The 115343-nt window shown below is 46.2% G+C and carries 90 protein-coding genes and 1 tRNA gene (1 of these 91 cut by a window edge); 53 read left to right on the top strand and 38 right to left on the bottom strand.

Annotated elements, in window-relative coordinates:
• The 8 genes from mutS to leuD form a co-directional block, all read left to right on the top strand.
• Positions 1 to 1249, top strand: the final stretch of a protein-coding gene (gene mutS, locus CA267_RS13630) for a DNA mismatch repair protein MutS (protein ID WP_075610704.1). 1316 nt of this gene lie to the left of the window's left edge; 1249 of the gene's 2565 nt are visible here — the last part of the coding sequence; the start codon falls outside the window, past its left edge; it ends in the stop codon at positions 1247 to 1249.
• Between the two features lie 158 nt (positions 1250 to 1407).
• Positions 1408 to 3039 (top strand): CTP synthase, encoded by a 1632-nt coding sequence (locus tag CA267_RS13625; RefSeq protein WP_075610705.1) that lies wholly within the window; start codon positions 1408 to 1410, stop codon positions 3037 to 3039.
• 65 nt (positions 3040 to 3104) lie between these two features.
• Positions 3105 to 4397, top strand: coding sequence for a phosphopyruvate hydratase (eno, locus tag CA267_RS13620; RefSeq protein ID WP_075610706.1), 1293 nt, complete (start codon positions 3105 to 3107; stop codon positions 4395 to 4397).
• Positions 4398 to 4475: 78 nt separating this feature from the next.
• Positions 4476 to 5174 carry a hypothetical protein gene (locus CA267_RS13615; protein ID WP_075610707.1) on the top strand — a complete coding sequence of 233 codons (699 nt, stop codon included), beginning with the start codon at positions 4476 to 4478 and terminating at the stop codon, positions 5172 to 5174.
• Positions 5175 to 5438: 264 nt separating this feature from the next.
• Positions 5439 to 6998, top strand: coding sequence for a 2-isopropylmalate synthase (gene leuA, locus CA267_RS13610; RefSeq protein ID WP_075610708.1), 1560 nt, complete (start codon positions 5439 to 5441; stop codon positions 6996 to 6998).
• Positions 6999 to 8096: a 3-isopropylmalate dehydrogenase gene (gene leuB / locus CA267_RS13605; RefSeq protein WP_075610709.1), complete on the top strand. Its 1098-nt coding sequence runs from the start codon at positions 6999 to 7001 to the stop codon at positions 8094 to 8096.
• 9 nt (positions 8097 to 8105) lie between these two features.
• Positions 8106 to 9506 (top strand): 3-isopropylmalate dehydratase large subunit, encoded by a 1401-nt coding sequence (gene leuC / locus CA267_RS13600; protein ID WP_075610710.1) that lies wholly within the window; start codon positions 8106 to 8108, stop codon positions 9504 to 9506.
• A gap of 3 nt (positions 9507 to 9509) precedes the next feature.
• Positions 9510 to 10115 carry a 3-isopropylmalate dehydratase small subunit gene (leuD, locus tag CA267_RS13595; RefSeq protein ID WP_075610711.1) on the top strand — a complete coding sequence of 202 codons (606 nt, stop codon included), beginning with the start codon at positions 9510 to 9512 and terminating at the stop codon, positions 10113 to 10115.
• A gap of 56 nt (positions 10116 to 10171) precedes the next feature.
• On the opposite strand, the gene CA267_RS13590 is transcribed toward leuD, so the two are convergent.
• Positions 10172 to 11293, bottom strand: coding sequence for a general secretion pathway protein GspB (locus CA267_RS13590; protein WP_075610712.1), 1122 nt, complete (start codon positions 11291 to 11293; stop codon positions 10172 to 10174).
• Positions 11286 to 12197: an ExeA family protein gene (locus CA267_RS13585; RefSeq protein WP_075610713.1), complete on the bottom strand. Its 912-nt coding sequence runs from the start codon at positions 12195 to 12197 to the stop codon at positions 11286 to 11288. The genes CA267_RS13590 and CA267_RS13585 overlap by 8 nt, the downstream gene beginning before the upstream one ends.
• 197 nt (positions 12198 to 12394) lie before the next feature.
• Between CA267_RS13585 and CA267_RS13580 the strand changes: the two genes are divergently transcribed.
• The 7 genes from CA267_RS13580 to CA267_RS13550 all read left to right on the top strand — a co-directional run bounded on the left by CA267_RS13580 (position 12395) and on the right by CA267_RS13550 (position 19654).
• Positions 12395 to 13507 carry a CCA tRNA nucleotidyltransferase gene (locus tag CA267_RS13580; RefSeq protein ID WP_075610714.1) on the top strand — a complete coding sequence of 371 codons (1113 nt, stop codon included), beginning with the start codon at positions 12395 to 12397 and terminating at the stop codon, positions 13505 to 13507.
• Between the two features lie 86 nt (positions 13508 to 13593).
• A complete protein-coding gene (srmB, locus tag CA267_RS13575; protein WP_075610715.1) occupies positions 13594 to 14814 on the top strand; it encodes an ATP-dependent RNA helicase SrmB in 1221 nt (406 codons plus the stop codon).
• A gap of 11 nt (positions 14815 to 14825) precedes the next feature.
• Positions 14826 to 15428, top strand: a complete 603-nt coding sequence (gene rdgB, locus CA267_RS13570; RefSeq protein WP_075610716.1) for an RdgB/HAM1 family non-canonical purine NTP pyrophosphatase — start codon at positions 14826 to 14828, stop codon at positions 15426 to 15428.
• Positions 15421 to 16560, top strand: a complete 1140-nt coding sequence (gene hemW / locus CA267_RS13565) for a radical SAM family heme chaperone HemW (RefSeq protein ID WP_075610717.1) — start codon at positions 15421 to 15423, stop codon at positions 16558 to 16560. Before rdgB ends, hemW begins: the two co-directional genes overlap by 8 nt.
• Positions 16561 to 16737: 177 nt before the next feature.
• Positions 16738 to 18135, top strand: a complete 1398-nt coding sequence (locus CA267_RS13560) for a methyl-accepting chemotaxis protein (RefSeq protein WP_075610718.1) — start codon at positions 16738 to 16740, stop codon at positions 18133 to 18135.
• A gap of 73 nt (positions 18136 to 18208) precedes the next feature.
• Complete coding sequence (locus tag CA267_RS13555) at positions 18209 to 19093, top strand: IS982 family transposase (protein ID WP_170668995.1); 885 nt, start codon at positions 18209 to 18211, stop codon at positions 19091 to 19093.
• A gap of 57 nt (positions 19094 to 19150) precedes the next feature.
• Positions 19151 to 19654, top strand: coding sequence for a methyl-accepting chemotaxis protein (locus CA267_RS13550; RefSeq protein ID WP_075610719.1), 504 nt, complete (start codon positions 19151 to 19153; stop codon positions 19652 to 19654).
• A gap of 100 nt (positions 19655 to 19754) precedes the next feature.
• Here the strand turns inward: CA267_RS13550 and CA267_RS13545 are convergent, their stop codons facing one another.
• The 9 genes from CA267_RS13545 to CA267_RS13505 all read right to left on the bottom strand — a co-directional run bounded on the left by CA267_RS13545 (position 19755) and on the right by CA267_RS13505 (position 27916).
• Positions 19755 to 20540 carry a DUF2884 family protein gene (locus tag CA267_RS13545; protein ID WP_097349177.1) on the bottom strand — a complete coding sequence of 262 codons (786 nt, stop codon included), beginning with the start codon at positions 20538 to 20540 and terminating at the stop codon, positions 19755 to 19757.
• 418 nt (positions 20541 to 20958) lie between these two features.
• A complete protein-coding gene (locus CA267_RS13540) occupies positions 20959 to 21471 on the bottom strand; it encodes an Lcl C-terminal domain-containing protein (RefSeq protein ID WP_075610720.1) in 513 nt (170 codons plus the stop codon).
• 1 nt (position 21472) lies between these two features.
• Positions 21473 to 23221, bottom strand: coding sequence for an Lcl C-terminal domain-containing protein (locus tag CA267_RS13535; protein ID WP_075610721.1), 1749 nt, complete (start codon positions 23219 to 23221; stop codon positions 21473 to 21475).
• A 79-nt stretch (positions 23222 to 23300) separates the two neighbouring features.
• Positions 23301 to 23753 (bottom strand): PAS domain-containing protein, encoded by a 453-nt coding sequence (locus CA267_RS13530; RefSeq protein ID WP_075610828.1) that lies wholly within the window; start codon positions 23751 to 23753, stop codon positions 23301 to 23303.
• Positions 23754 to 23794: 41 nt separating this feature from the next.
• Entirely contained in the window at positions 23795 to 24790 is a 996-nt protein-coding gene (locus CA267_RS13525; RefSeq protein WP_075610722.1) for a response regulator, read from the bottom strand.
• A gap of 168 nt (positions 24791 to 24958) precedes the next feature.
• Positions 24959 to 25693, bottom strand: a complete 735-nt coding sequence (locus CA267_RS13520) for an LrgB family protein (protein ID WP_083638603.1) — start codon at positions 25691 to 25693, stop codon at positions 24959 to 24961.
• Positions 25694 to 26056: a CidA/LrgA family protein gene (locus CA267_RS13515; RefSeq protein ID WP_075610723.1), complete on the bottom strand. Its 363-nt coding sequence runs from the start codon at positions 26054 to 26056 to the stop codon at positions 25694 to 25696. It lies immediately after the preceding gene.
• Between the two features lie 649 nt (positions 26057 to 26705).
• Entirely contained in the window at positions 26706 to 27035 is a 330-nt protein-coding gene (locus CA267_RS13510; RefSeq protein ID WP_075610724.1) for a hypothetical protein, read from the bottom strand.
• A 128-nt stretch (positions 27036 to 27163) separates the two neighbouring features.
• Entirely contained in the window at positions 27164 to 27916 is a 753-nt protein-coding gene (locus CA267_RS13505) for an MbnP family protein (RefSeq protein ID WP_075610725.1), read from the bottom strand.
• 384 nt (positions 27917 to 28300) lie between these two features.
• On the opposite strand from CA267_RS13505, the gene CA267_RS13500 reads away from it, so the two are divergent.
• Positions 28301 to 28377, top strand: a tRNA-Ile gene (locus CA267_RS13500).
• 491 nt (positions 28378 to 28868) lie between these two features.
• On the opposite strand, the gene CA267_RS13495 is transcribed toward CA267_RS13500, so the two are convergent.
• On the bottom strand, positions 28869 to 29474 hold the full coding sequence (locus tag CA267_RS13495; protein WP_075610726.1) for a metallophosphoesterase family protein: 606 nt from the start codon (positions 29472 to 29474) through the stop codon (positions 28869 to 28871).
• Positions 29475 to 30510: 1036 nt separating this feature from the next.
• On the opposite strand from CA267_RS13495, the gene CA267_RS13490 reads away from it, so the two are divergent.
• Entirely contained in the window at positions 30511 to 31428 is a 918-nt protein-coding gene (locus CA267_RS13490; protein WP_075610727.1) for an IS5 family transposase, read from the top strand.
• Between the two features lie 454 nt (positions 31429 to 31882).
• On the opposite strand, the gene CA267_RS13485 is transcribed toward CA267_RS13490, so the two are convergent.
• The 5 genes from CA267_RS13485 to CA267_RS13465 are packed head-to-tail and all read right to left on the bottom strand — an operon-like array spanning position 31883 to position 37991.
• Positions 31883 to 33238 carry a sugar MFS transporter gene (locus tag CA267_RS13485; RefSeq protein WP_075610728.1) on the bottom strand — a complete coding sequence of 452 codons (1356 nt, stop codon included), beginning with the start codon at positions 33236 to 33238 and terminating at the stop codon, positions 31883 to 31885.
• A gap of 24 nt (positions 33239 to 33262) precedes the next feature.
• Positions 33263 to 34429, bottom strand: a complete 1167-nt coding sequence (gene nagA, locus CA267_RS13480) for an N-acetylglucosamine-6-phosphate deacetylase (protein ID WP_075610729.1) — start codon at positions 34427 to 34429, stop codon at positions 33263 to 33265.
• A complete protein-coding gene (gene nagB-II / locus CA267_RS13475) occupies positions 34429 to 35427 on the bottom strand; it encodes a glucosamine-6-phosphate deaminase NagB-II (RefSeq protein ID WP_075610730.1) in 999 nt (332 codons plus the stop codon). The genes nagA and nagB-II overlap by 1 nt, the downstream gene beginning before the upstream one ends.
• 15 nt (positions 35428 to 35442) lie before the next feature.
• Complete coding sequence (nagK, locus tag CA267_RS13470; RefSeq protein WP_075610731.1) at positions 35443 to 36342, bottom strand: N-acetylglucosamine kinase; 900 nt, start codon at positions 36340 to 36342, stop codon at positions 35443 to 35445.
• A 29-nt stretch (positions 36343 to 36371) separates the two neighbouring features.
• Complete coding sequence (locus CA267_RS13465; protein ID WP_170669065.1) at positions 36372 to 37991, bottom strand: phosphodiester glycosidase family protein; 1620 nt, start codon at positions 37989 to 37991, stop codon at positions 36372 to 36374.
• Positions 37992 to 38396: 405 nt separating this feature from the next.
• Between CA267_RS13465 and CA267_RS13460 the strand changes: the two genes are divergently transcribed.
• From CA267_RS13460 to CA267_RS13440, 5 genes are all read left to right on the top strand, one after another.
• Positions 38397 to 39533 carry an ROK family transcriptional regulator gene (locus tag CA267_RS13460; protein ID WP_075610733.1) on the top strand — a complete coding sequence of 379 codons (1137 nt, stop codon included), beginning with the start codon at positions 38397 to 38399 and terminating at the stop codon, positions 39531 to 39533.
• Positions 39534 to 39937: 404 nt separating this feature from the next.
• Positions 39938 to 42607 carry a TonB-dependent receptor gene (locus CA267_RS13455; RefSeq protein ID WP_075610734.1) on the top strand — a complete coding sequence of 890 codons (2670 nt, stop codon included), beginning with the start codon at positions 39938 to 39940 and terminating at the stop codon, positions 42605 to 42607.
• 115 nt (positions 42608 to 42722) lie between these two features.
• Positions 42723 to 43559 carry an endonuclease/exonuclease/phosphatase family protein gene (locus tag CA267_RS13450; RefSeq protein ID WP_075610735.1) on the top strand — a complete coding sequence of 279 codons (837 nt, stop codon included), beginning with the start codon at positions 42723 to 42725 and terminating at the stop codon, positions 43557 to 43559.
• A gap of 70 nt (positions 43560 to 43629) precedes the next feature.
• Positions 43630 to 44604: an endonuclease/exonuclease/phosphatase family protein gene (locus CA267_RS13445; RefSeq protein WP_075610736.1), complete on the top strand. Its 975-nt coding sequence runs from the start codon at positions 43630 to 43632 to the stop codon at positions 44602 to 44604.
• An 86-nt stretch (positions 44605 to 44690) separates the two neighbouring features.
• Complete coding sequence (locus tag CA267_RS13440; RefSeq protein ID WP_075610737.1) at positions 44691 to 45971, top strand: alkaline phosphatase; 1281 nt, start codon at positions 44691 to 44693, stop codon at positions 45969 to 45971.
• Positions 45972 to 46215: 244 nt separating this feature from the next.
• On the opposite strand, the gene CA267_RS19245 is transcribed toward CA267_RS13440, so the two are convergent.
• Both CA267_RS19245 and CA267_RS13430 read right to left on the bottom strand, forming a co-directional pair.
• Entirely contained in the window at positions 46216 to 46338 is a 123-nt protein-coding gene (locus tag CA267_RS19245) for a helix-turn-helix transcriptional regulator (protein WP_408609421.1), read from the bottom strand.
• Positions 46339 to 46607: 269 nt separating this feature from the next.
• On the bottom strand, positions 46608 to 47918 hold the full coding sequence (locus CA267_RS13430) for a tyrosine-type recombinase/integrase (protein ID WP_083638608.1): 1311 nt from the start codon (positions 47916 to 47918) through the stop codon (positions 46608 to 46610).
• Between the two features lie 698 nt (positions 47919 to 48616).
• On the opposite strand from CA267_RS13430, the gene dgt reads away from it, so the two are divergent.
• The gene (gene dgt / locus CA267_RS13425; protein WP_075610739.1) at positions 48617 to 50221 is read left to right on the top strand and encodes a dGTPase; all 1605 of its coding nucleotides are present in this window, start codon (positions 48617 to 48619) and stop codon (positions 50219 to 50221) included.
• A gap of 290 nt (positions 50222 to 50511) precedes the next feature.
• Here the strand turns inward: dgt and CA267_RS13420 are convergent, their stop codons facing one another.
• Both CA267_RS13420 and CA267_RS13415 read right to left on the bottom strand, forming a co-directional pair.
• Complete coding sequence (locus tag CA267_RS13420) at positions 50512 to 52179, bottom strand: catalase (RefSeq protein WP_075610740.1); 1668 nt, start codon at positions 52177 to 52179, stop codon at positions 50512 to 50514.
• 59 nt (positions 52180 to 52238) lie between these two features.
• Positions 52239 to 52826: an ankyrin repeat domain-containing protein gene (locus CA267_RS13415; protein WP_217358034.1), complete on the bottom strand. Its 588-nt coding sequence runs from the start codon at positions 52824 to 52826 to the stop codon at positions 52239 to 52241.
• Positions 52827 to 53401: 575 nt separating this feature from the next.
• On the opposite strand from CA267_RS13415, the gene CA267_RS13410 reads away from it, so the two are divergent.
• Positions 53402 to 54868 (top strand): SLC13 family permease, encoded by a 1467-nt coding sequence (locus CA267_RS13410; protein ID WP_075610742.1) that lies wholly within the window; start codon positions 53402 to 53404, stop codon positions 54866 to 54868.
• 337 nt (positions 54869 to 55205) lie between these two features.
• Here CA267_RS13410 and CA267_RS13405 read toward each other — a convergent pair whose 3' ends face one another.
• Positions 55206 to 56090 carry an AraC family transcriptional regulator gene (locus CA267_RS13405; RefSeq protein ID WP_075610743.1) on the bottom strand — a complete coding sequence of 295 codons (885 nt, stop codon included), beginning with the start codon at positions 56088 to 56090 and terminating at the stop codon, positions 55206 to 55208.
• Between the two features lie 107 nt (positions 56091 to 56197).
• Between CA267_RS13405 and CA267_RS13400 the strand changes: the two genes are divergently transcribed.
• From CA267_RS13400 to CA267_RS13385, 4 genes are read left to right on the top strand one after another with little or no spacing between them, the layout of a single operon-like run.
• Positions 56198 to 56944, top strand: coding sequence for an SDR family NAD(P)-dependent oxidoreductase (locus tag CA267_RS13400; protein WP_075610831.1), 747 nt, complete (start codon positions 56198 to 56200; stop codon positions 56942 to 56944).
• A 9-nt stretch (positions 56945 to 56953) separates the two neighbouring features.
• Complete coding sequence (locus CA267_RS13395; RefSeq protein ID WP_075610744.1) at positions 56954 to 57355, top strand: VOC family protein; 402 nt, start codon at positions 56954 to 56956, stop codon at positions 57353 to 57355.
• Positions 57352 to 58338, top strand: coding sequence for a saccharopine dehydrogenase NADP-binding domain-containing protein (locus tag CA267_RS13390; RefSeq protein WP_075610745.1), 987 nt, complete (start codon positions 57352 to 57354; stop codon positions 58336 to 58338). Before CA267_RS13395 ends, CA267_RS13390 begins: the two co-directional genes overlap by 4 nt.
• Positions 58335 to 58895: a DNA-3-methyladenine glycosylase I gene (locus CA267_RS13385; protein ID WP_075610746.1), complete on the top strand. Its 561-nt coding sequence runs from the start codon at positions 58335 to 58337 to the stop codon at positions 58893 to 58895. Before CA267_RS13390 ends, CA267_RS13385 begins: the two co-directional genes overlap by 4 nt.
• Before the next feature lie 598 nt (positions 58896 to 59493).
• Here the strand turns inward: CA267_RS13385 and CA267_RS13380 are convergent.
• Together CA267_RS13380 and CA267_RS13375 are read right to left on the bottom strand one after the other, a co-directional pair.
• Positions 59494 to 59889 carry a VOC family protein gene (locus tag CA267_RS13380; protein ID WP_075610747.1) on the bottom strand — a complete coding sequence of 132 codons (396 nt, stop codon included), beginning with the start codon at positions 59887 to 59889 and terminating at the stop codon, positions 59494 to 59496.
• A 13-nt stretch (positions 59890 to 59902) separates the two neighbouring features.
• On the bottom strand, positions 59903 to 60709 hold the full coding sequence (locus tag CA267_RS13375; RefSeq protein WP_217358033.1) for an SDR family NAD(P)-dependent oxidoreductase: 807 nt from the start codon (positions 60707 to 60709) through the stop codon (positions 59903 to 59905).
• 152 nt (positions 60710 to 60861) lie between these two features.
• On the opposite strand from CA267_RS13375, the gene CA267_RS13370 reads away from it, so the two are divergent.
• The 7 genes from CA267_RS13370 to CA267_RS13340 all read left to right on the top strand — a co-directional run bounded on the left by CA267_RS13370 (position 60862) and on the right by CA267_RS13340 (position 68692).
• Positions 60862 to 61476, top strand: coding sequence for a TetR/AcrR family transcriptional regulator (locus tag CA267_RS13370; protein ID WP_075610749.1), 615 nt, complete (start codon positions 60862 to 60864; stop codon positions 61474 to 61476).
• 584 nt (positions 61477 to 62060) lie between these two features.
• Positions 62061 to 63452 carry a COG3014 family protein gene (locus CA267_RS13365; RefSeq protein WP_075610750.1) on the top strand — a complete coding sequence of 464 codons (1392 nt, stop codon included), beginning with the start codon at positions 62061 to 62063 and terminating at the stop codon, positions 63450 to 63452.
• A 28-nt stretch (positions 63453 to 63480) separates the two neighbouring features.
• Positions 63481 to 64101, top strand: coding sequence for a penicillin-binding protein activator LpoB (gene lpoB, locus CA267_RS13360; protein ID WP_075610751.1), 621 nt, complete (start codon positions 63481 to 63483; stop codon positions 64099 to 64101).
• Between the two features lie 51 nt (positions 64102 to 64152).
• Positions 64153 to 65544: a DUF6844 domain-containing protein gene (locus tag CA267_RS13355; RefSeq protein ID WP_075610752.1), complete on the top strand. Its 1392-nt coding sequence runs from the start codon at positions 64153 to 64155 to the stop codon at positions 65542 to 65544.
• A complete protein-coding gene (locus CA267_RS13350; protein ID WP_075610753.1) occupies positions 65531 to 66700 on the top strand; it encodes a CsgG/HfaB family protein in 1170 nt (389 codons plus the stop codon). The genes CA267_RS13355 and CA267_RS13350 overlap by 14 nt, the downstream gene beginning before the upstream one ends.
• 28 nt (positions 66701 to 66728) lie before the next feature.
• Positions 66729 to 66950: a hypothetical protein gene (locus CA267_RS13345; RefSeq protein WP_139316275.1), complete on the top strand. Its 222-nt coding sequence runs from the start codon at positions 66729 to 66731 to the stop codon at positions 66948 to 66950.
• A gap of 944 nt (positions 66951 to 67894) precedes the next feature.
• Positions 67895 to 68692, top strand: coding sequence for a Crp/Fnr family transcriptional regulator (locus CA267_RS13340; protein ID WP_075610754.1), 798 nt, complete (start codon positions 67895 to 67897; stop codon positions 68690 to 68692).
• 421 nt (positions 68693 to 69113) lie between these two features.
• Here CA267_RS13340 and CA267_RS13335 read toward each other — a convergent pair whose 3' ends face one another.
• Positions 69114 to 72947, bottom strand: a complete 3834-nt coding sequence (locus tag CA267_RS13335) for an NAD(P)-binding protein (RefSeq protein WP_075610755.1) — start codon at positions 72945 to 72947, stop codon at positions 69114 to 69116.
• A 382-nt stretch (positions 72948 to 73329) separates the two neighbouring features.
• Entirely contained in the window at positions 73330 to 73848 is a 519-nt protein-coding gene (locus tag CA267_RS13330; RefSeq protein ID WP_075610756.1) for a DUF4142 domain-containing protein, read from the bottom strand.
• Between the two features lie 243 nt (positions 73849 to 74091).
• Between CA267_RS13330 and CA267_RS13325 the strand changes: the two genes are divergently transcribed.
• The 5 genes from CA267_RS13325 to CA267_RS13305 all read left to right on the top strand — a co-directional run bounded on the left by CA267_RS13325 (position 74092) and on the right by CA267_RS13305 (position 78501).
• Complete coding sequence (locus CA267_RS13325) at positions 74092 to 75336, top strand: RNA polymerase sigma factor (RefSeq protein WP_075610757.1); 1245 nt, start codon at positions 74092 to 74094, stop codon at positions 75334 to 75336.
• A 105-nt stretch (positions 75337 to 75441) separates the two neighbouring features.
• Positions 75442 to 76293, top strand: coding sequence for a YciI family protein (locus tag CA267_RS13320; protein WP_075610758.1), 852 nt, complete (start codon positions 75442 to 75444; stop codon positions 76291 to 76293).
• Positions 76294 to 76308: 15 nt separating this feature from the next.
• Complete coding sequence (locus tag CA267_RS13315; protein ID WP_075610759.1) at positions 76309 to 76701, top strand: YciI family protein; 393 nt, start codon at positions 76309 to 76311, stop codon at positions 76699 to 76701.
• Positions 76698 to 77051, top strand: a complete 354-nt coding sequence (locus tag CA267_RS13310; protein WP_075610760.1) for a DUF1428 domain-containing protein — start codon at positions 76698 to 76700, stop codon at positions 77049 to 77051. The genes CA267_RS13315 and CA267_RS13310 overlap by 4 nt, the downstream gene beginning before the upstream one ends.
• 325 nt (positions 77052 to 77376) lie before the next feature.
• The gene (locus tag CA267_RS13305) at positions 77377 to 78501 is read left to right on the top strand and encodes an aldo/keto reductase (RefSeq protein ID WP_075610761.1); all 1125 of its coding nucleotides are present in this window, start codon (positions 77377 to 77379) and stop codon (positions 78499 to 78501) included.
• A gap of 184 nt (positions 78502 to 78685) precedes the next feature.
• Here the strand turns inward: CA267_RS13305 and CA267_RS13300 are convergent, their stop codons facing one another.
• Positions 78686 to 79228 carry a DUF421 domain-containing protein gene (locus CA267_RS13300; RefSeq protein WP_075610762.1) on the bottom strand — a complete coding sequence of 181 codons (543 nt, stop codon included), beginning with the start codon at positions 79226 to 79228 and terminating at the stop codon, positions 78686 to 78688.
• A gap of 718 nt (positions 79229 to 79946) precedes the next feature.
• On the opposite strand from CA267_RS13300, the gene CA267_RS13295 reads away from it, so the two are divergent.
• The 7 genes from CA267_RS13295 to CA267_RS13265 all read left to right on the top strand — a co-directional run bounded on the left by CA267_RS13295 (position 79947) and on the right by CA267_RS13265 (position 91068).
• Positions 79947 to 81566, top strand: coding sequence for a methyl-accepting chemotaxis protein (locus tag CA267_RS13295; RefSeq protein WP_075610832.1), 1620 nt, complete (start codon positions 79947 to 79949; stop codon positions 81564 to 81566).
• 184 nt (positions 81567 to 81750) lie between these two features.
• Positions 81751 to 82317: a sugar O-acetyltransferase gene (locus tag CA267_RS13290; RefSeq protein ID WP_217358032.1), complete on the top strand. Its 567-nt coding sequence runs from the start codon at positions 81751 to 81753 to the stop codon at positions 82315 to 82317.
• A 407-nt stretch (positions 82318 to 82724) separates the two neighbouring features.
• A complete protein-coding gene (locus CA267_RS13285) occupies positions 82725 to 83492 on the top strand; it encodes a TerC family protein (protein WP_075610763.1) in 768 nt (255 codons plus the stop codon).
• Between the two features lie 615 nt (positions 83493 to 84107).
• Entirely contained in the window at positions 84108 to 85217 is a 1110-nt protein-coding gene (locus CA267_RS13280; RefSeq protein WP_075610764.1) for an acetate/propionate family kinase, read from the top strand.
• Positions 85214 to 87556, top strand: coding sequence for a phosphoketolase family protein (locus CA267_RS13275; protein ID WP_075610765.1), 2343 nt, complete (start codon positions 85214 to 85216; stop codon positions 87554 to 87556). The genes CA267_RS13280 and CA267_RS13275 overlap by 4 nt, the downstream gene beginning before the upstream one ends.
• Before the next feature lie 314 nt (positions 87557 to 87870).
• Positions 87871 to 88728 carry a PA4780 family RIO1-like protein kinase gene (locus CA267_RS13270; protein ID WP_075610766.1) on the top strand — a complete coding sequence of 286 codons (858 nt, stop codon included), beginning with the start codon at positions 87871 to 87873 and terminating at the stop codon, positions 88726 to 88728.
• A gap of 660 nt (positions 88729 to 89388) precedes the next feature.
• The gene (locus CA267_RS13265; RefSeq protein ID WP_083638610.1) at positions 89389 to 91068 is read left to right on the top strand and encodes a mechanosensitive ion channel family protein; all 1680 of its coding nucleotides are present in this window, start codon (positions 89389 to 89391) and stop codon (positions 91066 to 91068) included.
• A gap of 588 nt (positions 91069 to 91656) precedes the next feature.
• Here the strand turns inward: CA267_RS13265 and CA267_RS13260 are convergent.
• The 6 genes from CA267_RS13260 to CA267_RS13235 all read right to left on the bottom strand — a co-directional run bounded on the left by CA267_RS13260 (position 91657) and on the right by CA267_RS13235 (position 101242).
• Positions 91657 to 92583, bottom strand: coding sequence for an SDR family NAD(P)-dependent oxidoreductase (locus CA267_RS13260; RefSeq protein WP_075610767.1), 927 nt, complete (start codon positions 92581 to 92583; stop codon positions 91657 to 91659).
• A 68-nt stretch (positions 92584 to 92651) separates the two neighbouring features.
• A complete protein-coding gene (ligD, locus tag CA267_RS13255; RefSeq protein ID WP_075610768.1) occupies positions 92652 to 95153 on the bottom strand; it encodes a DNA ligase D in 2502 nt (833 codons plus the stop codon).
• A gap of 5 nt (positions 95154 to 95158) precedes the next feature.
• Positions 95159 to 95989 carry a non-homologous end joining protein Ku gene (gene ku / locus CA267_RS13250; RefSeq protein WP_075610769.1) on the bottom strand — a complete coding sequence of 277 codons (831 nt, stop codon included), beginning with the start codon at positions 95987 to 95989 and terminating at the stop codon, positions 95159 to 95161.
• A gap of 413 nt (positions 95990 to 96402) precedes the next feature.
• Positions 96403 to 96825 carry a CBS domain-containing protein gene (locus CA267_RS13245; protein ID WP_075610770.1) on the bottom strand — a complete coding sequence of 141 codons (423 nt, stop codon included), beginning with the start codon at positions 96823 to 96825 and terminating at the stop codon, positions 96403 to 96405.
• Between the two features lie 446 nt (positions 96826 to 97271).
• Positions 97272 to 99344, bottom strand: a complete 2073-nt coding sequence (locus tag CA267_RS13240) for a catalase (protein ID WP_075610771.1) — start codon at positions 99342 to 99344, stop codon at positions 97272 to 97274.
• Between the two features lie 380 nt (positions 99345 to 99724).
• Positions 99725 to 101242: a putative bifunctional diguanylate cyclase/phosphodiesterase gene (locus tag CA267_RS13235; protein ID WP_075610772.1), complete on the bottom strand. Its 1518-nt coding sequence runs from the start codon at positions 101240 to 101242 to the stop codon at positions 99725 to 99727.
• A 514-nt stretch (positions 101243 to 101756) separates the two neighbouring features.
• On the opposite strand from CA267_RS13235, the gene CA267_RS13230 reads away from it, so the two are divergent.
• The 3 genes from CA267_RS13230 (at position 101757) to CA267_RS13220 (ending at position 102867) form a co-directional block, all read left to right on the top strand.
• A complete protein-coding gene (locus tag CA267_RS13230; RefSeq protein WP_075610773.1) occupies positions 101757 to 102020 on the top strand; it encodes a DUF7218 family protein in 264 nt (87 codons plus the stop codon).
• Positions 102021 to 102115: 95 nt separating this feature from the next.
• Positions 102116 to 102394, top strand: a complete 279-nt coding sequence (locus tag CA267_RS13225; RefSeq protein WP_075610774.1) for a hypothetical protein — start codon at positions 102116 to 102118, stop codon at positions 102392 to 102394.
• Positions 102395 to 102579: 185 nt separating this feature from the next.
• Entirely contained in the window at positions 102580 to 102867 is a 288-nt protein-coding gene (locus tag CA267_RS13220) for a hypothetical protein (RefSeq protein WP_075610775.1), read from the top strand.
• 18 nt (positions 102868 to 102885) lie between these two features.
• Here the strand turns inward: CA267_RS13220 and CA267_RS13215 are convergent, their stop codons facing one another.
• From CA267_RS13215 to CA267_RS13205, 3 genes are read right to left on the bottom strand one after another with little or no spacing between them, the layout of a single operon-like run.
• The gene (locus CA267_RS13215; RefSeq protein ID WP_075610776.1) at positions 102886 to 103470 is read right to left on the bottom strand and encodes a DUF1989 domain-containing protein; all 585 of its coding nucleotides are present in this window, start codon (positions 103468 to 103470) and stop codon (positions 102886 to 102888) included.
• Between the two features lie 3 nt (positions 103471 to 103473).
• Complete coding sequence (gene gntA / locus CA267_RS13210; RefSeq protein ID WP_075610777.1) at positions 103474 to 104136, bottom strand: guanitoxin biosynthesis heme-dependent pre-guanitoxin N-hydroxylase GntA; 663 nt, start codon at positions 104134 to 104136, stop codon at positions 103474 to 103476.
• 21 nt (positions 104137 to 104157) lie between these two features.
• The gene (locus tag CA267_RS13205; RefSeq protein WP_075610778.1) at positions 104158 to 105018 is read right to left on the bottom strand and encodes a glycosyltransferase family 2 protein; all 861 of its coding nucleotides are present in this window, start codon (positions 105016 to 105018) and stop codon (positions 104158 to 104160) included.
• A gap of 406 nt (positions 105019 to 105424) precedes the next feature.
• On the opposite strand from CA267_RS13205, the gene CA267_RS13200 reads away from it, so the two are divergent.
• From CA267_RS13200 to CA267_RS13190, 3 genes are read left to right on the top strand one after another with little or no spacing between them, the layout of a single operon-like run.
• Positions 105425 to 107506: a TonB-dependent receptor plug domain-containing protein gene (locus tag CA267_RS13200; protein ID WP_170669063.1), complete on the top strand. Its 2082-nt coding sequence runs from the start codon at positions 105425 to 105427 to the stop codon at positions 107504 to 107506.
• Between the two features lie 23 nt (positions 107507 to 107529).
• Complete coding sequence (locus CA267_RS13195) at positions 107530 to 108591, top strand: ATP-binding protein (RefSeq protein WP_075610779.1); 1062 nt, start codon at positions 107530 to 107532, stop codon at positions 108589 to 108591.
• Positions 108591 to 109124, top strand: a complete 534-nt coding sequence (locus CA267_RS13190; RefSeq protein ID WP_170669062.1) for a response regulator transcription factor — start codon at positions 108591 to 108593, stop codon at positions 109122 to 109124. The genes CA267_RS13195 and CA267_RS13190 overlap by 1 nt, the downstream gene beginning before the upstream one ends.
• A gap of 62 nt (positions 109125 to 109186) precedes the next feature.
• On the opposite strand, the gene CA267_RS13185 is transcribed toward CA267_RS13190, so the two are convergent.
• Positions 109187 to 111133: a glycoside hydrolase family 97 protein gene (locus CA267_RS13185; RefSeq protein ID WP_075610781.1), complete on the bottom strand. Its 1947-nt coding sequence runs from the start codon at positions 111131 to 111133 to the stop codon at positions 109187 to 109189.
• A gap of 133 nt (positions 111134 to 111266) precedes the next feature.
• On the bottom strand, positions 111267 to 114101 hold the full coding sequence (locus tag CA267_RS13180) for a TonB-dependent receptor (RefSeq protein ID WP_075610782.1): 2835 nt from the start codon (positions 114099 to 114101) through the stop codon (positions 111267 to 111269).
• Between the last annotated feature and the right edge of the window lie 1242 nt (positions 114102 to 115343).

Below are 115343 nucleotides of genomic sequence, written 5' to 3'. Positions count from 1 at the left end.
GGAACTGCGCGAGCGGGAGCGCACCGGCGTGCCCACGCTAAAAGTTGGATACAATCGCGTTCACGGCTTCTTTATTGAAATGAGCCGCGCAACCAGCAGCCAAGCACCTGCAGATTATATCCGCCGGCAGACGCTAAAAAACACTGAGCGTTTTATTACGCCTGAGTTGAAAGAGCACGAAGACAAAGTGCTCACCAGTCAGGGGCGTGCGTTGGCGCTCGAAAAGCAATTGTACGACAATCTTTTTGAATTACTGCATCCCTTCTTGAATGCTTTAATAGATACCGCTGCGGCGCTGGCAAAATTGGATGTCATCAATTGTTTAGCTGAGCGTGCCGAGACACTTGAGCTGTATCGCCCTTCGCTCACTGCAGGCCAGGAAATTCATTACGAGGCAGGTCGCCACCCTGTTGTTGAGCAAGTCATGGAAAGCCCTTTTATCGCTAACCCGCTGCAACTGGATAATCAGCGCCGTATGCTAATTATCACCGGCCCCAACATGGGCGGAAAGTCGACGTACATGCGTCAGACGGCACTCATTGTATTAATGGCGTACATTGGCAGCTTCGTGCCCGCCCAAAACGCCGTCATTGGCAAGGTAGATCGCATTTTTACCCGTATCGGCGCCTCCGATGATCTTGCTTCCGGTCGCTCCACTTTTATGGTGGAAATGACAGAAACGGCAAATATACTGCACAATGCCACCGCGCATTCGCTGGTGTTGATGGATGAAATTGGCCGCGGCACCAGTACCTATGATGGTTTGTCCCTTGCCTGGGCCTGCGCCTGCTACCTTGCGAAAAACTTAAGTGCTTATACACTGTTTGCCACCCATTACTTTGAACTGACCCAGCTACCCGAGCAAGAGCAAGGCGTAGTCAATGTTCATCTGGATGCAGTGGAACATAACGAAACTATTCGCTTCATGCACACCGTTGAACAAGGCGCTGCCAGCAAAAGCTACGGCTTACAAGTGGCGCAACTGGCTGGCGTTCCCAAACCCGTTATTGATCTTGCCCGCACTAAGTTACATGAACTGGAGAACCAGAAGCTGGCAAGTAATTCAACAGAAATAGCGACACCACAAAAATCAACAGATCAAAAGCAAGCGACAGGTCAGGCTGAAATGCGCTTTTCCGATATGGCAAATCCGGTGAAAGACGCGTTAGACAGCATTTCGCCGGATGAGCTTTCCCCCAGGCAGGCGCTTGATTTTCTTTATACGCTGAAAAGGCTTAGCGAATCCTAGGGCAGAGGCAATAAAAACTACGTCTCGTGCCTTTGTAGCAGGCAAAGCGATTGTTTGCCTGCTACTCTTTCGGTATACTGTTGCGCCGTCCAAGTGTTGATTCCTTCTCCAAGGAAAATCAGCACGTTACCCATACAATCCAAAGCCTTAGGTTTCGCATGACAAACTATATTTTCGTCACCGGTGGTGTTGTATCATCGTTAGGGAAAGGCATTGCTGCTGCATCACTTGCTGCAATCCTGGAAGCGCGTGGTCTCACCGTTACCATGTTAAAACTCGACCCGTATATTAATGTGGATCCGGGCACTATGAGTCCAATTCAGCATGGTGAGGTGTTTGTTACCGATGACGGCGCCGAAACCGACCTTGACCTCGGGCACTACGAGCGGTTCATCCGCACCCGCATGACAAAACGTAACAACTTCACCACCGGACGGGTGTATGAAGAAGTGTTAAAGCGCGAACGTCGGGGCGATTATCTTGGCGCGACTATTCAGGTGATCCCGCATATCACCAATGAAATTAAGCGACGCGTTATTGAAGGCGCTGAAGGTCATGATGTTGCGATAGTAGAAATTGGTGGCACCGTAGGTGATATTGAATCGCAACCCTTTCTTGAAGCCATTCGCCAGTTAGGAACCGAACTAGGCCGCGAAAAAGCCATGTACATGCATCTCACGCTGGTGCCTTATATGCCGGCATCCGGAGAGGTGAAAACCAAACCTACCCAGCACTCAGTTAAAGAACTGCGTTCCATCGGTATACAGCCTGATATTCTGGTGTGCCGCTCTGTAGGCTCGTTACCCGCCAATGAACGCTCCAAAATTGCACTTTTTACCAATGTGGCAGAAAAAGCGGTTATCTCGTTAAAAGATGTAGATAGCATTTACCGTATACCCGCAGCGCTGCGCGCCCAGGGTATGGATCAGTTGGTAGTGGATCGGTTCCATCTTCAATGTAACGAAGCAGACCTCACTGAGTGGGAGCAGGTACTTTACGCTGAATCTAACCCTACTGCTGAAGTCAATATTGGTATGGTGGGTAAATATGTTGAATTACCTGATGCCTACAAATCTGTGAATGAAGCACTCAAACACGCTGGGTTGAAAAACAGGCTTACCGTCAATATTCATCATATAGATTCCCAGGATATTGAAAGTAAAGGCGTGCAAATTCTTGAAAAACTTGATGCTATTCTGGTGCCAGGCGGATTTGGCGAGCGCGGTATCGAAGGCAAAATTGCTGCGGCGCGTTATGCACGTGAAAATGCCGTTCCTTATTTAGGTATTTGTTTGGGCATGCAGGTAGCGCTCATTGAATTTTCGAGAAATGTAGCGGGTATGGAAAAAGCAAACAGCACAGAATTTGATCCGAATACCCCTTATCCGGTGGTGGGACTAATTACCGAATGGTTAGACGCAGGTGGCAGTACCGAAATTCGTGATGAAACATCCGATTTAGGAGGCACTATGCGTTTGGGAAGCCAGTTATGTTATTTAATTCCGGGCACCAAAGTCCATGATATTTATGGTAGCGCTGAAATTTACGAACGTCATCGCCACCGCTATGAAGTAAATAATAACCTGCGCGACCAGATTGAAAGCGCAGGCTTAAAAGTGAGCGGATTATCTACTGACAAACGTCTTGTTGAGGTAATAGAATTGCCTGATCACCCGTGGTTCGTGGCAGGTCAGTTTCACCCGGAATTTACGTCAACGCCCCGTGACGGGCATCCGTTATTTACCGGGTTTGTTGCCGCAGCAGGTAAATATCAGAAAGAAAATCATTAGTTTCTAAAAAAAGAGGGGTACTCTTTCTCCCGTTGGATGCCCCCACCAATTGTTGAGGAAAAAACATGGCGAATATTAGTCGCATTATCGGACGCGAAATTTTAGATTCTCGCGGTAACCCCACAGTAGAAGCAGACGTATATCTGGAATCAGGTGCTATGGGTCGTGCTGCTGCGCCTTCAGGTGCATCTACCGGCTCTCGCGAAGCGTTGGAACTACGTGACGGCGATAAAGAGCGTTATATGGGGAAAGGCGTACTTAAAGCTGTTGCTGCAGTCAATGATGTTATCGCACCGGCATTGGTGGGAATGGATCCACTGGCACAAGCCGACGTCGACAATGCCATGCTAAAACTTGATGGTACTGAAAATAAAGAACAACTAGGCGCAAACGCTATTCTAGCCGTCTCACTGGCGGTAGCTAAAGCAGCCGCAGCAGAAAAAGGCGTGGCGCTGTATGAACATATCGCTGACTTGAACGGCACGCCGGGGCAATATTCCATGCCGGTTCCGATGATGAATATTATCAACGGCGGTGAACATGCGGATAACAACGTTGATATCCAGGAATTTATGGTTCAGCCTGTTGGCGCAAGTAGCTTCAAAGAAGCGCTACGTATGGGTGCGGAAATTTTCCATAACCTGAAAAAAGTGTTATCAGCTAAAGGGTTGAGCACGGCAGTTGGCGACGAAGGCGGTTTTGCTCCTAACTTAAGTTCAAATGAAGAAGCTTTATCCGTTATTGTTGAAGCAGTAGAAAAAGCTGGCTACAAAATGAATGAAGATGTCACTCTGGCGCTGGATTGCGCGGCATCCGAGTTCTATAAAGATGGCAAATATAATCTGTCTGGCGAAGGCAAGAGCTTTGATTCTGAAGGCTTTGGCGACTATCTGGCAGAATTGACTTCCAACTACCCTATCCTTTCCATTGAAGACGGTTTAGACGAAAGTGACTGGGAAGGCTGGGCAAGCTTAACCAAGAAAATTGGTGACAAAATTCAGCTGGTTGGCGACGACTTATTCGTAACTAACACAAAAATTTTAAAACGCGGCATTGATAACGGCATCGGTAATTCAATCCTTATCAAGTTTAATCAGATTGGCTCACTTACAGAAACGCTGAATGCAATCAAGATGGCGAAAGATGCAGGCTTCACTGCTGTTATCTCTCACCGCTCTGGTGAAACTGAAGATGCCACCATTGCAGATCTGGCAGTAGGTACTGCTGCGGGTCAGATTAAAACGGGCTCTCTATGCCGATCTGACCGCGTCGCGAAGTACAACCAATTACTGCGCATTGAGCAAGAATTAGGTTCAAAAGCCGTTTATCGTGGTCGTACTGAAATTAAAGGTCAGTAATTTTCTGGACCGGTAGTCTTGGCTACCGGTCTATTTTGCTGTTACCGTTAGCCTATTCCCTTTCTTTTTAAAAGCATTATGGCGTCCAGCTCAGATCACGCGTTAAATCAAACAGACATTTTTGACCAAACCCGCGAGCATCATAGTGCCCATCCTGAATTCACCGAAATTTGTACTGCTCTGTATGAGCGAGAGCTAGTATATCTTGCCTATTACGGTCCGACTCACGCGCATGTGCTTAAAAGAAAGCTCAGCGGCTTGCCCCACCATATTAAGCGTGCGGCTTATTTTCTTGCGCATAATTCCTCCCCCCTCACCGTCGATACCCACAACGGCAGTTGGCAGGCAAAACAATCAGCGCGATGTCCGGTAAACAGAAACTGCGATCCCGAGCGTACCGAAAAATGGTATTCACAACATGCGGCCCACGGACTAGTGGTGGGAATTCGCGTGCAAGAGATGGACAACGAACATATTGAGCTTGATTCCATTGATCGCGTTGAGCCGAACAATTTCACTGTCCATACTAATAAGCATGGATGGTTTACTTTTGCTGGCAATTCGTTGGAAAAAGCAGAAGATAGCTACTCCCAGGTTCAACTACTCAAGCCTACCAAAACCATTATGACGGCAGCTTGCTGTGGCCATAGCTGGAACCATAAAGGTAAAATATCCCCCCGCTCCCTTACCTTAAGAGAACTACTGCTTTCTACCACTATTGACTGGAAACATTTTAATTTAACAAAAATTCAGTCTCCTGCGCAGCCAAAGTCCTAACCGCACTTGTATAACCGGAATAAAAGTTATATCCATTTGTTATATGCTTCTTTGTAAACAAAGGTTGACCTGTCTGGCATGGCTGGTTACATTGTGGTTATCAACTGGTCGGGAAACACGTTTGCAATGATGCAGCACATCCTTCTATCTCTTCTACTCCTTACGGCAGCGAGACTGCACGGGTAGATTGCGACCAGCGATTCACACACAAAAACCCGTGCCAGGCACGGGTTTTTTTTTAACTACAACATACGAGTGACAGTCATGACGAATCAGGTAAAAATCTTTGATACCACCTTGCGTGACGGCGAGCAGGCACTGCCCGCCAGTTTAAGTGCCAAAGAAAAACTACAGATCGCACTGGCACTCGAACGGCTCGGCGTAGACATTATTGAAGCCGGCTTTCCGGTTTCTTCGCCAGGCGATTTTCACTCGGTGCAAATGATAGCGCGGGAGATTAAAAATGCGACGATATGCGGCTTAGCACGAGCATTAAAGCCAGATATCGACGCCTGCGGCGAAGCACTAAAAGTCGCTGACCATTTTCGCATTCATACCTTTATTGCCACATCAGAAATCCACGTTGGGGCAAAGCTGAAAAAGTCGCAGGACGAAGTTGTCGAAATGGCTGTAGCGGCGGTAAAACACGCTCGCCGGTATACCGATGATGTAGAATTTTCCTGCGAAGATGCCGGCCGTACTCACATTGATTACTTATGCAGAATGGTTGAGGCGGCAATTGATGCTGGCGCAACCACCGTCAATATCCCTGATACCGTGGGTTATACCATTCCTTCAGAATTCGGCGGCATAATTGCTCAGTTGTTCAACCGCGTACCTAATATTGATAAAGCTACCATTTCCGTACACTGCCACAACGATTTAGGACTGGCCGTGGCCAACTCTTTGGCGGCAATTGAACAAGGTGCCCGTCAGGTGGAATGTACCATCAATGGCATCGGCGAACGCGCTGGGAACAGTTCGCTGGAAGAAATTGCGATGATCCTGCAAACCCGCCAGGCGATGTTAGGATTTGAAACCAACATCCGCTCCCAAGAAATCTCCCGCACCTCTAAGTTAGTCAGCCAGCTTTGCAATATGCCGGTTCAAGCGAACAAGGCTATCGTGGGCGCAAATGCGTTTAGCCACTCCTCAGGTATCCACCAGGACGGTGTGCTAAAAGCGCAGAACACATACGAAATCATGACTCCCGAGAGTGTGGGTATCAACAAAAACAACTTGAACTTGACCTCTCGTTCCGGCCGCCATGTGATCAAACACCGGCTGACAGAACTGGGTTACAAAACCGAAGATTATGACTTAGAAGCTGTTTACAGCGCCTTCTTACAATTAGCAGATAAAAAGGGCCAGGTTTACGATTACGACTTAGAAGCTCTACTGTTTTTTGATCAACAAAAGCATGACGAAGCGCGCTATAAATTATTGTACCTGCAAGCTAACTCCGGTCGCGAAATTATTCCCAGTGCTACGGTGCGTTTACAAGTGGGCGATGAAGCCATTACCAAAACCGCAATTGGCAATGGTCCTGTCGATGCTGCTTACAACGCTATTATGAATATTCTTGGCCACAACGACTTAGAGATCGTTGACTTTAAGCTTGATTCCAAGGGTGAAGGTGCTGATGCTTTGGCTCAGGTAAGCGTTATCGCTGAATACAATGGGCGACGTTTCCATGGTATTGGTCTGGCAACAGACATTGTGGAAGCCGGGGTTAAAGCACTAATTTATGTTATCAATAATACCTATGTTGCTGATCAAATTGATCAGCAGAAACATCTTCAAGAACGTGTCGCAGGAGTATAAATGAGCGAGTTTACTATCGCCGTCCTTGCCGGGGACGGAATTGGTCCGGAAGTCATGCAGGAAGCCAACAAAGTTCTGGATGCAGTTGAAAAACGATATGGCGTAAGCTTTACCCGTACCGCCTACCCTGTTGGCGGCTATGCTATCGACACAGAAGGCCAGGCATTACCTGCTAAAACTCTGCAAGGCTGCGAAAGTGCCGATGCCATTCTTTTCGGCTCTATTGGTGGCCCCAAATGGGATACCTTGCCTCTTGATCAGCGCCCGGAACGCGCAGCACTACTTGCGTTACGTAGCCATTTTGATTTATTCAGTAACCTGCGCCCCGCCCGAATCTATCCCGGCCTAGAAGCGTTATCTCCGTTACGGGCAGATATTGCGGCCAGCGGTGTAGATGTTTTGGTGGTGCGTGAACTCACCAGTGGCATCTATTTCGGTCAGCCAAAAGGTCGAGAAGGCAGTGGTGAAGAGGAATATGCCTTTGACACCATGCGTTATTCCAAACGGGAAATTCGCCGTATTGCCGTTGCCGCGTTTGAAGCCGCCCAAAAAAGAAAGCGCAAAGTCACTTCTGTGGACAAAGCTAACGTGCTGGTTTGCAGCCGTTTATGGCGCGAAGTCACAGAAGAAGTCGCTAAAGATTATCCAGATGTCACACTGGAACATATCTATATCGACAACGCGACCATGCAAGTAATGAAAAACCCAGCACAGTTCGATGTCATGCTGTGTTCAAACCTGTTCGGCGATATTATTTCCGATGAATGCGCAATGATGACAGGCTCAATGGGTCTACTGCCTTCGGCCAGTATGAACGAACAGGGTTTTGGCTTGTATGAACCCGCTGGCGGATCGGCTCCCGATATCGCGGGTATGGGTATTGCCAACCCTATCGCGCAAATTCTTTCTGCCGCCATGATGCTGCGCTTTAGTCTTAATTTAAGTGATGCTGCCGACGCCATCGAACAAGCAGTAATAAAAACACTGGAGGCTGGTGTGATGACCGGCGAATTGCTACCGGCTGATAAACGCCAGCAGGCAGCCTCTACCTCTCAAGTCGGCGATGAAGTTGTCCGACAGATTTTGGATCAGGAGTAATACTTAACCATGGCCAAGACCTTATACGAAAAAGTATGGCAAGCACACATTATCGACCAATTGGGTGAAGACAGCTTAATCTACATCGATCGCCACCTGATTCATGAAGTCACCTCACCACAGGCGTTTGCCGGATTGAATGAAAAAGGCCGTCAGGTACGACGCCCTGATCGCACAATAGCAACCATGGATCACAGCATTTCTACCCGCTCACTGGCACTGGATGCCTGCGGTCCGCAAAATCAGTTACAACTGCAAACCCTGGCGCAAAATTGTGAAGAACACAACGTACAACTATTTCCTGTAGGCCACCACAAGCAAGGCATTGTGCATGTAATGGGGCCAGAACTAGGGCTAATACTTCCAGGTATGACAGTGGTTTGTGGCGATTCCCACACTGCCACTCATGGCGCTTTTGGGGCGCTGGCATTCGGCATTGGTACCTCTCAGGTTGAACATGTACTGGCAACACAAACGCTGAAGCAATCGCGCGGCAAAAGCATGTTAATTAAAGTTGAAGGTCAGGTAGCCGAGGGCATTACCGCCAAAGATATTATTTTGGCTATCATCGGAAAAATCGGCCATGCAGGGGCGACCGGTTACGTTATTGAATACGCCGGAGAAGCTATTCGTGCGTTATCAATGGAAGAGCGCATGACCATCTGCAACATGAGTATTGAAGCGGGTGCAAAGGCAGGCATGATAGCCCCTGATGACACCACTTTTGCCTATTTGAAAGGCCGGGAGTTTGCGCCAGCAGATGACCAATGGGATGCCGCCGTAGAATACTGGCAATCGTTGCACAGCGATGAAGGAGCACAATTTGACACCGTAGTAGAATTATACGCTCCTGATATTGCTCCACAGGTGACATGGGGAACTAACCCCGGCCAGGTAATCGGTGTTAATACACCTGTTCCGGCACCGTCAGATTTCAGCGATCCAGTCGAACTGGAAAGTGCTAAAAAGTCTCTTGCCTATATGGGATTGAAACCAGGCGATAAGCTTTCGGATGTGCCGGTAAGCCATGTTTTTATCGGTTCATGCACTAATGGCCGTATTGAAGATTTGCGCTCTGCGGCAAAAATTGCGGCTACCGGTAAAGTGGCTGACACTGTTACCGCCATTGTTGTGCCGGGTTCAGCGGCAGTAAAACGCCAGGCCGAAGCTGAAGGTTTAGATAAAGTGTTTACGTCTGCCGGTTTCGAGTGGCGTTTGCCTGGCTGCTCCATGTGTCTGGGCATGAACGACGATATTCTGAAAGCCGGTGACCGCTGCGCATCCACCAGCAACCGTAACTTCGAAGGCCGTCAGGGCCGCGGTGCTCGCACTCACTTAGTGAGTCCAGCCATGGCTGCAGCTGCAGCAATCCGCGGGCATTTTGCAGACGTCCGCGATTTTCAGGAGTAAATAATGAGCAATCAAGGTTTTACTGTACACAGCGGAAGAGCTTGCCCACTAGATCAGGCAAATGTCGACACCGATCAAATTATCCCTAAGCAGTTTCTCACCGGGGTAACCCGAATTGGTTACGGCAAGCACCTTTTTCACGACTGGCGTTATCTGGATCTGCACGAGCAAGAACCTAATCCTGAATTTGCTTTGAACCAGCCGCAGTACGAGGGCGCTTCCATTCTTCTTGCCAGAGAAAACTTTGGCTGTGGTTCCAGCCGCGAACATGCGCCTTGGGCGCTAGCAGATTTTGGCTTCGATGTTATCATTGCCACCAGTTTTGCCGACATCTTCTACGGCAACTGTATTAATAACCAATTGCTGCCTGTGGCGCTGTCTTCCGTGCAAATGGATGGTCTTTTTGCGGCAGTATACGATGATCCGCAGGCTGAAATTACGGTCGATCTTCCGTCGCAGATGGTCAGTGTTGGCAATCTGTCCTGGCACTTTGATATTGCCGAGCATCATAAGCAAAATCTGATAAAAGGATTGGATGCTATTGGTCAAACGCTTGAACTGGAATCGACGATTAAAGCATTTGAATCCCGTCAGCCTGCCTGGCTGTAAAAGCCGCCACTAAAGAAACAGCCCGCATTTACCCGCAGAATGCGGGCTGTTTCTTTTCACCAGTCTGTTAGCGCAGCCATGCTAAAAACCTCTCCCTCAAAAGAAAGTATCACGCGCTGAGCTTCAATATTGACAATTTGAATGTCCTCGCCAATCCAATCGCCCTCGCCCAACTGCTTCCCGTTCACCCTCACCCACCGATCCGATGGACGAGATGCGTACATGTGAGCACTAAAACTCATACTGGGTAAGCGGGTGAGAATTCTCACCGGCAACTGATCTACCCGCGGCATATCATCCCGAACTGTCAATTTAATCTCTGGCTGATTATCTTTGTCCACCACGTTGTCATCAAGCTCTTCTACAGCCTGATTAAACTTTGCAAGTAATTCAGGCGAAACCTTAACGTTCGACTCTTCTCTGTCATTAAGAATTTCACCGCCAAGATCCTGCTGAGCCGTTTGAGGACGATCGTTTTGGCGACCTACGTTATTTGCTGCATCGGCTTGCGTAGAAGCTTCCGATTTAGCGTCTTCGGCGGTCACTTTATCTGTCGGTGGCGCACTTTCTGCGTTAGCGTTTTTAGGTTCTTTGGCTGCGGATACGGCAGTCGGGTCACGTTCATCAGGTCGTGAATCTTGTACCACGCTTGTAGTTTGCCCTGCGCGTTCCGGGTTTTGTGTTACTGTTTGCACTACGGTTGTTGGTGGTATTGAAGGTATGGCTGATTGTTGCTGCTGCGTCAGCGCTGGCCACCAGCGCGATGGTGTAGCCGCCGTAAAACCAATGCTGAACCCTCCGACTATCAACAATGTAATTATCACCACCTGTCTAACATATACCTTCCAAATCGAAGGCAATCCTTGCACCGTGGGTAAAAACAAGCTTCGATTAAACTGATCAGATAGTGAATGCTCAAAACGACTGCTGGCGCCGGTATCATGTTGCCCCCGCAGCAGTGCCTGGGTTTGCGTGGCATAATGTACTGGAACATCGATTTCCACAGTCTGCTCAGGATCAATCTCCAACTCCAGCACACCCATTTCCGCCAGACCTTGCACCATGGCAGCGCTTGTCACCAGTCCGCTCTTACGAATTTTTACCGGTCCGTTTTGGCGAGTTATCTGCACTATAACCATACCCGGTTGAAGCGCATCAATTGATATTCGTTCAGACATACCATCTCCCCACGGCAAAGCCCACTCCAATAGCAACCACAAATACGGTACTCATCAGCGCTTTACGTTGATTTTGAATACGCTGACTCACCACATCGCCACCTAAAATCTGCTCTGCGGCTGCCAAAAAGATAGGCTTTTTCACTACCGCGTGTTGTTTTGTGAAAGACAGCGTAAGCGCTCGGTCACAAAGCAAATTAATAACCCGGGGAATGCCGCCGGTAATTTGATGAATGGCGCGTAAGGTGCTTTGACTAAAAATACTGATATCGCCATTGGCGACACTCAAGCGGTGAGCGACATAAGCGCGCACTTCAGGAGGCGTCAGTGGTAGCAGATGATATCGCGCGGTAATACGCTGCGCCAGTTGACGCAGTTCGTTGCGCTTTAACAGCTGCTGCAATTCAGGCTGTCCAATTAGCACCACTTTCAGCAGCTTTTCCCGGTTAGTCTCTAAATTTGTCAGCAGTCGTAACTGTTCCAGCACTTCGGGCATTAGATGTTGTGCTTCGTCAATCATTAACACGGTATTTGTCCCAGCCTGATGATTTTGCGCCAGCTTGGACAATATGCAGTCCGTAAAATATTTTAAGCTTGCCTTGCTGGCGTTATATTGAATTCCCAGTTCATCACAAACTGTGGCCAATAGTTCCAGGGCAGATAACGTCGGGTTCAGGATGATTGCCACCTGCGTGTTTTCCGGAAGCTGTTGTAACAGTTTACGCGAAACCGTGGTTTTCCCTGTGCCAACCTCTCCGGTCAGCATGACAAACCCGCCACTTTCGCGAAGGCCAAAGGTGAGATGAGCCAACGCTTCTTTGTGACGCGGACTCATATAAAGATAATCAGGGTTGGGAGCGATGGAAAACGGATTATCGTTGAGCCCAAAATAGTTTAAATACATGCAATACAAATGAGGTTTATGATCAGACGCGAATTAAACTAACCACCCGACCGCCAGATGTCAAAATGTTCCCGCGAAAGTGGCAACAAATGTTGTTCTTATCGATAAACACTGAAGCGCTTCTCTTCTCTCAACCGGACAAAAGTAGTGGTATAATCTCATTATCGTCGAGGGTTTCTGCACGCTTAAGGAATGTCATGAAAATCTATTTGGTGGGCGGTGCGGTTAGGGATGAGCTGCTTCATCGTAAAGTCACAGAAAGAGACTGGGTTGTTGTCGGTGCTACCGCAGAACAACTGCTTTCAAAAGGGTACACTCAGGTGGGCAAAGATTTTCCGGTATTTCTGCACCCCGAGACCAGAGAAGAGTACGCGCTGGCACGTACCGAAAGGAAAACGGGCTCCGGCTACACTGGCTTTGTCTGCGTTGCTAATTCTGACGTTACCCTTGAAGAAGATTTACTTCGACGTGATCTCACCATTAATGCGATGGCGAAGGACAGCAGAGGAAAAATCATTGACCCGTACCATGGTTTAGCCGACCTTGAGAAAAAGCGCCTTCGGCATGTGTCAGCCGCCTTTTCAGAAGATCCCTTACGGGTATTTCGCGTAGCGCGTTTTGCCGCCCGTTACGCCTATCTCGGTTTTAAAGTCGCCGATGACACTCTTGCGCTTATGAAGTCAATGGCAGCGAGTGGAGAATTACAAAGTTTGAGCGCCGAACGCGTCTGGCTGGAAACGCGCCGTAGCTTGATGGAAAAATCACCCGCCATTTATTTTCATGTATTACAACAATGCGGCGCGCTGTCACACTGGTTTCCAGAACTAGCGGAATTTGGTGATGATAAATATCAACCATTGATTCTGGCAGCAAACAGCAAAGCCAGCAATGAAGAACGTTTTGCCGCATTAGCTTTAGGGCTTAGCCAATCCGAAGCAACGGCTCTTTGTCAGCGGTTAAAGGCTCCAAATTCCTACAGGGAACTGGCATTATTGTCGGCCTCCTTTAGCAGTTTACTTACCCATACAAAATCACCGGATGCGTTGTTAGAAATTTTAGATAAAGCCGACGCCTGGCGTAAACCTGAACGATTCCAGGCACTGCTGAAAGTCGCCTCATTCCAGGCTATCACGGCCACAGCCGATGAAGAAAATATCACCAAAAAACGTAAAGCGTTTGAACGCGCTTTAAGCCGCGCTGCAAACATCGATGTTCAGGAAATCATTGCCAGCGGCAAACATGGAAAAGCCATACGGGACGCTTTGCGTTCCCAACGCCTTGAATTATTACGAAGTACGATGAAAAATTAACTTCCGAAAAATAATTCATTCGCTATGCCCGTCAATTGTCACAGGGTGGTACAATAGTGGTTTCGTGTTAGCTAAATAGCCAAAATATGACGTTCGAAGAATTAGAACTGGATGATTCCCTTTGCCAGGCAGTCGCCGAAATGGGTTACGCCACGCCAACTGCTATCCAGAGTCTGGTGATCCCCGTTGCCATGGAAGGCAAGGACATACTTGCCTCAGCACCAACGGGAACCGGCAAAACTGCCGCCTTCCTGCTGCCTGTCTGCCAGTTTTTATTGGATTACCCCAGACAACAACCTGGCGCTACCCGCATCCTTATTCTCACGCCTACCCGCGAACTGGCGTTGCAGGTTTACGAACAGGCGAAAGCCCTTACTGTCCACACCGATATAATTTGCGGCGTAATCACCGGCGGCATTAACTACGGCACTGACCGGGATACGCTTGAGCAGAATCTGGATATTCTTGTGGCAACACCGGGCCGTCTGTTTGAGCATATCAATACTGAAAGCGCCGATTGCCGTGACATTGAATGCCTTATTCTTGATGAAGCCGACCGTATGCTCGACATGGGCTTTGGCAGTATCGTTAACCAGATAGCAGCAGAAGCTCGCTGGCGTAAACAGAATATGCTGTTTTCTGCCACACTGGAAGGCGGCGGCGTTCAGCAGTTTGCCAGAGAATTGCTGGATACACCGGCCATTCTTGAAGCTCATCCTTCGCGCAAGGAAAAAGCAAAAATTCATCAGTGGTATCATTTGGCTGATGACATCAATCATAAACGCGCGCTGCTGGTGCACATTTTAAAAGAACACGTCACCACCGCCATCGTGTTTGTGAAAACCCGGGATCGGCTGCAGGAAGTCAAAGATTATTTAACCAGCCAGGGAATTTCTGTTTGCTGGCTGCAGGGAGAAATGCCGCAAGATAAGCGTAATGCTGCTCTGGCGCGCTTTAAGGCTGGTGAGGTACCGGTACTTGTTGCCACAGATGTCGCGGCCCGCGGAATCGATGTCCCCAATGTCACCCATGTTATTAATTTCGATATGCCGCGCAAGGCAGACATCTACGTGCACCGCATTGGCCGCACAGGACGCGCTGGCGCTAAAGGTACCGCGATATCCCTGGTAGAAGCCCACGATTTTGAAGTTATTGGTAAAATCAGCCGCTATACCGAAGAGCCTTTAAAAGCCCGCTACATTGAAGGCTTACGCCCCAAACATAAAGCGCCTAAAATTACCTCAAAAAAGAAAAAAGTAAAGAAGTCTGGCGCTACGGCAAAGAAAAAATCCGCGAAAAAGAAATAAGGTTACATACTATGGCATTTCCACAGAAGATTGTTCTTGCCACCGGCAACTCAGGTAAAGTCAAAGAGTTCACACAACTGTTCCAGGCAATGAATGTGACCATTGTTCCGCAAAAGGAATTAGGCGTAACTGACGTTCCTGAGACCGGCACTACTTTCATTGAAAATGCCATTATTAAAGCCCGTCATGCGGCGCGGCTAACAGGTCTTCCCGCCATCGCTGATGATTCTGGATTAGTGGTGAACGCCTTAGGTGGTGCGCCGGGTATTTATTCTGCACGCTTTGCCGGGGAACAAGCGACGGACAGTGACAATATTCAGCTATTGCTTTCACGACTACAGGATGAAGCAGATCGCAGAGCGCATTTTATTTGTACCTTAGCTTTTATGCGCCATGGTGATGACCCGGTTCCGCTCATTTCTGAAGGACACTGGCACGGTGTTATCACTCACGAACTTGATGGCGCTGGCGGGTTTGGTTACGATCCCGTGTTCTATATTCCCACCCAGGAACGTACGGCGGCACAACTGGACAGACAGGTAAAAAATCAGCTTAGCCACCGTGGTAAAGCAATGAGTTTTCTGCTTGAAAACATGAGACAAACGTTTGCGTAATCCGCCTTTGGGATTGTATATCCATATTCCCTGGTGTGTACAAAAATGTCCCTACTGTGATTTTAATTCCCACGGGGTAAAATCGGTAATTCCTGAAAAGGAATACGTTTCTCACCTGCTCGACGATCTGGCGCTGGATGCTCAGCGCGTTCCGCAGCGCGCAGTTAATACAATTTTTTTTGGCGGCGGCACGCCCAGCCTGTTTTCTGAGGATGCCATCGCCACGTTGCTGGCAGGGGTGCGAGAGCGTATTCCTTTGACAGAAGATGCAGAGATTACGTTGGAAGCTAACCCTGGCACGGTGGAAACGGGTCGCTTTAGCGGTTATGTGCAAGCAGGCGTCAATCGTATATCGATAGGTGTGCAAAGCTTTCAGCAAAAGCACTTGCAGGCTTTAGGCCGTATTCATGATGCCGCACAGGCACAGCACGCTGTTACACAGGCGCATCAGGCAGGTTTACAAAGTTTCAATATAGATTTAATGCACGGTCTGCCAGATCAACGCATTGACAATGCCATGGAAGATTTAGCCACGGCTATTGCATTGAAACCTCATCATCTTTCCTGGTACCAACTTACCATTGAGCCCAATACGCCATTTTATTCGCGCCCTCCTGAGTTACCCGATGATGATGTTTTGTGGGATATTCAGGCAAAAGGTCATGATGTTTTGATGCAGGCCGGATATCAGCAATACGAAATTTCCGGTTATAGTAAGCCTGGTTATCAGTGCCAGCACAACCTTAACTACTGGCGCTTTGGCGACTATATTGGTATAGGCTGCGGCGCTCACGGCAAAATTACCGATACCACTAACAACACTATTACCCGCACTGTGAAAACCAAACATCCACGCGGCTACATGGATATCACTCGTCCCTATCTGGATCAGGCCACAAACGTCGAGCAGGACGACCTCGCCTTTGAATTTTTTATGAACCGGTTCCGTCTGGTGGAGCCCTGTCCTATCGATGATTTTACTCTGCTCACCGGTACCCATCTTACTGCGGCTCAGCAAGCTGCTCTTGACGATGCTCAGCGACAAGGATTGCTGACTATTAGCCAAACAAACTGGCAGGTGACCGAGAAAGGCCGCCGATACTTAAACAGTCTGCTGTCATGTTTTGTCTGATATTTCACCCTTACCGGCTTTTAATGCTTTGTTTTACGGAATTAGTTGCTGTTTTTGTTCAAATTTTACTACGCTTGGCTCATGATGTAATTTCCTAACGTAACTCTCTGTTCGATCATTCGGAGTGAATAGCAGTTGTGGGTCGAGGAAACACGGCATCCACGGCTTGGAGATGGTATGTCGATACAACGAAAGTTTTTGTTTTCGGTAGCCGGTGTTATCGGATTTTTTACGCTGGTAGTTCTTGGGTATAGTATTTATACCAACTCCAGAACAGTAGAAGCGCAGATCGAAAAAGAACAAAAAGCCGCTACGTCGCAAATTATTGATATATTGCGCGTTACCGACACCATCATGCGTGATCGGGTGCAAAGCAGTATGAAGCTGCTGATGCAACGAGGAGCGGAACTTGGCTTGCCGGCTCAGGGCGATATGATCAGGGTAAAGGCAACATCTGCGTACCAACTGTTACTTGGCAATCAGCCACAAGCTAATAATTTTGCGTTAGTGGATGAACTTACTGATGTGATGGGTGGAACCGCTACCTTATTCAGTAAGACAGGTAGCGATTTTATCCGCATTTCCACCAATGTAAAAAATCAAGGCGAAAGAGCAATAGGCACACGCCTTGCTACTGACGGCCAGGCTATAAAGAAAATCCAGCAAAAGCAGCCGTTTTATGGCCAGGTGGATATACTGGGGAATCCCTATCTTACCGGTTACGAACCTATGCTGGATGGCAGCGGCAATGTAATAGGAATTTGGTATGTAGGCTATTCTGCCGATATGAAGTTTCTGAAAGAAGCAATTGCTGACAGCCGGATATTGCAAAGCGGCTTTGTGGCGCTAAGAGACAGTAACGGATCTGTTCGCATTCATTCAGATCATGTCACAACAGAACAAGCCGAATCCATCTTACGTTCATCCACAGACGAATGGACAATTACAGAAGTCCCCTTTGAATTCTGGAACTATGATATCGTGTTAGCGGTGTCTCACGACGAAACAGAAGGTTTGTTAGCTAAGGCTCTCGGGATACTTTTTATTAAAATTCTTATTGCTGGCGGCGCGATTTTAGTCACGATTTATTTTCTGGTAAAACGCATTGTCGGGAAGCCGCTTAATCACTTTACCGATGTGGTAGAAAATATCGCCAGCGGTGAAGGAGATCTTACCTTCCGTTTTGACAGCACCCGCAACGATGAGTTCGGCCGTATGGCCAACGGCTTCAATCTTTTACTGGCAAAGTTACAAACCACCATTCAAGTGGTAAGTTCTGCCACCGATTCACTGTTACAGCGAAGCAGCGAATTACAGGCCACTGCGGTGAAATCCAATAACTCCATTATGTCGTTAACGTCACAAACCGATCGTATCGCCAACGCTATTGATGAGTTACAGGAAAACGCCAGCCGTGTGGCGTCGAATACCTCGTTAGCTAATGAAGCTGCCCAAACCGCTGATAAAGATACTACCAACAGTGTCAGCGTGTTGAATATGTCTATCAGCGATATTGAACGACAAGCTGAAGATGTGGATGCGTCGGTGGCCGTAATTAACCCCAATCCTGTTTAAGAAATTGAACTAAAAGCCTGTTCCAAGATCGGATCTTTCGACAAAGAAATGACCAAATCAACAAGGAACAGGCATGAAGAATCTAGTTGAATTATTTTGCGATGTCGATGACTTTTGCAAAGTTTTTATTCCCCAATGGCAAAAGCAGCTACTTGAAGACGGCACCAGAAGACGACGACGTGAGTGCCGTATGTCAATGAGTGAAATGATGACAATCATCATCGGTTTTCACATGTCACATCATCGCGATTTTAAGAATTATTACTCGGGATATGTAAGAGTATTTTATCGCAACGCATTTCCGGATTTGCTTAGTTATACGCGCTTTTTAGAAGTAATGCCGCGAACAATTGTGCCCATGTGTGCCTACTTCAGTACTTTAAAGGGAAAGCCTACAGGCATTGAATTCATTGACTCTACCAGCCTAAAGGTTTGCCATAACATTCGCATACCTCGCCATAAAACCTTTGACGGGATAGCGCAAAGAGGAAAAGGAACAATGGGCTGGTTTTACGGCTTTAAACTACACTTGATAGTGAGCCATCTGGGTGAAATCGTGGCGACAAAAGTGACGACGGGGAATGTCCATGACACAAAACCTGTCGAAGAATTAGCTCGACATTTACCCGACAAATTGTATGGCGATAAAGGGTATTTGAGCAAAGCATTAGAAGCTAATTTATTTGAGAAAGGCGTCAAACTTATCACCACGGTTCGCAAAAATATGAAAGCAAAAGCGATGTCTTTATGGGACAGAGCGATGCTATCGAAGCGCTTCATTATTGAAACTATCAACGACCAATTAAAGAACATTTCATACATTGAGCACTCAAGGCATCGCAGTATAAATGGTTTTACACTCAATTTAATGGCTGGTCTGGTGGCTTATTGTCTTAAAGAAAACAAGCCATCCCTTAATATCAGTGACATTGAGCGCAATGCGATGGTTGTTGCTTAAGCCGATCTGGGGTTAATTAATCAACTGGCAAAGGCCAGCGAAGAAATCAGCGGTGTAATGGACGTTATTCGCAATATTGCCGAACAAACTAATTTGCTTGCACTCAATGCCGCTATTGAAGCCGCGCGGGCAGGAGAACAGGGGCGCGGCTTTGCTGTTGTCGCTGATGAAGTGCGCTCCCTGGCCAGCCGCACGCAGACATCCACAGAAGAAATACGGGGCATGATTGAGCGGTTACAGCTGGGCAGTCGTGATGCCTCCACGCGAATGCAGCTAAATAAAGAAACAGCATCTAAAACCGTTACCAGCACCCGCAATGCTGGTGAAAGCTTGCACCAGGCATTAGCCGCGGTGGCTACTATCAGCGACTTGAACAGCCAAAATGCCGCTATGGCTCTTGAACAAAAAAATGTTGCCGTGAAAGCCAGCGAGAGCATCGAACGTATTAAAGCCATGGGAGAAGAAAACCGCAGCTTTGCCAACTCTTTTGAGAAAAATTGTAAAACGCTGGCCGAGCAGGTGGATACTATGCAGCGTCAACTCCGCGCTTACCGCTATTAATGTCATTTGGATGTCGGGCGTATACCGTATACCCGGTTGTTGCTGGTTAATAATCACAAGATGCAAAAAAGGGCGTGAGAAAATTACTGGAAAATGCGTACTATTCTGACGTGATAATATCGTAGGGTGCAAAACCAGGTACAGATTTACGCAGCTTTTCTTCAGTCTCATCAAGACTTTTTAGCTTGTCACAAAACCATTGTGCCTTAGCCTTAAGCGTAGAGGCTTTAGGATCAACATCCTGCTCAAACTGTTCTCCCATCGAATCCAGCTGACGGGTAATTGCTGCCACTTTGTCACTGTTTACATCTGAGTTATTGGCGTCGATCCCGCTGATAGCCGAGAGAATGCCCCCGATGGAGGTAGAAATAGCCTCTTCCAGTTGCGCTTCGATTTCACTGTCGACAAATTCATCTACGCTTTCCAATGAACCGGGTCCGATGGAGTAATGGTTACTCACATGCCTGAACTTATCTTTTACGCGACCTTTCACCCGTTGCATAGCTGTACGTAGTTTCTCATAACTGTCATGATCACTACCCACTAACCCCTGATAAACCTGGTCTATCGTTTCAATAGCCAGGTCAACGCCTTCAGTAGCCAGTATTATCATTTTTGGCACGACGTAGTGTAAACCTGTAGCGTAGTCATGCAGCCAAACTTGCTGCTCAGGAGTAAGGGACTGCCAACGTCCTTCAATGAAAAGTTCTTCTTTTTCATTAACCTGTAAAACAGTGCGAGAATCGTCCATCACTCTCAGTTGGTGATCGTTGACAACCAACCCGTAGGCAAAATCGATTTCACAAGTCAATTCCGCTGAAGCACTTAATGGCCAGCTGAAAAGAGCAAAAGCGCCCCATTGGGCAACAGAGAGATATTTCCGCATTTTCATGCTGATATTGTGTCGACCTTTGCTGAAAATAGAAAGCCGGGATAAGCCCAACTCGCTAAAATTCAGGTTGAATACGTCGCGACATTCGAGGGATTGTTGACCATTCTGTACTCAGGGCAACCGCCTGAGTGAACAAAAAACATCAGCTGTGAAAATATGTAAAAGTTTCTTATCCGAAATGCCGCAAAATCATTCCTGATGGCTCTGCCGGAGCACCCATGCTCCAGAAGTTCGGTTAAGATATTTTCACTTATTGTTTAATAAATGTTCAGAGTCTCGCCCTGATTCTGTACTCAGAGTTGTGCCTGAAAACTAAATTGCTGCGCGCAAGCTATAATACTAATACCCATTGATGTGTGCTCAGCTCAGAGGAAGAAAGCTCTGAGCTGAGCACCTTCCATTCGCACCTGAATTATTCTTCTGCAATATACGTACGCACTAGCCGAACATACACAAACCGGTCTTTTTGTTTTATGGAATGGCTGGAGTTAAAAAAGGCTACAACCCAAGCCCTTTCTGGATCGCGGGTAGAAGGTGTTGATGTCCAAAAATCGTCTGGGGGTGTCTGCGGAAAAACGGAATCATTGATTGCTGGTCGAACGCATAAACGCTCTGTAACCGACGCCAGCTCTTTAACGTTTGGTAACCGCCATCCAAGCAAATCTTCTTTGCTGGCAGTGTGCGCTAACGTCAGTGCCTGTTGCCAGGTATACTTTATTGCCTCACCAGCACAAGTCGTGCCGTTCCACGTTTGTCCTTCAGCACACCGTTTCCACACCAAATCCGTGGTTTGATGCCATACTTCATCATTTTGAAGTTCCACAAAATCCTGTGTAGGCGTGGTTGCAATTGCGTCAGTTAAACAGGTTTGTGCCAGTGCTGAAAAAGATACCGCAAAGGCAATAAAACAAAATAGGCCTTTCATATTATCTCCCTGCCCTTACCAGGCGCACGTGAGCAACCTCAGCTTTGTTTAAGAAATTATCTACCCCGGAGGCAAAATCTAATGCCCAGGCATTGTTCGCCACATCGCCCTGAACACCATCGGCACCGGGCTGCCTTGTCCAGTACCATAGCGGCGCATCGCTCAAATCTCCTGTAAAAGGAAAATAGCTTTCATCTATCATGGCGCCGTTCTTTATTCCAAAATGAACCAGCGACATAAGTTCAAAGTGCGTTGGTAAGCGCCAGTCATAGAAGCCGCAAAGTCCTTCTGCGTTTACCGCCTGGGCATAAGCTTGTGCATTGCATTGCGATAAAGTGCATACCGCGTCTGCACTGGCGAGCGCCCCTGAGTAGCCGCCATTATCGTCCGATTGATACCAGCTATAGGAATTTCCGGCATCATGAATGCCGCCGTCACTGGTTTTATTTTCCCATACCAATCCCGTCACATTATCCCGAACGCAAGACCAGTTTGAAGCGTCGCCATCTTCCTCATCACCATTTGAATTAAGCTTAGTAAAATCAAAGCTGGCTTCGCCCCGACCCGCTTTTTCAATAAAACCGCTTTTTGCTACAACGTCAGCGCCACGTTGTCCATCTTGTCCGGGCCAGGCATTTTGATGTGTGTCTGTTATGTCTTTATTTGTCCCTTGGGTAATCATTCCCGTGTCATTAATAAGAGGAACAGGAAAAGGCCGCACCACGACCTCAATTTCCTTCTCTACATGATTACCGTTGGCATCTGTTACACCAAGTGTAAAAGTTAGATTGGTTTTGCTCGATACGACCGGGGCAACGGCAAACGTTAATACGTTCTCAGGCTGCTGGATTTGCACACTTTGCGCTCCGCTTGCTTCCCATTGGCTTTGCAAAGGAAATGCTGAAGGGACGGAAGAATCGGCAGTGCCGTTTAATATGATCGATTCACCACTGAACACTGCGTGATTTTCACCTGCAGTCACCGTGGGCTTGGTATCAGAACCGGACTGAATAGAAAGGGCAACGCCAGCGGTATTAGTCGCGCCCTCGGCATCGGTAACTACCAATTCAAACTTAAGAGTTTGTGCAGTATTGGCAATGGGTGTGGTAAAAGTCAGCCGCGGTTTATTTTTCTCTACATCAGCAACAACATCCGTACCTTCAGTTTGTTGCCAGGCCCATTTCGCGATTGGATCTGTTGTGTCTGGCGCATCGGCGTCGCTACTACCGGTGCCACTTAAGGTAATTTTTGCCCCTGCTGGGAAGGTATTGACGGGTAAATCTTCATAAGTGGGCACAACTATTTGTGCCACCGGAGCAATGTTATCCGGCACCACCATGATCACTACAGTGTCGGTGGCCGTACGCCCATTGGTGTCAGTTACCGTTGCCGTTAACGTATATTCTGTATGCTGAGCCGCCGCTGGTGCGGTAAAGGTGGCAGTAGGAGCTGCGTTATCTGCTTGCGTAATCGATAAAGCAGGTGAAGCAGACCAGCGATAGGTCAGGCTTTCGGAACCGCCGCTGACTTCAGCTGTTAAGGTAACAGTTGCGCCTTCGGTAACGTTGCGATCGGCGCCAGCATTGATGAAGATATTATCTGATGAAGAAGCTGAATCAGAACCACCGCCCCCGCAGCCGCTAACGGACAGCAATACTACTAACCCAACCAGCCCTTGACTGATATTACGGTTTGCAGATCGCCCACAAGTAAAAAAGAAAGATATTATTGAAGCGCTACGGTACCGCATGCCTACATCCATAGTTAATGCAAAAGATAAACTGCACACATTAGTGTGTGCTGAGATTAAGCAGCATGCCGAACAAAGCTCAGCGTTGTCTATTCGTTTGTTCTTCTTCCTCGCTACGCAACACCTGTAAGGCTTCAAGTTGCTTTTTACCTGCGGCAATGTCAGTAACATCGTAAATCATCATACTGAGATATTCGACTTTACCGTTTGCAGAAGTTAGCGGAGACAGCGTGATATTCTGGTACATGAACTGCTCATTGCCTGTAATCGGCCGGTAATTAGGAAACTTGAGCAAATAAGGCCGTTGTTCCCATGTCATAAATGCGCGGGTTTTTAGCTCAAAAACAGGGCGGGATTTTTTTGCAAACCACTGCGGGTCTATGTGAGGGAACAAGGACAAAAAAGATTTATCGCGCACTTCACTGGGTAGCATACCGCTATGGCTTTCCATAAAGCCATTCCATACCTTTACTTTAAACTCACGGTCCAGTACCACAATTCCAACATCTACCGTCTGCAACATATCCATCATCCAGTGGAATGACTGCAGTTCTTCCAAATCTGAATCGGCCACTAGAAATCCTCCAGTAGATGAGACAGCTTCTTGTTCATCGTGATCATCGAATCCTCGGTGAAAAGCAAAATAAGGTCACACTGCACATTGTAGCCTTCAAGGCCATAGCTTAATTCGATGGCGAGTGTACGCCGCCATTTCAGGCGGTTCATGCCGATAATGTCAGTAATTGCTCGATGCTGCCCCAGGACTACCGGATGCCCTTGGCTGAAATTAACGTCCATCTGACCTGCCAAGCCGGTTAAACAGGTGCCGATAAGAATACTGGCGGCGTCCATTAGCAACTCTAACTGCACCTGATCGTCAACGTCTTCCTGAATATCCAAAATTTTAGCGACATCTTCAAAACTTGAATCGCTTAAAATACAAATGGCTTCACCTCGAATTCCCGGCCCCAGAAATCCCTGGCAGACAGCGGTAACCTGCTCATGGCTTTCAATATCAGACAACATCATGTGCAGTTCTGACACTTCAATTAAATTCACATTAGGGATAGGTAGCCGCACAAATACGTTCATAATACGAGCAAGATGATCACCGGCCTGCCCCATCGCTATGTTGGTGATTTCCTGATAGCAATCGCGAATGTCAGGATCCAATTCATACGTATCTGTATTGCCAGATTCGTCGCCCGCCAAAATTTGATGGCTAACCAGCACTTGCTTAAGCGTCTCTGGATTCACCGGTTTACGAATAAAATCTATGGCCCCGAGTTGGGTCACCCGCTCAAAGGCTTCCGGTTGAATATCACCAGAAATAACAATGGTTTTGGTATCTAACCTTTGCTCCTTAATAGCTTTAAGGGTTTCGTAACCGTCCATTACCGGCATATTAAGATCTAACAACAACAGTTGCCCTTTGCCTTGTTGCAAACTATTGAGCGCTTCGCTACCGTTTTTGGCAAAATGCACCGCAACCTGCCAGTCTTGCGGCAGGCATTTGGCAACTTGTTTCCGCGCAACCAGAGAATCATCACAAACCAGCACTGAATACATTAAGCGAGACTACCATTTATGTAATGCTTACGCAGATAAGCATGGAAAACCGGCGCTTATGCGCCAGCATATTGAATAAAGTAACGTGACACGGAAAAACCGAATCGTACAGTTAACAAATAGCATTTATCTGCCAAATGTCCATAAACCGAGTTAAGGAATTCTTTTCTAGCTTATCAATACGGGCAACACCAAGGCTGTCATAATACCGTTTAAACACAGGCCAAGAGTGGCCAGCGCACCGGCCTCTTCACTTATTTGCAAAGCCTTTGCGGTGCCGATTGCATGACATACCGCCCCTAACGCTATCCCCTGCGCTTGTGGACAATTAACGGCTAATATTCGATACGCCCAGGGCGCCGTAATGGCACCAACAATCCCAGAGGTTATAACGAATACGGCTGCCATTGCGGGCACGCCACCGATGATTTCACTGGTTTCCATAGCCAGGGGAGTGGTAATAGATTTAGTCAGCATTGACATCTGAATAGCAAGCGGGGCATCAAAACTGTACAACAGGCTCCAAGCGATTACAGGAGAAACCACGCCCCCGATCATAACCGCAACTGTAAGCCGCCAGCCATTCTGCCGAATTCGCTGCCACTGAGCGTACATCGGCAGCGCCAATGCAACGGTGGCCGGCCCAAGCAACCAATGAATACTGCGGGTAGAAAGTAAATACTCAGCAAGAGGAGTGCTAGTCAGCGCCAGCACTATGGCCACCAGTCCAGCAGTTATAACCAGCGGATGGAGTATCGGATTGTCTCTGCTCATGCGCGCCACAATCACAGCAAAGACATAGGCTGCCAGCGTTACCGATATCCACAACAGGCCAGCGAGCGAAAACGCTGCACCCAGCGCTTCATAGACAGGGGTGAAAATGCTTTCAAACGCGTTTGCCATCTACTCTTCCTGCCTCCCATGCCTTAATACACGCTGAGCTACCCACGCCGTCAATCCTAATGAAACTGTAGTAGTGATAACAATGGCACCGACAACAGCGAAAAGGTTTTGCGCTATTTCATCCCGGTACAGCCCCACCCCGAGCACTGCCGGCACAAACAACAAAACCATATGCTTCAGCAACGGCCGTGATGCCGTTGTTAACGGCAGAGGCGTACGTTTTCGAAGGGTTAAAAATAGTAGTAGTAGCAATAGCCCCATAAGCGCGCCCGGAATGGCGATACCAAACCATGCCACCAGAAACTCGCCGAGAAAGAAACTAAAAAGGAGCCAAAACCAGCCCACCAGATGATGCTTTAGCATTTATTTTACGCAGTTATTGGCGACTTAGAATTTCATAGTAACTAAGGAGCTTTCAAAGAACCAGTAGCCTTGAACTTATAGAGGCGATCTTTTCTTTACGCTGCGCCAGCAAGCGCGCAAACCCGCTTCTTTCCCGTCTATTTGCGTCAAGTAACCCTAATTCGAGATAAGCCGCGCCACTCAATAACGACCTTTTTGCGCCTGGCACCGTTGTGCTTTCCGGTCATAGTCTGCTATGACGCATGAACCCCAGCCTTGCTATGTACAAAAATCTCATCATTGAGCCAGAACTATCTAATTAATAAATCTATTACGATATCTGGCAATTATTTGGCACTGCGGTAGATTGACTCGAGCATCACCCATTTTGGCACAAACTTACGCTTAATAAGAATCAAAAACGCTGGTTTTGCTCAAAGCGGGTAGCAGAAGTATAAAATACATCAGGCGTAGCAAAAGACACAAATGCAGCAAAAACAACACGGATCGACATCTGCAGCTTTAATATTTTCGGCGAGTAATAGAAACAAATCAAAGGAAACAGCAGCGTAATCGAAACCTTCAATTCGCTGCTACCAGATGGTTGGGGTATATCATCGAAAAAGCCGAAGCGCTACTTAACGACGACAGCACCGCCTAACTAAGCGGGTTAAAAGAAGCTATCCTGATGTATTTTTATAAACATATCGGTGCCCGCCTTACTGTAATCTATTTTATATTCTTTCCCATTCAGGGTTTGAATAAACAGCAGCGTTTTCTCATCACCAAATACTTCACCGGTAGTGATATCTACCAGTTCCATATCCATCATTTTTGCATCGCGTTTGTTTTCGGGAATTTTCCCTTCGTAGGGCTTGATGCTTCGAAACGTAACCAAAATAGGCGGGTTCTCATCACCATTGAGAATTAACAGGTCGAACTTCCGAATTTTGTGGATGATTGTATTTCTACCACTTACCAGAAAGGGCTTTTCAGTCATTTTTATCTCCGCGCTGGCTTGGTGCTGAATAAATAGTTGCCAAAGATAGCAAAGAAAGGGAAATGATGCACTAACCTCACGTTCTCTTCTAAGCCTGATTATTTACTTATTTTCGACCGACTCCGCATCTAACGCAAGTAAACTTTATCCGGTGCATCCCAGCGCAGCCATTCTCTAGAAGTTAAGTTACGCATCACTTTTTCACAACTTGCACTTCCTGGGTTGGCCATATTGCATTCTGCCTGCGCGCGTAAATCGGCCCGAAACAATAGCTGCGTCAAGCGCGCGTTTAATCGTAAGTTCGACACATTTTGCGCCATTGGCAGCTCCACGGTCACCCGATTTGGATATTGGCAGACAGTGGGCGGCGTTTTTGAATCTTCAGACTGACAGTTTCCACTGGCCAACATAAACGACCATATGGAAGTAGAGTTCTTGGCATCTTGCAATTCCAGGCGCATAAAAGAATGCCCTACGCGAGGCGACTGAAACATAGCAGCATTATTTAATGGCGCCACCTGCTCGGCCACAGGCGCATGGTTTTCTTTAAAAGGCAGGCCCATTGAAAAACGTAAAGAGGTAGCACGCGCCAATAGCTTAACGTTGGTGTTTAATTTAATGTGGGTATTGTTCGCGCTCGCATCACATGCATTGTGAAACTGCAGCAGTGACGCCTTCTTCGACTGCCATTCGTTTTCATCAAAATTAAGTGGCACCCATCTGCCTTCTACTTTCAGTTCAGGCTCGGTCAGATAAAAAGACAGATAGTTAACTTTCCATAACTCATGATTGATATCCACTAAATAGCTGCAATCTTCACCTTTTTGTAAATCCACAAACCTGATGGGAATATCGCCAGGACCGGAAGACTTCGATGACATAGTATCGCAAGCACAACATAGGCAAATTAACAGGAATAAACCGAAATTCTTAGCAGGTAACATATTTTAGTCTTATTAAATTAAAGGCAAGGCTTACGCATAAAAACACTGGGTGTAACCACACTTAACCATAGTAACAGTGTTAGCGCAACATCATTAAGAACGACGGTTTTGTTCTCGCCAGTCAATCATTCATTGCATCCTATTTGACAGTGTAGCCAAAAGCAAAAATTAAGACGTCTAAAAGCCACAAAGCAATGAGACTGTATAAGAAACCATCAAGCGTTAAAAAACCGTATTAAGATGGGGTGACAAGGCCGAAAAAACTGCTTATACTTCGCCCCGCTTGTAAAAACCGTCCGGCTTTACATCGACATCTCCAATGGCCCCATAGCTCAGTTGGTTAGAGCATCCGACTCATAATCGGCAGGTCGCAAGTTCGAGTCTTGCTGGGGCCACCAAGTTCTTCAGTGCTTTCATAGTATGTAGGCACTAACATATTTTATCCACACCTTCCATGAAGAGTCCCTGGAAGAGTCCTAACGGTTTTATTCACTCTGGCTCTACCCCATAATCGGGAGATTCCCACATCGCTGACGATTGATCAGGTCAACCATTCTCATTGGCACATGCAGCTCTAATTCTACTGCTTACAATGCTGCCTCAAACTAGATGCACTTTGATGCACAGCTAGTCACTAACACTCGTAAGGCCATCTGTTAAATATCTCTACCCTTTCGGTACAGTAAAGTCAGAGTACCAGGTGGCATGGGAAGTAAGGGGGACAGTAAAAACTGTTGAAGGTAAGGTAAGCTAGTCCACTACTCCATTTACATAAGCCGATAGAATTGCTTTTCAACGATCAAAAGCCGAAGCTCCACTCAGCCAGCAAAGGCTTGCATCCATAACGATGGGATCAGTTCAGAAATGAAATTTTCATTGTTGGTTGTGTTCATTTCTCGTCTACTTCAATCAAAGCATGACTCGCTTGAGTTTGACTGTGCGTACCTCCTGCATTAATCACGATGCAGTTACCTTTTCTCACTGCTGATTTGCTGGGTCTATGGACATGCCCGCACAAAACATATTTGGCTAAAAGTGTTTTATGCGTAAGCGCGTAGCTAAGGGAAGTGCAACCGTAATCAATACCGTCCTGAACTGCCGTTTTTGATCGCGCGGGTGGCTCATGATGAAGCAATACGTCGCACTCCCTGTACACGTCCAGATTACCGACATAGGGCACACATCCAAACGTGATGCCATTGAGCCTTACTTTCGCTCCATCACCGTAAACGTCCTTCACTCCTTCATTGTTTAACCAGCTTCCTTCTCTATAACTTACATCATGATTTCCCGAGCAAACCAGCAGAGGACGCGAGAATGATTGAAACCATTTTAAAAAGAATAATACCTGTAATTCGGGCGGTTCAGCCGCATCAATTCTTGTGTCGAGGAAGTCGCCGGTTAAACATACTACGTCGGCACACGCCTGGTTAACGGTAAGCCACTCACACGCGTTTTTGTTAAAGTGTAAGTCGGTTGCATGCAATACTTTCAATCTTTGTTCTACCCCAGTCCAACATAAAGAAAATTCAGTGAATTTTATATCACGCGACCGCTAACAGGACATCTGCATTTGATGGATTAGTCCTTGGCTGTAAATACAGCAAATCAAATAGTTTTGCTCTCGTTTCAGGCCAGTCGAACCCTATAACTTTTGGAAGCGGTATTCTACAACACTTGCTCAAACCTTTGGTCGCTCAGTAAATGAGAAACCAATTCCGTTGAAGTCCTCATACATCCCGTGCCGGTGTTAAACGTAAAAAACTGAACCTGCGGCAGGGAAGCATACCTCGACAATATACACCAGATTTTAAAGGCAATGGCGTTTACCGCGGCGACTAACCAGAAGCCTCGCCGACGGCCTTGATACAGTTCACGTTAACCAGTTAATTCTGAAGTACATCGGGCAACGTAAGGATCAGTCAACTACCGCCACCTACTATTCCGTATTAAAGGTAAAATCCGGCGCTGTCGCCGATGCGATTTTTTTTTCTCCTGCATCATGCCCGCTGATGACAGAAACATTGAAGGTACCCGGTGACGCGGAATTTTCTGCTTAATCTTAAGCGATACCTCAGACTTTTCGGATGATCATGTTCACCTAAAAGCTTCTTCGAGTTTAATGGAGTGACGTGATAAATTTCATGAATAATTACGCTTTCCGGCAGCAGCTTTCATAACGGACGGTGTTGGTCATTCAGATAAGTAAACACTACAGCTCGTTCTCCTGTTAAAGTGCAACTATGAGCCATAATGATTTTTAAACGTAGGTTCACTCAGAAGGCTCCATGAGACCACTATTTTATTCTCTCTCTACTCGTCGCTACAGAGTATTTCATATCCGGTGCCGCGTGGCCGCAATGGTGCGTTCGAAAACCTGAAAGCACAAACCCTGACCCACTTTTTACCAAAATTTAATTTTTCTACTGTAAGCTACAAATTTTTTTGATACTAGGAGGGCGTTGTTGCCTAAATTGAACTTTCCTGCGTTTGCCGGATCAGATCGTCACACTCATTAGCGGCGAATGAACATGGGCAAGGCAAAAAACAAGATATCCAATTGGTCGAAGTACAATCAGGCACTGGTTAATCGCGGCTCGATTACCTTCTGGATAGATGACAAAGCTATTGCTGCCTGGCACTGCGAAACACATCATGGTGGTCGGGGGCGAGGATTTCAGTTTTCGAATACTGCCATCGAAACGGCACTGACGATAAAAGCTGTGTTTAGTTTGCCTCTTAGAGCCACAGAAGGATTTCTGAATTCAGTGTTTGCCTTGATGAAACTGCCTTGCCGCTCTCCTGGTTACAGTTGCTTGAGCAAGCGAGCAAAGACGGTTGAGATTAATTATAAATGCCGCTCTCGTGGCCCTGTCGCCCACGTGGTCGTTGATGCCACAGGATTAAAGATCTATGGTGAAGGCGAATGGCATGCTCATAAACACGGAAGAGAGAAACGGCGGCGCTGGCGTAAACTACACGTCGCGGTGAACAGCGATACCCATGAAGTCATTGCCGCACAAATGAGTATGGAAAATGTGGGCGATAACCAAGTATTGCCCTCACTACTAAATCCGCTTCGGCGCAGAATAGATCAGCTCAGCGCCGACGGAGCCTATGATACCAAAGGCTGCCATCAGTTGTTGATGAAGAAAAAGGTAGCGGCCAGTATCCCGCCGCGAGAAAATGCAGGCTTCTGGCAAGAAGGTCATCCTCGTAACAATGCAGTGAAGGCACTCAAAGCGGGGAAACTGGCAGATTGGAAGCAGGAAAGCGGCTACCATCGTCGCTCCCTGTCAGAAACCGCGATGTACCGTTATAAAACCTTGGTCAGCAACCGATTAAGTCTGCGCAGTCATAATGCTCAGGTCGCGGAAATGATGGTGGGTGTTAAGATAATGAACAGGGTCATTGGGCTTAGTGTGCCTGTTCGTCAGGAAACTGATTAATCGGCCGGAGCGCCCAACCCCAAAGGAATAGAAGCAATTATTTGATCAACAACGCCCGAATTAGCTATAGATTGTGAGCATGTAGCATAGGAAACAAATACTGCCTGCAATATTGTATGAAATCTGACAACATCTCCTGACAAGTTGATATTAGTCCCTCTCGCACGGCTCATTTATGCTGATTTTTATCGAAAAAATGAGACTAGCAAAGTCTTCCCTTAGTATCTCTAAGCCAAGTGCAGTTTATATTTCCGATATTGAAGGCAAACGGTTTTCTTCCCATAACTGACCTTTTAATTATGTCCTCATTTACTGGGCAAAGAGAGTCAACATGTGGAAGTTGTCGATTGCATCACGTGAGCATCGGCCTATAAAGTAGTAAATAGTAAAACGGCAACCAATCTGATAGTCACCATCTTTCCCGTTGGCCATTGCTATAACAAGATGCACCAATTTATCGCTTTCCCATTGAGCTCGTACTCGCAGACCATGGCCAACGGCGAATTTTATGGCCTCTCAGCGCATAGAAAAGTATGAACAAATAGCACGGCAAGCCTACAAGATATGCAAGTTGTAAGTCGCCGGTGGCGGATGAAATTTTACCGAATACCAGCGGCAAAATCGCCCCTCCGGATATTCCCATAATAAGGAGCGCAGAACCCTGAGCTGAGTGCTGCCCAAGATCTTTTAAAGCCAGGGGCCATACGGATGGCCAGACCAATGCGTGAGCGAGCCCCATTAATGCGACCCATGTCACCGGGTTCGGCAATACCGGAATTCCTGTCCAGCCCCACAGTAACTGAGACAGACTTACTGAGTCCGGCGAAGCTGTAATAATCCCCACGATGCAGGCACTCCCTGCCACTGCAGAAAGAGTTAACGCTTTTTGTTGTGAAATAAAACGCGGAATACAAATGATGCCAAGCACATAACCTATAACCATAAAAAACATGGTATAGGAAGTTAATCCGGAGAAATTAGGGACATCCAGTGATGCACCATACAAGCCTATCGTATCGCCGGCGATTACCTCAACCCCCACATAAGCAAATAATGCAAAAGCACCCAGCACTGCCTGAGGATAATTTAAAATTGAAGATTTCTTTTCGGCTGTCGCAATACTGCCGCTAGGATCACTTGTGGGCTGGATCTCAGGTAACGGTGCAAACTTTAGTAATCCAATCAGTACAAATAACACTCCCGCCATTATGGTATAAGGCATTATGAGCTTTTGTGAGAGCGTTTCTTTATAGATCAGAAATTGCTCATCCGATAAGGACATCACATAGCTTTTAGATATATCGCCAATGTCAGATAAAATAAGTGCCGTAAATATAATAGGAACAACTACTCCAGCGCCCTTATTTACGATACCCATAATACTAATTCGCATTGCCGCACTTTTTTCCGGTCCAAGATAAACCAGATAGGGGTTAGAGGCAGTCTGTAGAATAGTAAGGCCGGTAGCCAGCACAAATAAAGCCAGTAAAAATAACGAATAAATTCCGCTCAAAGCAGCAGGGATATGCAGTAAGGCTCCCACAGACATAATCAACAACCCGATGGCCATCCCGTTCTTGTATCCAGAGCGAGAAAGGATCATGGACATTGGATAGGCCATAACTGTGTATGCAATATAAAAAGAAAACGTGACCAGTAATGCTTCAAACTCATCGAGCTCACAGATTATCTGTAAAAACGGAATAAGCGAGCCATTCAGCCATGTGACGAAGCCAAAAATAAAAAATAAGATGCCGATTATTGTCATTGAAATAACTGATTGGATATTGGTTTTATTACTAAACTTCATATAGTTCTCACGTTTGCTAGCATTTTATCTGGCGTTTGCAGCGTATATTTGGTGACCGTCAATCCAGGTTGAGGCCACATCTCTATTTGCCGTTAACTGCACAAAGGAAGCTGGCGCCCCTACAGTAATCAATGGCTCTGGTTTTATTGGCAACTGGCTTTTACCCGCTAAAAACATCAGGGGATACAGGCTTGCCATTCGAATGGCTTCTTCAAGAGAAAGGTCAAGGAGATGAATACAGTTTTTTACTGCACCTACCATGTTCAGGGCAGAGCCTGCCAACTCACCGGTGGTGGATCGTAACTCACCATCAACGAGATAAACTTCCCGGTCAAAGAATTCAAACCGGTCAACGGATGAGCCAACAGGAGGCATAGCGTCAGTAACCAGAAAGATGCCACCAGCAGGTTTGGCTCTCAGCGCTAGCTGACAAGTTTTCGCTGACACATGGTGTCCATCCAGAATCAAACCGCACAATGTCTTATCGGAAAGCAGCGCGGCACCAGTAACTCCAGGCTCGCGACTGGTAAGCGCAGACATGGCGTTAAATAAATGAGTAATTCCGGTTGCACCAGCTTCAAATGCACGCTGGGCGCAATCAAAGCTGGCATTGGTGTGCCCCAGCGAGACAATTACCCCAGCGTCGGTCAACCGTTTTATATCTGCCTCGCTCACACACTCAGGTGCCAGGGTAACTACTACCCTTCCGATATCCTTACGTGTAAAAATATCTAATTCGGCCGACGAGAGTGAGCGGATAAACTGTGCGCTGTGAGCCCCCTTTTTAGCCTGCGCGATGTGAGGTCCTTCAAAATGAATACCCAGTACACCGGGGATTCGTCGACGGAGAGCCTGGGCCACAGCATCCGCTGCAACTTCCATTTTCAAGATGTCATCAGTGATAATCGTAGGTAACATCCCTGTGGTACCATATCTGGCGTGCGCCGAGGTAATCGCGGCTATCGAAGCGACCGTCGGTGCATCATTAAATAACACACCGCCACCTCCGTTAACCTGCACATCAACAAAGCCAGGTACGCACAATCCTTCCAGTTCTACATCAAAGTGACTGCCATTTTTCTCCATGGCGCTGACTACGCCATCATTAATATGCATTACCACATTTGTTTGAGTAGTCGCGCCATCAAAGAGTGATTTAGTTTTTATTCTCAAAATGCCATCCGAGCTCATCACAATGTCTCAGTGACTTTCTTCAACCCTTGGGGACTATCGGGGTTTAACCCCAGACTGACAGATATTCGTGCCACATCTATATAAAAACGCTGTAACACTAATAGTGGCAAAAGGCGTGGGTGAGTTTTCTTGCTGGCAGCATTAAGTTCTAATACCGTGGCTTTTCTGTTTTTAACTTCTGCCACCTGCGTTGCGTGAGACTGGTAACTTTCATCCATAATATTACAGTTCAACACAGTTAAACCGCGAGAGACCAGCGTGATGGGGCCATGAGAAAATTCAGCACTACTAAAGGCTTCCGCCTGGATACAACATACCTCTTTCATTTTTAGCGCAATTTCTTTCGCTATGGCATACCCAAAGCCACGTCCTAGTACAACCAAACTTGTTGTGGAAGCAAAATCGTCAGGTTGTAACTGGACCGAGTCTGCTGCAGCATTAACTAATGCTCCTGGCAAACGTTGAAACTCGTTATACAGCGTGCGATTGTCAGACCACACTGATACCAGGTGTACTAATGCTGACAGGGTACCCAGGAAGCTTTTGGTGGCAGCCACGGACTGCTCTTCGCCTGCACAAATGGGGATCACTGCATCAACCAGTTCGGCCAACGGTGAGCTTTCATCATTTACTATCGCAATACAGTAGGCTCCGCCGGCTTTCGCCATTTCAGCTTGTGAAATAATGTCGGGACTGCGGCCGGATTGAGAGATAATAATTGCCACAGCCCCTTTCAATCGAAGCTGTTGTTTAAACACGCTGGATACGGAGGGGGCTGCAGCAAAAGTTGGTATGTTTAATTCAACTTCTATTAAATATTTTGCAAACACTCCGGCATGATCAGACGATCCCCGGCCAATTAACATCACCATGGTCGGATCAAGATGTTTAAGGTGACTAACCAGTCTTTCCACTACGTCTATATTACGTCTAATCTGGTGCTCGACTACAGAGGCTGTTTGTAACGCCTCCTGCTCCATTATTGATTGAGTCATAATGTTTACAAACCTCTACTTCGCGATACTGTTTTTTGCAAAAAGGGCAGCCCCAACTTCAGGCGGATGAATCGGTTTTGCCAGTTTCTCCTGAAGTTCAGAAGATAAAAATTCTTTAATGGTGTCCGCCATCCCCCCGATGAAGGAAAGCCGGGGTGGATCATGTGCCAGTAAGCTATCGGCCATGTTCTCCAGATAACCTACACCTTCATCCAGAATGGTTTGAGCAATTGCATCCTGCTCTACCGCAGCTTGAAATACGCAATGCGCCAAGCCCGCAAACTTAGACGGGGATTTAGTTGCAACGTAAGAAATAATGTCATTGGCACTTTGGGTATTCAGGTGATTAAAAAGATGATGGGTAATTCTGGTCTGTGGTCCCAGCCTATCCATAGACAGCAATACTGACTGCACCGCCCGCATTCCGAACCAGGCGCCACTGCCCTTATCGCCTTGCGGAAATCCATGGCCGCCTAACATAAAGGACTCTCCAGCGACAGTAGCGAAACCACATGTTCCGGTTCCTGATACTATAACTGCGCCATCTGTACCGTTGTGAGCCCCCAGACAGGCAACAGATAAATCCGTAGTGAGATACTGCGAATGAAATGGTGACTCCCAGTCTGCGATCTGAGAAAAAAATGCGGGAATATTGACACCGGCCAAACCAAGGCCGGCAGGAATATTGTTAAGTTGCAGCCCACTAAGTTTTGGAATGTTTCGTTGCGCAGCTTCCAATGCTTTTAACGCAGATTCAACAATGGAGTTCTTAGCCTTCTGCAAACCATAAACCGGATTACCAGCACCGGCAACGCCTATACCCAGGATACTGTGGTAGTCGTCAATCAACACCGCTTTACATTTCGTTCCACCGCCGTCAATGCCCAGGTAAAGGCGTTCTGAATTGTAATACATATATCTCTCTTTATTAATCATCGGCACAGTTAATCTTCTGAAGGCGGCAAAACAAGCAGTGCATCTGCGACCGCCCGCTCACCGCTGCGATCCGAGGGCATGCCGGTCGCTTTTCCATTTACAATCATCACGCTTGAACCTCCACCATCCAGGTTGATTGCCCGGACGGCTCCTAAGTCAGAAAGTACCTGCGCCATTTCATATATGGTTAACCCAGCGCTTTTTGTTGGATCCCGACCGTAAGCGACTACAAAATATGCAGTCCCGTCAGGCGCTATGCCCACCGCGGTTCTTGGATGACGTTTATTTACCCAACCATCGAAAAATACTGCCCTCTTGCCTCTGGCAACCGGGTCGGATGCAATATCGTCTTTTTCATCCTGGCTTAGAACACCCTCTGCATGTAAGGGAGACCAACCCTCCTGCTGCCAAAGATCAACTGGTTTTGCCCCGTTCAATAGGAGCGTCGGCCCGCCGTTTATTAGCGATGTACCGGCGTCGATAGTTACCAGCTCACCATTACTGAACACCTCGAATTCCATTGTTGCGCTGTCGCTGCTGGCGGTGAACCTGGTTAAAGCCTGGCGTTTATCTCCGGTAGCAATAACTAAAAGATGCTTTTCAGGTAGTGCTTTTTTTTCAAAAGTTGAAACTGGTTTTATTTGCCCCGCATGATCGATATATGCCATTGCTGCCAAAGGTGATAAGTCTGGTAACTGACCATAATCAGAAGTAAGTACTACTATTTCATCCAGGCTGTGACACACGGTGTCGTGGGCTGATGAAACCAAAGACGCCTCTTTGTAAAATCCGCAGTTAAATACTTTGCCGGGCTCCCTGTTGATGCCATTTACAGGTAGTGAGCGACCCTCTGCCTGCAAGCGCAATTGAGTAGTTACATCAGGTAGCACTTCAAAACGTAATTGCGGTTCTTGTTGAATTAGCAATGCTGGACGATGGGCGACTGCTTCGCTGATTAGCTGACCATTAATAATCGCCAGACCAGCAGGGTCGCCAATGACCCCAAGTGCTTTTTTATAAACAAAAAAGCCACCGTTAACTCCTGCCACAGCAGATGTACGCGCCACCATTTCTGATACCACTTCGACCCCTTCAACCTGATCTTTAGCCAACTTCATCTGTACGCTTCCGCGAAACTTCTCGGGGATGACTTCCAGTACACTGAGCTGCTGGTTAGCAGGCGTTCCGGGGAAAGAAGAATGATGATGTATGGTGAATTTATTCGCATGCTCCCCCAGATCGTGCAGTACCTGCTGCGCCACCACGGGGTTTGCAAAACCACTTACTACTAATCTGTAACCAACATCAAAATTGTCTTTGCCAATGGCACCGGCGTTTTCTACCTCTGCCTCAAAGACACTGTCCTTGTTGGTATCTAGCACAGCATTGACTTGCACCATCTGGTGACTCGCGTCCTGCATTGAAGTCAGAGGCCCGGAAAGAACATACTGATCATTACCGCTAGAGTGGCTGAGTGAATAAAACACCAGACCGGGATGCAGTTGAATGCGATCCGATTCCGTCAGGCTGAATCCAGCTAAGCTGTCAGGCAATCCAAAGTCCTTCGCAAACACAGGAATCGCCGCCGCAAGTGCCAGCACAATAACTGCGGGCATTTTATAGAACATATCTACTCTCATCATCAGTGCAGAGGAGAACCAACTCTACTGCGAGAAAAAACGAAAATACAAACGCGGTTAAGAGGCAGCCTCTGCTCAACGCGTGTTGCATGATTCCGGAATCAGAAAAAACTTGCTAAAAATCCAGTTAAGTACCACCGCGGTACTTAATCTAGGCGAGCAGTTGAGTTAAGTCAATCGTTTTTATACCGTTTCGATACTTAAGTTTTCACATAAATGTCATAAGAGTTTGATTTTAAGGCAATTAAGTTTTAGAGAAGAAACGAGAGTCCAAAAATAAATACCGAAGCAATACTTAGATAGGAAGATTTACCTGTGGATTGTAAACCTCTCTGTTGCTAAATTAAGAAGACAAGGAAGGCAGCTAGTTTGCCGTAACAAGAGGATCTTCAATTGCATCACCAACCTCGTAACACGCCTATTTCCGGACTCGAGTCGGAACTTAACAGCAGCCATAAGCGGGTGCTGGAAATTATTCGCCGTAATAAAAAAGCGACTCGAGCACAAATTGCTAAAGAGACCGGGCTGTCTACCCAATCGCTGACGCGTCTAACCAAGCAACTGATGCAACTAGATCTTATTTCAGAGCATTCCAGAGTTGAAGGACATCGGGGCCAGCCTGCGATTTACCTTACCATCACAGAGAAGCGCTTTTGCTGTGTGGGTGTGGTGTTTGAACACGACCGCATAACCGTTGTACTGGATGACTTCAATTGTAAAAATATTCTGAAATTTACCGAACACGGTACTTTTTTATCTGCCGCCAGGGCTACAAAGTTAGCTCAAGACATGCTCGAAAAACTATTCGCAACCATCGAAGATTCGATCACAGTACTAGGTATTGGCGTCTCGATCTCCGGTTTTTTTATGAATATTGAAGGACAAATTTGTTCTCAACAGGACCCTGTCGGATGGTCACAAATTAATTTCCAGGCTATGTTCGCTGAGCGTTTCAATTGCCCCTGTTTTGTGGAAAATGATGGTAACGCAGCGTCTATCGGCTTTTCCCAAACCCAAGAGGGGGCAACATTTCAGAGTTTCTTCCTATTATTGTTCACGCTGGATGTTGGTGGTGGGTTTGTATTTAATGGGCAGTTAGTAGACGGAGCTTATGGGAACGCTGGGGAAATAGCGGCTTTGTTTAACTCAAATGCAAGTATGCCACGACCTACTATTGGTTCCTTGCAACAATATTACAGCGATGCGGCCGCGCAGCCGACAGATTATGGTGATATTGAAAAAGCCATTGCAAAAGGTGACCCAATCATCGAATCCTGGACGATGTCCTGTGTTGAATCGATGAAATACCCCTTGAAGGCAATTCAAAGTCTGTTGGATCCCGAAGCCATTATCTTTGCCGGCAGATTACCTGACGCGCTACAGAAAAAATTGTCGGAGAATATTCACATTGCCGCACCATCCTTTGGCGGCCTGACTGCACCCAAGCCCACAATCTACGTATCGGGAGGCAGCAATATACTGGAGCTTGGCGTGACTTCTATTCCCGCGTTTTACTTCTTCAATCGGTAACTGTGAGAAACCGTTTAGCAAGATTAACTAAACGTTCTCCGTCACCTTATCTAAACTGACTCACCCCATTTGCGCCTACAGTTTCCAGCCGCTACCGAACTAACACAACAAGCTCGACATCGCCTCACATGTACGGCCTCACCACAGCCAAACTCTCCAGCCCCCATTAAATCCCCTAGCAAAATTTAAAAACCACAAAAATATTGTTTCCCCGTAATAAAAAAACCTCTAAAACCGAAATAATAGCTCAAAAAATAGGCTTTATTACTTTTACAATCAGATAGTTACAACTTTTTCACCAAAAAATGGTGTAATTTTAATCTTAATGTCACATACTTTTAATTAAATACCGCTGCGGTAATAAATCACAATAGCTATAAAACAAATCTGTAGAGGAATACACGATGAAAGCATCTAATCCGTCCAGGATCCCTGCGTCACCACAGTTCAAGCCAACGTTATGTGCGTTGCTCGTCAGCCTTGCTTTTACGGCCGAGGCTCAAACGTCAAGCGAGAATCCAGTACAAGCTGATCAGGAGACGGTGGAAAAAATTAATGTGGTGGGTAGTCGCTTGCAAACCACAAAAGCCATTGCAACCAAACTGTCGACTGACAAGTTTGTCGATTCAATTAGTGAAGACGAGGCTGCATCATTTGCCGGCGAAAATGCCGCAGAGACACTTACTTCCCTCCCCGCGATTACTATCCAGGGGAACGGTGAAACGATTACAAACAGATTTGTTACCATTCGCGGTATCAATCCAGATTGGAACTTAACCACTTTAAACGATCTGAATGTTGCAACCCCCAATGCGAGCAGCCGTTCTCAGTATTTTGATCTGTTTCCAAGCAATCTGGCTAAGCGTATCGAGGTCTTCAAAACGTTCACCGCCAGTGACCAGGGTGGTTCCATCGGCGGGGTAACTAACTTTGTATCTCGCCGTGGTTCAGAGTTTGACAAACCGATATTCATCGCAACAGGAGGTGTCGGATTTGCTGAAATCGATGAATCTGTAGAAGACCGTAAGCTGCCGTTCAATATTGATTTAACCTATGCTTCTAAGTTAACAGAAAAGCTCGGCGTTTCCGTTTCTGCATCATATAATCAAAGGGCGCGCTCGCAACCATCGACTTTGCCGCGTTCACGCAGCACAACGATTGATGGCATTACCATTCCCCGTGAGTATAGATTAGCCTTCGAAACCACCGACATTGAACGCGTTAACCTCAGCACAACTGTTGATTATTTATTAGATGAATCCACCACGCTCTGGCTGGCTGCCGGGTTTAATAAAACTGAGTTTACCAAATACCATTACAAGTCTGACGAGCGGATCACGTCCGGGACCTACAGCATTGATCCAATCGATGAAAATACCGGTTATGTCACCGTCGATGAAAGCACCGAAGATGGCGTATACGGCGGCGCACACTTTGCCGAGATCGCCACCATTAACACTGATTCAGATATGGGGTTTATCCAGGCGGGATACGAAAAGCTCATTGGGGACCTGGGATTTTTAGAAGTAAAAGGTAGCTACTCTAAGGCAACGGAAAGCCGATTGGACCGTTATAGTCTCTTTTTCCATACTCCGGAACGGGCGACTTTTTTCTACGATAAATCCAACCCCAGTTTGCCAACCATTGGATTGGTAGAAACCGATGGACAGACCCTCGATACCTTTTATGCGCCCGAAAAATACCATCTGCAAAACGATCAGTATAATCCGCGCGAAACTGATGCTGACATGATTGACTTAGCATTAAACTACAGTTGGAACACAGGTAAAGTCGCGGACGGACTTGGCTTTAAGGTTGGTGCAAAATACACCACTTCTGATCGCAGCTACGATTACAATAAACACGAATACCGTACTACTGATGCGGGCGCTGAACAGTTTACCCTAGCGACTATCTATGTGGATCCGCCTAATGTGCCCTATCCCGGTATGAACTCAAACAGGCGCGCGATGTTTGGAGATCTCGGTTTACGTAACAGTTTAATCAGCTCTCACGTGTCGGATGCCAATTTGTTCACCCTGATGACCTCCGACAGCAATGACTACTCAAGTGACTACACGCTTGATGAGACCATCAGCAGTGCATATGCAAAAGCTGAGTACAATAGTGATGATTTTTTTGCCCACGCCGGCCTGCGATATGAGGACACTGACTATTCCGGAACAGGGTACCGTTTGGAAAACGGCGATTGGATAGCATCCTCTCTGAGTAATGATTACGCTAAACTGCTGCCCTCAGCTGGCATTAATTATCATCTAACGGATGATCTGCGGCTTAGCGCTACTTATAGCAAAACCATTGCTCGTCCAGACTATGTTGATCTTGCCCCTCTAGGCGAGGTGCTGGACTTGAGTGAAACGGGCGTGGGCTCGATTACTCGCTCTAATCCTGACTTAAAACCCCGCTCATCTAACAACTATGATGTTTATGCTGATTGGGTCATTACCGACGGGCTTATCTCCGCAGGCTATTTCTACAAAGATATTAAAGACGAAATCATCACACTGCGTGAGATGGACGAACTTACTATAGATGGTCAGGTCTATGACATGACGATTTCCCAGAAAGTGAACTCCCAAAGCGCACGTCTCTCCGGCTTCGAACTTAATGTAATGAAAGAGCTGACCTTTTTACCGGCTCCATGGGACAACCTGGGGGTAAATATTAACGGCACGCTGATGTCTGGTGATTTTAAAGTACCTGACTCTTCAAGCCGTCAGGACCCGGGCTTCCTGCTCACTCAACCAGAAAAACTGGCGAACGTAGCTGTTTACTATTCCGGTGAGCTTTTTGATGCCAGAATTATTTACTCCTATACCGGCGAAAAACCCGTTGGCTTTGATGTCGCCAATGAAGCCAATGATCTTATTCGCCTGTCCCGAACCGATTTGTCTGCAAAGGTCCGCTACTTTGTAAACGACAACCTGGAACTGTATGCATCAGGCACCAATTTAACTTCTGAAGATTTCACCGACGTAAGGCCAGACGGCGCTTTATACCGCTATCGTAATGAAGGCCGCAACTACAAAGTAGGTATTACCTATAAGTTCTGATTAACGACTACAAGCCGCATACTCCTTGCGGGTATGCGGCAGTATCAGTCTTGCCGCTGCTTTTACTTTTTTCACGCAGTAAGAGCAAGCGCGTCTGTATTAAGAGAGCTCAACTATGAACATAAAAAAGTTACCTGCTATTGCCGCCTTTTTAATGGGGCTGTTGCTTTTGGCAGGATGCGATTCCGATGACAGCAGTAGTGATATATCGCCGCCTGTAAAAGAGGAGCCGCCAACTGAAAGTAAGATGGCTTTGAAGATCATGGCGTTTAACATCCAGGCGGGTCGTAACGCCGATGGCGAGATAAACCTTGAATCTATTGCCAAATTAATTGAGCTTGCCGCCCCCGATATCGTTGCCTTACAGGAAGTCGACATGAACACCGACCGCAGTGGCGGTCTCGACATGGTCGCTATTTTGGCTAATCTGACCGGCTATGAAGCCAGCTTTGGTCCTGCTATGGAATACGACAATGGACATTACGGTAATGCACTGCTTAGTAAGACCTCTTTCGTTGAAACAACTACCCTTCAATTAGCGGAAGGTGGAGAGCCTCGCAGCGCAGCCAAGGGAACAATCACAATTCCCAGTGATATTCAGGTGGATTTATATAGTGCTCACTTTGATGCCTGGGAAAGACTTGCCCGCGTAGACTCAGCATATCAGCTTAACACCCTGGCAACTGACAATCAGCGTCCAGCTGTTCTGGCCGGCGATCTCAATGCTGTACTCGGCAGTGAAAGCATCAAGGTTCTAAGCCAAACCTGGCAATTATCGGATCCGGAGGGCACGAATCTGACTTTCCCGGCATCAAACCCCACCAAAAAAATTGATTATGTCGCATTTTATCCAAAGGATAGCTGGCGGGTGCTCAGCACTGAAGTTCTGGCCTTCCCCAATCTGTCCGACCATCGCCCTTATGTAGTGGAATTGGAATACCTCAATCAATAGCAATACTTTCGAGAACCTATAACTTCCTAAAAAGCTGAGTGTCAGTGGGAAATCCGTTAAGGAGAAGGAAATGAAGCGTTATCTGTTTATATTATTAGCCCTGTTTGGCTGCGTTAGCATTAATGCACAAGCCGGTGAACTGTCGATTACCAGTCTCAACATAGGAGCAGGTACAAAAGGTTTGAATTACCAGGGTCTTTGCACCCACAGTCAGTTTGGTAGCAACAATGATCTCACCATAGTGGGATTGCGTCGTTACCTGGGTCAGATAGCCGTGGATAATTACAGTTACGGTAGTGACCAAAGTCTTTTACTGCTACAAGAAGTAGATGTACTCACTCAACGCAACATTGGCTGGAATATGCCAGAATATTTTGCCAACCACCTCAACCAATATATGCAGTCTAACGGAATATATAATTGGCAATGGACCAGCCATTTTTCAGGTATTCCTTACCGTAATGGTCAGTATGGTATTGCCACACTTTCGAGCGCCTCTTTACAGAAGTCCACCACCCGTTTCCACCAGGTTAATGACGATCCACACAATCAAGTCTACCAGTCCGTCAAAGTTAACGCCGATGGTGAATGGTTTTGGGTGATTAATACACATTTTACAGCGGGCGATCCGCTGGTAGCACAGCAACAGCTTGATGAAGTACTCAATTATGTTGACACACTTGATCCGACGGTAAATGTCGTTATTGCCGGAGACTTCAATATTTACCGTGATGGATTACACAAGACGTTATGCCCTTCAGGAGGGTTATGTAATGGTGCTGACCACCAACAAGCCTACCAGGATATGGTTAATGCTTTAGATAACTCTGGATTTAGCGAGTTAGGCAGTTACGCGGGCGCTTGCTGGAACAACAATACATGCTCATTTAAAGCAACCGGAGCAAATTACGCTCGCATGGATTACATCTTCCTGCGTAGCGCGAACACCGCTTTCACCACAAGCCTGCAACTGGATCGACCATTCGTCGACAATAGCTGCTTGCTGACTGATCACTTTTCATTAAACGCAACCCTGAGCTGGTAATCACCAGCTCAGTAACGCATTGGGATGTAACAATGAAACGATTTTTGCTTTTACTCTTCCTAGCCGTAGCAAACTGTTCCTCAGCAATGGCTAAGCCACAACAAAACACAGAAGAAGCGAGGCAATTTCCACGAAATATTATTATGGTTATCGCAGATGGTATGGGCCCCGCCTATACCACGGCTTACCGCAACTTTTCTGATGATCCGAACACCGATATGGTTGAGCCGGTAATATTTGACGACATCTTTGTTGGAAATGCATCAACCTACCCGGCATCCGAGTCTGGGTATGTAACAGATTCCGCAGCCGCAGCGACCGCGCTAGCGACCGGTATAAAAACTTACAACGGTGCCATAGGCGTGGACGTCAACAAGCAACCCGTTGAATCAGTGCTACAACGCGCAAAAACCCTGGGTTTACGCACTGGCTTAGCCGTAACTTCTCAAATTAATCACGCCACTCCTGCCGCTTATATTGCGCATAATGAAAGCAGACAAAACTATCCGCAAATAGCGGATAGTTTTTTCGATAGCCGTGTCGATAATCAATTAATAGCTGATGTTATGCTGGGTGGTGGAACGCGGTACTTTAATCGAGAAGACAGGGATGTAACTGCTGAATTCATCAACGCCGGTTATGAGTTTGCAGAACAATACGATGATTTGTTAAAAATTGACGAGGGCAGTAATGTATTGGGTTTGTTCGCAGAAGTGGGATTACCACCTGCACTTGATGATCCCAAGGATGATCGTCTTGCGTTTTTAACCAAACACGCTATTCGCTTTTTAGAGAATCCCAACGGATTTTTTTTACTGGTAGAAGCAAGTCAGGTTGACTGGGCAGGTCATAGTAATGATATTGCCTCAGTGGTTGCCGAAATGGATGATCTCGCTCAAACGCTGGATTATCTCCAAAGCTATGTGGCAGCGCACCCCGACACGCTCGTGATATTAACCGCAGACCACAATACCGGAGGGTTAACGATTGGTGCCGACGGGGAATATCATTGGGACCCGGCCCCTTTGCACAGAATAAGCGCTTCTGTTACTGCTATTTCTAAGGACTTGGTTAAAGCCGCAGATGTTGAATCATATGTCAGCGATAAACTCGGCTTTACGTTAAATGCGCAAGAAACAGCTCAACTTGAGCAAGTTAAATTACTTTCTGTAGAGGAAGTAGAAAAAGTACTAAAATACATCATAGACAAGCGAACGAATACCGGCTGGACCACTACCGGACATACCGGCACAGACGTTGAAGTTTTCGCCTTTGGTAAACAGAGCCAGCTCTTTACAGGCCAGATTGACAACACCGATATTGCAAAGCATATTTTCGACTTACTGGACCGTCGAACTTCGTCGTAAAGAATAAGAAGGGACGCAATAGCGTCCCGCCGAAAAAAATTACATTTTTTAGTAGCATGGCGTCAGTTGCGAACTACCACCTTTTTGGCTGATTCTGCGTCAAGGACATAGGACCTCACGCAATCAGCGAAGGGATTAGGTTGATCATTTACTGGCGAAACGGAGTGGAATGGATACCCGCGTTCTCCTCAACGCGAAGTCGGTAACGCTGCGATACGCCTATAGCGGCTATTCAACCGCCAGGTTAGACGAACCGTAATATGTCTTCGTAGCGCCAGTACCTGGATTTACCCACGTATTTTGGTGGAGGAAGTTCCCCGCTCTTTACGTGTCTCCAAAGAGTGGTGGAGCTGATCGAAAGTAACATCATCAACTCGGTTGCGGTTAAAACAGTTTTTTGTTCAGAAGGATAGAGATCCGGCTTCATTTGTGGCTCCTTGAGACTACTTAATCCATTCTGGGGTTACCCGTTCTTTCTTATAGTAGTGGATTTGGAGCCGAAAAATTTTGCAGTCAATAAATAATTTTTAATCTACATGAAACCCCTTATTTCTAAGGGATTTATTTGTCATTTTTTCTCAATTCATGTACTTATTGGCAACATACAGCTTCGATTTACTGACTGCCTGCTCCTTTTTAGCGCAGACTTAAATACCACTTCTCCCATTTTTCCAAAGCCGCTCGTTTTTCCGGTAAATATTCCCAGCGATCATAGTGTTTACTTGATGTATCACCAAACGCGTGATTTTGGATACGATCTCTGATTTCTTTCGACAAGCCGATCGAGCCCATCAATGTTTTAACAGTGCGTCTGATATCGCGAGGGGTAAAGTGAGCAAAATCGTTAGCAGCGCAAAACCGGCTGATGGCCGTACTTAGCGAGTCTGTTCGATAATGCTCAGTGAGATTTGTCCCTTTGTAGATCAAAAAGTCAGCGTCGTAGTTAAGGCTCCGCTCGTAGAACCACTGAACAATACTCAATGCACTATTCGTAAGAGGGATAAGATGGCTAGTCTTGTTCTTGCTGTAATTCTCACTGACTTCGATCAAGCTGTAGCCAAAGTCCACACATCCCGGCTTTAAAGTGACAATTTCATAAGGACGCTGCCCACCCGTAAAAATGCAAAGCTTAATAATGTTCGCTGACCACATGCTGATGCCCGAACATCTATCGAGTAACTCCAGTAGTTTTTTGAGTTCCAATTTATCCAGATGCCGGTTACCCACGCGCTCCGCTCCCCCTTGTCTGGGGACACCAGCGACCGGATTACCCTGTAACGCAAATAATACCGACGTATGTTGTTTTGCCGGATCTTTGTCGTGCTTCAAGCCATTTCGAAACGCGGTGTGCAAGTAAGATCTTACTCTGTTCGCTTGGGTGTCAGCGCCTCTGTCAATCATTTTTGCTAGTACTTGAATGATCTGAGTATCTGTAACGGTAGCTGCTTTCTGTTCCGGGGAAATTAGAGGATAAACATCTTTCTCAATGGACGCTAATACCCGATGCCATGTTCGTTTTCCCTCTACTTGCATTGTGGTAATGTATGAATCAATCAACTGACCGAAACTCCCACTCCGCAATTGGTCTGCCTCCAATCTTTTCAGCGTTTCCTGCTTATCCCTTTCGTTACTCAGATGTTCTTTTACATTGATACCTCGCTTTGCCAAAGCGCCATATTCCAAGGCTACTTGACGCGCTTGAGCCAACGTGATTCCACCACGCCCATTCTTGGAATATGTACCAATAACACTATAACTTCGTTTCCCAGCTACTTTCTGAATATAACGAAATGTCGCAGAACCCGTAGTACTTACCTGGAGCACCAATGTACCCATTCCACGAATTAAATCGTTGCAAACAACCGTAATATCCTGCTGACGGTGTTTAGAATTACCTGTTTTGAAAGCGCGTATTGCCGCTTCAATATGTTGAGCTTTTTCTATCACTACTACCGCCTCAGCAACTTGGGGGAAACAGATCCACCGCCAACTTTCGATTACTGGCTTTTCCGATGAAGAGTCCCTTGAAGAGGCTTAACTATAGCACTGAAGAAGATAGAGAGATAGTTTTTGAAATTCAATGAAATGAATTCGCAACGGTATGATGTTGATATTAAGCGCTTTATCCTATATTTTTAAGATTTTTTACTCCACCTGAGCTTACGACTCATAATCGGCAGGTCCCCTGTTCAAGTCAGGGTGGGGCCACCATTTTTTACTATTAATAATCAGCAAGTTAAAATATTTTTCAGGATCTTCAACGTTTCACGTGATTTCCTGTCGCACATTTATCGCACATCATTGGTGGATGTACACAACCATGTGCAAATGAATTCAAGCTTAGGTTAATACTTAACGCGAGATTGGTACCAGCCCGTCTATATTTATCTGCTTTCCCCCCGATGGAATACATTGTGTTGCAGTTCATAGAATTAGTCTCCACGCTTCCCACTCATCCGGATAACTGAAAATGTAGGATAAACAGGTCTTAATCTGGTATCGTAGTTTTCATTAACTGCTTGTAACTCGTGACAAAATACCAGGGCCTGTTGTTTTGCAACTGTGATAATAACTTTCAAGGAGTAGATCCCTAATCTTCCTCCCTTGATGAGTGGTGCACGTGTTATCTGGACTGAGGGTAATTAATGGCTGGTTTTTCTTCGAAAATATCCCATAAACGCTTTTACGAACGAAAGAGCGAACACACCAACCCCTCATTTCCCGCAGAAGTTTCAGGCCCGGACAGAGCTTCCTTGAACAACACAATTACTTTTCAGTGTGAGAGTGATCGAGGTCGCATAATAAATTCTGCTGCCGTACGCCGTCTGCAGCAAAAAACTCAAGTATTTCCACTGGAACGCAACGCTGCAGTAAGAAGCCGTCTTACTCACAGTTTGGAAGTGATGCAGGTGGGGCGCTTCATTGCACGGAAACTGATAACGCTACTGCAAACGGAGCCGCTATATTCGCAGGATATTGAAGGACTTGAGCAGGCATTGGAAAGCCTCGTGGAAATGTCGTGCTTAATGCATGATGTGGGCAATCCTCCTTTTGGTCACTTCGGTGAAAGAGCCATTCAGGATTGGTTTGATAGCGCTATAGTAGCGTGCAGCAAGAAGGCTCTCAAAGCAGCGGATGAGGAAGGAAGCGAAGATGAGCATGCGTCAGAGCCCGAGTCACTCTCAAAGGCGTTGCTGAATGACATTATTCATTTTGAGGGGAACGCTCAGGGTATAAGGCTGATAACACATCTTCAGAAACTGAATCTTACCAAAACTCAAATTGCTTCGGTGCTGAAATATACACGCTGCGGAAACGAGAAGGAGCCGGAAGAAAAGTCGGAGCCCCATTATTACAAACGCAAAAAAGTCGGTTTTTATTACAGTGAGAAAATACCGATTGACAAGATACTTAGCTTTCACAAGCTGAAGCAATGGCATCGTCATCCCATAGCTTACATAATGGAGGCTGCTGATGACATTTCATACTGTATCGCCGATTTAGAAGATGCTGTCGACAAAAATTTGATGACATTCGGTCAGCTTCAGGTTTTGCTTAATGAAAATTTCCGAAAGCACTATGAAGCCTGCGACACGGACTGTACCTGCTCAACTGTGAAAGTCGGCTGGAAAGAGGTACCAGAATGCAAAGCCATGGAAACTTTACTAGGCAGTAGCAAGAATTGGTCTAACTATGACAAGGAGGATGCTTCTCAATTCTTTGTTGCCATGCGGGCGAATTTCGTAAGTGCACTTGTCTCCCATGCGGCCGATACACTCTTCCAGCATCTCCCTCGGATTCTGGAGGGCAGCTACGATAAACATGTGCTTGAAGATGATTCCGCTTATGGTCGTCTGGCGAAAGCCATGAAAGATACTGCCTTTAAGCATGTGTTTTGCCACCCAGAAGTAGAAGCGAATGAACTCAAGGGTTATACGGTCATAACAGGACTGCTGGACAGGTATAGGCCCCTGCTCGAAGCGACCAGAGAAACATTTGAAAAAGCCCTGAATAACGATAAAAAGGTTCCGGTGCTTCTCTCCCGAATGTGCAAGAAATTACCTCAGAAGCATCTGCGTGCGTATCGGGAAGCATTGGCGCCGGAGCAGAAAAATATACAACGGTTTGATTCGGAGCGGGTGATGGAATACTACTATCGCTGTCGTCTCATCCAAGATCTGGTCAGTGGAATGACTGACCAGTATGCCCTTGACGAATACCGCGAGCTGATGGCGCTGGAGACGTTTTAACCGCCTAATGCATGACATGATGCTAAAAAGTTGAAGTTGATTTATTCAAGGCTTCCATTAGCATCGCCGCTTAATAGGGGGAACAGTAAATTGAATTTTGGTACCACATATCCCGCATCTCCTGCGTTGATGACGTACTGAAAAGGATGCCGCGGAACAAAATTGCCCCCGTTTTCGGTTGATATGTCAGGTATTGGGAGAGGCGACGGGATTTGGTGCATCCCCGAAACGAAAGTGGGCGGCAGCCTGATTCAGCTCGCCGCCCGTCTATATTGCCGCTATCGCCGGCCCTAAAGCTTACCGCTCATCACCTCTTCTGCAGTGACCATACGGTTGTTAACAGAGCTTGTCCACTGACCCCAAACCTCTGAATTGAAGCCATCGCCATTAGCACCAAGGTGTTGCAGGCGGCGCTTATCGTCATCTGTCAGAACCTGTTTTGGCAGTGGCTCCAGATTGCGCACATCGTCAGCGGTAAGGCCGAGCTTTTCACCTACGCGGTTGCCATAGTCGTCGTGCACCAATAAGAAGTGCCAGAGCATGCGCTCCTGAACATCCCTTTCGCACTGACTGAGCATGTTGCCCATGTTGTTGACCAGATCGTCGCGCTCCCAGTCCATCATTGTTTCGTAGCGAGCTCGCGCTTGTTGGTAGTCGTTGCGGCGCTCCAGCACACTGCGTGTTAGCCGGCCGGTAATTTCCGGGGGCTGGAATGGCTGCTCGTGCTGCGCCTCGTTCAGTCCGTTGTGAATTGATGGCTCGTAGTTTACGTGGGGGTTTTGCTCTGGAGCCATATCACGGTAATAGGAGCCTTGGCCGCCGGTCTGGTTGGTTTGCTGACGTGCGTTCTTGGGCTGGTTCACCGGTAACTGCAGGTAGTTGGCGCCCAGGCGGTAACGTTGGGTATCGGAATAGGAAAAGGTTCGGCCGACGAGCATTTTATCGTCAGAGAAATCCAACCCATCCACCAGCACGCCAGTTCCCATTGCGATTTGCTCATTCTCATTGAAGAAATCTTTTACGTTGCGATTCAGCGTCATCACGCCGACGTGACGTAGAGGAAAGTCGCGCTCGGGCCAGACCTTGGTGTCATCCAGCGGGTCCCATTCCAATTCGGGATGCTCATGGTCTTCCATGATCTGCACGTACATATCCCATTGCGGATATTCACCGCGCTCTATGGCTTCGTACAAGTCTTTAGAGGCATGCCCCAAATCCTGCCCCTGCAGTTTTGCAGCTTCCATATCCGTCAAACTGGCAATGCCACATTTTGGGTGGAAGTGATATTTCACCAGAAACGTCTCGCCTTGTTCGTTCACCATTTTATAGGTATTTACCCCAAAGCCTTCCATGTGCCGGTAGGTGGCGGGAATTCCGCGCGGGCTGAACAAATGCGTGAGCATATGCATAGATTCGGGTGTCTGGCTCATGAAATCAAAAATCCGGTTTGGTTCCTGCCGGAACGTCACCGGATCGGGCTTCAGTGCATGAATGACATCGGGGAATTTAATGGCGTCGCGGATAAAGAAAATCGACAGGTTATTGCCGACTAAATCCCAGTTACCGTCCTCGGTATAGAACTTCACAGCAAAACCGCGAGGATCCCGTGCTGCTTCCGAAGAATCTCGCCCGCCTATCACTGTGGAAAAGCGAATGGCCAGGTCGGTCTTCTTGCCCGCATCCTGAAACAGCTTGGCGCGGGTATATTTGGAGGCGGGCTCGTCTCCTATTTTACCGGTGACTTCGAGCTCACCGTAGGCAACAAAGCCGCGGGCGTGTACGACCCGCTCAGGAATACGTTCGCGGTCAAAATGGCTGATTTTCTCCAGAAAATGATAGTTCTCCAGCGTGGCCGGCCCACGGCTACCTACGGTGCGCTGTGACTGGTTATTTGTGACTGGGTGGCCTTGGCGAGTGGTTAACACTCTGTTAGCCGGACGTTTGTCCTGTTCTTTCATAGTGATAATCCTTCAGAAGATAATATTTCGAATCGTACGGGTGGCTAACCCGACAGTAATCACACTGGAACCTCTCCAGCCAGTGCTGTCGTGCTTAACCCCAACTCGGGAAATGATGGGTCCGCTCCGTGCTCCAACAATAAATCTATCATGTCCGCCCGATCAAACATTGCAGCAAACATTATAGGGGTTTTGCCGCCGGGAATGCGACCATTGGCATCGGCGCCATGCTGAAGAAGAAGGCGCGCCATGGCGATGTCGCCCTTAAAAGCGGCGCCCGCCAAAGGCGTTTGGCAGCGATCGTTGGCAAGCTCAGGATCTGCGCCGTGTTTCAAAAGAAGGTCGGCCATTTCCGCGTGGCCGTGATAGCTTGCCAGCATCAGCAGGCTGTCGCCCTTACTATCTCGCAGGTTGGGTACCAGCCCCATAGCCAACAAGCCTTTGATACGTGCCGTTTCGCCCGCGCGCACCACCTGAAACAGTTCCTCTACCAGCGCATGAGTTTCGGCATCGAGCGCTTGAGGGGGTGAAGCTGGCCTTTCCTGAACACTCATATTTTCTCCGTGGGAAGCTATCTCTGTTCGCAAATAGAACCGTGAGCCACCGAGCCTCTCGGCTACGCTGACACTAAACTCGTTCAGTACCATTGGGTACTCTATGCCGTTGTCGGCAATTATCCTGTGTACGGGTGATCGAATGTTCTTGATTAATTATAGTGTCAATCTGTTTAGTGCGCCCGTGGTCTGTCCGGTAGCACGAAATCCGTAGATTTGCTCTATAAGCATGAAACTGCAGTTGCCTGTCTTCTACTAAATAGCTGTTCGTAAGTGTGCTACACATGAAAAGAGCTGGTGCTAGTTCAGGAGATAGGTAATGGTGATGTCGCATTCAATCGTGTTTACGATATCCTTGATCGTTATATCGCGTTTCTTCTAAAGGACTTCTTACGCTAAAGTATGTTCCGAAGCTAATAGATGTGAGAAACTTAAAGCTGCTCTAACCTTAAAAATTCGCCTAAACATGGTCGTGCCGACACGAGCATAATCTGGAAAAAGCGTTGTTCGTATAGGAGCAACCGCTATTTTATAACCCCGATGAAGGGCGCGGTGGAAAAGCCGTTTGCCGCTCAATATTCGAAATCAGTTTGTGACAACACGCTATGATGATGGACAGAACTGTTCTAATGGCCCAGGAGTAACAGAACGTGACAAAAAACATCCCCATGGCAGAGTCACAGAAGACTAGCGAAGACAAAGCCACCTATCAAAAAGTCGGTTTACTATTGGGGCCGGCAGTTTTCTTACTGATTGCAATACTGCCTGCACCAGGAGATCTTAGTCAATCGGCGTGGTTTACCGCTGCTGTCGCGACCTGGATGGCGATATGGTGGTCGACCGAGGCAGTTCATGTGGCAGTAACCGCTTTACTGCCGTTAGTGGTATTTGCACCATTGGGTATATTACCGATTAAAGCTGCCGCGGCCCCCTACGCTAACCCCACCATTTATCTTTTTCTGGGTGGCTTTATCATTGCCGCGGCGTTGCAAAAGGCGGATCTGCACCGTCGTATTGCCTATTTTATCTTGAGTTATGTTAGCCGTTCGGCGCGCTCTATTATCTTGGGGTTTATGATTGTTAGCGCGCTGCTTAGTATGTGGATGACTAATACCTCTACCACTATGATGCTGTTGCCTATTGCTTTATCTATTGTCTCTACACTTGACGGTGAAACGGGCAATTTTTCGGCTCGTGAACGTAAACATTTTCAAATCGCGCTACTGCTGGGAATTGCTTACGCCGCTACTATTGGCGGAATGTCTACCCTGGTGGGAACACCTCCCAATGCCTTTCTTGTTGGCTTTATGAGTGAAACCTATGGTGTGCAACTGGATTTTGCCAAGTGGATGCTTATCGGCATACCACTAAGTGTTACGTTGTTGCCTATTGCGTGGATAGTGCTTACCCGGTGGATCTATCCGGTATCATTTGTTACACCTTCCAGTGCAAGGAGCGAACTCGAACAGCAACGTAAAGCATTAGGCCCAATCCGGAGTGAGGAATGGCGTGTAGGTATTGTCTTTGCATTGGTCGCCATGGCGTGGATGACCCGCCCATTATTTGCTCGCTGGCTGAACATTGATGGCGTTTCTGATGCCGGCATCGCGATGTTGGCAGCAGTGTCGCTCTTTATTATTCCTAACGGAAAATCTACCGGCTCCCTGATGGAATGGTCAAATATGAAAGATATACCTTGGGGCATCCTGATCTTGTTCGGTGGCGGTCTGAGTCTGGCAGCAGCAGTTTCTACGTCGGGGCTGGCACAATGGCTAGGCGAAGGATTGCTTAATATTGACGCTTTCGGCGTGGTGATACTGGTGTTATGTGCTACTACACTCGTGATATTTCTCACCGAATTAACCAGTAATCTGGCTACGGCTGCGACATTTCTGCCGGTAGTGGCAGTGATTGCACTGGAAATGGGGGGAACACCGATGACGCTTATTCTCCCTGTGACGCTGGCCGCGAGTTGCGCATTTATGCTGCCGGTGGCAACACCGCCCAATGCTATCGTGTTTTCTTCTGGTTACATCAGTATTCCCCAAATGGTCAAAGCCGGATTCATGCTTAACCTTATCAGTATTGTGCTGGTTACCGCGATTGCTGTGTGGTTAGCACCACTGGTATTCTAGCTTTTGACAAGGCTATTCCCCCTACCCTTTCTACTATCAGTGGGTATACTTTAGGACAGGATACCCCTCTTCATCTGTCAAGAATCTAAAGGCTCTAACAAGACGCAGCCAATGTGCATAGCATCGCCTCACTAAGCAGAGATATCTCGCAAGCGTATAGGCTCGGCTGCTCTTTCTACAGCTTGATAGATTGAAAGAACTTTGCGATATGGTGTTATGGCTCCTCAGCAAGAAAGCGCCTTTTATCAGTCCAGCAACTGTTTGCTTTTAGTATTTCCGCCTCGTGAATTTTCGAAGTACTAGAAGTTAATGAAAGGGAGTTTCATCGCTATTTCGGCTACATAAATAGTGCCTTGATGACCTTCGCGTCCTTTGAAGGGCTTCGCTCAAAGAAACGCGTGTAGTCACGGGTAAACTGAGAGTGACTCTCGTAACCGACTTCATAACTGACTGCTCCCGCACTGCTGTCAGTTTCCACTAGCAACCGGCGGGCCTCGAGCAAGCGCATTTGCTTTTGATACTGGATTGGGGTTAATGATGTCACAGATTTGAATTTTCTAAAAAAAGACGGTTCACTCATTCCAGCGATTTCAGCTAGCTCGGGCACTGTAATTGCCTCTTTAAAGTGAGCCCGTATCCATTTAATTGACGTGTGGACTTGTTTAAGTGTCGTCCCCTGAATGGCTATGTCTCTCAGTACAGCGCCTTGTGCTCCTAACAAGGTAAGGTACAACAGTTCTTTTTCGTACAGGGGCGCAAGGAAAGCTATCATCTCGGGCCTTTGCGTTAGTTTTAATAACCTAAGCCATACATCTAACAGTTCGCTGGTCATGTTACCTATGCCATAGCCCTTGGAAGCGGACGGAATGGAATGAGGTTGAAAGCCTTCCAGTATTTCACCCAGCACTGCGGAGCTGATCGTCAGGGCGATGGCCATATAGGGTTCGCCGGAAGAAGTATCGGGAAACACTTCTCCTGTGGCCGGTAGATCTACTGACATCACAAAATAGGTTGAAGGTGAGTAATGGAAAACATCGCCCCCCACGTTCAGCCGCTTACTGCCCTGAATGACAAGATTAATCATCGGCTCGTATAGGCCAGAAAGCTTATGTTCAGGTATTTTTCCTTTGACAACGGCTATCCTTGGGATGCCAGTATCCGTTTTCCCCGATGTCGCAATGTCGCCAACTATTGAAATTAGCTCGTTTAACTTTGATTTCATCAATGTGACAGTATTAGGCAAAAGAATGATAGTTGCAGGATAACGTATTAACGCTCGCCAACGTTATATTAATTACCGTTGATTACGGTTAAATGTTGGAGAATAAAATGGGTATTGCAATGGTTACGGGTTCCAGCAGAGGAATAGGCAAAAGTGCAGCGTTAGAAATCGCTGCGAAAGGTCATGATGTTATTGTGACCTATAAGTCTAATTTGGAAGCAGCAAACGTTGTAGTAGAAGCAATTGGTAAGGCCGGAGCAACCGCGGCAGCAATGCCGCTTGATTTAACAGATGTTAAGTCATTTAGCAGTTTTAAAGAATCGCTAAAGACGCTGTTGAAAGAAAAATGGCGCGTTGACAGTTTTGAATTTCTTATCAATAACGCGGGCGTGGGTGGGTTCAGTCTTTATAGCGACGTTACGGAGGACTATTTTGAAACCATGTATTTAACCCATTTTAAAGGGCCTTATTTTTTCACTCAAACACTCCTGCCGATGATTAATGATAATGGCGCAATCGTAAACCTTAGCAGCGCCACGACCCGAGTCATCTTTGAAGGCACCTCCACATATGCGTCGTTTAAAGGAGCGGTGGATGTGTGGACGCGTTGTCTTGCAAAGGAATATGGCAGTCGGGGAATTCGCGCTAATTCAGTCTCACCTGGTGCAATTGCTACCGATTTGACTGACCTGGACGCCAGCCCTGAATTTAAAAAGCTGCTTACTGAACAGACGGCGCTTGGTCGGATTGGGCGCCCAGGTGATGTAGGTAAATTAATTGCCGCTCTGATTTCACCAGACACTCACTGGGTTAATGCACAACGCATAGAGGTTGCCGGCGGTTTTAATGTCTAGGAGGTTAGCATGTTAGATCATATTTTCATTAATACACCGGATATTGCGCGAGCAATATCCTTCTACAAAAAGGCGCTTAGCCCTCTTGGAATACATTTTAAACTGAAATATGACGGTGCTGAAGGGCCACCAGATCATCCGGATTTACATGGCTTTGGCAGTGAAAACCGTGTTTATTTTTGGCTACGAGAAGGCATTGCGGTTCCTGATATGATTCACATCGGATTTGTCGCCAGGAGCGAAAAGGAAGTCAAGGCTTTTCATCAAGCAGCGACGGCAGCAGGTGCCCGGAGTATCGAGCCCCCAGGACCTCGACTGCATTACGATCCAAGATATTACGCCGCAAAGGTCTGTGATCTTGATGGTTATACTATTGAAGCAGTTTATAAAAGTTGGCAGCACACATCATGAAAACGATATTGATTTACGGAGCCTACGGTTATACAGGTGCTATGATAACCGAGCAGCTTAGCATCTTAGGGCAGAACATTATTGTGGCTGGTCGTGACGAAAGTAAGCTGAACGTAATTAAAGAAAAGTTTAATGTGCCGTCGAAGGTTTTCTCCTTGGGCAGTGAACACGAGCTTGCCAGAATTTTAAAAGATATCGATATTATTATTAATTGCGCTGGCCCCTTCAATCGAACGGTCAGGCCATTGATGAGGGCGGCAATCAAGAACAACACTCACTATCTGGATATTTCAGCAGAACTGGACAGCTATTACCTGGCCGAAGCGTTGGATGAGGAGGCCAAAGCCGCCGGTGTACTGCTCATGCCAGGTTGTGGCGGCAGTGTTGCCATGATTGGCTGCCTGACTGCCTTTGCAAAAAAGCAGATGCCAAACCCTGTAGAAGCTCGTGTTGCATTACATGTTTCAGGCAGTATGTCACGCGGCTCAGCAATCAGCGCCAGCGACTATTTAACGCCGACATTAATTGTTCGGCATGCGCACGAACTGACGGAAACGGAAGACTCAGTTACTAGGACCTTCAATTTTGGTAAGGGGATGGTAGATTGTGTTCCTGTATCTTTACCGGAAGTCATTACATTATGGGCACAGAACCGTATTGCAGACATTTCCACCTATGTTCACGTTTCTGGTGAGGCATTTCCAACGGGCGATTTATCTTCGCTTCCGGCGGGGCCCACTGAACAGGAACGTGAAAATAATCGGTATCAAGCTGCTGTTCAGTTGACTGATGTTGATGGCAACGAAGTTCATGCGATGCTGGATACGCTTAACGGATACTCAGTTACGCCAAGAGCAGCAGCTCTAGCGGTTAAAAATATTGCCAATGGCAATGTTAAAGCAGGGTTTCGCACGCCATCTGAAATGTTTGGTAGTAGTTTCATACTTAATATTCCCACCACGACAATGGAGTTAATATCTTGACCGACGAAGTAAACTTGCCTCGATGCACGTGGGCCGCGGGTAGCGACTTGATGAAACACTATCACGACACCGAATGGGGCGTACCAGTGAGAGACAGTCGATTATTGTGGGAAACGTTAATGTTGGAGGGTTTTCAAGCAGGTTTATCCTGGGAAATCATCTTACGAAAACGGGAAGCCTTTCGCGAAGCATTCGAAGGGTTCGATCCTAAAAAGGTGGCGAGTTTTGATGAACCGAAAGTTGAATCGCTTATGAACAATTCAAAAATAGTGCGCTCAAGAGCCAAAATTGAAGCGACCATTCAGGGCGCAAAAATCTTCAACAATATGCAGGCATCAGGTGAAGATTTTTCCACTTACTGTTGGTCTTTTACGAACGGCAAGGTGATTCTAGGGAGTTTTCTAAATACACAAACGGAACTCTCTGGCGTTATTTCTAAGTCGATGAAAAAACGTGGTTTCAAATTTGTGGGTCCCACTATCGTTTATGCCTGGATGCAGGCGGTAGGTATTACCAACGACCATAGCGACACTTGCTTTAGAAGACAGGTCGGCTAAGCCACGACAAGGAGAGACCGCGGATGCTTTTTAAACGATAAGTGAGATTTTCTTAGCCGAACTTCTGGAGCAAGGGATTAAGGATGCTCCGGCAGAGCCATCAGGGATGATTTTAGGGCGTTTCGGATGAGAAAGTTTTGCTTACTTTTCAACTGCGATGAAGTTTTAACCACTCTTACCCTGTAAACCCAAATATTCAAGTTTCATGTGTAAGTGGCTGGATATCATACTAGTATCCGGTCACTGTACATGAACTGGCTTTTGGCCGCTTTCCAGGTCCTTATTATAATGTCCCTTTTTTTCAATTGATGCCGGGCGCAGCAGGCGATAGAAATAGTCTGGCCCTCACTTCTTCAGCCCGTTTATAACTGCAAGCCAAAACTCACACCTTCAATCACAGTCCCAACGACTCCTCTGCACCTAATTGTCAGCTTCGCACAAACAGGCAGCAGAGATATTCCACCGGATTTGCACTGACGCTGCGGCCATTATTAAAGTTATCCAACACTTTGGTGATAGTCAATGAGATGAACGGACAAACACCAGGGGCACGACTGGGCAATGAGTACAGCAACAAACATTGCCAGGAATTTATCTTTTAACTATTTTTTTGACACACAAACTCAATATTGTTCCCTTCGGGATCTAAAACATAAGCCGCATAATAATTATTATGATAATGCTGTCTTATCCCAGGCAAACCGTTGTCTTTCCCCCCACTTTCTAAAGCCAGCCTGAAGAGTTCGTTGACTTGTTCATGGGATTTTGCTGTAAAAGCAATATGTAAAGAGGCCTTAGTCTCAGCATTATCGTGGATCCAGAAGCATGGATAATCATCTACTCCAAAGCCACAGCGCATCCCACCGTGTTTGTTGTGCTCGGGAGGAATATCCACTACAACAGACATTCCTAATCCTTTAAGGGTATGCTCGTAAAATGCTTTGACTGATGGACCATCAGCCACAGGAATTTCAATATGATCTAGTAAACTCATAACAGGTAAACCTTCATATTTGTGACGCTCCCCCATCTACGAATAATTCCACGCCGTTTATATAACTGGCTGAATCACTAGCTAGAAAAGCAACAACTGAGGCAATTTCTGCAGGCTCTCCGATTCTGCCGATCGGGCTCTTATCCGTTAAATAAGCTAAACCAGCCTCGACATTTTCTCCAAATGCTTCTTTGAGAGAATCAGTGTTTGTCGGGCCGGGGCTTACTATGTTGATGCGAATGCCTTTCCCTTTCAGCTCGCTTACCCAGGAACGCACCATGTTTCTTACTGCTGCTTTCGTTCCACCATAGATACTCATAGTGGCGCCAGGATCAATTGAGGCAGATGAGCCAATAATAATCACACTCGCAGACTCACCAAAAATGGGCAGAGCTTCCTGAAGGGTAAATACCACTCCCTTTACATTGGTAGAAAATTGTTTGTCGATTTGCTCCTCTGTGATTTGCCCCAAAGGTGCGTGCTCCCCTCCCCCGGCATTTGCTACTAATATGTCTAACTGACCAAATTGCTCATGAATTTTTGCATAGAGATTATTTAAGCTACTTTGCGAAGTAACATCAGATACAATGCCGATGACGCCATTCCCGAGTTTCTGAACGGCCTCGTCTAGCGCGCCTTGCCTTCTTCCAGTGATTACTACCTTCAGGCCATTTTCTGACAAATGTTTTGCGATAGCAAAACCGATCCCGCTACTCGCGCCCGTTACAAGCGCTATTTTTCCATTAATACTTAACATTACAAACCTATTGTAGTGATCACTAAAGATAACTATAGTAGTCACTACAATAGCAAGTGTCAACGTTCATTTTTTGGGCGAAAAATCACTTAATCGTGTAAATCGTTGGCGCTGCAGAAACATGGTAACATTTGACGATGCGGAGATAATCTGACACCTCTTTACGCCTTCTGGGTAAAGAAGTCCGCTGTGAAAAATTAGAAATAGGCAAGATTATGATAACCCCAAAATCCCATCCTCAAGAAAGCGTGCGGAAAAGTGAAAGGCAAGGCTCGAGAAGAATCTTTGATAAAGAGAAAGGGACTTTAATAGCGAAGGATTTATTTCACCAGCGCGGCTTTGATGCTGTTGGTATAGCTGAACTTACCCGGACGCTGGGAATTAATCCACCAAGCCTCTACGCAGCATATGGTAGTAAAGTGAATCTTTTTGAGATGTGTCTCGAAGCCTATATTGCTGAAGGGAATTTACCAGCAGACGAAATACTGTCAGATGGAAGAGATACTGTTGAAGCACTGAGTGAACTTATTCAACGTGCTGCAGAACTGTATACGCAGTCGGACTTAAAAAAAGGATGTATGGTAGCAGAGGGGCTGAGGGCTGATGATAACAAGGCTCGAGCGGTTTCCAATAAGTATTTGGAGCTATCCAGAATATACATTAAAGACTTCGTTCTTCAGCAATATCCGGATAAAGCGGATTTTCTTGCTGATTACATAGTGGTAACACTTCAGGGATTATCTGCAGCCGCATTTTCTGGCTTGCCGAAAGCGAGAGCGTTAGCTGTAGCTAGTGCCACGGGGAAGTCAGTTTCGTACCTTTTGAGCTAAATAGTTGATGCAAGACTCGACAACTTTCCATTAGCTTTATTTTTCAACCAAGTGCTAAAGTTTTAGTTAAATAGGTTGATATAGAGATATTTATTCTTCAATTGAGGCTGTCAGAGCATCAGGGCAAGTATGAATGAATAAAAATTCAGCAGTCTTTCATCTTATCAATTGTGAAATATTTAAGGTTATATGTCGAAAGCCTTTCTCTTTGCGGGCGCCAACACATTTCACCCACTCGCGTTTATACTAGCGCATTTTATTTCATACCCAAGATTAAGTTTTGTTAGGTAATATCTCCGCCCGAAAATAGTTGTATTGTGACAAGGATGTGTCTCAGTTTCCCCACGTCCTTCTATCAATACTTCACTTAAAAATTGACAGTATCACCATGTTGAAATTAATTGGTTTTTTGTTAGCGACCTCAGTTGAATTACTGACAGCCTGTAGTGAAGTTAGCATCCCCGAGATGGTTGAAGTCAATAAAAATAAGCTCCTTAGATTATCGCATTAGTTTTTTAACCAAGTACATGTACTGCTAAATCCGATTTCTAAATTAATCATATAACTCTCATAAGGAAATGTTCATGAAGCGTTGTCTTGCTTCCATTATACCTGTAATTCTTTTGTCTGGATGTGTCAGCACATCAGATTTAACCGGTAGTACTGGTACTTCCAACTCGCCTCTTTATACAAACTTACAGCAACATAATCTTGATGGCGCAATCTCTTTTGCTCAGACAGAATCAGGATTCGACCCTGAAAAGAAAAGCGTTGATGACCAACTTTGGGCAATGCAAGCTGGTTTGCTATACCGCATGAAGGGTGACTTTGCCTCCAGCACTAATTATTTCGATATGATCGAAGATGTGATGTATAGCGAAGATACAGAAAACGTACTTGAGTCAGGAGGCGAGCAAATAGGTTCGATGCTGACTAATGATACGTTCCTGGATTACGAACAAACACTTTACGATGCCGTAATGGTAAACACATATAAGGCTATCAATTTCGAGGCCCTAGGCGACATTGCCAATGCTCGTGTGGAATGGAACCGTTCTGATGACCGCCAGCGTCGAGCCGCAGAGTTTTTTGCAAAGCAGATTAACAAGTCTAAGGAAGAGCTGGAAAATCAAAAAGATGACGAGGATGCGGAAGCTAGCGATATAGATAAAAGCGTTGCTAGCGCCAATGATTTGTTGGCACAACAAGGTATCGATATGTCAGGTTGGAAAGCCTATGACGGCTATGTTAACCCGTTTTCCACCTTTATGCATGGCCTGTTCTTTCTACGTCATGCGAACGACGCAGCAGATATTGAAAAAGCCATCGACAGCTTTGAGCGCGTAGTAGCACTGACAGGTTCTCTGGCTGCTAAGGACACCTTAGATTATGCGAAGTCGCTAAGAGCAAATCCCACTGCGCAAAACGATTACCTGTGGGTCATTATAGAAAATGGTGAAGCCACTCAGAAAGAGGCTTTCGAAATAAACCTACCTTTATACCTCGTGTCTAGCAATATCAACTATGCTGGCGTCGCTTTACCTAAACTGAAAGAGCGGGAGGAAACTCTCGGCGTATTTTCCGTTAATGATATTCAGGCCACTTCTGTTGCAGACATGGACAGAATTATTCAGGCTGACTTTAAAGATAAATTCCCACTGATTCTCACGCGTGAAATCACACGTACGGCGATAAAAACGGTTGCTCAAAAACAAATTAACGACCATAACCCCCTTCTGGGATTGGCTGCGGGTTTTGTTCAAGGTTTATCAACAGAGGCAGACACGCGTTCCTGGTCTCTATTGCCTAAAAACTTTCAGGCCGTAATGTTACCTCGCCCTGCCGATGGCCGCGTAAAAATTGCCGCAGAACATCTCACCACACCATTAGAAGTCGAATTAACAGAACCTAATGCCGGTGTTGTGTATGTAAAGGCAATGAATCCGCTGGTAACGCCTACCATCCACTTAATGTAAGAAATTGAAGCTAAAAGAGATTAAAAAAATGAAAATAATAAACCAGAAATCCTGTTTGGTTATGGTAGCGGCAGCGTTGTTCCTTAATGGCTGCAAAAGTACCGAGGTGGTAGATACTCGCTCTGGTGAGTACGTTACTGCGGGCTTATCTTCTTCGGATTTCAACAATGCTGCAAATGATGCACTTAACGATATCATCAGTAGTCCGCTTTTGGTTCACCCGCAAGCAGCACAGGGTGGTCGTTATATTATGGCAGTATCCAACATAATCAATGACACCTCCCAACGTATTGATACCGACCAGCTGACCAAGAAAATCCGTGTCGGTTTGTTAAACAGTGGGAAATTTCTAACTACAACCGCTATTGGGTTGTCCGGAGCAGAGGATGAAATGACCGCCCGGGTACGGGAGCTGAATGAATCCAAAATGGTCAATCAGACCACGGTGAAAAAAGACGGCCAAGTTATTGCGCCGGATTTCAGCCTTAGCGGAAAGATCATCCAGCGTACAAATCGGCTGGATCGTTCCAATCAGCTAGTTGATTATTATTTTCAGCTAACCCTGACCCAATTAGAAACCGGTCTTGCATATTGGGAAGGTGAATATCCGGTTTCCAAAAAAGTCAGTAACGATTCAGTTACTTGGTAAGGGACCACAGGCAATACTCTTCGGGTATGGCCTTTTTAATTAAGGATTGTCATGAAAACCAGCCTCCTCATTACTTTAATTACGCTACTTTCCCCACTAGCTGTATATGCTCAAACTTCACCGGAAAACATAGCTGATCCTGCGGTGGAATCTCCCCAAGAACCTGCCGCAACTGTTGAAGAAGTAAAAGAAAATACTGGCATAGATGACGCTTATGCTCATGTTAGCGAGCAGGCTACAGCTTTCGTGGATAGGAAAAGGGAGCAATTTCGTCAGAAAGGCAAACAAGTGTTTATTTATTCCGGTGCAGCGATGATTTCAGTTCGCCCCACTCATCCCGGGTGGGGAGATGCTCGCGTGCTGGCATATCAGGAAGCGTTGCAAAAAGCGCGCGAGGAACTTTTGCGTCAACTTTATCTCGATGTTTCTTCAGAAACCATTCGACGTTCGTTTAAATCGAACCAGTTACCTGAATTTTCTCCAGAAGAGATGCAAAGCTCCAATATGCTGGGGGCTGTACTGGATAAGTTAGTGGCGCTAAGCGATGCAGTAATTAATGAAGAGTTGGAAGAGCTGGGGGTAGATCCAGCTCAATACGCTTCAGCTCCTCCGACGAAACGAAAGCTCATGATGCAGAAGGCCATTACTCAAACCATCTCAACGCGAGCAAGAGGAGATATCAGCGGCACCATGACCTTGAAGTCGTATGAAGCGACAGACGACGAAGGCAATACCGCAGTTGCTGTAGTGATTGCAACGTCAAATAAAATGAAAAATATGCTGGCAGATTTCAGACAAAGCAAGGGGAACATCACTCCTCAACCTAATCGCGCCAAACAGCCTATTAACGAATATCTTGTCCAGAACAAAGAAAATCTGATGTTCACTATAGGAACCAAAGTACTTTGGGATGAAAAAGGTTATCCAGTACTGGCGTCTTTTGGTATGGCCGGAAACGACTGTAACCCTAGTGACTATGAGTCTTGTGTGGACAATCGCGAATTCAGCTTTATTTCTGCTCGTAACAGTGCGCTGGCAAACTTTGCGGAAGCGTACAACTTAAGAGGAAAAGTGGAATCTGAGCAAACGAAGGGCAAAGATCGCCGAAAAGACTCCACCGCTACGCTAACAGAAAACCGCGATACTGAGACTGTAGAAGAAACGGTCACAAAACTAATCAATGAAACCCAGCAAATGTCTCAAATGACCTCTTCTGTAAAAGGTTTAGTGGGAATACAAACAGCGTTTCAATGGACTGTTAAACACCCTATCACTAACCGGGAAATCAACGGCGTGGTTATGTTATGGCATCCTGAAACGGAAAAATCAACGCGAAGCTTTAAAGAAGGCGTAAAACGTAGCTCGCCAAAAAGTACCGGGAAAGACACGCGCTACAAAGTGGGCAGCAATGAAGGGTTAGATAGCGACGATGAAAACTTTTAAATGTGTTCTGCTGCTGGCAAGCTTGTCAGCAGCAGCCTTCGCCTCTTCGGAACGAATAGTGACAGTCAGTGCTACGGGTTATGGTGCCAACGAACATTTAGCGACTGAAGATGCCCTCATTTCTGCGGTAGGTCAGTTTAAAGGCGTAGACGTGGATCATGAACAAATCCGACTGATGATGCAGCAAAAGACGAACGGAAACGTCGAGACGCAACACTCTCTGTCTGGAGGCACGTCGCTAAAAACCCGTGGTGGCGTAAAAGGTTACGAAATTGCTGACATAACCTGCGACCAAAGATGTACGGCCACATTGGATGTCTACTTTGCTGAATATAATTCGCCCGGCCCAGCGTCCGAAAAACGGCGAAAAATTGTAGTTTCACCCTTTTCAGGGATAAATAGTAGCGACCTCACCGACGGGCTACAGGCCGCGCTTGTTTCCAGCCGCCGATTCGCTGTGCTCGATCGTCAGCACAACGATGAATACGAACAAGAAAAAGCGCTACTGTTAAGTAGTGATGCTTCGCAAAAAGAGCAAATTAGAATTGGCCAGGTGATGGGGCTAGATTATTTGATCGTTGGCGAGTATAAGGAAAATGCGCAGGCGCCTGAAGGCGGCGAATACGCACTAAGCCTTACCGGCGAACGTCTCGGCGAAATCCCTTCGGGCATAGTAAAATACAGCGTAATTTTACTAGCCACACGACAAGTAATGAAACAGGGCGCGCTTTCAGTATATGCAAGCGAGGGGCTCGAACAAACGGGAAAAAAAATTAGTGAGCAGATCATTGATGCTATCTACCCTCTGCGGATAATTAGTACATCATTAAACGAAGTCACCATCAATGTCGGCAGCGGATTTATTGAAGCAGGTCAAACGTACTCCGCGTTCCAACGTGGCGAAAAGCTGATTGATCCCTACCATGGTGAATCGCTGGGGTATAAAGAGCTGTTGGTTGGTACTGTAGAGGTTGTTGAGACCAAGCCGAAGTACTCAATTGCCAGAGTATTAGAAGGTGACTGGCGAAGGATGAAAGGCGGCATCTTACGATTAGCAAGAAGCCAATTTGTGGATGACGGGCTTGGCGCTACCCCAGGCTCGGTTGAAGTAGGATCGAGTGGCGGGATAATCCTTCCCGGTTCCAGAGCAAATTAATAATTAATCTATTGCCTTAAACGATTCTGTGGAATTCCCTCCGGGTGAACGTTCTTCACTGGGGGAAAACCGCAGCATCGGCTATCTCCTGGCAAACCAATTTAGAGCGATAAAAACTCATCCAGAAAGAAGAACGTCAGCGAGTCTGGGCCAGCCATCGGGAGGCAAAATGTTAGCAAAAGAATATGCTCTATTCCGATTAGTGGATGGCTACATGACCCACCGTTTTGCTCAGTCGCCAAATGAATAAGCCGCACCAATTCATTGAGTACCAGCAAAACGCTTTTCTTGTACAGCGCTGAAACTTAGGCGGCCATGGCTCAATAAATAGAAGCTGTTGTCCCCCCTGCATGGAAGCGCTAGCTCCAATTATTATTTCGAGCGAAGATTCGTTTACTGGACCAGTTAAAATTTTATGGATTACGCAGCTGTGTTCTGCGGCTTACAGCGGGTAGTGCAGAGATAGGATTAATATTCAACGTACCTATCATCAGTGATAACCCGTGCAACATTATCGATTTTAAACTAATGTTAAATTTATGTTATGCCCGATAACTAACATACAAGGTATACGTATTGAAGATTCATTGCTCAATCTGAGCAGAAGGACTCGCAATGGAAATTTCAAGGAATAGTTTCATTTCCCGCAAAGGAATATTCAGGCGCAGCAGTGCCAGTTAATTTCAGCCAATGCAGCTTTAACTTCTTGATGGGTACGTTTCTTGCAATATTTTCTGAGTAGATGCACTTCCTGCTGCAGTAATTCAGGCTCAGAAACATGATAGGGATCATCCTTTAGAGCCAGACGCTGTAGAGGAAGTTTTAATTCGACACCTGCAACGGAAGATGCTGCTACTCGTTAGCTCCGGGCTAACTGGGTTTGGTTGTGGTCTTTCGATATCGTCAACCGCCTTAAACATCTGTTATCGGAGCTGGAAAAATGCTCAGCTGCAACTAACGGCTAAGTACAATTGTAGGAAAAACGCTCCATTTGCAGTACCAATCTTGCTGTTACGTCAAATGGTACATCGCTGCCTCTTCGTAAAGATAAAACTCAGTAATGACAAAGGCTTAAATCAAGGGTGCCAGATTTAAGCCATTTAATTGATTCTATGTTTAATGCCTACTGCATGGGAAGGATAGACCACTTTTCTCGCTAACGGGTTTTGAACATAAATACTCACGGAGTTTTACATGCCTTATCTAAAGGGCCTTCAGCAAAATCAAATGCTGGCAATCTTGCCCCTCGACGTTCAAGAGCGATTATATCCCTATATGGATTTGGTCAACTTACCCTTGGGGAAGGTTTTATACGAGCCCGGCGACATTCTGCGTTATGCCTATTTTCCCTCCAATTGTATAGTGTCTTTATTACACGGGACGCAAAGCGGTGCGTGCGCTGAAATTGCCATGATTGGCAGTGAAGGCTTAGTCGGCATCCCGTTGTGTATGGGCGGCGATAGTACTATTAGCAGAGCCTTGGTGCAAAGCTCCGGCCATGCCTATCGAATACCTGGGCAGCGCTTAAAAGATGAATTTAATCTTCACGGTATTTTATTAAATACCGTGCTGCGTTACACCCAAACGTTGATCACTCAAATGTCACAAACAGCCGTTTGCAATAGCCATCATTCTATTGAACAGCGATTTTGTCGTTGGTTGTTAATGGCTCTGGACCGACTGCAAGGTAACGAACTGGTAATAACGCAGGAAACGATAGCTAACATGTTGGGTGTGCGCCGTGAAGGTGTTACAGAAGCTGCCGGTCGATTGCAACGTATGGGAGCAATTAAATACCACAGAGGTCACATTTACGTGCTAAACCGCAGTCAACTCGAATCGTTAAGCTGTGAATGTTATGGCGTAGTTCGAAAAGAGGCGCAGCGGTTGCTGCCTTGGCTCAATAATGCAACTCGTATTGTACCGATTCACAGGGTTACTCGCGTCACCAGTGCCACTGTTTCTGCCAGCGCTCATGGCGCAAATATTTAACGCGAACGTTTTTGGCAGGCGTAAACGGAGAGCTTCATTTTCGTTTTATAGCACTTATTGTAAGCGGGCCATTTGGCGAGTGTTGAGTAGAATAGCTAATAGACTAAATTCGCGATAAACCGCGCCGCTCAATAACGAGCTTGTGCGCCTAGCATCGTTGCCCTTTCTGGCCATAGTCGGCTATGACATACGAAATCCCGCCTGGCTACGCGCAGAACTCTCGACGCTTAGCCACCCTATTTGAAATAGAAATCAATAACCTAACGCTTTGATTTAAAATATCTTTTATTGTTACAATATTTCTTCTTCCGTGTTGGAGCTAATATAAAAGCAGTGAGCCTGAAAAAGCTCACTGTAGATGATAAGTATGTGCTACCTTACTCTCATACCGTTACCGAAAAGCTTTGCAAAAACGAGGCTTCTATGAGTTTCTCTCAACGGTGGTCAGGGAACCAATCTGACGACTAACGGCTTCAGCGGCTTTCTTACCGGCAAGAAATGCATGGTCAGAATTATAGTATTCCCATTCGCTGTAACGACCTGCCAGAGTGATGTCTTGCTTTTCCATCCATGCCTTAACCACAGCCACATTTTTCGCTCGAGAGTGGTCATAAATTACATAGGCATATGGCATATTTACCAGATTTGCCGTTAGCACTTTATCTTCTTTAGTCATCAGACCAACTTTGATGCAATCTTCGACGCAGCGGGCAATAAGTTCATCCCCGTCAACAGGTAACGGTTTCCATGGTGAGTAGGAAATTTCACAGGTAAAGCCAAAACCGCCAGGAGCATTACATTCCGGACTGGCATTTCCTTGCACAAAAATGCGATGGAAAATGGTATCTTCAGGGTAATAAATCCAGTGTTTATCGGTAACTTTTTCACGATCGATACCTATGTTCACGCAGCGAACAGAAATATGACGTAGTCCATTGGCAGCGTCCTGAACGTCTTTTGGCGCTTCCTTACCAATTAAACGAACTAGCTCAGGCAGCGGCATCGTGCTGATCAGGTTGTCATAACGGAAGCGACGCCCGTCCGCCAGCACGATCAGATGTTCGCTCGGTAGTAGTTGCACCACATCGGCGTTCAGTTCGATTTGGCCTTTTATATGCGGGACGAAGCCAGAAACCAGCGCCTGAAACCCGCCCTTTTTCGGATAGCCGAAGCGTGCATTAGGGCCCATAGGTTTAGCAACAGGTTCCAGGGCACCGTCGATAATTTCGCCCAGATCAGGCAAAGGTACACGGCCTCCTAACCAGGAGGTTTCCATTTCCGTTAAAGGCACCGTCCACAACTTTTTGTTGTAGGGTATGGCAAAATGTTTGGCGATACCCGCGCCCCAGACTCCGTAGATAAATTCTTCAAAATTCTGGGTGCGACCTTGGCTGCACACGGGGCTTTCGCTTGTACTTAAGCTGGTACCGTCTGCACAGCAGTCGTCATCCTTGGGATCGAAGACAGGTGCAGCAGTCGCAGATTGGCCGGCTAGTGGCTCATTGCTTGCTGGGTTCTTATAACGTGCCTCAACAGCACCAAGAATACATTCCTTAATTACCGCTGGAGGTAAACCGTATAATGCGCCCTGAAACGGATACCGTGTGTGGACGTTTTTGCTGTAAACCCAGGCTTCCCGGTTTTGCCAGTGTTGATTGTCTCCTAACAAAATGTCGTAGAGCTTCAATACATAAGGGTCGTTAGAAAACATAATATGACCCGCGTAATCGAAGGTAAAACCTTGGTCTTTGATTGATCTACACCAACCACCCACTGTCGCGTTGCGCTCCAATAGCAATGTGTCTGCACCTAAATGATAAGCTGCACTTAACCCCGTAGGCCCTGCGCCAATAATTGCACAACTTACCGACGGCAAGGCGGTTTTAGGGCGAAGGGCGTTAACATTTGCTGGAAGCTGCGTCATGGAAGCGCCTTGATTACGTTCAGATATTGCGTCATGCGAGCGGCTAGTTTTATCCACCTGCGCTACTTTTTGTATTAGTTCAAACATCTTCTCGCCGGTACGCTCCCAGGAAGTGGTCGCAACAACGGCGCGCATTTTCTCGGCCATCACCTTTTTCTGTTGTTCAGTAAGCGCTAACGCATCTTCACAGGCCCCAATAAACTGTGCAGTGTCATGGCCTATAGCAACGATATCCCCGTAAGGGAGCACTACATCAGTAATCGCGGTACTGACAACAGGCAGCTGTGCAGCCATATATTCCAACACCTTGGTCGGGCTGATAAATCGTGTAGATTCGTTTAATGCGAACGGAAGTAAGCATAGGTCCCAGTCCGTAAGAAATTGAGGTAACGCCTGATAAGGCTGTTGACCAAAATAGTGAATATTAGCCCGTTGTGGCAAGGTGTCTGGATTAATCTTAACCACCGGGCCCACCAGGATTATCTGCCAGCTGGCGTTTGCATCAGCAAGTGCGGCAATTAGATTCAGATCCAGCCGTTCATCGATTACACCATAAAATCCCAGTTTCGGACCTTCAATATTGGCCTGCAAAGGATGGCCATTACAGCGATCCAGTGCCTGCTCAAAGTGAACCGCATCTACACTGCTGGGAAAGCAATGTACATTCTGATGTAAATTGCGTTTCGCCTGAAACAAGCTGGGGCCGCCGGTAAAGACAATATCAGCAATATTTAACAGAGCTTTTTCACGTTGTAACAGTTGCCTGGGCGCATTGTGAAAAGCGGACAATTCGTCCATGCAATCATATACCACCATTTGTGCATGTAATTGCTTCAGCAGTGGCAGCGCCATGGGCGTATAAAACCAGACAATAGGCTTGTCACCTTCACGGCTCAGTCCGGCAATTAAAGGCTCAAGCTCTGCTAATTGATCATCGTGAAACCCTGTGGCATGAACAGCGGTGTGGGGCTGGCATACAGTGATATTAGGTGCGGGTGCATAAGTTTTAAGGAAACTTTTTCCTTCATGGTAAAGGGGCTCCTCCACCACAATAATTTCAAAATTCTGTGCCAACTGACACAATAGATGCTGTGGTCTTTGATAGACGAAATCCCAGCGCAGGTGACAAAATACGATAATGGTTGGCATATAAACTCCTGATGTAATTTGGGCAGAGGTATTTTTCTGAAAGTTTTCAATGAAACGTTGAGCTTGCCGCAGGCCTTCTGCATAGAAGCCAGGTAAAATTCGCCGCATGTTTTTTGGGGGATCTTCGATATCCCAGACCCCGCTTTGGTGCCACCAGTGCTCGTTTTCCCAATCGTGTCTCGTAATTGCCGGATACAGACAAATTCCTACGCATTCCACGCCTTGTTTTAACGCAAGTGCGACTTCTGCTGCGACTTGTTTTATCCAGATGCCACGGCCACTGCCGACATGGCTGGTTTCAGCCAGCAGTACCGGGCGCTGATAACGCTTTTGAAGCTCCCCTAACATTTCATGCAGAGGCTTGCGGCGCGAGTCTGCTAAATGCCACCATAATCTGTTATGGGTTTCGCATTCCCACTGATTGTCGTGGTAGTAATTCGCGCCGATGATGTCAAGATAACGTGGGTGGCCGCCCAGCTCCGGCTCGCGCCGCCCACATAACATGTCCCATGAATCATATTGCGCTGAAGTCCAATCGGTTGCCCATTGTGCCCACTCCGGATTTTCCAGCGGTGGTATCACATGAATAATGGGATCACAGTGCAAAATCCGGGCATCTGGACTCACCTGCCAGATAGCATCGCAACCCGCAATGGTGGCGCGCACCAACTGTCGTTTCGCTTCGGTTTGAGCCCGCTCGTCGAACATGTTTTTGCAGTGAAACAAATGAACCGAAAGCCCCCAACTGGTAAAAGAAATTTCATTAAGGGGGGAGTAAATAGGAGGTAGATCTGAAAAAGGTGCCAGAAATTCAGCCGCCGCATGGCAGAAACGTGCAAAACGGGTGATAAATTGGGGTGAATAAACATCAATTTCTTCGGGCCATCCGTAATGGCAAAAAGTCCAGCAAATCTGTATCCCCAGTTGCTGAGCTGCGCGGGCACGCTGTTCGATAATCGAAAAGTCAAACTCTCCGTTCATCTCGACAAGGCGCCAGCCAATCGATTCTCTGACCGTTCGAATTCCGAACTGCTGTAGCAGCAAATAATCGTCAAACGCTTGCGTTAAGTGTCCCGTAGATTGATTCATGGACAACGCTTGCTGGGCACGATTTATATGGTCAGCACCTTCGTACCCGGCTTGCCAGAAGGTGTTAAAAGGATCATCGGAAGAGCCTTTCATGCGATGGACGCAGACAAGGCGATTTTATCTGGCGATAAAATCAGCGGCGATGGTGTGCTGCACATTATTCGTATTCCTCTTTCGTTCACACACAGATCATCTACATCGTTGCAGCCGTGACGCCGCAACCACATCGCCTTTGAAGTTTGACCTGGGTTAGTTAATTACAATAATAACGTCAGAATAGAGAGCACTGAAAAACTGCTCTGTGCGATACCGAACCTTACCTGAGAAATATGTTGACTACTCCCGGCTTGCCCATTTTTAGTAGGTACAGAACCAGCAGGCCCCGGATGTCAGACTGCTTTTAGCACCCGAAAATATCGAAACAATGAGAGTGTTGCCTGCTAGCGCGGGAAGCGGCTAGCAGGCATAACAAAATTTAATCCTCATTATGAGCGGCAGCCAAATCTTTCGCCATTTTCAAATGGTGCTGAAGTTTGGGTAAGGTTTTTTTAGCAAAAGCGGCAATCTCAGCATCGTCCGACATAGCGGCTTGTTTGAATAGTTCGATGGTATCTTCGTGCGCTTCAACCTGACTTTCTGCATAAGCTTCATCAAACGATTGGTCGTCACGTTGTTCCATCATAAGTTTTTTTGCTTTGCTGACCATTCCCGCTTCGTCGGATATCTCAAGATTTTTACTGCGTGCGATACTGGCGAGTTCTTTATTAGCAGCCGAATGATCGGTAATCATTTTTTGCGCAAACGCTTTGATATCAGCAGAAGAGGATTTCTGCTGCGCTACTTTTGCGCTCTCTACTTCAGCAATACCTTTTGCTGAAGCATCTTCCACAAAGTCATCAGCATCGATTTTATCTGCAGCAAATGCCAGGTTGGATATGACACCCACCATACAAACCAATGCACCAGTAGAAAAAATTCTCTTAATGTTCATCATTAAATTCCTTGTTTAATTGATTTCTTAGTTAAGGCAGGTAAAACAATGGCAAGGCACCCTACCCCGAAGCTTATCTTGACAAATAGAACCCGACTATTCGGTGTGGTACCTAACATAAGAGGAAATTAGAAAGACATAGCCACCGACTAGCCTTTACCTTTCAATAACTACAGCTTGAAAGATGTTTATTTTTTGATCAATTTAGTATTATGCAATAATTCGAATAAGGGATCAGTGCGCCAGATGAATGAAGCCGGGATTATCAACACCAAAGTTGATAAACTCTATGTCGCTGAGTCCCGTAAGATCTATGGGACTCTTGTGCGTATTCTGGGCGACATGGAATTGGCTGAAGAATCCATGCACGAAGCCTTTAGCGCTGCATTAATCAGCTGGCAAGCAACTTCTTTACCTGAAAACCCCGTGGCGTGGCTGATAAGCACAGCGAAGTTCAAAGGCATTGATCACCTCCGCCGCCAGCAACATCTGCAACAGTTAATGCGTATAGATGTCGAACAAACAGAAGTTGATCTGCCACTACATAGCGACATCGACACAATAAATAATGATTATTTACGTCTTATCTTTATTTGCTGCCATCCGGCACTGGCACCACAAATCCAGGTAGCGCTCACGCTCCGTGAAGTATGTGGATTAACTACTGAAGCCATAGCTGACGCCTTTTTTATTTCGCCAGCCTCTCTTGCCCAGCGCATCGTAAGAGGCAAAGCAAAAATCCGCCAGGCGCGAATTCCCTTTGAAGTTCCTAATAACAATCAACTTGCAGATCGTATTGATAGTGTGCTGTCGGTGATTTATCTGGTTTTCAATGAAGGCTATACAACGTCATTAAACGGCACTGCTGCGCAAGTGGACCTCTGTCAACAGGCAATTCATTTAGCAGAAAGTGTGCTGGCCCTTTATCAGGATGCAGAAGTAATGGGATTGCTGGCAATGATGTTGTTTCACGATGCCCGCAAGCACGCGCGCAGGTCAAAGGGCGGGCACATCGTTTTACTTCAGCATCAGGACAGGCAGCGTTGGAACAGAACATTGATTGCTCGCGCGCAGCAACTTGTATCTCACGCTATGGCAATGGGAAATTACGGTATTTATACGTTACAGGCCGCTATTGCCCGGGAACACGCTGTTGCAGAGCACTTTGCTGATACCAACTGGAACAGAATTGAATCTTTATATCTCCTGATGCAACAACTTGAGCCTTCTCCTGTGACCGCCCTCAATCATGCTGTCGCTGTCTCTTACGCGCAATCTCCTTTGGCGGCGCTTAAATTGCTGGACAATCTTGCTGCGGACCACACGCTGTGTAAATTGCATCTTTTTCATTGTGCGCGAGCGGATATGTTAACCCGGCTCTCTCAGAATAAGGAAGCGCTAGCAGTGCTTCAACACGCACATTCCCTGGCACCTACCCTCGCCGAAAAAGAATTAATTAGCTGTCGAATTAAAGAACTGGAAAAAAATTAAAATTTTTTCAATTTTCTGTCGAATTCAGCGCGTCCCTTTCGACTACTTATCGAAAGCTAAGCGCAACTTACTTTTTCTCAACAGCTAACGAAAAGGAATAAAATAATGAAAGTCATGGTCATCGTCAAAGCGACGCCAAGTTCAGAAGCCGGCACACTGCCTTCACCCGAGTTAATGGAAGCGATGGGAAATTTTAATGACAAGCTAGTAAAAGCCGGGGTAATGAAATTAGGTGACGGATTAAAGCCAAGTTCAACAGGTTTCAGAGTCAAATTCAGTGGCGATAAACGCACTGTTGTGCGAGGCCCCTTCAGCGAGACGAGTGAACTGATTGCCGGCTACTGGATCTGGGAAGTTAACAATATAGAAGAGGCGCTGGAATGGGTAAAGCAATGTCCAAAACCAATGCCTGAAGACTCTGAGATTGAAGTTAGACCTCATTATGAAATAGAAGATTTTTGTGATGTGGAAAACTTTGAACACATTGCTGCTAAGGAGTTCGCCAGTCGCAATGAGATGGCGTTGCAACAGGCCCAACTTAATTCCTATTTGTTTTTCCGGGGAGACTGCGAAGCGGCTCTGAATTTTTACGTCAAGCATCTGAAAGCCAAAGTAATTACAAAATTTCGCTTTAGTGATGCGCCGGATCCCCTTCCGGAAGGCCTGTTACAGCCGGGATTCGAATCAAAAATAATGCACTGTGAATTTGCTATTGGCAATACCCGGATTTTTGCTTCCGATGGCTGTAATGAAGCGGGGTCATTTTCAGGATTTAGTCAGTCTCTTACGGTGGAAAACGAAGAGACTGCCAAAAATGTATTTGCGGCATTGAGCGAGGGTGGTGAAGTAACCATGCCGCTCACTGAAACGTTCTGGTCGCCCTTATACGGCCAGTTAAAAGACCAATTCGGCCTGGAGTGGATGATTATGGTTCCCGGCCCCGAGATGCCTCACTAACGCAGGAAGATTATCATGAAATATGTCGCGTTAGTTTATTACAACGAACAGGAAATGGCCGCGCTAAGTCAGCAACAATGGGATGCACTAAGTCAAGAGTGTATGGCGTGTGGCGAGGATCTTACTGATCGCGGATATATGATCACCGGCGAAGCCTTGCTTCCCGTAGCATCGGCGACAACACTTCGGGTAAGAGATCGCCAGATCCACATTACCGACGGCCCCTTTGCGGAAACTAAAGAGCAATTGGCTGGTTTCTATTTACTGGAAGCCAGAGACTTAAACGAGGCTATTACTCAGGCAGAAAAAATTCCGCCGGCCAGGTATGGCAGTATAGAAATTCGCCCGGTGCGGGAGCTAGCTGCCTCACAGAATATTCATTACCCCCTGAAAGGAGAAGCAAAATGAGCTATGTAGATGGTTTTGTTTGTGCCGTGGCTAATGATAAAAAAGCCGAGTATATTGAACTGGCACGCAAGGCAGCCGAAGTGTTTAAACGATGTGGCGGTATCCAGGTAGTAGAAACCTGGGGAGACAAGGTGCCTGCCGGCAAAAAAACCTCCTTTGCGCTTGCGGTCCAATGTAAGGATGACGAAACAGTGGTGTTTTCCTGGGTTTGGTGGCCGTCTAAAGATATTCAAAAGGCAGGTATGGAGGCGTTTATGGAGGATCCAATCTGTGATTCAGCAAACAATCCTATGCCTTTTGATGGCTCTCGACTGATTTATGGATCCTTCAACGTGATTGTAGAAGAGTAATCCCGCTAATTCGTTGTAATACTTGTTCAATCAGCGAAAACAGAGGTCTGTCAAAGTCGCCATGCGGGCATGCGGACAGAGTAGTTGGAAGGCTGTTGTAACAGTAGTTATAAAATATTTCACCGCAGCTTTCCGCTGCGGTTTATTTTGCCATCTCAATGAGAATTAGTACAAATCCACCAGCCAGCGCATCGGCATTTTGACCAAACTGAAAAAGAGCCGCCTACTGATATCCCTGGACAGGGACATGATTTATTCTGATCAATTTGACGCATCTGGCGTAAAAAGTCACTGATTAGAGTAGATTGCTACTAAGGGGCAAACCATGATGAATCGCAGAAAATTTTTGGAAACATCGCTCATAAGTTCCGCAGCGATAGGCATGGGCAGCATAATTAGCACCCAGGCTTTGGCTGCTTCGCAGTCTCCTGTACTTTCTCAGTCTTCCACAACAGCGGCGGGTTCGTGGCAACCCGGCTATCGCTTTGGCCAGGGTGGCGCGCCACTGGGCGGTTCCTCTGGTCTTCCCGTTTCTGATGCCGACGCTCAGGCCATTCTGGAAAATGCCTGGAACGCAGGAATGCGTTACTATGATACATCGCCCTGGTACGGGCTTGGTCTCAGTGAACGCCGGTTTGGTATGGCCTTACACCGGCGCCCCCGTGATGAATATATTTTATCAACCAAAGTAGGACGCATACTCTCAGCAGCGCCGTCTGCGCCGGATACTGACTGGGCAAACCCTGACTCGTTCGACTATAAGTATGATTACAGTGCCAGCGCCACCCGACGCTCAATAGAGGACAGCCTGCAGCGTTTGGGTGTCAGTTCTATCGATCTGGTTTTCATTCACGACCTTTCTCCAGACAATAAAGACATAAGCGACCGCTATGACAGCTTGCTTCAACAGGCGATAAAAGGCGCAATGCCTGAGCTGACAAAGATGCGAGAAGAAGGAATGATTAAAGGCTGGGGCATGGGCGTAAATACGTTACCGCCAATTCTGGCTGCAAATGAAAATGCTGAGCCAAACGTTCACCTTGCCGCCTGTCAGTATACCTTAATGGATCATCGGGAATCTTTGGATAAACTGTTCCCGAGCTGCAAAAAAGCCAATGCGACGGTAGTAGTTGGCTCACCTCTGAATAATGGGTTTTTGGCTGGCAAAGACCGCTATAATTACAGTGGCAAGATTCCGGACGGATTTAAAGAGAAGCGGGCGCGCATGAATAAGATTGCCGCAGCTCATGGTACAGATCTTCGCACTGCGGCTTTACAGTTTTGTAGTGCGCCAGCGCAGGTAAGCAGCGTCATTCCTGGCGCACGCAAACCTCATCAACCTGAGGAAAACGTGGCGTCTATGCGCACCAAAATTTCAGCAGATTTTTGGGCAGAAATGAAAGCCGAAGGGTTAATTGAGCAGAATGCACCAGAACCTCAATTGAGTTAGACTTGATCAACGTTTAGGAGCGTAAGTGACTGTTGCTTTGCTTAGCACTCTTACTCAATTGTCGAGCCGCGCGCATCGAACGTTTGCCAGATGTGTTGGGCTCTGACTTCCTACACAGCGGAGCCTAACTGCCAACTACGTTAGCGCTACTTTGGTAGGAAAAGGCAGTTATTACACTTAGTCATCACGATTTTTTGTTATCCTTGTAGGGAGCGTTTTTAATGCCACTAAGGCTTTGATATCCCGGGTTTTCGCTTTGTTTCACCACACTGAACGAGCCGTCGGTTTCTAACACCACCGCCTCAATATCATCAAGAGATGCAATACCTGCGGAACGAATAGCCGCCATAACCTCATCTTGCGTTACCCGTGATCGACTAAGCGCATTATCAATGAACTCGCCGCGAAAAAGCAGCATTGTTGGTTCACCTGTTACAGTTTGTTTTATCCAGCGAGTGCGAACACTGGCCCAGGTAATTATGTACTGTAGCCCGATCAATATTGCGAGAGCCAACGCCCCTTGAGCAAGACTGACATCTTTACTAAGTAAAATGGTGGCCAGTGTGGAGCCTAGGGCAACCGTAACAACAAAATCAAAGGCATTCATTTTCGATAACGTTCGCTTGCCTGTTATTCGGAGAAACACGATTAGACAGATGTAGGCGAGTACGCCTACTACCAAAGTTCGCAATAGCACTGTCCACCCGTCAAAAAATGCTTGTTCCATATTTCACCCTCTCTGTTTGTTTCACCAGTGCCTTTATTGATAATCCGCAGCTTTTTTAGCCGCAGCGGAAGTTAGCTGGCGTTTCAAGAAATGCGTATTAGCGCTTCAGGAATTTATTCTCTGATAGGTTATACCAATCGATGTGAGTATCAGATCGAGCCACGCGGACGATTTAGCTTAACAAAGTGGCTTTGAGTTCTGCGTAATGGGTGGAAAAACGCAAAAAAATGCCTTAACGGCTATACCAGGCGCTTGCGAGATTGTGTGTAACGAGCAAATGGTATTAACCCACAGTTCCATAGCAGTGCCGGTCTATAGATGGCTATAACTAAAAAAGCACAAAGCTGCGAGGCGACAAAATGGGATAATTAGGAACGCGGTCACCCCAGATTCAGTTGTTCCGTAAATATATTGCAGCAGAGTTCCCTGATAGATATACAGATCTATAAGGATGTTAGGTTGGCTACGGCGGAAGCATCTTCAGACCTGTCGCGCGCCAGTTATATCAAAGAATTAATACACATACTTTTGTTCTACTGAAATCCATAGATAATCGCCGCCCCAAAAATCAGTCACCTTGCATCCTGAGTAGCAGCTCCATCACACTCTAAAGATAAATAAAGCGTTGATATAAATGCCATGTTGGTTTTTGTATTGCCGTTATTAATAAATGAAAGGCGCTAACCGCGCACATTACCAATTGCGAGAGTCACAAACTATGTTGAGAAAAATTTCTATTGGAAAGCGTTCCACCATCGCTTTCTTTTTGATGGGTGCCATTGTTCTGGTTATTGCGATTTTATCGTCATTACGTTTAAACCAGTTGAACGACGAAATTACTACTATAGCGGCAGATCGTGTGCCCGCATTAAGGGCTTCTTCAGGAATAATGGCGAACCTTTATCGTTTCCGGTTGCAAAACGCCTACTTGATGGATGCAAATGCGCAGACGGCTCCGAAGTTTGAACAAAAACTTCAGGAAGCAAAAACGCTAGTGGATCAGTATATCAAGGATATGCGCGAACTTGCCAAAACCGCTAAAGCTAAACAGCTTATCGACTCTGTTGAGGCAAGTATTGACCGCTTTTACGCTTTGCAGCGTGAACAGAGAGCATTAGTCCAGGCGAATAATCACGATGCTGCCATGGCGCTGCAAATGGATAAAATGGTTCCATTAGGCGAGGAAGTCGCCGCCGAAGTGAAAGCACTTGTCGAATTTCAGGTACAGCAAATTAATGAAAGCGACAAACAAACTGATGCTGTTTTCGCTCAATCATTAACGATTATTGGCGTAATTTCACTTGCCGCTATTGTGTTAGTTATTATTTTGGCTGCTAGATTTACAACAAGTCTGATGCGTCCTATTCGCATGGCACTATCTGTGGCAGAAAGCATTGCAGATGGTGATTTAACCCAGCGTATTGAAGATGATGGCGATGATGAATTAGCTCAAATGGTACAAGCTCTCGCCAAGATGCAGACTAACCTCCGGCAGGCGATTGAAGAAATTAAAGATTCCTCTGATATGTTGGCGTCTACCGCAGAGGAATTGAGCATTGTCACGCATCAATCCACAAATGGTATCAATGAACAAAACCAGCAACTGGAAATGTCTGTTTCTGCTGTCACTGAGCTTACCGCTGCCATTGCTGAGGTTGCCCGCAATGCGGTTTCTACGTCGCATGAATCGGAAATGGCCAGTGATAAGGCCGACGAAGGGAAAAAGCAGGTTGATAATACCATTGCCGATGTTGAAGACGTAATTAAAAATCTGAAACTGACAGAAAATGGCTTAGACGGATTGGTATTGGAAATTAAGAAAATTTCTACTGTACTGGACGTTATCGGTACTATTGCCGATCAAACCAATTTGCTGGCGTTAAATGCTGCAATCGAAGCAGCCAGAGCGGGAGAATCAGGTCGAGGATTTGCAGTAGTAGCTGATGAAGTAAGGGCGCTGGCTTATCGCACCCAGGAATCTACGCAAGAGATAGAAACGATGATTAATTCTATTCAGGCAGGCGCTAAAACAACCGTTGAATCGATGGAAACCAGCCAGACTTCAGCGCAAAAAACACTTGTAATTGCCACAGCGGCGGGCGACGCGCTAGAGGAAATCACTCAGTCAGTTGCACGCATCAGTGAACAAAATGACGCTATTGCTATTTCCGCCGAGCAACAGGCAACTGTATCAAACGAAGTGGATAAAAGCTTAGTGACAATAAAAGATCTTAATGGTGAAATTGTTGCTGGTGCCAATCAAACTCACTCGTCAAGTTCTGAACTTGCGCGGCTGGCAGAAAATTTACGGGTTCTCACCAACAGGTTTACTGTATAAATCGCGTCTTGCGCTGCGGCCTAAAGCCGCTGCGCAAGTATTACGTTAGGCAAAAATTTTCAAAGCCTAAACGTTCCTCTGCTGTTAACCTTCAAAAGTAACAACTGTTACTCCATTTGCGCCATCTCATAGAAGCGTTGCGCAAAGGTGAATGTGGAGCCGGAAATTTAATGGAGGTAGAACCTTGAACGCATTTGATAAAATGGTAGCTGGAGAAAAGTACTGGATCAACGACCCGAATTTAGTTGAGATTCGGTATAAAGCCCGCGACTTGACCGACAAAATTAATGCGCTTGGCCCGCGGGATGTGGAAGCCAGAACCCAGCTACTAAAGCAACTCTTTGGCGAAATGGGCGAAGACATTCATGTTGAAAAGCCAATTCGGATTGATTACGGCGTGAATATAAAGATGGGTAGCCACATCTTTATTAACTTCAACTGGACCGTGCTCGATTGCTGTGACGTCACTATAGGCGACAGAGTTTTTATTGGCCCTAACGTTTCTTTTTATACCGCCCATCATCCCCTGGAGCCGCAAGAGCGGGCTGAACACATTGGCTTTGCAGAACCTATTACAATTGGAAACGATGTATGGATTGGGGGTAACGTCACCATTTTACCCGGCGTAACGATTGGCGATGGTTGCGTTATTGGCGCAGGAAGTGTGGTTACTAAAAGTATTGAAGCCGGAATGATCGCCATCGGCAGCCCGTGCAAGCCTGTGAAAAAAGTGGAAAACCATGGTAAGTAAGGTGAAAACAACGCGCTTTTGCTAAGTGTATACTGTTTCACCTTGACGTGTGCTCACTCAGCGCGAGAATTTTTCAGCTTATAAGCTGCGGCAACTGCTCCAGGGCGTTCTATTTCCGCGGAAACGCAACGTGGGGCACTTAAAAACTTTCTCTTCGCGAATCCGTTAGTCTGTAACGATAAACAAGCTCAATGATGACTATGCTGACGTTGTAAGGGAATGTTAATTTACGTCATAGCTGGCAACACATGGGAAGCGAAAAATGGCGTCAGTGATAGGCGCGGTTAATCCCGAATCCAGCTTACTGAGTACATAATTAGCTAAGGACATAAGTACCACTTCGTTAGGGCTTTATTTGACTGTAATCCAAAACCATCAAATTCCCACCAAAGTAGAGAACAGAAAAAATGTTTGAATGGCTGGTTAGCCCAGAAGCGTGGATAGCATTAGCAACCTTAATGGCTTTGGAAATTGTTCTTGGAATAGATAACATAATATTCATATCGATCCTTGTAGGGAGATTACCGCCCCGCCAGCGCGAAAAAGCTCGGAAACTGGGAATAGCACTAGCAATGCTGACCCGATTACTTCTTTTATTCAGTCTGGCCTGGGTGATGGGTCTGGTGGACCCGTTTTTCTCGGTGCTGAACCACGAAATATCAGGCCGAGATATCATATTAGTTCTCGGTGGGCTTTTTCTTCTCGCCAAATCCACGCACGAAATTCACGGAAGTTTCGAGGTGGAAAACGCTTCCACAACAGAGGTGGCAGCTGCAGGTTTTATTTCTGTGCTCGTTCAAATTGCGGTTCTCGATATCGTTTTCTCACTGGATTCAGTCATCACAGCAGTGGGACTGGTTGAACATCTAAGCATAATGGTCATCGCAATCGTTGCATCGGTAGGTGTAATGTTAGTAGCCGCAAAGCCAATCGGAGATTTCGTTGACGCCAATCCCACCATTAAAATGTTGGCGCTGTCGTTTCTGATATTGGTTGGCTTTACACTTATTGCTGAAGGCTTTGATGTCCACATACCAAAAGGTTACATCTACTTCGCTATGGCGTTTTCCTTTTTGGTTGAGATGCTGAATATCAAGCTGCGATCTCGCAAGGTTGGGACTGCCAAGACAATTCATCTGTCGAAACAATTGCCTGATGATGATCCCCATGCTTAAGAACAAGGGCCTTACATCTCTTTTAATCATGAGACAAAGCATGTAGGTACGTTCCGCTCGAACACATTTCCATAGACATGGCATTGCCAGGTATTGCAAGCCCGGAACCCTCTATTTACCGTCATGAGTTATACGGCAAAATAAAGTAAATTTGTCTGTTCTCTTGTAGGCTTTTCAAACTCATTCATTGCAGCAGGCTTTATCTAATGCTAATCCACTTTGATTGTGCTCACTCAGCGCGAGAATTTTTCAACTTTTGACAAGCTAATTTCGTGAAGGTCTAGTGGCGCTAAATCGAACGCAATTGGCGCAGCTCAAAAGCTGAAAAAGCCGCGCCCTGCTGGCCGCGCTCCGTTGTTATCGGCAAGGGTGGGCATCTCAAACGGATGCAACGCAGGAATGGGAAGTCCAGGCGAGGTGAGTTGCCAATCGTACTATGCCCTTTCAAGTCTGCGCCGATTTGTCGATTTTATTCAACTGGCCAACGTTGTTTTCCTGCTTATCTCGAAGCAATTCCTCTTCCTTGGGCAAGTGGTTTAAATCGTGCTTCCCTAAAGATGCTATGGGCGAAGCTCGTGGCAAGCGTACGTTCAGCTAAGATTGTAGAGGACAGCCATGCAATACCAAAACAGCGGAAAGTCAGATGAAAGCATTTTAGTGTGCAACGCCGGCAGCGGCTCTCTTGAGATGCAACTTTGGGAAGATGGTCAACTCAAAGACAGCACAACAACGGAAGGAGAGCAGCACAAGCTACTAGATGATTTTACAGCGTTTCTTACTCATTCCACCCCCTGTGATTACATTTTGCATCGCGTGGTTCATATGGGAGACGTTGAACAAAACCCGCTTAGGGTAAATGATGAAATCCTCGCGTTAATTAAACACTGGCAACCCCTGGCCCCTCTGCATAACGGCATTGCTCTGGCGTTAATTGAAAAGGGAAAAGCCCGGTGGCCTGATGCTCAGCAATTCGTATTTTCCGATTCAGCACTTTACAGCGATCTGCCTGAACACGCCCGCCACTATCCCCTGCCTGGAAAATTATCCTCAGGCTGGCCTATCAAAAAGTATGGCTTTCACGGTTTGGCGCACCAATCACAATGGCGTTTGCTCCAGGAGCAAAAACAATATTCGCGGGTGATCACTATTCAGTTGGGCGGCGGAAGTTCCCTTACCGCATGGCAAGACGGCAAGGTTTTGGATACCACAATGGGCTTTACCCCAACCGATGGCGTTCCCATGACAACCCGTAGCGGAGGTGTAGACCCCAATATTGTATTGCACTTAATTGAACGTGAACATTATTCCGTTGCGCAACTAAATAAGCTTTTTAATCACGAGGCAGGCCTGCTGGGGTTAAGTGGCGTGTCTGGAGATTATCGCGATTTAAAGATAAGTGAAGAGCCTGCTGCCAAATTTGCTATCGCTGTTTTTTCCTATCGGCTGACACAGGCGATAGGCTCGCTCATGGCGGTTATGGGTGGCGTTGATGCTATTGGATTCGGCGGAGGACTTGCGGAAAATCAGCCAGCGCTTCGTGAAGCCTGTTTGCAGCCAATAGCTGGATTAGGCGTTGTAGTCTCAAGCGAAAATAATGATGCCGAAAACGAATTGTGCGCCATTCATAGCGAAAACTCGTCAACTGACATTTGGATTTCCCCAAACCAGGAGTGCAACGAAATGCATAGCCAGTTTAAAACTTATAAGGAAAAGGTTTTACTATGAATGTCTCTCAAAATAAGCAGGTTCAGCGTAGCTTTGATGACTGGGCGAAGGGTTACGGCGTTATAACCCATAAGGCAGAGACTGTCAGTGCGGTTAATGATTATATAGAGACTTTAGTTCAAGCCAGCTCCGATCAAGGCCGGACCAACGCTATAGATGCTTTAGCCTTATTGAAAGCTGCAGATCATGTGTGTAGCGCTAGTATGTGGCTTATTGCGCATATGACCTACGCCAACAAAGTAAAGCTAGATGGCGAACCCTTAACCTCAAACGAATTTAAACAAAAAGCGCAGGGGCACACCGGCGGCTCGCTAAACATGGCGCCCGCATATACAGGCTATATGCTGGCAAATGCGCTTTCAGGCAAAACCCGCTCATGGCTGATGGGACAGGGACACTGTGTGGCTGCCATCGAAGCGGTGAATGCCATTACGGGGAATCAATACGATGAGAAAGCGCAGCTGTACTCACCTGATGAAGAAGGGTTAAGCCAGCTTTGTTATGATTTTTATCGCTACGAACTGGGTTCAGATGGCAAGCAAGTATCCCGCGTGGGCAGCCATGTCAATGTTCACACTGCAGGAGGCATAGTTGAAGGCGGCTACCTGGGTTTCACCGAGCTCCAGTACGTTCATATGCCGTTACCCGGACAAGAACTTGTCACTTTTATGAGTGATGGTGCCTTTGAAGAACAACGAGGAAGCGATTGGGCGTCGCATTGGTGGCGAGCATGGGATACCGGTTTAGTCATGCCGATTATGATTGCCAACGGCCGCAGAATTGACCAACGCAGCCTAATGGAACAAAAAGGCGGTGCTGAATCTTTTAAACAGCATCTCGCTTTAAAAGGCTTTGATCCTTTCATCATTGACGGCAGCGATCCTGCTGCCTTCGCCCTTGCCATTTTAACCATGGTTAAAAATCTAAAGCAGCGTAGCGAAGACGTAAAAAAAGGCGGTAGCGCGTATCCCGTGAGAATTCCTTATGCCATTGCAGAGGTAGCCAAAGGGTACGGTATGCCAGCGGCCGGGGAAAACGCTGCGCATAGCTTACCTTTAGGTAGCAGTTTGCGGGATGACAGCGATGCCAGAGCAGCTTTTCATCAGGCTACGCGCAAATTACACGTTGCGCCTGACATGTTATTTAAAAGTGTAAAGACCTTAACCAATCATGAGCAGAATGGTCGGGTATGGGAAAAAGATCACGAATTACGCTGCTTCCAGCGCCGGTCTCTTACCTTTCCGGCAACGGAACGAGAGAATTCCGACAATTCCGCCTCTTGTATGACTGCGATAGATAAATGGTTTGCCGCATTGCTGGGAGCGAATAAGGAGGTACGCTTTCGTGTCGGTAATCCTGACGAGATCACCAGCAACCGAATGGCAAAAACGTTAGCGCATTTAAAACATCGGGTCATCAATCCTGAAAATGAAGAAACCGAATCATTGCATGGGGGAATTATTACCGCGTTAAACGAAGAGGCTGTGGTATCCGCTGCACTGGCTAACAAACAGGGTGTAGGGCTGGTGGTAAGCTATGAAGCCTTTGCGATGAAAATGCTGGGAGCAATGCGTCAGGAATTAATTTTTGCCCGTAATCTTAAGCTGAATAACCGCCCGCCTAACTGGATTAGCGTACCGATTATTGCAACCTCTCATACCTGGGAAAATGGCAAGAACGAGCAATCCCACCAAGACCCCGGCTTTGCCGAAAAATGGATGACGGAAATGGCGGATGTCGCCCCCGTATATTTTCCTGTTGATGCGAATACAGCAGTCGCCACTTTACAAAACGTTTATCAGACTTATGGCCGCATCGCGGCGGTGGTTGTCGCAAAAAAAGCGCTCCCCGTGGTAACCACTGCCGCAGAAGCAGAAGAAGCCGTAAAAAATGGCTGCTTTATCGCCACAGAAGGCAAAAATGCAGATATTCAATTGCTGGCAATCGGAGGCTATCAGCTGCAAGCCTGTATTGAGGCAGCACAAAAGCTGCGTGAGCAATCGGTTTCCTGTTCTGTTATTGCTTTATTAGAGCCGGGGAAGTTCCGCAAGCCACGAGACGAAGCAGAAGCGGAATACTGCCATACTGATGACGCGTTGGATCTGCTGATTTCCCCCTCAAACTTACGTATCATTGTTTCACATACAGGCGCAGATGTAGTGACAGGAGTATTAAGGCGATTAGACTTAGGCCCGAAACGTACCACCTTTTTAGGATATAGAAATCAGGGAGGAACATTGGATAGACAAGGCATGCAGTCTGTTAATCATCAAGCACCAGAACACATTGTTCAAACTGCTAAAAGCATGCTCTTCAATAACCAAAATGATATCGGTTAAGGTGGCCTGATAGTAAACAGGTTCTCAGGGAGAGCTCGGGAATATTTATTAATAATAAGAGCAGATTTCTTAGCCGAACTGCTGGAGCAAGGATGCTCCAGCTGAGTCCCCTGGCCAGCTAACCAAAGCTTCGGATTACACGTCTAAGAGTAAAGATTTCCCTACGCCTCTTTCTGAGTTTACACAAAAATCGCTTTTTTTATTTTGCTGGGAAAGGCAACATAGCGAGGTGGGATAAAACCACGTTTATCCATACCAAAGTAAATAACGTACAAGCTATTTAAAAAGTATCAGGAGTGCTGTATAAACTCGCCATGAAAATTCCTCCGCGTTTACAACCCTTAGTCGAAGACGGACTAATTGATAATGTGCTTTACCAGCTTATGAGTGGCAAAGAAGCCACTGTGTTTGTGGTAGAAAGCCAAGGCGAGATCCGTTGCGCCAAAGTCTATAAAGAAGCGATGAAACGCAGCTTTAAAAAAGCAGTGCAATATCAGGAAGGCCGTAAGGTTAAAAACAGTCGTCGTGCCAGAGCCATGGAAAAAGGTTCCAGCTTTGGCCGCAAACAACAAGAAGATGCCTGGCAAAATGCCGAGGTAGATGCGCTTTTCACTCTTTCCAAAGCCGGCGTTAGAGTGCCGCAGCCGTTTGGCTGCTACGATGGTGTGCTGCTTATGGAGCTGGTCACTATTGAAAATGGTGAAGTGGCACCACGGTTGAGCGAAGTTTCTATGTCCAGAGAACAGGCTCTGGAAGATCATGCTCAAGTCATGTTGTACGTCATGCTAATGCTATGTGCTGGAGTTGTGCATGGTGATTTGTCTGAATTCAACGTATTGGTAGATGATTACGGCCCCGTAATTATTGATTTGCCGCAGGCAGTCAATGCCGCGGCCAATAACAACGCGTTTCGCATGTTGCAACGGGATGTGCGCAACATGACAGACTACTATGCCGAATTTGCCCCTGAATTAAAGCACACTCACTACGCGGAAGAAATGTGGGCGCTGTTTGAAGCCGGTGAACTCACGCCTGATTCTATCCTCACGGGTCATTTTGAATTTGACGAGAGCGAGGCAGACGTAGACAACGTTCTAGAAGAAATTAAAGCCGCCTTTGCAGAAGAAGAGGAACGTTTAGAGCGGATACGCAATGCTTATAGTGATGACTAACTACCCTTTTCGTTAGCAACAATATATACATTTTTAAGTCAACAGAAATGTACCCAGGTGTTTCGACAACTATGGGTACATATAAAAATCTGCGCTGCTAAAAATCCTTCCAAATTACATGAACGATATTGATAACAGCGCGTTTATTAGAATCCCTTCCCGTTATTCATTTATTCTTCAATTGCCATCCATCCCCTAATAACGAGGCGATATTCGAGCCAGGGTAATGCTAATCCGCCTTGATGTGTGCTCACTCAGCGCGAGAATTTTTCAACTTTTTGACAAGCCAAATTCGAAGGTTTGGTGGGGCTAAATCGAACGCAATTGGCGCAGCTCAAAAACTGAATAAGCCGCGCCCGAAGGGAGTCAACATGCCTGTACTGCCTTTCGGACGATAAATTATTGTACAGGGAATGTCGCTTAATCATGCTCTTACCAGATGTTCGAGCCCGTCCGCCTTTCAAAAGCAATGAACTTTTGCTGCTGATATTGACTAAATAGAGATAGATATAAAAACTGAAAGCTTTCGACGCAGACGGTGGATTGCTTTTCCAGCACCCTGTGCGCCGCAGAAAGTTGGAGGAACGTTACCGATTCGCAAGATTCTTCGCGCAGACTATTCCAATCGGGCTTCAACAGGTTTAAGGACATTAAACAGTCATGCTATACGTTCTACGGTTATTAGTCACTGCAATCTCGCTCGCTGTCGCCTGCCCCACTTTTGCACAGCTTGGTTTGCCCACCAACACAACGCCATCAGAAGAATCTGCTGCGGAGGCAGAAAGTGCGGTGAAGGATCCTCTGGAGCGAAGCACACCACGAGGAGCGTTTACCGGCTATATCAGTGCAATTGCAGACGAAGATTACATTAAAGCTGCTGAATATCTTGATCTTTCGAACCTGCCTCCAAATCAACGGGCGACTACCGGCGCGGCCCTGGCTCAAGCTTTAAGAATAATGCTTGATGCAGGCGGCAGTGTGGAGCCTACGGCAGTAATGAGTGACGAAATAACTGGAAAGGGAGAAGATGGCTTAGCGCCCACCATGGAGCAAATAGGCACCATTTCCCATGCGGGAAAGACATTGCCACTACTACTTGAGCAAACACAGGCAGAGCCGTTTGTAATCTGGCGTATTTCCTCTCAGACTCTCAACCTTCTACCGAAGAAAATTGAGGACATTGAGCTTACCATAAATCATTTATTACCCTCAGTGCTGGTAGAGCGTAACTGGAACGGCGTCCCCATTGGCCACTGGATAGCAATGGTTCTACTTGCTTTAAGCGCTTATCTTATTAGTCGGTTAGCGACTTCTTCTTTACTGTTTCTTGCCCGAAAAATCATCAGTCGCAAATACCCGAGTTATCCGGCAGGCTTGGTTAAAGCATTCTCTGCCCCTACCCGGCTCTATGGCGCAGTTCTTCTGTTTGTTGCCGCCGCTGAGAAGCTAGAAATTTCTATTGTTGTACGTCAGTATTTCAGCGAACTCGTGGTAATCATGGCGTCTTTGGCATTACTACTGCTGATCTGGCAGCTTGTAGACGTGGTAGCAGGCGTGGCCGAGAAAAAAATGGTAAGTCGTGCGAGGTTTGGCGCACTTTCAGCGGTGTTGTTTTTTCGCCGCAGCGTTAAATTCATTTTGGTGGCTATTGCCATCATCGCCACTCTCGACATGGCGGGGTTTGATGTAACGACCGGTTTGGCTGCATTAGGAATTGGGGGTTTAGCGGTGGCGTTGGGAGCGCAAAAAACGGTTGAGAATCTGGTGGGAAGTTTAACATTAATTTTTGATCAGCCCGTACGTGTTGGGGATTTTTGCAAGGTCGGCGACACAGTGGGTACGGTGGAACAGATAGGCATGCGATCCACCCGCATCCGCACCCTTGACCGTACCTTGGTAGTCATTCCCAACGGCGATTTTTCTGCCCAGAAAATAGAAAACTACGCTCATCGGGATAAGTTTCTGTTACGCGCCGTGCTAGGATTTCGTTACGAAACCACCCCTGATCAACTGCAGTATCTTTTACGGGAAATTAGAAATATTTTTCGTGAAAATCCGCGGGTTGACCCAGACCCGGCAAGGGTGCGTTTTATCGGTTATGGAAGCAGTTCTTTAAACGTTGAACTGTTTGCTTATATCCTCGCGAACGATTACAACGAGTTTCTTGAGCTTCAGGAACGCATCAATCTTAATATTGCTGATGCGGTCAATGCCAGCGGTACAGGGTTTGCGTTTCCTTCTCAGACCCTCTATATGGCTAAAGACACCGGTTTATCGGAAGATAAATCTCGAGCGGCTGAAGAGCAAGTAAAGCAATGGCGTGAGCAAGGAGAGTTATAAGTCCAGCTTCATTGCCGTAAATTAGAGAAAACCTAACGGAAGCAAGACTTTTCTGCGCAATGTATTAAATTTGGGTTCATTTGGTCGCAGTATCATCAGATAAAAAAATATGAATTAATTCTTTCCATATCTTGCACTATTTTCTCTCATATGAACTATAGTTAAAGAGCTGTAAAACAGTTGTTAATTTTTAATTTTTGGAGGACACATGGGTACTCAATCTGATCAACAAAAGAAAAACCAGGATAAAGAGCAGCAGCAAGATTATTCTCGTCAGAGACAAGACCAGCAGAAAAAGCCTGGGAATCCTGAAAGATAATCTTCACTAATAATGGTAGGGTAAAGGGACGTGTTGTACCTACTTTCTTCACCATAGAAAACCCGCTATTACACGTCTTCTAGAGCAAAAAATGTTTTCTGCGTTGCAACCAAAAATTAAACCACAATATGCTTTTACATATTCCGTATACTTCCAGTTCATGCGCTGGATTTAGTTAAGGTTATCTTTACTTTGTTGCAGAAAAAAAGCGAGAAGCCCTGCATATATTGCCGCTGCCGCAGGGCTACCGTTAACGTTTTAGCAGTTGTTTAACGTTCCTGTTCATCTTCTTTTTCCATTCTTTCTCGAAGGTCGCCGTCGACGCCGCGACCTTCTTGCATGGGACTAAATAACGCCCCCGTAGTGTCCGCTACGTTTTCGCCTTTATGACTTTCCTTTTGCGCAAGCGAAGCGGTCATTTTGTTTGTCATTTGTGGAAACAGGTGATGAGATAGATTAGATGCTTTTGCCTTTCCTCCAACAGGCATCTTCACTTCTGGATCGGTACAGGCTTTTACAATTTCGTCTACCACTAATTTAGCATCGTCTGGTTTTGTCATTCGTGGAGCGTGGCCAGAATAATTGGCGGCATGAGTCCACCAAGGTGTATCCACTGCCCAAGGCATAATAGTGGCAACATCAATACAGTCTTCATAACCAGCGAGGCGCAACTCTTCGCTTATCGAACTGCTAATGCTAAGTACCGCCGATTTCGTCGCCGCGTAGGTATTTTGCAGCGCTACAGGTACTTCGCTATCCACCGAGCCGACGTTAATCAAGATTCCCTTTTTACGCTTAATAAAATGCTTTAGCGCAACGTGTGAACCGTACAGCAGCCCTTTAAGGTTAACGTCTACCAGGCGCTCGTGAACGTCTAGAGGGATGTCCCAGAAATACCCTAAAGCACCGACACCTACATTGTTAATCCATACGTCAATGTGGTTGTAATGATAAATGGCTTCTCGTTCAAGTTTGCTAATGTCTTCCCGTTCGCTTACATCAGCAGTCACGGCTATAGCATTACCCTGGTTCTGCTTAATTTCTTCGACAAGTTCATCGAGCAATTCGGAGCGCCGAGCAGCAACAACTACATTGGCCCCGAGTTTAGCCAGTTCTATAGCGGCCCCTCTGCCAATGCCACTGGAAGCGCCAACAATAACTATCGTCTTATTTTTTACATCTTCTTTATCGGACATAATGACTCCTTTTTAATGTTCATAGCGTGCGTGGAACCTTCTATTGCGTACGCAATTCAGGAAATGCTTCAGCTTTTATACTGGTTAAGAACCTCTTTGGTTAATTGTTGATTTACCGACGGATACTCAAATAGTTGCTTTTTGTTCTTTCTCTCCAGCACATCATCAATTGAAAACTGATTTGCCGCTTCCAAGCCGTCGAGTTCATTCCAGTTAAGGGGTACGGCAACAGGCGCTCCGGCGCGTGCTCGTACGCTGTAGTCCATGACCGCAGTAGACGCGTAATCGTTACGTAAATAATCAAGGAAGATTTTGCCGCCGCGTTTAGCTTTAGACATATTAATGGTATAGGCGTCAGGGGTATCGCTTACCATTGCCTTAGCAAAATTGCGGCAAAACGTTTTGGCCGTTTCCCAGTCGAGCCTTCGCTGAACAGGAACCGTCACATGCAGGCCTTTACCGCCAGTGCATTTTAAAAATGAAACCAATCCGAGCTCTTCTAACCTGCGTTTTATGTCAAGGGTGGCAAGCTTTATAGCCTCAAAAGGCACATCTTCACCTGGGTCAAGATCAAAAATCAGTCTGTCTGGCTTCTCACTGTTATCAACCCGCACGTTCCAGGGGTGGAGTTCAATCACCCCCAACTGCACGAATTCAATTAAGCCGCTAATTGAATTGATGTACATGTAATCGTGAGATGAATCTTTATGGGCAATTTCAATGCTGTGAATGTTGTCCGACATCCCACTGCCTTTATTGCGTTGAAAAAAGCATTTTTCACTAATGCCTTTTGGACATCGCAGCGTGCTGATGGGTCTTTTTGCGACCACAGGAATAATGTAGTCTTTCATTTCGCTGTAGAAGCGGGCCAGCTGCTCTTTGGTGACTTCAGCTTCAGGAAATATTTTGCGATCCGGATGGGAAATAGGAATGTTTTCAACGCGTGGATTTGTACTTCTTTTTGATGTTTTTGTTTTCGCTTTCATTGGCGCGCTACCTTGGCTCTTTTCTACTGGCGCGGGAGTTTCTTTTTGAATTTTTTCCGGGGTTTTATCTGCCCGCCTTCCCTGATAGGAGGCGTGTCGTACTTTTCCTGTGCTTGTCCACGCAGCGAATTTCACTTCACAAAGTAGCTCGGGCTCAACCCACACCGTATCTTTAGTGTCAGAATCTATTGAATCCGGAAAAGGAAGTTGCTTTCTTTTAATAGCGGATAATTCTGCGTAGAGCTTCTTCGCTTCATCTCTGGAGAATCCTGTGCCGACTTTACCGGCGTAGCACAGCACATCGTTCTTGTAATATCCCAGGTGAAGTGATCCCACAGCAAGCCGCTCTGCAGTCGAAGGAATGAGCCCGCAAATTATAAATTCCTGCCGGTTCTCACATTTCGTCTTCAGCCAATATCTTGACCGGCTGGTGGTATAAGGGGAGGAATTGCGTTTAGAAATAATACCTTCTAAACCAAGCTCGCACGCCTTTTCAATTACGTCTTTGCCCTCACCCGAAATGGTTTGGCTAATAAACAAAGGATCTGACGGGATTTGCTCAAAAAGCTTTTCCAGCGCCTGACGTCTTTCTGCAAACGGTTGTTTGGCGTAATCATCGCCATTCCAGTTAAGCAGGTCGAAGAAAAAAGCCTGCATAGGCGCAGATTCATCTCCCAGTGCGTTTTGCAAAGACTTAAAGTCAGTAATACCATTGCTATCGACAACTACCGCTTCCCCATCAACGACGAAATCTCCCACTTCTAGTTTTTCAAATGCATCTCGTAAGCGTGGGAATTTGTCTGTCCAGTTGTGGCCGTTGCGGGTGTTAATTCTTACGCGACCATTACAAAAATAAACCAGAATTCGATAACCATCATACTTAACCTCATGAAGCCAGTCGGCGCCTTTGGGCGGTTTATCGACTAGCGTAGCCAACTGCACAGCAGAATACGCTTCTGTCAGCGAGGCGAGGCTCGCAGTACTTCCGGATTTCTTTTTAGTTATTCCGTTGGCGATGTCGTCAAACTTGAGACCACTTATTACGCTATAGTCAGTTTTTTCAAGAAAATCTTCCTGTTCATCATCAACGCTTTTGTCGTCGCTTTTTTTCATCAGAAGCCAGTTTTCTTTTCCTTTACCGGCTCCTTTCATCCGGGCCAGGGTCCACTCGCCGGCCAGTTTATCGCCGGAAAGCCGAAAATGAATCTTGCCTTTCTTTATCGCGTCATCGGTGTTTTCTTCGAGTGATTCCCAAGTGCCCGCGTCCCAAACCATCACCGGGCCGGCGCCGTATTGATTTTTCGGTATCACGCCTTCAAATGTACGATAGGAAATAGGATGATCTTCGGTACGCACCGCTAAGCGCTTGTGGTTTGGGTTGAAGCTTGGCCCTTTAGGCACAGCCCAGCTCCACATCACGCCGTTCCATTCAAGGCGAAAATCATAATGAAGGCGAGTGGCAGCGTGCTTTTGCACAACAAAAGATAACGCCTCTGATGCCTCAGCCGATATTTCCCCTTGCGGCTCGGAAGTATTTTCAAAATTTCGTTTTTCGTTATACTTTTTAAGCGCGTCTGAGGGCATAAGAGCTAGCTCGCTTTAGATTTTGTCGTTTTCGTGGTCTTCTTCGCTTTTTCTTTGTTGCTCTGCTCAAGGCTTTTTTTCAAAGCATCGACAATGTTCACGACATTTTTGGCAGTAGATCTCTTGCCCTTCGTGGTGGCTTTATGGCCTTCTAGTTTTGCTTCAATAATTTCCATCAGGCCGGTTTGGTAATGATCTTTGAAGGCTTTCGGATCGAATGGCTTTGTCTTTTGCTCTATTAAACTCTCAGCCAGGCTTAGTTGCTCTTTCCCTACATCGGCTTTTGCCGGTATATCTTCGAAATACTTTTCGGCTTCCCGCACTTCGTAAGCGTAGCGCAGGGTATCCATAATAAGCCCATTTCCACAGGGCCGAAGAGAGACAATTCTTTCTTTACCGCTCAATACCACCTGCCCTATTGCCGCCTTTTTTGCCTTTTTTAAGGCTTCGCGAACGGTAAGAAATGCCTCTTGGGCTATTTCTCCCTGGGGAACCACGTAGTAAGATTTTTCAAAATAGATGGGATCAACATCGTTGATGTCGGTAAACTGTACCAGATCAATGGTATGTTTACTTTCAAGTTTAAGGTTATTCAGATCGTCATCGTCAATGGGAACATGGCTGCCCTTCTCATATTCATAGCCTCGAATAATGTCTTCTTTGGGCACTTCATTGCCGCTTTCATCGACTTTCTGGTAATGGATGCGATCGCCGCTTTCTTTATCGTACTGATGTAAAGACAGCTTTTTAGTCGCCGTTATCGCAGCATGCAACCTGACTTCAAACGAAACCAATGAGAGACGAATATGCCCCTTCCAATATGCTCGTAGTGCCATATCTTCACTTCTTTTTCATTGTATAGAAAATGGTATTCCTACTGCGATACCTTAGGATTTAATTTAAACGCGGTAATCGCCGTGAAGGTTCATCACGTTCAAGCAGATAAAAGTGGGCTTCATCTCCAATATGCTCTAAAACTTATCCGCCTTGATGTGTGCTCACTCAGCGCGAGTAGATAAAAGCTGATAGCCATTACGGTTCTTGCGCAGGCCGCGAACGCCGCTTATCAAGGCTAGTGAGAACCCAGGGCAACGCATGATTGAGCAAAAAACCATCAACCGTAAAAATATTCGCGACCTGCCCTTGAGTAAAAATCCTTTCGCTTTTGGACACAAAAATAATACCCCGGCGAAGCGGGGTATTATACTTTCACTGTTTATAGAACTGTTGGACCATTATAGCTGGCCCATTAATGATAATGCTTGCAGCACTCAACAATGGATTTGGCGGTTGCCTCGTCCTGACATTTATCGGCAATATCACCGACTGACACAATACCCACCAGCCGTTTGTCGTTCTCATTATCAAGTACAATGAGGCGCTGAACATGATTTTCTTTCATGTTGTTGAGAACGGTATTAGTGTCGTCATCCCGAAAGCAATAAAGAACAGGATCGTTTACTATTTTTGAAATTTCATCGTCTGTACTCACACCATTGGCTAGCGCTTTGGTAACAAGGTCCCGGTCGGTAACCGCGCCAATGAGTTTGTCTCCATCGTAAACGGGCATAAGGCCGGCGCCTTGCTTGGCCATCATTTGTGCTACATCACGTACACTCGCCTTTGATGAGGCTACTTCAGTATTTTCAGACATCACTTCACGTATTTGCATGGTGCTCCTCCGGTTTGATGATTCGAAAAATATCTGAATACATCACCTATTTCAGATAGTGTATATTTCAGATAGTGTAACTGTAAGCAAGACGCTTACCAGCGCCGCTATGGGTAGATTTTTTGGGCGTCACTTTCGGCAACTATTACCGGTATGCTTAATGTAGGGCGCTACGCTTTCGAAAATAAAGCCGTGAATTCATCGTATTAAAACCCCGAGGGCGTAAATTCGGATTAACAACAGAAATGGGGGAGAAAATAGTCGATGGAAGTCACTGCCTGCTAAACGTATCACCACCTGTAAATATTTTGCAGCAAAAATGTAGATTTCTCTTGTTTGGCGGCGGTGAGAAAAGGGTGTGCCAGAACCTGATTAGCGAAAAAATAGAGGGAGATTTAAAAAAAGAGGCTGGTGTCTCCACCAGCCTCTTTAGTCGTTAACGGGTATTAAGGCTGTCGTTGCCAGTACCGTAGATTACCCAATGTCTTTAAAAATTCTGACGAATCAGCCTGAGCCAAATCCACGAACCCTGCGTCCATTTTTGCTGATAGATTAACTTCATCAAAAATCGTCATTGCGCTGGCGGTGTAGCCGACGAATTTTTTATGAGCAAAGGCATCCATCACGAAATCTTTCGCTTCTGGCACCATGGCGAGCTTTTTGGCTCCCGCATCACTCACCAGTATTGCCACTGCATCATAGAGCACAGATGGACCGCCATCGATTACCTGATCACCCTTTATATAGTTTCCTTTATCGGTGGTTACCCCATTCACAGTCGGCGCGATAACTTCGAACATGGCACCTTCAGCTTTAAGTGCCGTTGTTAACTCTTTAAATATTGATTCATCGATCCCGTCTGAGCATAAAATCCCAAGCTTCCTGCCTTTGAAACTCATTGGGCTGTTCTTCAGAATACTTAACGGATCTGAGACTTTTAAATTAGTACGCGGGGTCATGGCGGCTTCCGCCTTATCAGGCATCGCCTGGAAGCCAAGCCCTTTGGCCACAGCATTCGCTAACTCATCACTGATATTCAGCAAATGTGAGACCACTCGCTCTCTGATATGAAGGTGCTCAACTTTGGAAAGTTCAAACGTAAGCGCATTTTGGATATGCTTCTTCTCAATTTCTGTTTGGCTTTCGTAAAATTGAATAGCCTGGCTGTAGTGATCAGCAAATGTCTCTGAACGGTAGCGCAACTTATCGCCGCTCATTGGCTCACTTGAGCTCTTAAACCCATGTTGTGGACAAGCTCGAGGATTTGCTTCTTTGGTAACCCATGAATTAGGTTCGTAATTAACCCGCCCTTTAGGATTATGCATTGCCATATGCCCGTCTTGCTGAAAATGCCTCATCGGACATTTGGGCGCATTAATTGGAATATGGGTAAAGTTTGGACTTCCCAGGCGCTTTAGCTGCGTGTCGAGATAGGAGAAGTTACGCCCTTGCAGCAATGGATCTGGCGTGAAATCAATACCAGGTACTATGTTTTGCGTACAAAACGCCACCTGTTCGGTTTCTGAAAAAAAGTTATCCACCACACGGTCCAGCACCATCTTACCAATAATGGTGACTGGCACATCTTCTTCGGGAATAATTTTAGTGGCATCAAACACATCAAATTCGAAATTGTCGGCAAACTCTTGATCGAAAACTTGTACGCCAAGTTCCCACTCAGGGAAATCTCCCGCATTTATGGAATCCCACAGGTCGCGGCGGTGGAAGTCTGGGTCTGCGCCGTTAATTTTTAACGCTTCGTTCCACAGCACAGACTGCATTCCCATTTTGGGTTTCCAATGGAATTTAATAAATTTCTCTTCGCCGGCTTTATTTACGAACTTAAATGTATGTACGCCGAAACCTTCCATAAAACGGAATGAACGCGGAATGGCTCGGTCAGACATGATCCACATAATCATGTGCATAGATTCAGGCGACAGACTGACAAAATCCCAGAAGTTATCATGAGCGGTCTGAGCTTGCGGGAATGCGCGATCAGGCTCTGGCTTTGCAGCATGAATTAAGTCGGGAAATTTAATCGCATCCTGAATGAAAAAGACGGGAATGTTATTTCCTACTAAATCCCAGTTTCCTTCCTGGGTATAAAACTTAACCGCAAACCCGCGTACATCCCGGGCTAAATCGAAAGAGCCTTTGTTACCCGCCACGGTAGAAAATCGGACAAAAACCGGCGTTTTCTCACCTTTACGCTGGAAGATATCTGCGCAGGTCAGGTCAGACAAATCTTCGTAAGTTTCAAAATAGCCGTGGGCTCCATAGCCACGCGCATGAACCACCCGCTCAGGGATGCGCTCATGATCGAAATGAAATATTTTCTCACGAAAGACCTGGTCTTCCATCAAGGCTGGTCCTCTGGGTCCAGCCGAGAGAGTATTTTGATCGTCACTTACCGGACAACCCTGCGCGGTTGTCATTACCTCGTTTTCATTTGAAGGAAGTTGATGTAACTCACCTCCCTTGCCTTTTTTGCCTGTGTATTTAAACGATTCAGCCATTTGCCGTTCCTTTATTCTTAATTTATTGAAGGAGCTACCTTGCTGCGTTGCAAGTACATCTATGCTGATACAGCGGGAGAGGAAGGAAGGTTTATCGCTTTTTTCGATGGTATGAAGGCGTAAAACCGATTAGGGAAAGGTAATGCTCTACAGGAGCTCGTGGTATTGGGTTGAGCAAAACCCGCGCTGTTCAAAAAATAATTTTTAGATCTGCCTGTATAAGCGAAATCCTGGCGAAAATAAACCTTCGTTCCATCAGGCTTATCCCGCTTCCGGCAACAAACGCAACCTCCATAAAGCCAGCAAGGCGAGATGGTGAATATTCTTCACAGCTGATGGTTTTTCACTCACTCATGCGGTTGCCCGGATAAAGCCAGGCGCTAGGCCAAATTAGGAGGATTTTCTAAAGCGGCCTTTAACTGGCGAATGTCTAAGGGCTTTGAATATAAATAACCTTGTACTACCTGACACCCATTCGCTTGCAAAAACTCGCTTTGCTCAGAGGTTTCCACCCCTTCGGCAATAACTGTTTTTTCCAGCTTTTGTGACATCGCCAATATGGCTTTAGTAATTTCGTTACTGGTGGGCTGAATCGGAATACCGGCAATAAAACTGCGATCGATCTTAATTTCGTCAATCGGTAATTGTTGCAACTGACTAAGTGACGTATAACCTGTTCCAAAGTCGTCAATTGAAAATTTCACTCCAAGCGTTTTCCAACGCTCTAACAGCGCTTTAGTTGCCGCTACATTTTGCACCATAGCTGTTTCGGTTAGCTCAATAACAATCTCTGGCGTCTGGGGAATCATCGCCTCTTCAATTTTTTTCTCAAGCACGGCAACGCAGCTGCGGTTACCGATAATGGCATAGGAAAAGTTAAAGGAAATCGTGGATAGGTGGGTTCTAAATATCTCGAACTTCTTAAGCTCAGCAAAGGCTTTAGCAAACACAATTTCGGTTATTTGCCCAATTAACCCTTCTTCTTCCGCTATTTCAATAAATTGAATAGGAGAAATAACGCCTAACGTTGGATGGTACCACCGGACCAGTACCTCTGCACCATGCCAGTGGTTGGTGGAAAAATCCCACTGTGGCTGATACACCACGGAAAATTCTTTTTTATCAATTGCACGAATTAACTCTTCGACCATGGTAAGACGATCAAAAAGATTAACGCGATAGCTTTCCTGATATTCTGTAAACGCCGTATGAGGATGGCTTTTGGCGTAGTTAAGGGCAATATCAAGACAGCGAATAATACCTTTACAATCCTTTGCATTTTCAGGATAAGTGGCAAGTGCAATATGTGCTTTAATTGGTCGTGGAGAGATTGCAGTGCAAATATCCTCCGCTTGTTTGGCAATAAGCGCAGCATCGTGAAGGTAAGAGCTGTCGCCTCGCTCTGTCAGCGCACCGATAATTCCAAATTCATCCGCACTGATCCTGGCGATATAATATCGGGCGCTAATCTCCCGCTGCAAACCTGCTGCCAGGTTTAGAAGCAGTAAATCCCCCTTCTCATGACCATGCTCATTATTGAAGTCACTAAACTTTTCGAGATCAACAGACAGAACATAAAACTGTTTTTTGTTCCTTTGAGCTTCGCGACAACGTGCGTCAATTTCTCTTTTAAACGCTATGCGATTAGGAAGGAGCGTCAGGGTATCAACCAACGCTACTTTCTCTATATTTCTCACCATGCGCTTTAGCAATAGAAACAGGAAAAGCGTGGTTGCCAGTATGAAACATCCGCCTTTTATGGTTTGCGCTTCAGTTAACGCATTAATGTTAGTAAAAAACAAGCTGGCGACATGATCAGAAAGCAGGATCCACAGAAAAGCAAAAAGCAGGTACCACCCGATCAACCGGTAAATTTCACTTGAGAAAGATTTGCCCATTTACATACTCTCTGTTTACAGCTAAATTTTATGCAGTGAAGAAACGAAAAACTGATTAATACCAGGGAAGATTACATACGGCAAAACACTATCTGCCACATCCCTGTACGAAATATTTAGTTTAGCACACGGAGTCAGCCCCTGCGTGAACCTGAACGCTTACTATTGGCATTCACGGGGATTGTCTTTGCTGTTCATTACTACAATACTCACCTGGTCGACAATGCTTTTAATTCAGCCGACATAGTCTGCTCCACAATCAAAACAGGCTTATGTTTTAAATCCCAAGACAACAAGCCAAGGTTTCGTCAAAATTAAATATCTGCTGGCCGTGCTGTATTAGAACGGTTATATCTACCCTATTTCCGCAACTTTATGAACCAATTACTTTCAAGCCCGTAGGGTAAATAAGAAGCATTACTATCCTGCTTCGACGTTTAACCCGCTTCATTCTGCTCGTCAGCAATGTTGGCTTATTTTCGAGATCGGGAATTCATTAAAAGAGGAATTGATTATGGCTAAAGATCATGGCAATCAGATAAAGAATGATGAAACCTATGAGGAGCTTCGGGATAAGGGGTATAGCAAAGAAAAATCAGCCAGAATTGCCAATGCACAAGCTAATCCTCATCAACATCCTTCAAAAAAAGGCGGTAAAAGCGAGAAGTACGAAGACCGGACGAAGGAAGAGCTTTATCAAAAGGCGAAGGAAGTAGGTATTGAGGGACGCTCAAAAATGTCTAAAGAGGAACTGATCGATGCTTTGCGCAATCATTAAACAAGCTTAGTAAATTTACTAGCTATCACAAGTTGGCTACACGATGCGCGTTAATATCTTTGAAATGAAGACCCTATAGAAAAAGCGGTGTAAACATGCAAGACGCAGAAAATAATCGAGCGCCGCTTAACCTCTACTTTATACTTGATGGGGTTTCGGCTTTTTGCTTAAAAGCAAAATTGTCTATTAAAGAATTCAATGTGGTTACAGACGAAGATTACTGTGAAGTGCTGTTATATGAGAACAAAACCCTGCAATGCAGGCAGTTGCAAGCAAAAAAGCTGAGTTTTGAACTCTCCTACGAAAATGTATCCCGACATTATATTCTGGAAAAATGCCATTCCCAATGGCATATTCAGGAACTGATGGCATAGTTACACGCGCCTGTTAGTCAGTGGAGACGTTTTGCCGCAACAGCGCCCTGCCACCAAAGATGGTATCATCGGTCGGATTATCTGCCAGTTATCTACTGTCGCTCGCTATTGTGTCAGAAGTAGCGTAAAATTTCCGTGCTTGTAGTCCGTTCAATCGTGGTATCTAACATATAAAGAGAGCAGTCTTGCAACATCTTCTTTCAGAAATAGATAAAGTCCCGAATAAACCTAAAACGCTCAATAGCGACATAACAGAAGCGCTGTGTGCGTTTTGCAAGCAACGCGCTTACCTTATCAAAGAGGTGGAGAAAATTTCCTGTGCTGGTGAAATTACCGCAAAACTTCATGATGGCGCCAGCGCTCATTGCTATATTGACAATACGGGTGTCGTTACCATTGACGTCATAAAAGCGCTGACGGAGACATCGTTTTCAATGATCAAGAAAAACGGACTCTGGCGAGTCAAAGAATAAGTCGCTACAGCGACTTACTTATTGCGCAATTATTTCGTACTCAATAGGCTTGTAGCTAAAGTTATTCGATTCACCAGCAGAGCAAGCCGTTAGCCCCACAATCATATCCATTTTTGCACGAAATACTGTGTAGTCTCCCGCTTTACTGACAGGGGGAAGAACGGAAATTTTTCCTTCCCTGTCGATATCTACCTTCATAAATGTATTAAACGTTGTTCCGATGAGGTGCTTGGGAATACCGTATTGCTCAAACGCTGCTGCGAGATTGCCAAAACATCCAGGGACAGGCGCTTCATTGGGATAAAAGTGCTTAAAGGTATCTACGCTGCAGGGGGTAAGCGTAAAGTCATGAACGCCGACCGTGTCTTCAACGATCTCAAACATAACATTGCTGTTATTAGAGTATAGTTTCGCTCCCTTTCCAAACTCCACGCTTTCGTTGTAGTCCAGAGATCTGCCAGATGAAAGGAACTCTGTATGGTCGTTTTCATTAAAGGCATATAAATCCGCTACCTGTTCCCCTTCAGGATCGACAACTTTAAGACACTCACCTTGTTTCATTTTAAATGCGGTTCCACTTCGTGGTGGTATGGTATTTGTCATTTACTAATTCCTTGGTTTAAAAGGGCATTCCCATTCTGGCTCTAGCTTTCTTCCGCTGTACTGACGGACTTCCGATTCGTCACCATGATTGCTCAACATGCTGTTTCTGTCCCCACAAAACTCTGCATCCTTTTTCCGGATGTGGTTACGGAAATTTTCAAACTTGTTTTTCTCACGCAAGTAATCAAATTGCATATGCAAATTGAATACGATAGCAGGAGCAACAAAACGTCTACTTCTTCTTTGGCTATTTGGATTAAGACCAATGATAAAAAAACCTTTGCCCCCAAGACTAAAGCTAAAATTTTCACTGGCGGGATCGTTACTTACCTTGCGATCCCACGGATGTAACTTCACATCAATGTCATGTAATTGCTGAAGTTTATTCCAAAGCGCTCGTTCGAACTGTTTCTCGCTTAAATCATCAGGCTGTTCGAACGCGCATATGAAAGAAGAATACATGTGCCTGTTGATGTCGAAGGCTTCGACAAACTGATATAACTCTACGAGTATGTCAATATTGTTCTTATCACATCGAATATCATCGAATTGACGCACCGTAATTTGGTCGCGATGAAGCGCTGTTTTGGCGCCGGAGCAGGGAAAGCCTTGCTGGGAAACGAACGCTTTAAACTGCTCTTCCAGGTTATCTTGAACTTCTATCATAGGCAATTTTCCTCTTCAGGCTCAGCTACGGGATGTTTCGCTGACCAGCTGAACATTTTCTACAAATGTTTGGCTATATTCTGAGCGAGAAGGCAATTGCTGGATAACGATACCTCTGTCCCGAAAATCTTCATTGATGTATCCATGATGAGCGTATTCTCGCAAAATACCGTCCCGTGGGTAGCTCCCCCACTTGTTCCGGTAAATTTCGGCGTTTCGAATAAAGTCTAAAAAATGGTTTACCGGACACAGGTAGTTAGGACGCTCCTGACTGAAAGTGACCAAATCAAGCGGCTTAAAGGTAAACCCTAACGTTCTGCAGTTAGTAAAAAAATCTTCGTCGTTCAGGCCGAAGCCGTCATACCTTTCGTCAAAGCCACCCGTTTTTGCGAAATCTTCCTTAGATATAAGAAACAATGTAGAGCAATCATAATCGTCAAAAGGTTTTCCATCTCTTTTTCCTTTATTGGCGTCAGCCTGGTGAGCGTTTAAAAGCGTTTGATAATCCTGTTCCAGATCAGAAGGCGGCAGGTATCTTACATCGGTAGTTAGCAGTGACTTGGGCTGCCAGTGTTCCAATGCAGCAGTGACAAGATTAGGGGCACACACCGCATCTACATTGAGATAGGCTATTAAGTCATTAGAGGCACAGGAAATTCCTTTGTTTCGCGCCTTCGCGATAGGCAGGCTCTCGCCATTTACGAATTTATGTACAATAGAAATGCGTTCACTTTTGATCAGCGAGTTTTGAGAAGGCGGAGCCATCCATACCACTACAAGTTCTGAAGGCAGTGGATCGCAAGCTTCAAGATGAGTAATAAGATTTCTAAGCTGCGGAATTCGGTTTTTTACAATGGTGACTACGCTAAGGGATGAAGACATACGTTGAACCCTCTGGAAAAATGAAAAGGCTGAACCTGTTCGTAAGCGATGAATGCAGTAACGGGGAGTAGCAAAACACGAACCAATTCGCCACAGAAATATAACCCACTGAATTTAAGTGGATTAACCGTCAAAGAACGCTGATGTCGTGGGAGTTGTAAACTGCATGAGGAGAAATGATGTAGGTATTTCATAAATGAAATGTAATCCTGACTCAGGATCGCTCACTTCCTTTGACCGGAAAATTATCCGCCATCCCTGTTTCAGTTAACGAAATTGTTTAGCTATAAACGAACAGCTATTTTTCTCATTTACTGCGACAATTTGTCGCATCGGTACTGTTCAATAACAAGGTTACAATCTCGTCAAACTACACCTATTGCTGGATACTCAACGGATTATGCAGGTGAACCGATTTTACCCACACCTGATCATTTTAAACCTCGCGAATTTTTTTACTTCTCATGTTGCGGCTGTTGAAAATGACATTGAAATTATCGAAATCACCACCCACAGCGCACACCGCAGCCTTACCGCGGATCTTGAGGAGCGTCTTACCGCTGAAGGTGTTAATTTTTCTGCGGCAGGCGGCGTGTCGAGCCTGCCGGTTGTTCATGGTTTGATGGGCGATCGGGTTCAGGTATTAGTTGATGGCGCCGCTAGCGCCGCGGCTTGCGGCAACCAGATGAACCCGCCGCTGTCGTATGTTTCTGCCAACCAGGTAAAAGGTCTGTCGGTACTGCCTGGTGTATCCAAAGTCAGCGCGGGGGGCGATAACATTGCTGGTGTTATTGAAGTAAACACCTTTGCACCGAGATTTTCTGAATCACCTGATATACAGTGGGCCGGTGGAAATGTTTCTTACCACCATAGCTCCAATGGCAACGGCCAGAACATAGATGTGAACGCAAGTGGTGCCAGTAATACCTGGTATGTCAGCTATACCGGAAATCGAAACAAAGCCCAGAGTTTTAAAAATGGAAACGGTGAACGGGTTTTAGACACACTTTTTAAAGCGCAAAATCATATCGCTGCGATAAGTTACCGAGACGATAACCAGCGGATAGATGTAAAACTCACCCATCAGGAAATTCCATATCAAGGCTTTCCAAACCAGTATATGGATATGACTGATAATAACAGCACAGGCTTTCTCGCACACTATGAAAAGGAACTACGTGAAAGCATGCTTGAAGCCCACGCAAGCTGGCACGATATTGAACACGAAATGGGCTTTTTTACGGCCGAAAAAAGCGGTGTCATGCCCATGGATACGGCGGGACAAGATGTAACGCTAAAATTAAAGTGGTCACTGCCTTTGAATTCTGGCGCCACCCTGATTGTCGGACAAGGCTATTTCAGCACTACCCTTGATGATCGCTGGCCGGCAGTCGCAGGCACAATGATGGGGCCGGACGACTACGTAAATATCAACAACGGAAAACGTCAGCGAATAGCCGCATATGCCGAATGGACGCAACCGGAAAAGGAGGGTTGGCGTTATTCAGCTGGTGCCCGTGTTGAACGTGTCACCACCGACACTGGCGAGGTACAGGCGTATAGTAGCGAGCAAATGAGTGGCATGAGCATGATGAATGCAGACAGTGAAGCCGCCATGGTTTTTAATCAGCAGGACCGTAGTCAGGCGGATATCGTGATTGATGCCACACTGTTGGCGGAACGCACGTTTGAAGAGCAGCATAAAATAGAGATGGGCATTACCAGAAAGAATCGTGCTCCCAACCTGTATGAACGCTATAGCTGGGGTCGCGGTATTATGGCAACCACAATGATAGGTTGGTACGGTGACGGCAATGGCTATGTTGGGAATATTGACCTGAAGCCGGAAACGGCGCTGACTGCCAGTGCCAAATACAGTTATGATGCCACTAAATGGACGGCAAGCGCTAACGTCTGGTACACAGATTTACAAGATTATATTGATGTAGAAGTGCTTGATTCTTTTAACAGCACCAGCACCTCGGCTGGCAACAGAAATATTCTACAAATCACCAATCTTGATGCGTCCTTATTAGGTGCTACGCTTAGCACTACCGCCCGGTTAGCAGAAAATTCCACTGGAAAATGGTTGCTCTCAAACGTATTGCAATGGCAAAAAGATGAGCGAAAAAACAGTGAAGACGATCTGTACCAGATTATCCCGCTGGAAAATGTAATGACATTATCTCATGAGAAAAATAACTGGCAAACGCGCCTTGAATGGCGTTGGATTGACAGCAAGAACAACATTGATATCCGACGGCTTGAAAATGAAACTAACGCCTATTCACTGCTTAATATTGCCACACAACTATCCTGGCAAAACATTGCTATTGAAGTGGCGGTGAACAATATGCTGGATGAGTACTTTCAACAGCCGCTAGGCGGAGTTAACGTTGCTGCGAATAAAGCTAATAGTACTTTGGGCTTTCCGCAACTTGATGGCCGGGGCCGTTCTGTCGACATTGGCATAAGTTATCGTTTTTAAACAAGGGCCAGGATCTCAGAGCCATGCTGCTACTTTTTGTAGGTTACTGTTACCGCCAGCAACGACTACCTTTATGGCTTTCACTCGGTCTTCTGTTATTTGAAATTGGGTTGTTTAACGCTTTTATTGCGTTAAACGGAGCCGCAAGCAACCCCTTCAGTATCATCTTGCTGGTTCCTCTGGTATTGGGGCTAATGTTGCTGCCTCCTCCGCTGGCAGTTTTCATTCTCGCTATCAGTATTTCCGGACAGATATTACAACTGTATCTGCCCCATTTTGACGGCCACTCCTCCGCTATGGTTGGTCATTCCCGCAGTATGATAGTAGGTTTCGTGGTGACCAGTTTTCTTATTACTGCCGTGGTATTCTACTTTCGCTTTCAGTTGCTACAAAAAACTGCAGCAATCCACAAGCTGCGGGAACGCCAGTTACGGGATGAGCAACTTCTGGCAATCGGCACTGCGGCGGCGCAACTCACCCATGATGCTGCCACCCCGATTCAAACCAGCCGGTTAATTATTGAAGAGGCTAAAGAAGCCCTTAGCCTTGCTCTCATCACCGAGCTGGACGAGCAATTCACACGGTTAGAGAACTTACTTCTTAATTGGCGCTGTGTGGCTGATGATGTGAGAGAAGCGCGACTAAGCGCGTATTGTCCCAAGAAATTGATGCAGTCGCTACGTTACATTGTCGCCGTGGCTAGTCCGGAATATCAGGTGAAGTGGCCTGAAATTGCAGGTAATAATGCCTCCCGGGTAATGGCTGATCCGACGTTGGTACCGGCGCTTTCAAGCATTGTACTTAATGCTTGCGAGGCAAAACACCTGCAGTCTCACAGCAGTGTGACGATCAGTCTGGTGATTGCCGATGATCATTGGCTAATTACTGTCATCAATCCGGTTTCAGAAGTTAAACAAGAGCATCTTGCGGTGTTGGGCAGCCGAATTGTCGCAAGTGAAAAAGGTACTGGTATCGGCGCTGTTGTCAGCAATGCCACCATTGAAAAATTCGGCGGTAAAGTTACCTGGGCCTATGATCCAGATTGCGTTGTGACTTCTATTTATTTACCGGCGCAAAAAATGTGATGAAACGAATTCTTCTTATTGATGACGACGAACGTTTTGCACAGGTGCTTCGCAGAAGATTTGAAGCAACCGGCAATTACACCGTTGAAACATTTCCAAGTGCATCCGCGGCAATGCAGGCAGTAAAAACAACTACACACGCAATTTTGCTGGATATGATGCTTGAACAGGAAATCGGTTTGGATTTTGTAGTGCCGCTGAACGCCAGGTTTTCACCAAAACATTTAATCATCATGACAGGCTACGCCAGCATTGCCACTACTGTTGCTGCGATGAAAAAGGGCGCCACCAATTACATTGCCAAACCGGTAGGTTTCGCCGTACTGCTGCAACAGTTAAGCGATGTGAGCGACCAGGAAGAAGTCGAAACTTTTACCCACTCTCCTATGACAGCCGCACAAGTGGAATGGGAGCATATTCAAAGGGTACTGCTAGAAAATAATGGCAATGTATCGGCAGCAGCAAAAGCATTGAAAATGCATAGGCGCAGCCTTCAACGTAAACTGCAAAAATTTTCACCGAACAAGATATAACAGTCTCACTTCTACGTAGTTAGACGCGCAACAGGCTGCGCGTCTTGAGTTACCAGCGCGGTTTACTGGGTATAAATAACCGCACCACCTTCTGAAAGCAGTTTTAGCGGCACTTCTCCTTTATTATTAACCGTAAGCGTACGCGACTTTGCTGTACCGTCTTTACCATCATAAATTAAGGTTGCCTCTTTATTTGCCAGCATGGGCAATTTCACGTTGAGTGACTTCTCTTGCTTTTCGCCATTCACCGCAGCCACATACCACGCGTTTCCTTTGCGCCTGGCTAATATCACATGTTTACCAGGCTGCCCTTCAATGAACTGGGTTTCATCCCAGACTGTCGGCATTTTGCGCAGCAGTTCCAGCACATAATCCGGTTGCTCATTAATATTATTGGGCGTTAAGCCAAAATGTTGTACCGGCGAAAGATACAAAATGCCAGTGGCAAGTTCGAATGCATCGGTAGTAGAGCGAATTGTTCCTGTCTTTTGATCCTGTGATAGCCTTTCATTCAGAAAAACCGGCGCGAAATCCATTGCGGCAACGGTATTACGAGTGAACGGTAATATGGTGGCACTGTACGCATGGGAGTCCAGAGCCTTTTGATCAAATACCAGGTTTTCCGAGGCCAATACGGCTTCAGACGTCACAAAATTCGGATACATCCTTTCCCAACCCCGGGGTAATGTACTGCCGTGGAAAGTGATAGCCAGTCCAAAGTCATTAGCATCGACAAGAATATCTTCATACAATTTCAGCGTTTCCTGCTTATCGCCAGCAAAGAAGTCCACCTTCAGACCTTTCACCCCTATTTTTTGCAGCCACGCCATTTCTTTTTTTCGGGCAGGAGTATCATTCATCAAATCCTGCGGCGTTTGCGGGGCATCGTTCCACCAGCCGTTAGAGTTATACCAAAGGATGACATCAACGTTTTTGCTGTTTGCATAGGCAACCAGCTTTTCCATGCGGTCACGGCCAATGTTCTTGTCCCACCAGTTATCAATTAGCACATATTCAAAATCCAGTTCAGCGGCCAGATCAATAAACTTCACCTGATCATCATAATTGATGCTGTCATCCTGCCAGACAATCCAGCTCCAGGTCGCGCGTCCCATTTTATATTCTTTGGATGCTTTGTAACGGGGCTTCACCACATCAAAAGTCACTGTAGTTTCGACTATAGGTTCTAAGGTTTCACCTACCGTAATAGTACGCCAGGGCGTGGAAGCGGGCATTGCCATTGCCGCAGAAGTAGGGCCGATACCGGCATTCTCCCCCGGCTGAGGGAAACGCAACGGGTACACGCCTTGCTTATCGCCTTCTCCTAAACGGGCACCCACATAATGGCTATCTACACCGGTTTCTGAAATCAGCACCCAGCCTTTCTCTTCATTCTTGAATAGAGCGGGAAAGGTATAGCCCGCGCCATAAAGTGACGGAGTTCCGATAGGTTCATTAAAGGTGTAAGGTTCTTCATAACTGGGTTTTGTCTGCATCCAGCCAGTGAGCGGTAATGCCTGTGGTGTAATAAATGTGGTTGCCTTATCGGGCAAGTTAAAACTGGTTGCCTCTTGATTAACAATAACCCGGGTAGCGCCGCTGGCAGATGAGAGCTGGTAACGGAACGCCACATCGTTATTACTTACCTGAAATAGAACTTTCAGCTCATCTTTGGCGGCATTGGTAAAACTCACCGTCAGCTCATTGGCGTGATAGTCTACCGTGCTCACTTTGGCCTTGTTTAAATGATATGTCTGACTTATTTCATTTTCACTGTGAGATTGATACGTTAAGTTTTGCGTAAAGTCGCCAAGCGATGTCTCAAGCCCTAAAGCGGAGCGTTCAAGAAAGGTTTTGCCATTATAAGATACTGTATAATACGGCTTTCCTGACTCGGCACCGACGGTCACCTGAAGTTTTTCATCCGGCCCATGCACTGTTTGTGGAAGCTCAGCAAAAGTAAACTTCGAAAATAGCAGCGTTAAGACGCCAACGATATATTTGCTCATTCTTTATCCTGTTTTGAAACGAGAGAGAGCAGAAGCCTAGTAGCCAAGTAAATGCCTGATTTGCTATTTACGGCTGCTGCCTTTTATCGTAGAAGCCATGAGTTCACGTTCATGGCTTTTTCGTTATCTAAAGTTAGAAAGTGGCACTGACACCCACTGTATAGCGGGGTCCGGTTTCCTCATAAAGCATGATCTGGTTATCGTAACGGCCGACCTTTTTGGTCTTTTCGTCGGTGACATTTATTCCTTCGACGAAGACCTGAACCGTTTCGGTAACATCGTAACTCACGCGCACATCAACCTGAGAATATTCTTCTACATAGGTAGGTTCTCCGCCAAAGCCACGGGCAGTCTGCAAAAAGCGGTCGCGCTGGTTCCACGCCACTCTTGCTTCTACCGGGCCATAATCATAAAAACCAATTATGTTATAGGTGTTGCCCAACCCTACTAGCGCAAAGGTTTGAGAGGTGTTATCCACGTCCAGTTCTGCGTTACTATCAACAATAGTGGCATTGCCTGTGATACCAAAACCGCTCCAGAAACCCGGTAATTCACTAAAGGTGTATTGCGCACCAATTTCTACACCATCTACCGTTGCTTCTTCGACGTTGTCTACCAAACTCACTTCAAAAATAGGATCGCCGGCAAATAAATCTTCCGAGTCGGTGATAGGAAATGCACGATCTTCCACTGTACTGACGAGGAAATTCTGCACATCTTTTCTGAAGTATCCCACGGTGATATAGCCGCCCTCCTGATAATACCACTCTAGCGACGCATCAAAATTTTTGGAAATAAAAGGTTTTAGATCAGGATTTCCGCTGGAAGCCTGAAGGTTTCCCGGCCGGGTAGTCCCTATGCTGGTGCGTGGAGAAAGCGCGCCCAGCGGGGGGCGAGTCAGCGTTTTTGATGCTGCCACCCGAGCGATAATGTCATCAGTCAGATTAAGCCTGAAATCCATAGTGGGAAGGAAATAGTTGTATTCGTTGGTCTGTTGCACCATTTGTTCGCCAGTGAGTACAGGGGTATATAAGTCGGCAGCCGAGAGCACCAGATCCTGTAAAATTTGCGAAATTCCGATGGCAGTGGTTTCTGTGTGTACATACCTGCCGCCGATGTTCCAGTTCCAGGGTTTATCTCCCAAGTCCCCTTCCAGCGCAAAATTAACATATGCAGAAATAGCTTCTTCTTCAATTTCAGAAGAATCTGGTCGCGTCGCCAAGGCAAAACCATTGGTTTCGGCAAACAGCGCGGCGGTAGTTCCCGCTGGCAAACCATTAGCAGCATCATTTGCAGCCATAGCTTCATCAGACTCTAAATAGCTGATAGCTTCGTCAACATCGAACGAAAGCCAGCTATGGGGTAAATTGCCTGCGCCCCCCAAATAATCGGCGTCGATGCTGGTTACGCTAAATAAATCGTTTGGTACATCCACCTGAAAGCCGCAATACGCGCATAACACCTCTGGCTGAGACAACCGGATGGTGGTGGATTGTTTTTGTTTGGAATACTGCACGCCAAACGAAATATCCGTCAGATTTTTCCAGTAAACTGACCAGGTGCCGTCCACCCGCTGCTGGAACAGTTCATCTTCAAAATCCTGACCGCCGCCAAAGGGGCCGCCCCCGGTACCGCGCAAAGTAAAGTGCGCTTTGGCCAGGCTGGGGTCGACTAAATCCGCTTCGTTAACGCCAGAAACGGTAGGAAACCCGTTTTCGTCGTAGGAAACAGTTGAGGGCGTTACATCACGCACGCCAAGGCCCATCACCACTACATCTGTATTTTCTGCGCCCCCCGATTCAGCCCGGGACCACGAAGTGTCGAAGCTGATATTTAGCGTATCGGATGCAAACCAGTCGGCGTTAAAGCCAAGGGCATACATTTTAGTGGGACGATTTAACACCGCTCGGGTGGCATCTGCGTTGCGGTTTTCCGTTACGCTTGTCCCTACCCCGTTTTCATCAAACTCGGCATCAGAAATCAGGGAAGGCGTAAAGAAGACGCCCACATTGGTGGTTTCTGACATGACTTCAAATTCGCTGTACAAACCGTCCAACGTAAGTTCCAGAGCGTCAGTAGGACGATACTGCACTGTAGAACTAAAGGTCGTACGTTCTCTGTCCTCACTTACCGGACTGATATTAAGATTTTGCGGTAGGAAAAATTGATCATCTGCTGAATAGCCCTCCGCTGCCAGTTGATCTGCAATATTTGGCATTTCATCGCGGTTCAATACAATATAGCCGTCGGTAAGAAATCGATTAATTTCATTTTTTCGCTGTTGGTGCGACAACGACACCAATACGCCGAGTTTATCATCTGCAAAAGTATTACTTACCATTCCAAACAGCTGCGGTGAGGTTTTGCCGGATAACTCTTCATACAATCCTTTTACCGACGCTACCGCCTTGAAACCGTCAAAAGCAAGGGGACGGGGAGTATGCATTACAATAGTCGAGCCGATTCCACCCTCATCAAGATGAGCCGCCTGTGTCTTATAAACATCAACACCGGAAACCAGTTCTGCAGGCAGGACGTCGAAACTAAACGAACGTGCGCCGGTGTCTGAGGCAAGCCGGCGACCATTCAGTAGCACCGTATTGAATTCTGGACCAAATCCACGCACCGTTACCGAACGACCTTCACCGCCACTGCGGTCGATTGCTACCCCCGAAATCCGTTGTAACGATTCAGCCAAATTGGTATCAGGAAACTGACCAATATCTTCGGCGGATATAGAATCGACAATGTGTTTAGCATCGCGTTTTAGTGCAATAGAGCGTTGTAGACTGCCGCGAATACCGCTTACCTGAATGACTTCAACGTCGTCAGTTTCAGCGGATGCTTCCTTCTCCTGCCCATACGCAGCGTGAACAAATGAAAATGTCGCAAGTGCTATTGCAGAAAGTTTAAAAGGGATACGTTTACTGGTACAAAAAAAGCGGGGAGTTGTGCCTTTCTTCGACATGATGCTTCTACCTTCATAATGATGACTTTCATCTGTGACTCAGTAACTGCAACATGTTGATGTCACAGTTACTTCTGACTACTCGCACAGAAAGTGGAATAAAAATAAAACCCGTTGCAATTTGGAAAGATAATATTGTAATACAAGTTAACCATATATATAAATTTGTTAAATATCAAAACATTTTATTAACACAGCCGCGGATATTTGACTGATGCAGATGAAGGGGATCATCGAAAAAGACAGTAGATTAAAAATTCCACAGTAATGAGATACGACTATAACGTTCAATATCTACAGCACCTTACTGATTAATATAGGTTTTTAACTTCACATTATTGGTAGCTCTTTTATCACATGTGACAAAAATGTAAATAAATGAAGGTCTGCCGCAATTCGGCGTAAAAATCGGTTTTTTCAACGATGCCGTTGTCTTATCTAAATTGGATTCGGTTGGGGAAATACAGCAAATTTCTTTAACAGCCTCTAATAACCTTTTAAAAATCAATGAGGGGATTATTTGTTAATAAGATGTTCCATAAAAACACCACGCGCGGCGTGATTGAAGAATGAAAAGGTCTTTTGTTTAAATCTTCCACATTTGGTATTATATGTACTTATCTTTTAAGCGGTGTTGCTATATCGCATCAGCATGAGTTGTCACAGCTTTTTGAAATCAATAATTCTTTCCACTGCCGTGCTTCAACATCTGACTAAAGGTCAAGGTGTGTTTCGTAGTGCCTTCAATGCTATGCATTGTTGTGGAACTGTAGTTCTTTTGATAAGCCTTAACTTTTTGTTAGGGTTCAGCAATGTGATGTCTGATACCACCGAGTTCTGGTTAGTTTTACAAGATTCTCTGCTCTTTGATTCGGTATTGTTTACCCTTGCGGGCAGCTATTTTTCCGAGCCTGTTTTTACTAATGCTATGCTGTTAGGGCTGTGTTGGCTTTGGTTGCGCCGCTCCCCTACTCGCCGCGCAGGAGTAATTCTCCGTAAAGCCAGTTTCAAAAATTTTTACGCTGCTATACGTCCTCTTTTTCATTCCGCTCACGGTTGTCGTGCTCCTCCCTCTATTACCTACTGATATCTGATTCTCCTTATCTTCTGACTTATCTGTATTGATGCGCAGTGGAATTATCACAGATGCTTAGTCATCTGTGACAGGAAAACAGGTGTCTTTCCCGAGGCTGTTGGCTTTTTCTGTTCATTTTACATTAGGAATCAACAGCCCTTATTTCG

Source organism: Alteromonas pelagimontana, assembly GCF_002499975.2.
In the GTDB taxonomy this organism is placed as follows: Bacteria; Pseudomonadota; Gammaproteobacteria; order Enterobacterales; family Alteromonadaceae; genus Alteromonas; species Alteromonas pelagimontana.
This window is presented reverse-complemented; position numbering and strand designations above follow the sequence as displayed.

Excerpts from the sequence above, each read along its gene's own strand:
- gntA (WP_075610777.1), bottom strand. The coding sequence starts at position 104,136 with ATGATAGAAGTTCAAGATAACCTGGAAGAGCAGTTTAAAGCGTTCGTT.
- CA267_RS13295 (WP_075610832.1), top strand. The coding sequence starts at position 79,947 with ATGTTGAGAAAAATTTCTATTGGAAAGCGTTCCACCATCGCTTTCTTT.
- CA267_RS13520 (WP_083638603.1), bottom strand. The coding sequence starts at position 25,693 with ATGGCAAACGCGTTTGAAAGCATTTTCACCCCTGTCTATGAAGCGCTG.
- CA267_RS13365 (WP_075610750.1), top strand. The coding sequence starts at position 62,061 with ATGAAGCGTTGTCTTGCTTCCATTATACCTGTAATTCTTTTGTCTGGA.
- CA267_RS13240 (WP_075610771.1), bottom strand. The coding sequence starts at position 99,344 with ATGGCTGAATCGTTTAAATACACAGGCAAAAAAGGCAAGGGAGGTGAG.
- CA267_RS13185 (WP_075610781.1), bottom strand. The coding sequence starts at position 111,133 with ATGAGCAAATATATCGTTGGCGTCTTAACGCTGCTATTTTCGAAGTTT.
- CA267_RS13560 (WP_075610718.1), top strand. The coding sequence starts at position 16,738 with ATGTCGATACAACGAAAGTTTTTGTTTTCGGTAGCCGGTGTTATCGGA.
- CA267_RS13190 (WP_170669062.1), top strand. The coding sequence starts at position 108,591 with ATGAAACGAATTCTTCTTATTGATGACGACGAACGTTTTGCACAGGTG.
- CA267_RS13550 (WP_075610719.1), top strand. The coding sequence starts at position 19,151 with ATGGACGTTATTCGCAATATTGCCGAACAAACTAATTTGCTTGCACTC.
- CA267_RS13230 (WP_075610773.1), top strand. The coding sequence starts at position 101,757 with ATGGCTAAAGATCATGGCAATCAGATAAAGAATGATGAAACCTATGAG.
- leuC (WP_075610710.1), top strand. The coding sequence starts at position 8,106 with ATGGCCAAGACCTTATACGAAAAAGTATGGCAAGCACACATTATCGAC.
- CA267_RS13285 (WP_075610763.1), top strand. The coding sequence starts at position 82,725 with ATGTTTGAATGGCTGGTTAGCCCAGAAGCGTGGATAGCATTAGCAACC.
- CA267_RS13205 (WP_075610778.1), bottom strand. The coding sequence starts at position 105,018 with ATGTCTTCATCCCTTAGCGTAGTCACCATTGTAAAAAACCGAATTCCG.
- CA267_RS13410 (WP_075610742.1), top strand. The coding sequence starts at position 53,402 with ATGGCAGAGTCACAGAAGACTAGCGAAGACAAAGCCACCTATCAAAAA.
- CA267_RS13535 (WP_075610721.1), bottom strand. The coding sequence starts at position 23,221 with ATGCGGTACCGTAGCGCTTCAATAATATCTTTCTTTTTTACTTGTGGG.
- CA267_RS13330 (WP_075610756.1), bottom strand. The coding sequence starts at position 73,848 with ATGATGAACATTAAGAGAATTTTTTCTACTGGTGCATTGGTTTGTATG.
- CA267_RS13325 (WP_075610757.1), top strand. The coding sequence starts at position 74,092 with ATGAATGAAGCCGGGATTATCAACACCAAAGTTGATAAACTCTATGTC.
- CA267_RS13310 (WP_075610760.1), top strand. The coding sequence starts at position 76,698 with ATGAGCTATGTAGATGGTTTTGTTTGTGCCGTGGCTAATGATAAAAAA.
- CA267_RS13465 (WP_170669065.1), bottom strand. The coding sequence starts at position 37,991 with ATGTTCTATAAAATGCCCGCAGTTATTGTGCTGGCACTTGCGGCGGCG.
- CA267_RS13305 (WP_075610761.1), top strand. The coding sequence starts at position 77,377 with ATGATGAATCGCAGAAAATTTTTGGAAACATCGCTCATAAGTTCCGCA.
- CA267_RS13225 (WP_075610774.1), top strand. The coding sequence starts at position 102,116 with ATGCAAGACGCAGAAAATAATCGAGCGCCGCTTAACCTCTACTTTATA.
- rdgB (WP_075610716.1), top strand. The coding sequence starts at position 14,826 with ATGGCATTTCCACAGAAGATTGTTCTTGCCACCGGCAACTCAGGTAAA.
- leuD (WP_075610711.1), top strand. The coding sequence starts at position 9,510 with ATGAGCAATCAAGGTTTTACTGTACACAGCGGAAGAGCTTGCCCACTA.
- CA267_RS13270 (WP_075610766.1), top strand. The coding sequence starts at position 87,871 with ATGAAAATTCCTCCGCGTTTACAACCCTTAGTCGAAGACGGACTAATT.
- CA267_RS13455 (WP_075610734.1), top strand. The coding sequence starts at position 39,938 with ATGAAAGCATCTAATCCGTCCAGGATCCCTGCGTCACCACAGTTCAAG.
- CA267_RS13525 (WP_075610722.1), bottom strand. The coding sequence starts at position 24,790 with ATGTATTCAGTGCTGGTTTGTGATGATTCTCTGGTTGCGCGGAAACAA.
- CA267_RS13440 (WP_075610737.1), top strand. The coding sequence starts at position 44,691 with ATGGCTAAGCCACAACAAAACACAGAAGAAGCGAGGCAATTTCCACGA.
- CA267_RS13245 (WP_075610770.1), bottom strand. The coding sequence starts at position 96,825 with ATGCAAATACGTGAAGTGATGTCTGAAAATACTGAAGTAGCCTCATCA.
- CA267_RS13395 (WP_075610744.1), top strand. The coding sequence starts at position 56,954 with ATGTTAGATCATATTTTCATTAATACACCGGATATTGCGCGAGCAATA.
- nagA (WP_075610729.1), bottom strand. The coding sequence starts at position 34,429 with ATGAGCTCGGATGGCATTTTGAGAATAAAAACTAAATCACTCTTTGAT.
- CA267_RS13315 (WP_075610759.1), top strand. The coding sequence starts at position 76,309 with ATGAAATATGTCGCGTTAGTTTATTACAACGAACAGGAAATGGCCGCG.
- CA267_RS13625 (WP_075610705.1), top strand. The coding sequence starts at position 1,408 with ATGACAAACTATATTTTCGTCACCGGTGGTGTTGTATCATCGTTAGGG.
- CA267_RS13415 (WP_217358034.1), bottom strand. The coding sequence starts at position 52,826 with ATGGTACTGAACGAGTTTAGTGTCAGCGTAGCCGAGAGGCTCGGTGGC.
- CA267_RS13490 (WP_075610727.1), top strand. The coding sequence starts at position 30,511 with ATGGGCAAGGCAAAAAACAAGATATCCAATTGGTCGAAGTACAATCAG.
- CA267_RS13320 (WP_075610758.1), top strand. The coding sequence starts at position 75,442 with ATGAAAGTCATGGTCATCGTCAAAGCGACGCCAAGTTCAGAAGCCGGC.
- CA267_RS13450 (WP_075610735.1), top strand. The coding sequence starts at position 42,723 with ATGAACATAAAAAAGTTACCTGCTATTGCCGCCTTTTTAATGGGGCTG.
- CA267_RS13420 (WP_075610740.1), bottom strand. The coding sequence starts at position 52,179 with ATGAAAGAACAGGACAAACGTCCGGCTAACAGAGTGTTAACCACTCGC.
- CA267_RS13340 (WP_075610754.1), top strand. The coding sequence starts at position 67,895 with ATGCCTTATCTAAAGGGCCTTCAGCAAAATCAAATGCTGGCAATCTTG.
- CA267_RS13580 (WP_075610714.1), top strand. The coding sequence starts at position 12,395 with ATGAAAATCTATTTGGTGGGCGGTGCGGTTAGGGATGAGCTGCTTCAT.
- leuB (WP_075610709.1), top strand. The coding sequence starts at position 6,999 with ATGAGCGAGTTTACTATCGCCGTCCTTGCCGGGGACGGAATTGGTCCG.
- CA267_RS13265 (WP_083638610.1), top strand. The coding sequence starts at position 89,389 with ATGCTATACGTTCTACGGTTATTAGTCACTGCAATCTCGCTCGCTGTC.
- CA267_RS13510 (WP_075610724.1), bottom strand. The coding sequence starts at position 27,035 with ATGACTGAAAAGCCCTTTCTGGTAAGTGGTAGAAATACAATCATCCAC.
- CA267_RS13405 (WP_075610743.1), bottom strand. The coding sequence starts at position 56,090 with ATGAAATCAAAGTTAAACGAGCTAATTTCAATAGTTGGCGACATTGCG.
- leuA (WP_075610708.1), top strand. The coding sequence starts at position 5,439 with ATGACGAATCAGGTAAAAATCTTTGATACCACCTTGCGTGACGGCGAG.
- CA267_RS13280 (WP_075610764.1), top strand. The coding sequence starts at position 84,108 with ATGCAATACCAAAACAGCGGAAAGTCAGATGAAAGCATTTTAGTGTGC.
- CA267_RS13615 (WP_075610707.1), top strand. The coding sequence starts at position 4,476 with ATGGCGTCCAGCTCAGATCACGCGTTAAATCAAACAGACATTTTTGAC.
- CA267_RS13260 (WP_075610767.1), bottom strand. The coding sequence starts at position 92,583 with ATGTCCGATAAAGAAGATGTAAAAAATAAGACGATAGTTATTGTTGGC.
- srmB (WP_075610715.1), top strand. The coding sequence starts at position 13,594 with ATGACGTTCGAAGAATTAGAACTGGATGATTCCCTTTGCCAGGCAGTC.
- CA267_RS13390 (WP_075610745.1), top strand. The coding sequence starts at position 57,352 with ATGAAAACGATATTGATTTACGGAGCCTACGGTTATACAGGTGCTATG.
- dgt (WP_075610739.1), top strand. The coding sequence starts at position 48,617 with ATGGCTGGTTTTTCTTCGAAAATATCCCATAAACGCTTTTACGAACGA.
- CA267_RS13585 (WP_075610713.1), bottom strand. The coding sequence starts at position 12,197 with ATGTATTTAAACTATTTTGGGCTCAACGATAATCCGTTTTCCATCGCT.
- CA267_RS13485 (WP_075610728.1), bottom strand. The coding sequence starts at position 33,238 with ATGAAGTTTAGTAATAAAACCAATATCCAATCAGTTATTTCAATGACA.
- CA267_RS13235 (WP_075610772.1), bottom strand. The coding sequence starts at position 101,242 with ATGGGCAAATCTTTCTCAAGTGAAATTTACCGGTTGATCGGGTGGTAC.
- CA267_RS13195 (WP_075610779.1), top strand. The coding sequence starts at position 107,530 with ATGCTGCTACTTTTTGTAGGTTACTGTTACCGCCAGCAACGACTACCT.
- eno (WP_075610706.1), top strand. The coding sequence starts at position 3,105 with ATGGCGAATATTAGTCGCATTATCGGACGCGAAATTTTAGATTCTCGC.
- CA267_RS13215 (WP_075610776.1), bottom strand. The coding sequence starts at position 103,470 with ATGACAAATACCATACCACCACGAAGTGGAACCGCATTTAAAATGAAA.
- CA267_RS13505 (WP_075610725.1), bottom strand. The coding sequence starts at position 27,916 with ATGTCATCGAAGTCTTCCGGTCCTGGCGATATTCCCATCAGGTTTGTG.
- CA267_RS13335 (WP_075610755.1), bottom strand. The coding sequence starts at position 72,947 with ATGAAAGGCTCTTCCGATGATCCTTTTAACACCTTCTGGCAAGCCGGG.
- ku (WP_075610769.1), bottom strand. The coding sequence starts at position 95,989 with ATGGCACTACGAGCATATTGGAAGGGGCATATTCGTCTCTCATTGGTT.
- CA267_RS13350 (WP_075610753.1), top strand. The coding sequence starts at position 65,531 with ATGAAAACTTTTAAATGTGTTCTGCTGCTGGCAAGCTTGTCAGCAGCA.
- CA267_RS13555 (WP_170668995.1), top strand. The coding sequence starts at position 18,209 with ATGAAGAATCTAGTTGAATTATTTTGCGATGTCGATGACTTTTGCAAA.
- CA267_RS13400 (WP_075610831.1), top strand. The coding sequence starts at position 56,198 with ATGGGTATTGCAATGGTTACGGGTTCCAGCAGAGGAATAGGCAAAAGT.
- CA267_RS13530 (WP_075610828.1), bottom strand. The coding sequence starts at position 23,753 with ATGATGGATATGTTGCAGACGGTAGATGTTGGAATTGTGGTACTGGAC.
- nagK (WP_075610731.1), bottom strand. The coding sequence starts at position 36,342 with ATGTATTACAATTCAGAACGCCTTTACCTGGGCATTGACGGCGGTGGA.
- CA267_RS13355 (WP_075610752.1), top strand. The coding sequence starts at position 64,153 with ATGAAAACCAGCCTCCTCATTACTTTAATTACGCTACTTTCCCCACTA.
- ligD (WP_075610768.1), bottom strand. The coding sequence starts at position 95,153 with ATGCCCTCAGACGCGCTTAAAAAGTATAACGAAAAACGAAATTTTGAA.
- CA267_RS13275 (WP_075610765.1), top strand. The coding sequence starts at position 85,214 with ATGAATGTCTCTCAAAATAAGCAGGTTCAGCGTAGCTTTGATGACTGG.
- CA267_RS19245 (WP_408609421.1), bottom strand. The coding sequence starts at position 46,338 with ATGTTACTTTCGATCAGCTCCACCACTCTTTGGAGACACGTAAAGAGC.
- CA267_RS13180 (WP_075610782.1), bottom strand. The coding sequence starts at position 114,101 with ATGTCGAAGAAAGGCACAACTCCCCGCTTTTTTTGTACCAGTAAACGT.
- CA267_RS13515 (WP_075610723.1), bottom strand. The coding sequence starts at position 26,056 with ATGCTAAAGCATCATCTGGTGGGCTGGTTTTGGCTCCTTTTTAGTTTC.
- lpoB (WP_075610751.1), top strand. The coding sequence starts at position 63,481 with ATGAAAATAATAAACCAGAAATCCTGTTTGGTTATGGTAGCGGCAGCG.
- nagB-II (WP_075610730.1), bottom strand. The coding sequence starts at position 35,427 with ATGACTCAATCAATAATGGAGCAGGAGGCGTTACAAACAGCCTCTGTA.
- CA267_RS13545 (WP_097349177.1), bottom strand. The coding sequence starts at position 20,540 with ATGCGGAAATATCTCTCTGTTGCCCAATGGGGCGCTTTTGCTCTTTTC.
- CA267_RS13540 (WP_075610720.1), bottom strand. The coding sequence starts at position 21,471 with ATGAAAGGCCTATTTTGTTTTATTGCCTTTGCGGTATCTTTTTCAGCA.
- CA267_RS13300 (WP_075610762.1), bottom strand. The coding sequence starts at position 79,228 with ATGGAACAAGCATTTTTTGACGGGTGGACAGTGCTATTGCGAACTTTG.
- CA267_RS13370 (WP_075610749.1), top strand. The coding sequence starts at position 60,862 with ATGATAACCCCAAAATCCCATCCTCAAGAAAGCGTGCGGAAAAGTGAA.
- CA267_RS13380 (WP_075610747.1), bottom strand. The coding sequence starts at position 59,889 with ATGAGTTTACTAGATCATATTGAAATTCCTGTGGCTGATGGTCCATCA.
- CA267_RS13445 (WP_075610736.1), top strand. The coding sequence starts at position 43,630 with ATGAAGCGTTATCTGTTTATATTATTAGCCCTGTTTGGCTGCGTTAGC.
- CA267_RS13590 (WP_075610712.1), bottom strand. The coding sequence starts at position 11,293 with ATGTCTGAACGAATATCAATTGATGCGCTTCAACCGGGTATGGTTATA.